The following is a 94185-nucleotide window of genomic DNA, read 5'->3' as shown; positions in this document are numbered from 1 at the left end:
CTGGTGACTATATCATGGAGGTCACACCTTTTCCCATGCCGATCTAAGAAGTTAAGCTCCTTAGCGCCGATGGTAGTCGTACTTACGTTAAGCAAGAGTAGGAAGTTGCCAGGCAATATATATTATTATTCCACAGTAGCTCAGTGGTAGAGCTATCGGCTGTTAACCGATCGGTCGTAGGTTCGAGTCCTACCTGTGGAGCCATATGGCCCCGTGGTCAAGCGGTTAAGACACCGCCCTTTCACGGCGGTAACACGGGTTCGAGTCCCGTCGGGGTCATTGATACATATTGGAGGATTAGCTCAGCTGGGAGAGCATCTGCCTTACAAGCAGGGGGTCGGCGGTTCGAACCCGTCATCCTCCACCATTGTTAATTTAATAATACGGAGGGGTAGCGAAGTGGCTAAACGCGGCGGACTGTAAATCCGCTCCTTCGGGTTCGGCAGTTCGAATCTGCCCCCCTCCACCATTAATGGGCTATAGCCAAGCGGTAAGGCAACGGACTTTGACTCCGTCACGCGCTGGTTCGAATCCAGCTAGCCCAGCCATTAGAGCCATTAGCTCAGTTGGTAGAGCATCTGACTTTTAATCAGAGGGTCAGAGGTTCGAATCCTCTATGGCTCACTTTTAAGCATTCCTTCGGGAATGCTTTTTTTGTTTTTTAATAGAAGTTTTTTAATATTTATTATATACATTTTTTTGTTTAAAATAATAAAATGACGTTGCTATATCTAGTTATTTTGAATTAAAAATCGTTATTTTGTTTCTTTATGTAATTTGCTTAAATTTACATAATTGGGGGCTTTTGTATTAGCTTGAAAGTCATATCACTTTAGATTATCCTAATATCAAACGAAAACAAAGGGGTTTTTTAAATGGATAAATTAGTAGAGATTATTGGTGCACCTTCGACTTATGGCCAAAAAAAATTGGGGGTAGATTTTGGACCGGACGCAATCCGTTATGCAGGTATTGTAGAACGAATACAAAATATTGGAATTAATGTTAAAGATTCAGGTAATATTAGTGTTCCTGCAATACATTTAGAGAAGTTCAACTCAGCTCAAAAAGGATTACGCAATTTAGATGAAATAGTTGAAGTATCTAACCAACTTAGTGAAACAGTATCACAAAGTGTTGATAATGGTAATTTTCCACTTATATTAGGTGGTGACCATTCCATAGCAATAGGCTCAATTTCTGGTATTAGTAAACACTATGAAAATTTAGGAGTGATTTGGTATGATGCACATGGTGATTTAAATGTACCTGAAGAATCACCTTCAGGTAATATACATGGGATGCCACTGCGAGTGTTGGCAGGCGAAGGGGACTCACGTTTAGTGAATATCTCTAATTATGCGCCAAAAGTTAGACCAGAGAACATTGTACTGATAGGTATGAGAGATTTAGATAAAGGAGAACGTCAATATATTAAAGAAAATAATATAAAAACATATACAATGGCCGATATTGATAAACTTGGGATTAAGCATGTGATGGAGGCAACTTTAGATTACTTGAAATCTAAAACAGATGGCATTCATTTGTCATTAGATGTAGATGCCTTAGATCCTGCTGAAACACCAGGAACTGGTACAAGAGTACTAGGAGGCTTAACATATAGAGAAAGTCATTTTGCGCTAGAATTATTACATAATTCAAATTTAATCACTTCCATGGATTTAGTTGAAGTAAATCCATTGATAGATATGAATAATCACACGGCAGAACAGGCAGTTTCATTAGTAGGTAGTTTCTTTGGTGAAACATTATTATAAAACAATAAAAGGAATAATATGGGGCTAATTCCATATTATTCCTTTTAATTTTATGATAAAAAATTAATACTTAATATGACAGTTAATGTTATGATTGGTATAATATATAACATGGGAACAGATAACCGGAGGAGATGTTATGGATTTATCCAACTTTTTTGATGATTGGAGTACAGTCAAAATAATTGCTAGTGTACTCGATTTGCTCATTGTATGGTATGTACTTTATCTTCTCATTACAGTATTTAAAGGTACAAAAGCGATTCAATTGCTGAAAGGTATTGTAGTAATTGTGATCGGCCAACAAGTGAGTAAAATGTTAAACTTAACAGCGACATCTCGTTTGTTTGATTTAGTAATACAATGGGGTGTTTTAGCTTTAATCGTTATATTTCAGCCGGAAATTAGACGTGCTTTAGAACAACTGGGTAGAGGAAGTCTATTTAAACGCTATTCTACAAGTTTGAATAGTGATGAAGACAAGCTTATTTCATCTGTTTCTAAGGCTGTTCAGTATATGGCTAAACGCCGGATTGGCGCATTAATCGTATTTGAAAAAGAAACAGGATTACAAGATTATATTGAAACAGGTATAGCAATGAATTCCGAAATTTCTCAAGAATTACTGACTAATGTGTTTATACCAAATACACCTTTACATGATGGTGCTATGATCATTCAAGCGAACAAAATTGCAAGTGCTGCCAGTTATTTGCCACTGTCAGACAGTGCTAAAATAGCTAAAAGTCTGGGAACAAGACATAGGGCAGCTGTGGGCATTTCAGAAGTTTCAGATGCATTTACAGTAGTAGTATCTGAAGAAACAGGATCTATTTCAGTCACGTTTGATGGTAAATTAAGAAAAGATATATCTAATGAAGCATTTGAAGAATTATTGGCTGAACATTGGTTTGGCACACACTTTCAAGAGAAAGGTGTGAATTAATATGTTAGAAAGTAAATGGGGATTAAGATTAATCGCATTAGTTTTAGCATTAGTATTCTTCTTATCTGTCAATAACATGTTTGGTAATATCTTTAATGCTGACCAACTGGGACAAAAATCTACTGAAACACTTCAGGATGTACCAGTACAAGTTAATTATGATAGTAAATCGTTATATGCTAGCGATGTACCGAATAAAGTGGATATTGAAATATCTGGTCCACAATCTCAAGTGTTGAAAGCTGAAAACGGCGAAAATATTAAAGCTGTACTTGATTTGAGTGGTGAGAAGGCTGGAAAACATACCACACAATTCAAGGTCAATGGTTTAAATAAAGACGTTGATTATACAGTTAAGCCAAAAGAAACAACAGTTAATCTTGAAGAAAAAGTTACTAAGAAACTTAAAGTAGAACCTGATGTGAGTGATAATGACTTAGATGCCAATTATAAAGTGAGTGACCAAAGCGTATCGCCTGAAACAGTTAAAGTTACTGGTGGTAGCAAGCAAATTGATAAAATTGCATACTTAAAAGCTACGTTTAAAGATAAAGATAAAATTAGTAAAGATACTACGGATATTGCACGTATCACTGCTTTTGATAGAAAACTCAATAAAATCAAAGTATTAATACAACCAAATGAAGTTAATTTGAGCGTCAAATTGGAAGATTATAGCAAGAAAGTAAAAGTGAAAACTAAAGCAATAGGCGCCTTACCTAAAGGTAAAGAGATAGATGATATAAAATTAGATAAGGAAGAAGTAGAAATTTTCGGTAATAGAAACGACATTCAAGATATTGACGAAATTACTGCAGAAATCGATTTAGATGGAGTTACAGAATCAACTGAAAAAAATGTAGAATTTAAATTACCAGATGACGTTTCAAAAATTGAACCAAATGAAACAACAGCAAAAATTAATATTAAATAGATTTTTATAAAGGAGATATAAATCATGGCAAAATATTTTGGTACAGACGGCGTAAGGGGCGTTGCAAACAAAGAATTAACGCCAGAACTTGCGTTTAAATTAGGGCGTTTTGGAGGTTACGTGTTAGCCCATAATGAAGGTGAAAAGCACCCTAAAGTACTAGTAGGTAGAGATACTCGTGTTTCTGGTGAAATGCTTGAATCTGCGTTGATCGCTGGATTGATTTCAATCGGTGCAGAAGTCATGCGTTTAGGCGTTATATCAACACCTGGCGTAGCATATTTAACTAAAGAGATGGAAGCTGAATTAGGTGTTATGATTTCTGCTTCTCATAATCCTGTCCCAGATAACGGTATTAAATTTTTCGGTTCAGATGGTTTCAAACTATCTGATGATCAAGAAAGAGAAATTGAGCAATTATTAGACCAAGAAAATCCAGAATTACCACGTCCTGTCGGTGAAGACATTGTGCATTATTCTGATTATTTTGAAGGTGCGCAGAAGTATTTAAGTTATTTAAAATCAACGATTGATGTTAACTTAGATGGTATGAAAATCGCCTTAGATGGTGCCCATGGTTCTACTTCATCTTTAGCACCGTTTTTATTTGGAGATTTAGAGGCTGATACAGTTACGGTTGGTTGTAATCCTAATGGTTATAATATTAATGATCATGTAGGATCAACACATCCAGAAACATTGTCTGAAAAAGTTGTTGAAGCTGAATGTGACTTTGGATTAGCGTTTGATGGTGATGGCGATAGAATAATCGCTATTGATGAAAATGGAGATATCGTTGACGGAGATCAAATTATGTTCATCATTGGTCAAGCAATGAGCAAGAACCAAGAATTAAATAATAATATGATCGTCTCAACCGTCATGAGTAATTTAGGATTCTACAAAGCTTTAGAAGATGAAGGTATTCAATCTAATAAAACAAAAGTAGGAGATCGTTACGTAGTTGAAGAAATGCGTAGAGGTAATTATAATTTAGGTGGAGAACAATCTGGCCATATCGTGTTAATGGATTATAACACTACTGGTGATGGTTTATTAACAGGCGTGCAGTTAGCAAGCATTATTAAAATGACTGGTAAAAGCTTGAGTCAACTTGCAAGACAAATGAAAAAATATCCTCAATCTTTAGTTAATGTGCGTGTGACTGATAAATATCGCGTAGAAGAAAATGTAGATGTTCAGGAAGTTATGACTAGAGTAGAGGTTGAAATGAACGGAGAAGGGCGTATTTTAGTTAGACCATCAGGAACGGAACCATTAGTAAGAGTTATGGTTGAAGCAGCAACTGATGAAGCAGCACAACATTATGCCCAAACAATTGCAGATGTAGTTAAAGAGAAAATGGGGTTAAATGAATAAGTTCTATGACTTATTTGAAACTGTTAATACAGATACTAATGATAGTGTTAGTACATGTATTGACAGTTTTTTTATTAGCTATAAACCAAACGAAGTGTGTAATTCATAATATTATATTTTAAATTCATTTTGTAAATTAAGTTAGGTAGATATCTAGTAGAATCAGAAGCATAAGAAAAGTACAGAATTGAGCTATAAAGTCACTTATTTCTTGCAAATACAACTAATGTTATAAAAATTAACTAAAAAGACTAATCCATATAAATGAGGATTAGTCTATAATTTTGGATATTTAATAATACATTATCTTTTATAAAACGTTGTATTCTTTGTTAATTTCAGAAGCCAAGTGATCATCAATTTTAGCATAATCTTTTAAGAAGGCTTCAACACCATAATCTTTAATATAATTATTTTTTTCAACTGTTTCTTGATCATTCGTATCATCGTATTTTAATAGTAATGCAGCTGCTTTAATTAAGGCATGATGTTTTAGATTATTTTGATAGAGATAATTTAATGGTTTAATTATTCTATCTTGAGGTCCAATTTTACGGATTGTGCCTCGACCAACACGAGTTACTTCATCTGAAAGATGAGGGTTTTTAAAGCGCTCAATAATTTTATCAACGTATTTTACTTGTTCTGATGTTGAAAAATCAAATTGGTTCGTAATGTATTGACTGGTTTCTTTTAAAACTTCTTCCAGGTCATGTTTGATTATTTTATCATTCATTGCATCTAAAATCGTAGGTTGATTATTATATCTACCAGCGTAGGCTAAGAATGCATGACCAGTGTTTACCGTCAATAATTTTCGTTCAATATAAGGCGTTAAATTAGACACGTATTTGATATGATCTAATTCTGGACCATACCATGCATCTTTTTCTACAACCCATTCATAGAAAGGTTCCACGATGACATCTAAAATATTCTCATTGGACTGCAGAGGAACAATTCGATCAACTGCAGAATTGACAAAATGAATATGGTCATCTAATGGACCAGTGATATCTAAGATTGCTTCTTTCAATGTGTTCGTAGCCATAATGGCATTTTCACATGCTACAATATTTACCGGTGTTTCTTTTTCTTTTAAATAAGGCGCAAACGTTTTAGCTATAATTGGTAAAATATTTACACCGACTGCAGTAGTAATTAAATCAGCTTCTAATACAGCTTGTTTTAATTTAGCAGAAGGTTGTCCTGAATTGATTGCGTCAACATTGTGCACACGAGTTGTTGTTTGCGCATCGTCAGCTAGTATCACATCATATTCATGTTTTGAATCTAAAGCATCAATAATTTCAGCATTGACATCTGCAAATGTAACTTTAATATCATTATCAGCTAAAATATAACCAATAAAACCACGACCAATGTTACCCGCACCAAAATGTAATGCTTTCATTATGCGTCAGCCTCCTCAAATACTTGTTTAATTTCTTCAGCTGATGAAGCATTGATAATGCGTTCAACATTTTCTTCTTCACTAAATGTGATAGCAATTTTTGATAGTAAATCTAAATGCTCACCATCTTTACCTGCGATACCTACAACCACTTTAACTTCTTCTCCATCCCAATCAACACCATCAGGAATTTGAATTAAAGTTAACCCTGATTTTAATACACTGGTTTTCGCTTCATCAGTACCGTGGGGAATGGCCAGTCCATTACCCATAAATGTTGTTACAACTTGCTCACGATCTTTCATAGCTTGAATGTAGTCTTCTGTAACTGCACCACTGGATACAAGTGCTTGTCCTGCTTTTTCAATTGCTTCGTTTTGATCTTTCACAGTTTGATTAATAAAAATATTGTCATTGCTAAATAATTCGCTCATATTATTCACTCCATGTTTAATTGATTTTGTAATGCTTTCAGATAACTTTGTTTTAGTAAATCTGATAATTGTTCTGGTTGTTGCATAAATTGATCGATATTATCGAGATGCTCACCAATTTTTCCAGATAATTCACTAATAAGTTGTGCCATGATATCATCCGGAGGTATGAACATATTTAATAAATATGTTACAGAAACTTTGTCATTTTGATTACTTTTAAGCAAAAGTGGGTTTTCTAATATAGTGACTAGGATAAATGGTTTTTTAATTAAATCACTTTTTAAGTGTGGCATAGCAATAGGATAAGGATCTAAAACAAAGCCTTGTTCATCCATGCGTTGCTTAATAAGTTCAGCGAATGACTGTTTATCTTCAATAATTTGATGTTTAAATAATTGTCTTGTTAAATACATAATCCAATCTTGAATATGTGTATAATCAATATATATCGAATCAATGACTTCAAGTCCTTTACGGATATAATCTAATTGATATTCAGGATTTGAAAAGGTTATATCTGCATCATCAAATATTTGCGTTTGTGGCTTGTCTTGTTGCATGTTTAGAAAAGCAGCTACGTGATTAATGTCTGCATCTGGTAACAATGGATTAACAGTGAGATATGGTAAGCTGATATCTAGATTAACTGTTGAAATAATAGCATCATATTGTTGAATATCAATGGAATTAAGATCACCCACAGAGGCTTGCGTTGTTTGTTGAATTTCACTAAATGTTTGTTGTAATCGTGTAGCAAGTAGACGGCTTGTACCAATCCCACTACTGCAAACGACGAGCACCTTATAAAAAGATGTGGCTTGTTTTTGAATTGCACCACCGAAATGTAATACGATAAATGCAATTTCACTTTCTGGAAATTGAAAATTTGGCCATGTTTTTATTAAACCTTGATGTACACTTTCAAATAATCTTGGATATTTATGCTTAATCATTTCAGTTAAAGGATTATGCGTTTCAATATTAGCATTTAATCGATTGATTGCAGGTATTATATGCAATTTTAACCCTTCGCTTAATGTTCGCCAATCTTTAAATGTTTGTTGAGAAATCTCTGATACCATTTGAATAAGATTTTTGATGCGTTGATCATCTTTATTATTTTTAAACACTTCAGTAGTTTCTTTGCGTTTGGCCCCGCGTAAATGAATCGTGATAAAGGTTATTTCGGCTTGGTTGAACTGAACGCCGTAGATGTGCTCTAAATGTAATGCTAAAGCTGAGGCGACTTGATGTTCAAAGGTATCTTTGACATGATTATAAATATCATCATTTAAAGCTACATATTCATCTTTAAGCATTCGATCAATGCTGAGCACAATGTGTACTGTTAAAGTTAAATAGCTTGATTCTGTCAGTGAATAAGGTAGTTGTCCTAAATGATCCATAAGAATTCTCTCAACTTGGAAGATTTTATCTAAATCTACCATTGGTAACTGAGTTTGATTAATGGATTGATACACAAAGTGGTTTTCTATTACAGAATAAACACTCGTACTGTTTAAATTATTAACCATCAATTGACTTAATAACTCTCTTTTTTTTGATTCAGCACCATAAAGGTGAATACCTTCACCACGCTTTTTTTGAAGCGTTAATTGATATTGTACGAGTTCACCATCTAACTCATCTAGTAATTTAGCTAGGGTTTGCGTAGAAACACCAATTTCGTGTGCTAAACTGTATTGCTTGATTGGATCTTTAGCTTGAATAAGTGCATATAATATAATTACTTTTTGTTCTTCTTGAGACAAATCAATCGTAACTTGTTGAAGTAATTCATTTTTTAATGAATGTATCGCTGATGGACTACCAGATAACTGTAAACCTTTTTTCGTAACGCGTTCCAATTCAATATTAAAACTTTCTAAAAATGGCTCAATAGACTTTAATTCTCTATGAATAGTACGAGAGGATACAGCTAAATGTTGAGCAATGTCATAAATAGTGACATATTGACCGTGATACTTAATTAACATTTCGATAATTTCCTTTTCACGTGTACTCAAAAACATAGCCATACCCTCCAATTTATTTCTCTTTTAGTGAGTGATTAGTTTTCTTCTTTTTTAAGGTTTTCTAATAATTCATCATATCTAGGAGAATTTAAGAAATTCTCTACTGAAATATGAATTGCATTTGGAACTTGTTTGATTGCTCTATCTGTTAATTTTTTCTGAGTAATGACAAGTTGAGCGTCACTTGGCAATTGATTAATCGCTGTATTCGTTACTTCAACGTCTTGAATGCTAGCTTTTTTGAATTTGTTACGTAACATGCTTGCGCCCATAGCACTTGATCCCATACCTGCGTCACAAGCGAAGATAACATGATTTACTTTACTGTAGTCATGTGCATCTACATTCTCTGTATCATAGTTATCTAGTAAATCATCCTCTGATTGACTATCACTATTTTTGTCAGCTGTATCTTTTGTGGTTGTTGAAGTGTTATCATCACTATTCCCTGTTAACTTAGAAGATACACTCGATTTTTTACCTTTTGATGCTTCCATTTTCTCTGTCGCTGCTTCTAAATCTTCTTCTGTTTCTTTTGTGAATTTTAAAATAATTGATGAAACAATAAATGAAACGATTGCTGCTAATAACACACCTGTAATCATGTGTAAGAATTCGCCTTTAGGGGCATTTAACATATATACGATAAATGAACCAGGTGAAGCTGGACTCTTGAACCCAAAGTCTAATAATGAATAAGTAGCAACACCAGTCATACCACCTAATATTACTGCGATGAACAATAAAGGTCTCATTAACACATAAGGGAAGTAAATTTCATGAATACCACCTAAGAAGTGGATAATCCCAGCCCCATATGAAGTAGCTTTAGCTGTCCCTTTACCAAAGATCATATAAGCAACTAAAACACCTAAACCTGGACCAGGGTTTGATTCGATTGTGTATAAAATAGATTGGCCTGCAGATGCAGCTTGATCTGCACCCAATGGTGTAAATACACCATGATTTATAGCGTTATTTAAAAATACGATCTTAGCAGGTTCAACAATAATACTTACCAATGGAAGTAAATGCGCATGTACCAATGCTTCAACAGCAACTGATAAAATATGCATGATAAATTCCATGATTGGTGCTAATATTTTAAAACCTATGATAGTCATAATAAAACCTAAAATACCAGCTGAGAAGTTATTGAATAACATTTCAAAACCTTGTGGTGTTCTTGGTTGAATGAATTCATCAGTTTTCTTCATTAACCAACCAACAAGTGGTCCCATAATCATTGCACCTAGTAACATAGGTGTTTCTGGTAATGCTACAATAACACCCATTGTTGCTACAGCTGCAATAATTCCGCCACGCATCTCGTGTATTAGGCGACCACCACTATAAGCAATTAATAATGGTATTAAATAAGTAATCATTGGTCCAGCTAATTCACCTAAATCTTTATTTGGCCACCAACCGCCATCTATAAATATTGCTGCTATAAAACCCCAAGCAATAAAAGCACCAATATTAGGCATAATCATACTACTTAAAAATGAACCAAAGGCTTGAACTTTACGACCAATTCCTTTATTTTCTTGAGCATCTGTTTGTGACATAATTTGCACCTCTTTTTCTCTGTATTTAAGTATCATTGTAGGTCTGTTTACATAAATAAACAACAAATAGTAATCTCAAATTTGTCACATATTTTTTGACAAGTTTATGACTATTAATATATGGAAGGTTTTGAATTTTTAATAATAAAAACATTTTGCAATTATTTTAAGGATGAAGTTAATAAAAAATTTGCATTTGGTCACAAATACATTGTACAATTAGTGGTATTGAAGGAAAGGAGGAAAGTTTGTCTTAAATATATCAATAAAAGCGCCTGTGCAAGTGAAGCGGTTAAATATTTAACATTTAAGATTTATAGCAGAAATCTTAATAGATATGAAATCGAAGCTTGTAGACGAGGAGGATAGTTATCGAACCATCGGCGGATGCTATCCCGGATGTGGCTCATTCGTAAACTTATTAAGGAAAACATTAGGGTGACCTAGTGCACAAAGTTAATAAGATAGCCAAATTAAATAAAAATTAAAAGTAAAGGTGAATGGGATTTCTGTGCCTATTTTTAAAATTTCTTACAAAAACGAATGTTAAGAAATTTATTTGAATTGGTCTTATATATTGAACAGGTTCCTATACGCCGAACGTTCAATACCCTTCACCATTAAATTGGAGGAGTATTTATATGTGTGGAATAGTTGGATATATCGGGCATGATAATGCCAAAGAATTGTTACTAAAAGGATTAGAAAAATTAGAATATAGAGGATATGACTCTGCTGGTGTTGCTGTTGTTAACGATGATGGCACAAATGTATTTAAATCAAAAGGACGTATTGCAGAGTTAAGAAAAGTTGCAGATAGTAAAGACGTTGATGGCAATGTAGGTATTGGTCACACACGTTGGGCAACACATGGTGTGCCAAATTATGAAAATTCACACCCACATCAATCTGCAACTAAACGTTTCACTTTAGTGCATAATGGTGTAATTGAAAACTATGAAGAGTTAAAAAATGAATATTTATCAGATGTAAAATTTCTATCTGAAACTGATACAGAAGTTATTGTTCAATTAGTTGAATACTTCTCAAATACTGGACTTTCTACAGAAGCAGCGTTTACGAAAGTTGTATCGTTATTAGAAGGTTCTTACGCATTAGGATTAATTGATAGTCATGACCGTGACACTATGTATGTTGCAAAAAATAAATCGCCGTTATTAATTGGTGTAGGCGATGATTTTAATGTTATTGCTTCAGATGCACTTGCAATGTTACAAGTAACAAACCAATACAAAGAAATTCATGATCATGAAATTGTTATTGTTAAACGTGATGATGTAGTTATTAAAGACCAAGAAGGTACGGTACAAGACAGAGAAGCTTATACTGCACAAATTGATGCTGCTGATGCAGAAAAAGGTGTTTATGATCATTACATGTTGAAAGAAATCCATGAACAACCTGCAGTAATGCGTCGTATTATCCAGGAATATCAAGATGCTGAAGGTAATTTGAAAATGGATGCGGATATTATAAAAGATGTAGCAGATGCAGACAGAATTTACATCATCGCAGCAGGTACAAGTTATCATGCAGGATTAGTTGGTAAAGAATACTTAGAAAAATGGGCAGGCGTGCCTACAGAAGTACATGTTGCTTCAGAATTTGTATATAATATGCCATTACTTTCTGAAAAACCATTATTTATTTACATTTCACAATCAGGTGAAACAGCGGATAGTCGTGCTGTATTAGTAGAAACTAAGAAACTAGGGCACAAATCATTAACAATTACAAACGTTCCTGGTTCAACATTATCTCGTGAAGCAGATCATACTTTATTATTACATGCCGGTCCTGAAATAGCCGTTGCATCTACAAAAGCCTACACTGCACAAATTGCAGTACTTTCAATTTTGTCACAAATTGTAGCGAAAGAACACGGTAAAGAAGCTGACGTTGAGTTATTACGAGAACTCGCGAAAGTGACTACTGCTATTGAAACAATTGTGGATGATGCAGATGTAATGAAACAAATTGCTACAGATTTCTTAGAAACAACTAGAAATGCATTCTTTATTGGTCGTACAATCGACTATAATGTTAGTTTAGAAGGCGCATTGAAGCTTAAAGAAATTTCTTATATTCAAGCAGAAGGTTTTGCAGGTGGTGAACTTAAACACGGTACGATTGCTCTTATTGAAGAGGGTACTCCAGTGATTGCTTTAGCTACACAAGAAAATGTAAACCTTTCTATTCGCGGCAATGTGAAAGAAGTTGCTGCACGTGGCGCAAACCCTTGTATAATTTCTATGGATGGATTAAATAAAGAGGGCGACACATACGTTATTCCTCATGTCCATGAGTTGTTAACACCATTAGTTGCTGTTGTGGCAATGCAGTTAATTTCATATTATGCTGCACTGCACAGAGATTTAGATGTGGATAAACCACGTAACTTAGCTAAGTCTGTAACAGTTGAATAAATTTATAAATAAGTTTGAGCTGGGACATTAAATTGTCTCAGCTTTTATTTTTAACTTATTGAAAGTGAAATGTTTTCAAAAGTTTAGAAAATTTAATATGCTAAGAAGAACGATTACATATAGAAATTAAAGAAAGGTAGTGTAAAATAATGACAAAACCTAAAATTTATACTATGGCTTTTGGAAATGTTTATCCTCATTTAGTGAAAAAGGCCGAAAAAAAAGGTAGAACGAAAAATGAAGTGGACACGATCATTAAGTGGATGACCGACTATAGTCAACCTCAGTTGGATGAAATGGTAGAAGATGGCACTGATTATGAAACATTTATTCAACAAGCACCACAATTAAATCCACATAGAACTAAAGTGACAGGTGTTATTTGTGGGATTCGTGTTGAAAATATGGAAGAATCAGTAATGAAAGAGATTAGGTATTTAGACAAGATGGTTGATGAATTAGCTAAAGGTAAGACATTGGAAAATATATTTAGACAGAATCAAAAATAAATGGCAATTTAACAAAGGGGGATATATATGCTAATTGATTTGAACAATATAGCAAGAAGAAAAGATGGAAAAGAAATTGTTCAAGGTGTGAGTTGGCAGATTAAAGAGGGAGAAAAATGGATGTTATATGGTTTGAATGGGGCAGGTAAGACGACACTATTGAATATTTTAAATGCCTATGAGCCAAATACGTCAGGTGAAATGACTTTATTTGGTATGAAGCCTGGAAACAAAGGATATTCTGCTGAAAATGTACGCCAGCAAATTGGATTTGTATCTAGTAGTTTAATGGATCGTTTTCAAGATGGTGAAATTGTTTTAGATGTAGTAATGAGTGGGATATTTAAGTCAATCGGTGTGTTTCAGGATGTACAACAACAACACATAGATTTGGCAAAACAATATTTAAAGCAAATGGGAATGACTCAATTTGAAAATCAATATTATGGTTATCTTTCTACTGGAGAGCGTCAAAAAGTGTTGATAGCAAGAGCTTTGATGGGGAGCCCTAAACTTTTAATTTTGGATGAACCAGCTTCAGGACTAGATTTTATTGCAAGAGAAGATTTATTAAGTGCACTGACACAATTGTATAAGCAAAATCCTCAATTAGCAGTAATTTATGTCACGCATTTTGTAGAAGAAATCACCCAGGACATTGATTATGGTTTTTTATTGAAAAATGGACAATCTTTCAAACAAGGTCAATTATCCGAAATTCTAAATAATACAACATTAAGTCACTTCTTTAAGCGGAATGTCAGCATAACATATAACCATGGGCGCTATACATTGTTTTTAGAAGATGAAGACATTGCAGAAACATAGACAAAGTGCCATAATTTAAGACGATAACATATGATGGAGGATTTATATTAAATGGAAAATGTTAAAGCAATATTTTTGGATATGGATGGTACAATTTTACATAAAAACAATCGTGTAGATAACGAAACGACAGAAATAATACAGACTTTAAGAAATCATGGTTATAAAGTGTTTTTAGCTACTGGAAGAGCACATGATGAGATTCATTACCTTGTACCTAAAGACTTTAAAGTGGATGGTATTATTAGTTCTAATGGTACGAACGGGGTCGTTCACAATGAAACTATTTTTAAACATAGTTTAACATTTGATACGGTAAATGAAATTGTGAAAAGAGCAAAAGCACAAGCAATTTATTATGAAGTGTTTCCTTTTGATGGCAATCGTATCATTCTTAATGAAGATCAAACGTGGGCAGAAGCTATGTTTAAACAATCAACACCACCTGAAAACGTAGGCTATAGTGAGTGGACATCCCGTAGAGAATCTATTGTTGAAAAAGTAAGTTGGGAACCAATTATCCCTGACACATCATTTTCAAAAATTTATTTATTCTCACCAGATTATGATAAGATTACTCAATTTCGAAATCAGTTAATCGATGACCAAACAGCACTTCAAATCAGTGTATCAAATTCATCGCGCTTTAACGCGGAAACAATGGCTTTTGGTATTGACAAAGGCACTGGAATTAAAGAAATGATAGACTACTTTGGCATTAAACAAGAAGAAACATTAGTCATTGGTGATAGTGATAACGACAGAGCGATGTTTGCGTTTGGTAATTATACTGTAGCGATGAAGAACGCTCGGCCAGAAATTCAAGCTTTAGCTGATGATGTCACTTCATTCACAAATGAAGAAAACGGTGCGGCATTATACTTGAAAAAACATTTACTATAAAATATACGTATAGATAAATTGATTAAAAAAGACACTTTTCTCGTTTAATAATGATTATTAAACGAGAAAAGTGTCTTTTTTTGATATGGATAATAGACTGTTCACATGCTTTAGCATAAGAATCAATTGAGAGTGTGCAAGTATAATATAAACAGTTAAGTAGTATCGTAAAAAAAAGACAAGTATAAATTCAAAAGGACTAATCCTTTTGAACGTGGATTAGTCCTTTTTGAAGGTAGAACGATGGTCCTAACTGTTTCCTATTGATATTTATTTTTCTTTGTTATCAATTTGATCTTTGATATCTGAAGCCTTTTCTTCAGCATTATCTTTAAACTGATCAGAAGTTTGATTAACTTTATCCGTAGCTTTCTCAGTTGTATGATTAACACTATTGCTTACTTTAGATGTTTGATTAGATTGTGTAGAAGCTTTTGATTTTTTAACTTCTGATTTATCTATTTTCTCGCCATTTTTATTGTAGTATTGAATAATTGCTAATAAGTTTGTGTAATAAACGATTAATCTAATTATAATAACGATTACTGACACAATATAGATAATAGTCGTTGCTAATGTTTGTGAAATACTACCAGTGCTAATAGAAACTAATTGACTTACTGGGTTTGCTAAGATGATAACAAGTAAGTTTAGCAATAATATACCTATATAGAATTTAAACCAAGTTTTATTGCCGTTTTTAATAGCTTTAAAGCCACGTTTCACAGATGACCAAGCGCCTCTACTAGGTTCTTTAACAAAAGCTAATGTATAATTGATGATTAGGATTGTAAAGAACCAATAAACAAATGACAATATAAATACTTGTAAAGTAGCGGCAATGATTTGGAATGTTAATGACCATCCAAGTGCATGATCAGAACTGCTTAACGGTCCTTGTAATGCAGTGAATAATTGTACAATGCCTAATTGTAATAGCTTACTTATTAGAATATTAAGTAATAATATAATAATAATACTTAATAAAGTAATTAAAGATAATTTTAACGATTTAGCATATTTACCTTTTTTAAATATTGAAAATAAATCTTTGAATTTAACCTTGTCTTTATTAATTGCATTGTCTATAGTGTATATAGTTCCAGCAATAAGTTGATAGCCTACAAATATGAAAACCACTAATGGAATTAATATTGCTAGTATTAATGTAATTAAGGCACTACCAATAGGTTGTTGCATTGCCATTGACATTAAAAACTTATATATTGCTGGTTGAACTGGTATAAAAGTTAGAACAGTCAAAGCAAATAATATGATAAAACTTACAATTGTGAATAGTAAAATTTTAGCATTTTGCGGTTTAGCATTTTGTAATGCTAGTTTATGAAATTTAAACAAATTTTAAGCACTCCTTTTTAGTGATAAGCATATGCTATCAAAAAATTAGAGATTTTAAAATTAATAGGTAACAAAATGGCTATAAAATGTTAAAATGACCAAATGAGAAAATGTTGAAAGGAGATATCATCATGAAATTTGCAATTCTTACTGATGTACATGGCAATTTTGATGCGTTGGATACAGTATTGGATGATATTGATAGAAGAAAAGATATAAATAAAATATATAACCTAGGCGATAATATTGGTGTAGGCCATGAAACAAATAAAGTACTTGACGAAATATTTGAAAGAGATGATATGGAAATTATTGCAGGTAATCATGATGAAGCGGTGATGTCAATTGTTAACGATACGCCTTATCCTGAAGACTTAAAAGATAAATTTTATGAACACCACCAATGGATTGAAAGCCACTTAGATGAAGATTATTATGATAAATTAAATGCATTACCTCGTGTTATTGAAAAAACTATAAATCATAAAAAAATCATGTTCATTCATTATGAAATCCCAAATGATAAATTGAAAACGCCAATTGATGGGCAGCCGTTTAGTCCCATTGTGGAACCTACAGAAGAAAATATTAAATCACTATTCGAGGATAAAGAAGCAGATTTAATTGTTTTTGGTCATAATCATACGGTTCATTTGTTTGATGATAAATCTAAAGTTTATTTTAATCCTGGATCTGTTGGATTGAATAATGGCGCATATGCTGTATATGGTATTGTTACTATCGATGAAAATGAATTTTCATTTGAAAGGGTTAAAGTTCCTTATGATAATGAAGAATTTATAAGAGGTTTTAAAGAAAAACAAGTGCCAGCTAAAGAGCTGATATTTGATAAATTTTTATAGGCATAAAATGTTTTGGATTTGTTAAATATTTTAAAAGAAATTTAAATAATAAAAGTGACTAGATTGATATTGCTTATTTTAAGCTTTAAAATCTAGTCACTTTTTATTTTTATTCATGTTATTTTTCTGTATAAATTGCTGAACATAAAGTATTGTTGTCATGATTATGATATTCTGTTTCAAACTGTATTGTCATATGTTGAATGTTTAAATGTGTTAGACGATGTTCGAGTAAGTTTAAAAGTTGTTCACCTTCTTCAATTGTCATGTCATTTGGTACAACTGCATGACAACTTAAAGCATTTATTTCGTTAGAAATAGTCCAAATATGACAATCATGTACATTTATTATTTGCGCTTCACTTGTAATAGCACTTATGATTTCACTCATATTGACATCGCTTGGCGTACCTTCCATCAATATATTGATGGATGATTTCGTTATCCCCCAACTACTTTTAATAATAAGTAGAGAAACGATAATACTCGCAATAGGATCCGCAAACGTCCAATTAAATGCCCAAATAAGAATGGCTGCTGTAATGGCTCCGACAGAACCTAATAAGTCACCAATTACATGGAGAAATGCACCACGCATGTTTATATTATGATCTGTATCTCCACCTTTAAACATAAAGGAAGCAACAACGATATTAACGATGAGTCCAATTACACTGATAATAAACATTTCTGTAGATTTTACAGCTACTGGATTAAAGAAACGGTCGATTGCTTCTATGATTATAAAAATACCGATAACAAATAGCGTTACGCCATTAAATAATGCAGCTAATATTTCGAAGCGTTTGTATCCAAAAGTCTTAGATTTAGTAGCGTGTTTTTCAGAATAAATAAAAGCTAATAAAGCCACACCTAATGAAATTGAATCACTGAACATGTGTAAACCATCAGATAATAGTGCTAAACTATGTGCTAAAAAACCTCCGATGATTTCAACAATCATAAATATACCAATAATTAAAAAGCTAATGAGCAAGATTTTTTTATTATTGGTATGTACATGTCCATGTGTATGATTGTGTGTGTGATTGTGTTCGTGTTGTTGAGTCATATAGGTCCACACCTTTCATTATAGTTTTATAGTTTGTGATTTGCGTGATGTATTGCTTGTTTTAGTAAATCAGTTACATGTGTATCGTCAATTGAATATATCATTGACTGGCCTTCTCGGGTAGATTTGACTAGGTGGGCTTGTTTGAGTATACGTAACTGATGTGACACATTAGATTGGCCCATATTTAAAGTGTGCGCAATATGTCCTACACTGCTAGAACTTTGAGATAATAAGTGCATGATGCGTATGCGATTTGTTTCGCTTAATGCTTTGAAAATATCGGTTACATGATTTAATGTTTCAGTGTTTATTGATGCATCCACAAAATTCACCTCTATATATGAATATATTAGTATATATTCATATATTAATGCTTTCGTACTAATATGTCAACAAAAAGTGCATAATTGTTTTAAATTCTTATAAAAGTGGTAGACTTTTAGTATTAACTTAATTAAGGAGGTACCAATATGAGTATTTTAGTTATTGGCGCTAATGGTGGCGTTGGTCAACATTTAGTAGAACAATTGAAAGAAAAAGATATAGACTTTACCGCTGGAGTTAGAAAAGAATCCCAAGTTGAACAGTTAAAAGAAAAAAATATCAAAGCAACATTAATTGATGTAGAAACAGACGATATTCAAGCTTTAACTGAAAAATTCAAAGGTTTTGATCGTGTAGTATTTTCTGTTGGTTCAGGTGGTAGTACAGGCGCTGATAAAACAATTATTGTAGACTTAGATGGTGCTATTAAAGCTATTAAAGCAAGTGAGGCAAATCATGTTAAGCAATTTGTTATGGTGTCAACATATGATTCTAGAAGAGAGGCATTTGATGCTAGTGGAGACTTGAAGCCTTATACAATTGCTAAACATTATGCTGATGAATATTTAAAACAAGCATCAGTATCATATACGATTGTACATCCTGGTGTTTTATTAAATGATGATGGCACAAACAAGATTGAAGTAGGAGCCTTTTTTGAAGGTAGAGGCTCAATTCCAAGAGAAGATGTCGCTTCAGTTATCAATGAAGTTGTAACAACTGATGAATATTTAAATACTGAATTCCAAATTATTAGTGGAGATGTGGAGATACCACAAGCTTTAGATAATTTTAAAAATAAATAATTAATAGTTACAAAGATGGGCCAATTTACAACTTATAGTAATTTGGTCCATTTTTAACTGAAATATCTATTATTTTAATAAATTTTATGAAGAAAATTTGATACAATAATAGATATCGTTTGGAGGTAACTATGAAGATTTCAAACACTAAAATTTATGAACAAGTCGCAGATACTTTATTGGAAAGCATCAAATCTGGAAATTATCAAGTCGGAGATAAAATACCATCGATACAAAAGCTCAGTAAAGAATTTGGTGTGAGTGTGGCTTCGGTAAGAGAAGCTTTGAATGCATTAAGAACGATAGGCGTATTAGAAATAAAACAAGGATATGGGACATTTGTAAAACAAATTGAACCAACTTTTTTTGAATTAGGAGATAAATTTAATTCAGTAGTTCAGATAAAAGAATTGTTAGAGTTAAGAGAAATTGTTGAAAGCGCCACCGTTAAAATGGCTGCTTGTCATCGTACAGAAGCAAACTTAATTGATTTGAAAAATGCTTTGAATCGAATGGGGGAAGCGATAACAGATGGCACGTCAGGAGAAAGAGCTGATTTAGAATTCCATTTATTAATTGCTAAAGCTGGCAATAATTCTTTATTAGTTGAATTACTAAATAATATATCTGAACTCATGCAAGATTCTATGAAAGAAACAAGAAAGATATTTATTTATAGTAAACAAAAAACAATGAATAAATTGCTAGAGGAGCATGTAGTCATTTATAATGCGATTGCTAACAAAGATGATGTAGAAGCAGTTAAAGCAATGGAGTCACATTTATTAGAAGTCAAAGAAACAATATTAGCCAACTTCAAAGAAAAATAGATTTGAGAAAGCATCATGGCGATAATCTTCAAATTTATTTTAATGCTTTCCAAATTCATAAAGTCTAAGGCGAGTATAATTAAATTTCAATGAATAAAAAGCCCAAACTATAGCAGTTTGGGCTTTTATTGCAAATTTTAAATTTTGAACAGTAATCATCTGATCAAAATCATCATAATTCATTACCTTATATGTAAAAGAATCTGAGTCTTTTAAAGACTCTAGTATCATTATAATGTGAAAAATATTGACAAGGCAAGTCTTTATTTAAAAAATTTATGACAATTGAATAATTTTATTGTCAAATTCAACTGAATGTAATTGAATCACATTAATTTAACTATACGTCTATGAAACGTATTGATATAATAATTATTGATTTAAATATGAGTAAACGTTGAAGTGACAGTTTATAATGCGTTAAGATATGTGATACAATTTCAATAGTTCTGTCAAATTAATTTTAAAATGTAATATTAATAGTATAAATTTATATTTTTCTAAATTGGAAATATCAGATTAAACAATATATTAACTAAGTTTGGAGGTGTGGTGAATGCCATTATTTTTAAAACCAGTATTACATGAGAAAATTTGGGGTGGCACAAAGTTGAAATCACTCGGTTATGATTTGCCGGCTGAAAATATTGGAGAAGCATGGGGGATTTCAGCACACCCAAATGGAAAATGTGAAGTGTTGAATGGGCCATACAAGGGGCAGACACTAGATATGGTATGGGAAAATCATCGAGAATTGTTTGGTGATTTCCCGAGCCAAGAGTTTCCATTAATGACAAAAATTGTAGATGCAAAAGAAGCATTATCAATCCATGTGCATCCTGATGACGCATACGCTTATGAAAATGAGAATGGACAATATGGTAAGTCAGAATGTTGGTATATCATAGATGCAGAAGAAGACGCAGAAATCATTTATGGTGTGAATGCAGATTCGAAAGATATTGCAGTGAATCAAATCAATGAAACTGACTATGCAAATTTATTTAATAAAGTTAAGGTTAAGCCGGGTGAATTTTATTTCATACCAGCAGGAACGGTTCATTCTATAGGTGCTGGTGTACTTGTCTATGAAACAATGCAATCTTCTGATGTCACTTATCGCGTATACGATTTTGGTCGAGAGGAAAAAGCACATCATAGCAGAGGATTGGATCAAGCAAAAGCAAAGGATGTCATCGAAGTTACTCAAGAAAATATTAATATAGCTACGGATACTGAAATTATTGAAAATCACAAACGAATTCAACTAGTTTCAAATGACTTTTTTACAATGGTTAAGTGGGAAATATCTGGCACATTAAATTATATGAAACCGAGAGAATTTGTTTTAGTTTCTGTATTAAAAGGCAATGGACAAATCATAGTTGATGGAGACATTTATGATGTAACACAAGGTCAAAATTTCATACTAACTTCAGACGATTTAGATACAATTTTTGAAGGGAATTATGAATTAATTATAAGTTATTTATAGAGAATAAAAACGGAGTGTTTTAAAATGTATAAGTATTTATATGTATCGTTAATTTGCGGCTTATTAGCTGGCGCAGGGATATTTTTAAAAATACCTATTTTCCCTTCATTTTTCTTACCCGTAATCATTGGTGCAATTGGTATAATTGCTACATTAATTACGATACCTAACAAAGAAATAAGTGGATTATTAAAACTTGGTGGTGTACTCATTAATTTAATGCCAATTATGGGTGCATTGACGATGGTTCAATAATCAATAAATTTAGTGTCTTTACTTTTGAAGTTAAAGATACTTTTTTTATAAGTAATAATCATTAGTTTTATTAATTAAATCAAATTCAGTTTGGACGAAATGGATATTAATAATTAAAATGAATCAGTTTTATAATTAAAAGATTATAAAATTTTCTTTAGCGATAAAATATTTATGGTAAAATAGAATTTAAATTGGAGGTGGGCTAAATGTCGAAATCTCGAGGCTTATTGATGACATTTATTATTGCGCTTATTGCAACCATTATGGGAAGCAAATTTCCAGTAATAGGAAGTGCAATCTTTGCCATTGTTATAGGTATTCTTTTAAATAACTTTATTGAAATTCCCAAAAAATATCGTGCCGGTATCCAATTTAGTAGTAAAAAAGTATTGCATTATAGTATTATTGTTCTCGGTTTTACGTTGAGCTTTCAATCTATAGGTTCAATTGGTTGGAAATCTCTGCCAATTATAATTATAACTTTATTAGCTGCATTTATAATCGTGTTTATTTTGATGAAAATATTTAAAATAAATGAAAATCTTAGCATCCTGATTGGGGTTGGGACATCTATCTGTGGTGGGTCTGCGATTGCTGCCACAAGCCCAGTTATCAAGGCTAAAGAAAACGAAGTAGCATTTGCTATTTCAACTATATTTTTATTCAACTTAATAGCAGTTTTTATATTCCCACCACTCGGTCATTTAATGAACATGGGTCAAACGGCTTTTGGATATTTTGGGGGTACGGCAATAAATGATACATCTAGTGTTATTGCTGCGACTTCTAATTACGGAAATAAAGCATTAGAAACTGGCGCAATTGTAAAATTAACACGGACGTTAATGATTATTCCAGTAGTATTATTTTTTACATATAGAACGATTCGTAAAGAAAAATCTAAACAAACAGGCACGTCGATCAAACAAATCTTTCCATGGTTTATAGTTTGGTTTATTATAGCCTCATTAATTAGTACAATTTTTAATTTTTCACCAACTGTTATTCATATATTTCAACAAATATCACTATTCTTAATAACGATGGCAATGGCAGGTATAGGATTAAATGTAGATTTCAGACAATTTAAACAAGCTGGTGCAAAGCCGATTTTATTAGGGCTAGTGACTTGGATAGTAGTAATAATAACAAGTTTGATATCAATGAAATTGATTAATTTATTGTAATCGTTGTTTGCGAATTAATTTTTAAATATAATGAGAAGATAGAATTTTTTATATTAAGGAGTATCTAAATGGCAGAGGAAACAAATTATTTTTGGTTAAATTGCGGATATAATCGCTGGAATCATAACGAACCATTAGTGGGTCAAACAACATTATTTGAATCAGGTGCTCAATTTAATCCGTCACAAGGTTTCCGATCTTTTAAACAAGCTAAAGTAGGAGATAAAGTTGTATTTTATCAAGTACAGATGGATACTGGTTTACTAGGATTTGGTGAAATTACTAGCGTTCAAACAGGCGCACAGAATAAAATTCGTGTTCATTTTCAGTTGTTAGAACAATTGAAACCATTAACTGCTGATTACTTAAAAAGAAGTGAACAATTAGAATTTCGTATTACTAATATGAAAGAAACACTATTTAATCAAATTACAAAAGACGAATTTGACTTAATCGTGAGTTTGGGTAAAGGAGAAACGAAAATACCTAGATATTTCTTTATATCAGAGGAGCAAGAATTCGAACCCAATTCTTATAATACGTTGTTTACACACACATATAATGGTATTAAACGAAATGGATACCATTTTTATAGACAACTTGAAATTGGAGACCAACTCGTTTTTTATAATAAACATAGAGAACAATCAGTGATTGGTGTTGGTGAAGTAAGTCAACATTTACATGAAAAATCTCCAATCCCTGGTCGTACAAATAGTACAGCGATAGAGGTTTATTTTGAAAAAGAAATCGAGCCCGTAACATTAAGTACATTAAATAAACACCCAAAATTAAAAAACTTATATTATTTACAAGAAAATGCAAAACAAGCGATTGCGAGTATGTCACGTACACAATTTGATGCAATACTTGAAATGAGTGAAAACGATGGAATGAAATCTCAGTTTGAAGCAGTTAAAAGTCAAGATGTTATTGATAAAGCAGATGAGGATGTAAAACCATTTATTCTGTTAGTAGTTGATAAAGGCGAAGGTCTAAAAGCTGCAGAAAACTTGCTACAAAAGACAAATGCTAATCCAGTAATTACGGCAGGGCATCCAGATTTTACAGAGGATATGTTATATGGTAAATATTTACCAAATGAGGCGGGTGCTTTGTATTATAGAGAGGGTTTCATTACTAATCTTATGCCAAGAAATGATAAAAGTTATCTGGTTATTGATAATTTTAATCGTATAGATCCAGACATTTTTCAAACTTATATTAATGTTTTAGAAGGCTATGAAATGACATTACCAAGATATAATAGAGATGGAAGTATGGTTAAATGGTCCAGAAAAAAAGATTCATTTTATCATTTTAATCCCAATTGGCATATCGTTGGCATTACGTATGATAGCATAAATGATATAAAACAAAAATATACTGAACAGTTTTTAAAATATGCAAGAATTGTTAAGGTAAATCAAGATTAAAATCACAGTTTAAAAATAGTGAATAAGCGTCTGGGACATCATTGGTTCGTCCTGGGCGTTTTTATATTATCTGTAGAAGACTAAAGCTCAATTCAGGTAAAGTTTAATACTTTTTCTATTCTAGTCATCATTACTGTGGTGAGGTGACGAAATATTTTAAATAAAATGAGATTTCTGCCCAATTTTGTATATAAAATAAATACTTGAGGATACCTAATAATATATTTCATATAATGATTTATTTTTATCATTTTAGGATATAATAGAACTGTGAATAAATAATTTATATTTTATGGTTACAAATCATAAAAGGAGATGAAGGCATGCCAATAATTTATTACGATGGTAACTGCGTATACTGTTACAATTACGCAATTTGGCTTATTCAAAATGGGTTGTCTAGACGTTACCAATTTGCAAAACTTCAAGGTTCTACAGCTCAAAATATGTTTGAAAATTATCCAGAAACAAAACAACACGATAGTGTTATTTTGCAAGAAGGAGACCAATTTAAGTATAAATCAGATGCAATAGCATCATTGATTTCATCTCTAACAAATTATAAATGGATTGGCTTATTATTATATATGACCCCTAAATGGTTAAGAGATTTTGGTTATCAACTTTTTGCAGATAATAGAAACAGAATGTGGGAAACACATTGGCACAAACCTAATGATTATGAGCAATCATTTTTTATTGACTGAATGCATAGATGGAGGAAAAGAATATGGGAAACATAGTTGTGATTGGTAGCGCATCAATTGATTTAGTGGTAAAAACAGATATTTTACCTAATGTAGGTGAAACAGTAATGGGGGAATCATTTTTCACAAATCCTGGAGGTAAAGGTGCTAACCAAGCTGTTGCGGCTGCACACTTAAGCGACCATGTTTATATGATCGGGGCTGTAGGCGATGATGATAATGGACAGCAAATACTTTCAAATCTTAAAAAAAACAATGTAAATACAAAGTATATGGATATTATTGAAAATGAAGCGTCAGGAACTGCACATATAACGTTGTTTGAAGATGATAATCGAATTGTTGTAGTGCCGGCAGCAAATAATTATGTAACGCCAGATAAAGTAATTCCAAAACTAGAATTTTTTGCTGCTGGCGATATTATTGTAATGCAACATGAAATACCTGAAGAGACTATTAAAAAAGTAGTGGAATATGCACAAAAACATGAAATGAGGGTAATGTTAAATCCTGCACCATTTCGACCATTAGATAAAGAAATAATTGAGAAAGTTAATTGGTTGACGCCAAATGAATCAGAAAGTGAACTATTATTTGAAAATGAAGTTGATAAAGCTCTTATGATGTATCCTGAAAAATTAATCGTAACTAAAGGGGCTGCGGGTGCATTGTTTTACAGTGATTCTCAACAACTTGTTAAGGGATATAAAAAAGAAGTAGTTGATACTACAGGGGCTGGAGATACGTTTAATGGTGCGCTAGCAGTTGCTCTAATTGAAAATAAGTCATTAGAGGAAGCAGTTAATTTTGCCAATTTAGCTGCTAGTTTTTCAGTTACAGGATTAGGTGCTCAAGGTGCAATGCCATACAGAAAAGAACTAGATTAAATGACTTAATTCAGGGTATAATATAAGTGAGTGATTAAGCTGCATTCTAAATTATAATAATTATAATTTAATACTGATAAACACTTTACAGATTGTAATTATTATAATATAATAATTATTGTAATCGAAAATTGATTGTCGCTTAGTTACGACAAAAATTTAAAGGAGAGATTTTTGATATGTCAAAAAATAATGAAGAAGTTGTAAAAGTATTAAACCAACAAGTAGCAAACTGGACAGTTGCATTCACCAAATTACACAATTTTCATTGGTATGTAAAAGGACCAAATTTCTTCTCACTACACACAAAATTTGAAGAATTATATGATGAAGCAAGTCAATATATAGATGATTTAGCAGAACGTATTTTAGCAGTAGACGGTAATCCAGTAGGTACATTAAAAGAAAGTTTAGAGTTATCAATTATAGATGAAGCAGGTAAAGGTTATACAGCAGAACAAATGGTTGAAGCATTATCAACAGATTTTGAAAATATTTCAAAACAATTAGAAGAAGCAATTGAAGTTGCTTCTAATGCCGAAGATGATGTAACTGAAGATATGTTTATCGGTATGCAAACCAATATTGATAAACATAATTGGATGTTAAAATCTTATTTAGGAAAATAATAGTTTATAGATAGACAAACAGTATTTATATTTAAAACAGTAAAAGACAGGAATCAAATTTTTCATTTGATTCCTGTCTTTTTTGTAATAGAGATAGAAATAAGAACTTACTTCATGTATGAACGCTATAAAATTTTATTCAGCAATTTCTAATGCAATTTCCATCATTTGAGTAAATGAGTTTTGACGTTCTTCTGCAGTAGTTGCTTCATCACGTAGAATATGGTCACTTACAGTGAAGACGCCTAAAGCCTTTTTATTAGCAAAAGTTGCATTTAAGTATAATGCAGCAGATTCCATTTCAATGCCTAAGATGCCCATACGTTGCCATTTTTCGTTAAATGTTGGATCGGCATTATAAAATGTGTCTGAAGAAAGAATATTACCAACATGCGTAGTAGCACCAATTTCATCCGCTTTTTGTTTTGCTTTTAACATTAAGTCAAAATCAGCTAAAGGCGCATAGTGACCTGGAATATTATATTGCTCTACATAACTCGAATTCGTAGAAGCACCTTGAGCAATAATGATGTCATATAGGTTAACGTTTTCCTGTAAAGCGCCACATGATCCAATTCGAATAATTGTGTCGACATTGAAAAAATTATATAGTTCGTATGAATAAATACCAATACTCGGAATACCCATTCCAGAACCCATAACAGAAACTTCTTTTCCTTTATAAGTGCCTGTATAACCAAACATGTTTCTAACTTCATTAAATTGTTTTACATCTTCTAAATAGTTATCAGCGATATATTTAGCTCTCAAGGGATCCCCAGGCATTAAAACAGTTTTAGCAATTTTAACTCCGTTAGGTTGAATATGTGGTGTAGATTTTGTCATAGACTTCTTCTCCTTTAAATTCTTTTATCAAAATAAAGATAACATTTGTTTATTATTTTTGCGAATTTTTGTAATATAGAGGTAAAGCACTTGTTGTGATGTTATTAATTTTTTAGAAAAGTAATGACTTTCAAGAATTAGAATAATTTCATACAGTTAATATATTAGGAGGAATTAGAATGAATTATGCAAAATATATAGATCACACTTTACTAAAACCGGAGTCTACTAGAGCACAAGTAGATAAAATTCTTGATGAGGCAACAGAATACCATTTTAAGTCAGTGTGTATTAACCCTACACATGTTAAATACGCAGCTGATAAATTACAAGATACTGACGTATTAGTATGTACAGTTATTGGTTTTCCATTAGGTGCTACAAATACTGAAGTGAAAGTGTTTGAAGTAGAAGATGCTATTAAAAATGGCGCATCAGAAGTAGATATGGTTATCAATATTGGTGCCTTAAAAGACGGACGTTATGATGAAGTCCAAAAAGATATTGAAGGCGTAGTAGCAGCAGCTAATGGTAAAACGGTAAAAGTAATTATTGAAACTTGCCTTTTAACTGATGATGAAAAAGTAAAAGCTTGCGAACTCAGTAAAGCAGCAGGTGCTGACTTTGTGAAAACATCAACTGGATTTGCTGGTGGTGGTGCCACACCTGAGGATGTTAAATTAATGAAAGATGCAGTCGGAGATGCATTAGAAGTTAAAGCTTCAGGTGGTGTCAGAAACTTAGAAGATTTCAATAAAATGCTAGAAGCTGGTGCTACTCGAATTGGCGCTAGTGCAGGTGTACAGATCATCCAAGGATTAGAAAGTAATTCAGATTATTAATCACTATCTTTAAGTTTAAAATGAGACATATAAAGACATAAATGTCTAACAGGGGAGGCCAACTCAAATGAGAATGGTAGATATTATTGAAAAGAAACGTGATGGTCAAGCTTTAACAAATGAAGAAATAGAATTCTTTATTAATGCTTATACCAGTGGTGAAATACCAGATTATCAAGCTTCGAGTTTAGCGATGGCAATTTTTTTCCAGGATATGAATGATCAAGAAAGAGCAGCACTTACAATGGCAATGGTTAATTCTGGTGACGTGATTGATTTATCAGCGATTAATGGGATAAAAGTTGATAAACATTCTACAGGTGGTGTTGGAGATACAACTACACTAGTATTAGCTCCATTAGTAGCTTCTGTTGGTGTTCCTGTGGCTAAGATGAGTGGTAGAGGATTAGGTCATACTGGCGGCACAATTGATAAATTAGAATCAGTTGAAGGGTTTCACGTTGAAATTAGTGAAGATAAATTTGTTGAACTTGTAAATGAAGCAAAAGTAGCTGTAATAGGACAAACTGGGAATTTAACACCGGCAGACAAAAAACTTTATGGCTTACGTGATGTGACTGGAACAGTTAATTCAATACCACTGATTGCATCTTCTATTATGAGTAAAAAAATTGCCGCTGGCGCTGATGCTATTGTATTGGATGTCAAAACAGGCAATGGTGCCTTTATGAAAACAATCGAAGATGCTGAAGCACTTGCACATGCGATGGTTAGTATTGGTAATAATGTTGGCCGAAACACGATGGCGATTATTTCAGACATGAGTCAACCATTAGGTAATGCAATAGGTAATGCCTTAGAAGTTAAAGAGGCGATTGAAACACTGAAAGGTCAAGGTCCAAAAGATTTAACTGAGTTAGTTATGACTTTAGGTTCGCAAATGGTAGTGGTTGGCGGCAAAGCTAAAGATTTAGAGGAAGCCCAAGCATTATTAGAAAAAGCAATTGAAGATGGTTCAGCATTGGAAAGTTTCCGTACATTTTTAGAAAATCAAGACGGTGATGGCTCAGTAGTTGATGATGTTAGTAAACTACCACAAGCGCGTTTTCAAATTGATTTACTTTCGCATAAATCTGGTACAGTAACCGAAATTATTGCCAATGAAATCGGTGTTGCATCTATGATGTTAGGGGCAGGTAGACAAACTAAAGAAGATGATATTGATTTAAGTGTTGGCATTGTCCTTCACAAAAAAGTAGGAGATTCAGTTGATGAAGGCGAAGCTTTATTAACGATTCATAGTAACCGTGAGCAAATTAATGATGTTAAGGAAAAATTAAATCAAAGCATTACGATAAGTTCACACGGCGAAGTTCCTACGTTGATTCATAAAATAATTACTGAATAGGAGATGGAATGATGGCTATACCATTTAAAAGGGTACATTTAATTGTCATGGATTCAGTGGGTATAGGCGAAGGGCCTGATGCAAAAGCATTTAATGATGAAGGTAGTCACACTTTGAAGCATACGCTTGAAGGTTTTGATAAATCATTACCTAATTTACAAAGGTTAGGTCTAGGTAATATCGCTGCATTACCTAATGTCGAAAAAGTGTCTAAACCAGAAGCGTTTTATACTAAGATGAGTGAAGCTTCTGTAGGTAAGGATACGATGACGGGCCATTGGGAAATTATGGGCTTAAATATTATGCAACCTTTTAAAGTTTATCCTGATGGATTTCCACAAGAATTAATCAGTGAAATTGAAACGATGACAGGTCGAAAAGTAGTTGCAAACAGACCAGCTTCTGGTACACAAATTATTGATGAGTGGGGAGAGCATCAGATGAAAACTGGAGACCTGATTGTCTATACATCAGCAGATCCAGTACTTCAAATTGCGGCACATGAAGATATTATTCCACTCGAAGAATTGTATGATATTTGTGAAAAAGTAAGAGAACTAACTAAAGATCCAAAATATTTAATTGGTCGAATCATTGCACGACCATATGTAGGTGAACCAGGTGCTTTTACAAGAACTTCTAATCGACATGATTATGCGTTAAAACCATTTGGACGAACAGTGATGAATGAGTTGAAAGAGAATCAATTTGATGTGATTGCATTAGGAAAAATCAATGACATTTATGATGGTGAAGGTGTTACTGAAGCAATTCGAACAAAAAGCAATATGGATGGCATGGATAAGCTCATAGAAACTGTACAACGTGAATTTAAGGGGTTAAGTTTCTTGAATTTAGTGGATTTTGACGCTCTGTATGGACATCGACGTGATAAAAATGGATATGCTGAGGCATTGAAAGATTTTGATGAGCGTTTACCAGAACTTATCAAACATCTTAAAGATGACGACTTAGTAATCATTACTGCAGACCACGGCAATGATCCTACGGCACCGGGGACAGATCATACAAGAGAATACATCCCAGTCTTAATGTTTAGTCCTAAAATAAAAGATTACCATGAACTATCTACGGACGATACGTTTAGTTCTATAGGTGCTACAATTGCGGATAATTTTGACGTTACATTACCAGAATTTGGTCGAAGCTATTTAAAAGAAATGGGTGTCGATAAATGAAGCGGTTATTAAGCTTGATTTTAGGCTGTGGCTTCATGATTATTGGTGTCTTACATTTTAAACATGAGTCACGTTTTAGAAAAATTGTACCTGAATATTTACCACTTAGAAAATCTGCGGTTATTATTTCGGGTGTAGTCGAAATAATTTTTGGCTTGCTTTTAATAGTTAATAGACCTGGCCAATGTCTCAAGAAAATGATTAATATGTTTTTATTAGCAGTATTGCCTGCAAATATTTATATGGCAAGAAAAAAATTGCCACTAGGCGATAAACAACTGCCGAATAGTTTGTTATACAGTCGAATCCCACTACAATTTGTCTTAATAAAAATCGTGAACAAACTATAGAGTGAACAATCAATAGTTGCGTGACTGGATATACATTATAAAGCGCCATGGTTAGAATGCTCTGATTATAGACTAAACGCCAATTTCTATTAAATTAATATAGAAATTGGCGTTTTCTATGTTTTATATATCATAGTTAAGGTGTAAACTTGAAAAAACAAAACTTAAACGATAACATCATTTCTTTTAAAAATAAAGTTTTATAGCTGAGTCGAAACATGCGGACAGCCAAGGTAACCTTATAATTTGAGCGGTTGCATGTTCAAACTTTACAAAAATATATTTCTGATAAACATAAACGTTTAAAAATGGAAAAAATATAAAAAATACCATTTTTCAATTTTGTTTTAATTATCATTAGCGCATTGAGTTACTACTTTTTTATATTAAATGCCATTAAAACAAAGAAATAAAGATTCAAATATGGACTTGTTTTTAAAGTGTTTTAATGTGAAATTACATATAAATACGTTGTATTTTGGCGAGACGCTTGAGGGAACGGAACAATCTGAAAACTACAGGCTGAAGTCGTCCTCTTAAGCAAGCGAGCCAACAATAATACGCCGCAATATTGAATAATAAAGAAGCACGCAGATGTATTAATTAAATCATCTGCGTGCTATTTTTCTAGGTTTTATGTCTCAGATTCTTGTGTATTTTGACATTAGATGATAACGATTCAAATCAAGCAATCTTTTTAAATAAATTAGAATATTGTCAGTGCTTATTCAAAAATAGTTACTTATATTTTGAATTTGATTTTTGTATCTTATTTTACAACGGTAATAAGATATTATTTGCCTTCGCCATAAATATCATGCCATTGATTCTTTTTATCTAAAAATGCTTGTGCAATTTCTTTGGCACCTTCTAATGAATGGCTAGCAGCCCAACCACATTGTACTTCATTACATGCTGGAACTTCTGTAGCAGATAATACATCTTGAAGTGTTTGTTCAATTATACTTAACACATCATCATAATCACTATGATTGATAAAAGATACGTAAAAACCAGTTTGACAACCCATTGGACTTATATCAACAACTTTATCTGAATGATTTCTAATATTTTCAGCCATTAAATGTTCAAGTGAGTGCAAACCAGGCATTTCCATATGTTCTTTGTTTGGTTGTTTAAAACGAATGTCATATTTATGGATAACATCTCCATTAGCACCTTCCATTTTACCTGCAAGTCGAACAAATGGTGCTACTACTTTGGTATGATCTAAATTAAAACTTTCAACGTTCATTTTTGGCATGTGATGTCCTCCTAAAATAATAATTATCATAATTGTAACAAGACGTAACGCTATTTACAATTTCTATAAATTTTAGAAAACACAACTAAATATCATTTTTTAAAATTTCAGAAAAATAATGACAGAATTAATCAAAACGGATAGAATAAGTAATAATAAAAATGTATTTTGCACATTTAGTATTAAATATGCTTTATTTATAAGTTTTATAATACGTGTGAAATGTTGTAGTACAAGGGAGTTGTATTGAAAATGACACATGAACAAATCATATTAGATTATATAGAAAATGAAAAATTAACATACATAGAATTGAGTCACCTTATTCATCAAAGACCTGAATTAGGTAATGAAGAAATATTTGCTTCTAGAACGTTAATTGAAGATTTAGAGAAGCATGGGTTTGAAGTTGAAACAAATATTGCAGGTTATGCTACAGGCTTTATTGCGCGTTATGATTCAGACATCGATGGACCAACTATTGGTTTTTTAGCAGAATATGATGCTTTACCAGGCTTAGGACATGCTTGTGGACACAATATTATAGGTACGGCAAGTACATTTGCTGGTATAGCTTTGAAGCAAGTGATTGAACAAACAGGTGGAAAAGTAGTAATACTTGGTTGTCCAGCCGAAGAGGGTGGTGTCAATGGTAGCGCAAAAGCTGCTTACGTTAAAGAAGGTATTGTAGATGAAATGGATGTTGCTTTAATGGTACATCCCGGAAATGAAACTTACAAAACAATTAACACATTAGCGGTAGATGTTTTAGACATTAAATTTTATGGTAAAAGTACACATGCGTCTGAGAATGCTGAAGAAGCAAGAAATGCTTTAGATGCAATGATTACATATTTTAATGGCGTGGCTCAGCTAAGACAGCATATCAAAAAAAGTCAAAAAGTTCATGGTGTTATATTAGATGGTGGAAAAGCTGCTAATATTATCCCAGACTACACACATGCGCGCTTTTATACACGTGCAACATCTCGTAAAGAATTGGATATTTTAACTGATAGAGTAGGGCAAATTGCAAAAGGAGCCGCGATTCAAACGGGATGTGACTATGAATTTGGTCCCATACAAAATGGTGTTAATGAATTTATTAAAACACCCAAATTAGATGATTTATTTGCAAAATATGCTACGAAAATGGGAGAGGCAGTGATAGATGATGATTTTGGTTTTGGCTCGACAGATACGGGTAATGTAAGTCACGTTGTACCAACGATTCATCCTCATATTAAAATAGGTTCTAGAAATTTAGTGGGACATACACATCGTTTTCGAGAGGCGGCAGGAAGTGCCCATGGAGATCAAGCTTTAATAAGAGGTGCTAAAATCCTTGCATTAATGGGATTAGAATTAATAGAAAATCAAGCAGAACTTAATGAAATAGTTGAACAGCACCACTATATAAAGGGGAACAAAAAATGAAAAAACTAAGTACTCAACACCCTAAATTAACACTTAGTGATTTATACAATGATGATGTCGTATATACTTCTAGACCATCTTATATTTCCAATCCATGGTTAGAACCAGAGGAACATCAATCTAATTTTTTGACTGGTAGGGAATTGATTATAGCTGATCAAATGCCTGTTATTGTGCATCAAGCAAGTGTCACAAAGAAATTGGAAATGTTATTGGAATTGATTGGCAAACCAATGCCGACCAATATCTATACTTTTTATGATCAAACTTCGTACGAAAAAACAATAAAAAAACTTGCCAAACAAGACAATAAACGCATTTATTTTCAATATATTCATAGTGAATCTATTTTAGAAAAAGAATATTACGCAATGGATAAAGATATTTTTGTTGCATTAAATAATAAAGCACGCATTCCAGAATGGACGAATCAAAAATATTTACCTGCACGTGAAGTGGTAAAAGTAGAAGCGTTTGAAGATGCGATTACAAACTGGACGTTTCCTTTTGTCTTGAAGCCTGGTGATGACTTACCAACTGCAGGCGGTTATGGCGTGATGATATGTTATGACGATGAGGACTTGATTAAAGCAAAATCACGTATTGAACAAGCAAAAGATGAGACTGACACAATTATTATCGAACAAAAAATTCAGGAAATAGCTAATTATTGCGTGCAATTTGCATGTGAAAAAGAAGGGGATATTCACTATATAGGTACATCAGAGCAAATTACAGACAAATATGGACATTATAGTGGTAATCAAAATGTACATGATGTGCCTGAATCAGTCATTCAAGCAGGCAAAGAAATCATGGAAATAGGTGTGTCGAAAGGTTATTTTGGCATTGCGGGTTTTGATTTACTTATAGATGAGCACGGTGATATATTTGCGATTGATTTAAATTTTAGACAAAATGGCTCAACAAGCATGCTTTTATTAGATCCATTAATTCAGTCTGGATATCAAAAGTTTTATAGTTATATCGCACCTCATGATAATGAACATTTCTTCCAAACAATTATAAAATATGTTCGTAAGGGTTGCTTGTTTCCGCTATCATATTATGATGGTGATTGGTATAATAATGAAAACGTTCCTTCAAGATTTGCATGTATTTGGCATGGACAGTCTCAAGAACAAGTTGATAAACTAGAACAACAATTTTTAAAAGAATTAAAAATATAATCAGTAATATAGGAAAAATTCAGTTAATAGGATTTGTTAACTTAGTTTATTGTTTAGATATATTAAAATTTTAATATTTATTGTATGACGTTAATTGACTATAGTATTATACTCATTTATATTTTAAATATAGTTAAATATTTTAATGAATTGAAGGTGTGATTATGTCTTATAAAGCAAGTTCATTTTTTCAAGATATTCTGGTAAATGAATATTTTTATATAGCAACAAAGTCAAAACAACTAATTAGACATGAAATTTTAGGGAAAGATGTCATTTGTGTTTGGACTCAAAAAGAAACAGCTGAAACATTCTTAAATAAACATGACACCGATTATGATAAGATTAAAAAAATTGATATTGATCGTTTCGTAACATATGAAATGGATGATGTGTTTGCAGAAGGTGAAGAAGTGTTGATGAATGCTTCATCTCAGACAGATGGTGATTTAGTAAATATTATTGATTTTACAAATGAATTGATGTCAGATTTAGATGAAATTCGTCTCAAAGAATTTGTTATTGATGTAGCAGAAGAAGATGCTGTATTTGGTTTAACTAATAAAGATGCCAAACAATTCATTATGATTAGTGATGATGAGCATCAAAAACCACATATTATGCCGGTGTGGAGTATTAGAAATAGGGTAGAAAAAGTAAGAAATGAAGATTTTGAAGAATGCGATATTATTGAAATAGAGGGTGAAGTCTTCGCAGAATGGTTAGATACTTTAAGAGATGATGACAAAGCAGTAGCGATTGATTTGAAATCAGGCGTTGTAGGTACCGTAGTCTCAGCTCAGAAAGTATTAGATCAATTACCGTTTTAATATCATTGAATACAAGCACTGTTGGAAGTAATTATTCCGTTTGAATGAATAGTGATATTCAAACGGAATAATTACGTTCATTTTTTACCGTGACATAAGTAAAGAAAAAACAATTCTTTACATTTATGTCATGGTATTTTTTTAACTTAAATGAATTGCGCCTAGTGCACCGGAAAAGGCACCGTGTTCAATATAAAATGGTTTAAAACCACGTAATACCGTATAATCTTTAACAACTTCTTTAAGTAAATGATTATTGTGGAACGAAGAACCGATATAAGCTACGTTTTCTGTACCATATTCTCTCGCTACTGTAATAGACATCGTAGTAATGACTTCTCCCACTACACCAATCAATGAAGCTAATTTGTCAGAATCTGAAAAATCCTTGTCTAAATTATGCAACACATGACCGAAATTAGCAGCAGTTAAATCTCCTGAAATAGGAGGTTCACTATCTTTATAGATATGTTTTACTTTTAAATCAATAAATTCGCGATCTCCTTTTTGGGCAGTATCTGTCAATTGTTTGTAATCTTTTAATCCAGTTAATAAATAACCCAAGCCTTGTATCATACCACCGCCTGTACCGACACCACCAACACGTTGTTGTTCTTTGCCATTTGAATAATGCAATGATGTTCCAGTACCAACATTAGTAAAAATATAATTATCTAAATGATGACCTTGTTCTTCTAACAAGAGTTCTAAACCTTTTGCAGCAGCATCAAACTCTACAAAAATACGAGATTCACAATTTAAACTATTTTGAATTGTCCCAGCTTGCCCCCCTGTTAAACTAATACTTTCACAAGATTGTTGTTCCAACCATTCAATGACGTCATTTATTTCAGTAGTTAATTTTGTAGTATATTGTCGTTTACCATTATCATCTTGAACAATTTTTATAAGTGTTCCGCCGGCATCAATGCCTATTTTCATCTGTGTACCTCCTAAAAAATTTACATTATAACTTATATTATAATAAAATGAGGTAAAATCAAATATAGAAAATTAGAAAGGAATGGTTTTAATGAAATTAAGCCCTTTTATTAAAGTAGATGATGTAGAACAAGCATTAACATTTTATAAAAATGCGTTTGGTGGTAGCGAAAAAATATTAAACGAAACAAACGGTAAAACTTTACACGCGGAGCTCCATATTAATGAAACAGTTGTATTACATATTTCCAGCACATATGGACGGGAATGGAGCAATGACAACACAAATATAATTTTAACTTTCGACGATTTGGAAACTCAAAAACAAGTATATGATAAATTAAGCGAAGCGGGAGACGCACATATGCCTCTGTCTAAAACATTTTTTAATGCGATGCATGGACAAGTGAAAGACCAATTTGAAGTCAACTGGCTCATGAATTGTTTCTTAGACTAATAAGACAAAATGTTCAACTTTCGATTATACTAGTGTAAAAGTGGTATTAATAACTAATAAAAGTTAAACACAATAGGGGATATAATATGTTTATTAAAGAAACGTTTGAAAATATTACAATACAAGTTTTTGAAGAAAAATATAAATCAGCTGTTTGTCATTTTAAATTAAGTGAGCGCCAACAGATATATTCTTCATTGCCAAAAGATGTGCTTAGTGATGCGTTGAAGGATAACGACCGAGTAGCTAATATTGCTTTGAATGATGAAGGAGAAGTAGTAGGTTTTTTTGTCTTACATCAATATTATCAACATGAAGGCTACGATACGCCTAAACAAGTTATATATGTTCGTTCTTTATCTGTAAACGAAGATTTTCAAGGGTTTGGGTATGGTACAAAAATGATGATGTATTTGCCACAATATGTTCAAAAGTTATTTCCAAATTTTAATCATTTATACTTAGTTGTAGATGCGGAAAATAAAGGTGCATGGAATGTATATGAACGTGCAGGTTTTATGCATGCTGCCACAAAAGAAGAAGGCCCGATTGGCAAAGAACGTCTATATTATTTAGATTTAGATTCTAAACATGTATCTTCTTTAAAGCTAACAGCAAATGGAGATACATCACCTTATGATGTGCATATTATTGATATGATGAAAGACGATAATAAGGTAGGTTTTATAGCAATTGAGCAACATGAACAGCGTATGAATATTAATTCAATTGAAGTTGATAAAGCAGAGAGACATAACGGTATAGCGGAAAGTGCATTGAGACAATTACCTACATATATTCGAAAACATTTTGAAGGTATAAAACTAATAACGATTACACTTTATGGGGAAAATAATGAATTAAAACCACTATGTATAAACAGTAATTTTGTTGAAATTGAAAAGGCAGAAGATTTTTCTGTTTTTGAAAAATATATTAATTATTAATAGTGTTTGCGAAATCAGGGATTGTCATTTATAATTTACTTTTGTTATTATTACTTAAGATGAATAGTACTGATTTGGATAAATGCATAAATGCCTCTGAAAGGAAGAATAAATAATGAGAATTCAAGATTACACTAAAGAAATGGTTGACGAGAAATCATTTATTGATATGGCCTACACATTATTACTTGAAAAAGGCGATACAATGAACTTATATGATATTATTGACGAATTTAAAGCTTTAGGTCATTACGAAGACCACGAAATTGAAAATAGAATTGTTCAATTCTATACAGACTTAAACACAGATGGTCGTTTCCTAAATGTTGGAGAAAACATATGGGGCTTACGTGATTGGTATTCAGTTGCCGATATTGAAGAAAAAATAGCACCAACTATCCAAAAATTCGACATTTTAGACGATGACGATGAAGAAGATAAAACATTAAAATTACTTGGTGAAGATGAGGCAGACGACGATGATGACATCCCAGCAGTCACTGATGACCAAGAGACAATCGAAGAACCTGATGAAGAAGAAGTTGACGAAGAGATTCCTGAAAATGAAATCGTTATTGATGAAGACGATGACGAAGATGAAGATTTAGAAGAAGACGAAGATGAATATGATGAAGAGGAAGAAGACGAAGAAAATTAATCAATAATCTATCAATATTCATTTGACTTTTTCTGCGAAAATGATAAAATTTTATTCGGGCTCCTTTAATTAGGACGACGTGTATAAATGTTATACGCTCCCCCTTGCAAATGCTGTGAGAGGGAGCGATTTTTTTATTTAAATGACTATACAAATTTTATAAAATTTTAATTTATGACGTTATTTTTAGTGAATATAATGACATTTAAAAATTATAACGCTTAGACGTTTACATAAATTATAACTATTTCAATGATTAATGAAACATGCCATAAATTTTTGTTGGTATTGTGGGAATGACTGTTTTAATAATAGGAGGCAGAAAATGACAAAATTTATTTTTGTAACTGGTGGAGTTGTATCTTCACTAGGTAAAGGTATCACAGCAGCATCTTTAGGACGTTTATTAAAAGATAGAGGATTAAAAGTTACAATACAAAAATTTGATCCCTATTTAAATGTTGACCCAGGTACAATGAGTCCATACCAACACGGTGAAGTATTTGTTACTGATGATGGTGCGGAAACAGATTTAGACTTAGGACATTATGAAAGATTTATTGACATTAATTTAAATAAGTATTCAAATGTTACTGCTGGTAAAGTTTATTCACATGTTTTGAAAAAAGAACGCCGTGGGGATTATCTTGGTGGTACAGTTCAAGTAATTCCTCATATTACAAATGAAATTAAAGAGCGTTTACTTTTAGCAGGAGAAAGTACGAATGCTGATGTAGTTATTACTGAAATTGGCGGTACTACTGGAGATATTGAATCATTACCATTTATAGAAGCGATTAGACAAATTCGTAGTGACTTGGGTCGTGAAAATGTCATGTACGTACATTGTACACTTTTACCATTTATAAAAGCTGCCGGTGAAATGAAAACCAAGCCCACACAACATAGTGTTAAAGAACTTCGTGGGTTGGGTATTCAACCAGACTTAATCGTAGTACGTACAGAATATGAATTAACACAAGATTTAAAAGATAAAATTGCTTTATTCTGTGATATTAACAAAGAAAGTGTCATTGAATGTCGCGATGCAGATTCACTTTATGAAATTCCATTACAATTAAGTAAGCAGGACATGGATGATATTGTAATTCAACGCTTAGAACTTAACGCTAAGTATGAAACTCAGTTAGACGAATGGCAGTATTTACTAGATACAGTAAACAGTTTAGATGGCAAAATAACTATCGGCTTAGTTGGTAAATATGTAAGTCTTCAAGATGCTTATTTATCAGTAGTTGAATCGTTAAAACATGCAGGTTATCCATTTAAAAAGGATATTGAAGTTAAGTGGATAGATTCTAGTGAGGTAACTGATGAAAATGTACATGATATACTGAATGATGTTGATGGCATTTTAGTTCCTGGTGGATTTGGATTCAGAGCAAGTGAAGGAAAAATATCCGCTATCAAATACGCGAGAGAGAATAATGTACCATACTTCGGTATCTGCTTAGGAATGCAACTTGCTACAGTAGAGTTTGCAAGAAATGTACTTGGCTTAGAAAATGCACATTCTGCAGAATTAGATCCCTCAACGCCACATCCGATCATTGACCTATTGCCCGAACAGAAAGACATTGAAGATTTAGGTGGTACGTTAAGATTAGGGCTATACCCATGTCATATTAAAGAAGGAACTTTAGCGCATAAAATCTATGACGCAGTAGATATAGAAGAAAGACATCGTCATCGTTATGAGTTCAATAATGAATATAGAGATCAACTAGAAGAAAAAGGTATGATTTTCTCTGGAACTAGTCCAGACGGTAGATTGATTGAAATGGTAGAAATTCCTGAAAATGATTTCTTCGTTGCATGTCAATTTCATCCAGAATTCTTATCTAGACCTAATCGACCACAACCTATATTCAAAGCATTTGTAGAAGCATCATTGAATCATCAACAAACAAAGTAAATATTGATTAAAAAGGCTGAAACGATGACATTCGTTTCAGCCTTTTTAAAGTTAGTTTGTTTATTAAATTAGATGAGATATGAAGAATAATAGTGATTTAGATGTTAAAGATTTAAATCTCTAACCATTTCAACCATTTGTGTATATATATCATAATAAATGTAGTTGAATGCAATTGGATGTGGTATAACAATTTTATCGTAATCTTCGGTATACACAATAGGTCTTGGTGTACTTAGATTAACAAAATGAAATAAATGATCTGGAAAATTTCCTGTTTTTGGTTTATTACAAATTAAGACAAAATCTACATCATTTGCAATTAATGACTTAACATCATTTTCAACATTCTCAGTATAGTAAGGGGAAAAAAGAAACACTCTATCTGTTGTGTCAATATCTTCGAATGTATTAAGTGAAGATAATGCAACACTAGATTCTAACTTTTCATTACTATTTAAAATATAATTTTCAAAAAAATTCAAGTCCCCATAACCTTTGACAAACACATTACCTTCTCCACCTATTGCTTGAATTAAGCATTGAGCTGCCATTTGAATATCTAAATCTTGTGCTTCAATTCGATTGAAAACACCATTTAATTGTGTGTTTAAAATTTTAGACATATATGTACCTCCGATCTATTCACTCAACTTATTTTAAATAATGATAGAAAATATTGCAATTTTATATAAAAATATGAATGCTAAAGACTGATTTAAATGAAATAAATTAAAAAAATAAATTAAAAACGCTTACAAATGAATAGAAGAATGCAAATTGTTTGGGATTTTGATATAATTAAATTGTAAAAATATGTGCTCAATGCACTAAGGAGGAACTTTCATGCCTTTAGTTTCAATGAAAGAAATGTTAATCGATGCAAAAGAAAATGGTTATGCGGTTGGCCAATACAACTTAAATAACTTAGAATTTACACAAGCGATATTGGAAGCTTCACAAGAAGAAAATGCTCCAGTTATTTTAGGAGTTTCTGAAGGTGCAGCACGTTATATGGGTGGATTCTATACAGTAGTTAAAATGGTAGAAGGATTAATGCACGATAAAGAAATTTCGATTCCAGTTGCAATTCACTTAGACCATGGTTCAAGTTTTGATAAATGTAAAGAAGCTATCGATGCTGGATTTACATCAGTTATGATTGATGCTTCTCATGAGTCATTTGAAGATAACGTAGCAATTACATCAAAAGTAGTTGAATATGCTCACGAACATGGTGTATCGGTAGAAGCTGAATTAGGTACAGTAGGTGGACAAGAAGACGATGTTGTTGCTGAAGGTGTTATTTATGCAGATCCTAAAGAATGTCAAGAGCTTGTTGAAAGAACAGGTATTGATACTTTAGCGCCAGCGTTAGGTTCAGTTCACGGACCGTATAAAGGTGAACCAAAATTAGGATTTAAAGAAATGGAAGAAATTGGTGCTTCAACTGGCTTACCATTAGTATTACATGGTGGAACTGGTATCCCAACTAAAGATATTCAAAAAGCGATTCCATTTGGCACTGCAAAAATCAATGTTAATACAGAAAATCAAATTGCTTCTGCAAAAGCAGTACGTGAAGCTTTAGACAATGATAAAGAAATGTATGATCCTCGTAAGTATTTAGGACCAGCACGTGAAGCGATTAAAACAACAGTAGTGGGTAAAATTAAAGAGTTTGGTACATCAAATAGAGCTAAATAATCCGCCTATAATAGAAAGATGCATATTTTAAAGTAATCTTGATGATTCAATCGGTAAGGCTGTGACAATTTTTAATGTCGCAGTCTTATTTTTTTATGTTATAATCTATGAGCGTTAAAATTAAGCAAATTGAAATATCAACATAAATTTTAAACAGAAATAAGATAAATAAGATTTGAACCCTATTAAATCGGGAATAAAAATATCATTATAGTATACATAAAAGTGAAGCAATACATAATTTAAAATTAAAAAAGTTTTGTTTCATTGGTGTGTTTTGCAAACTTCATTTTTTTACTTTATAATGCAAATAATGTAATTAAATTGAAATACTGATTGAAAGGCAAAGGAGATCAAGCGAATGGCTCAAGAAGTAATAAAAATTAGAGGCGGTCAAACACTAAAAGGTGAAGTTAATAATCATGGTGCAAAAAATAGTGCTGTAGCAATCATTCCAGCTACAATTCTAGCGGAAGATAAAGTTACAATAGAAGGGTTACCACAAATCTCAGATGTTGAAACGCTAGTGAGTTTATTAGGTGATTTGAATATTGATGCAAAGCTAGACGGCACGACACTTGAAGTTGATCCAAATGAAATTGAAAATGCTCCATTACCTAATAATAAAGTAGAATCACTACGTGCTTCATATTATATGATGGGGGCAATGTTAGGTAGATTTAAAAAATGTGTAATTGGGTTGCCTGGCGGTTGTCCATTAGGTCCACGACCGATTGATCAACACATCAAGGGTTTTAAAGCATTAGGAGCGCATGTTGATGAATCCAGTGAAACATCTATGAAAATTGAAGCTGATCGTTTAATAGGTGCTAATATATTTTTAGATATCGTTAGTGTAGGTGCAACGATTAATATTATGTTGGCAGCAGTACGAGCTGAAGGACAAACTGTAATTGAAAACGCAGCGAAAGAACCAGAAGTGGTTGATGTAGCTAACTTCTTAACAAGTTTAGGCGCTAATATTAAAGGTGCTGGTACAAGTACAATCAAAATAAAAGGTGTTGAGCATTTACATGGATCACATCATCAAGTGATACCAGATAGAATTGAAGCAGGAACTTATATGTGTATTGCCGCAGCTTGTGGTGAAGATATTGTGATTAATAATATTATCCCTACCCATGTTGAGCCATTAACTGTTAAGTTGAAAGAACTTGGTGTAAACATAAATGTTGGTGATGATAGTGTAACAATTAAGAGAAGTACACCATATTCTAGTGTAGATATTAAAACATTAGTATACCCAGGTTTTGCTACAGATTTACAACAACCTATTACGCCATTATTATTTATGGCTGATGGAGTTTCTTTTGTGACTGAAACAATCTATCCAGCTCGATTCAAGCATGTCGAAGAACTTAAAAATATGGGTGCTAATATTACATCAGATAATGGTACTGCAACAATCAAACCATCTAAATTAACAGGCGCAGAAGTATACGCGAGTGATTTACGTGCAGGTGCTTGTCTAATTGTAGCTGGCTTATTAGCTGAAGGTGTTACTACAATTTATAATGTAAAACATATTTATCGTGGTTATACTAATATTGTTAAAACACTAAAATCACTTGGAGCAGACATTTGGACTGAAAAAATATAAAACATGTGGTATAATAATTATACTGAATGTATAAAGTAAATTATAATTTATGCAGTGGGGAAATATAATTGATATGAGGTGATGACCATGGAGGTTTGCCCTTATCTAGAAGAGACCTTTAAAATAGTAGGTAGAAGTTGGAACGGTCTTATCATTAATTACTTGTCTAGGTGCACGGAAAAATCTGCTCATTTTTCTGATATGAAACGTGATTTGAAAACAATTACGCCTCGTGCACTTAGCATAAAGCTCACAGACCTTAATGAATGGGGACTTGTAGAGAAAAAAATTATTTCTACTAGTCCTATGAACATTTTATATCAACTTACAGATAAAGGTGATGCCTTAGCATCGGCATTGGTTCCTATGGAAAAATGGGCCCAAGAATATATCGAGTTAGAAAGCGAATGATTTTAACTTTTTAATTTGACATTTTCATGTAATATTTTATTTGAATATGATTGTTATATCTAGTCTGTTTTTAACATACTAAGATTAGCTATAAAGAAATCTTTAATTAAAGATTTCTTTATAGCTTTTTTATTTATTGTCGAATCATCTAACCTTTAGTAGTGTTAAAATAATTTTGTTGATTAAGAGTGGATGTGCCGATTGACATGTCATGGTATGTTTAAATATTCTAAAAAAAGCAAAATTTTAAGGATATAAATGTTATTTCTAATTGATATATAACAAAATAATGCTATTATAACTATGCATAAATTTCAGGCGTAAAACCCTGTAATAACAACGTTTGCAATGATTTGGAATGAGCAGATATGTTTTAAAATTAAAAATCTAGGTTAGAATAAAAGCATGAACACAAATTAAGGAGTGAATAATTGATGAGAAATTTCACTAAACAATATATCGACGGAGAATGGGTAGAAAGTGCAAGTGGAGAAACACTTGATGTAATCAACCCAGCAACTGAAGAAGTGGCAGGCACAATTGCTAAAGGCAATAAAGAGGATGTTAATAAAGCGGTAGAAGCAGCAGATAAAGTATATTTAGAATTTAGACAAAGTTCTGTAGCAGAAAGAAAAGAACTGTTAGATAAAATTGTTCAAGAATATAAAAATAGAAAAGATGATATTGTTGACGCAATAACTGACGAATTAGGAGCTCCTTTAAAAGTATCTGAAAATGTCCATTATCAAATGGGGTTAAATCATTTTGAAGCTGCACGAGATGCATTAGATAATTTTGAATTTGAAGAAAGACGTGGCGACGATTTAGTTGTTAAGGAAGCAATTGGTGTTGCTGGATTAATTACACCATGGAATTTCCCAACTAACCAAACTTCATTAAAATTAGCAGCAGCTTTTGCGGCAGGAAGCCCAGTTGTATTAAAACCATCAGAAGAAACACCATTTGCAGCTATCATTTTAGCAGAAATATTTGATAAAGTTGGCGTACCTAAAGGTGTATTTAACTTAGTGAATGGTGATGGCCAAGGCGTTGGAAATCCACTAAGTGAACATCCAAAAGTAAGAATGATGTCCTTTACTGGATCTGGTCCAACTGGCGCAAGCATTATGAAGAAAGCAGCTGAAGATTTCAAAAAAGTATCATTAGAATTAGGAGGTAAATCTCCTTATATTATTTTAGATGATGCTGATATTGATGGTGCTGCAAGTGCAGCAACTGGTAAAGTCGTCAATAATACAGGACAAGTTTGTACTGCAGGGACTAGAACATTGGTACCAGCAAGTATAAAAGAAGAATTCTTAACAGCTGTTAAAGAAAAATTTAGCCAAGTTAAAGTTGGTGATCCTCGTGAAGAAGGTACACAAGTAGGACCAATTATTAGTAAAAAACAATTTGATCAAGTTCAATCATATATTGATAAAGGTGTAGAAGAAGGTGCCGAATTATTATACGGTGGTCCTGGAAAACCTGAAAACTTGGAAAAAGGCTATTTTGCAAGACCAACTATTTTTAATAATGTTGAAAATGATATGACAATTGCACAAGAAGAAATTTTCGGTCCTGTTATGTCTGTGATCACTTACAACGATTTAGACGAAGCAATTGAAATTGCAAATGATACGAAATATGGCTTAGCTGGTTATGTATATGGACAAGACAAAGAAAAACTGCATAAAGTTGCGCGTTCAATTGAGGCTGGAACAGTTGAAATAAATGAAGCTGGACGAAAACCAGACTTACCATTCGGTGGCTATAAACAATCAGGTTTAGGACGCGAATGGGGAGATTATGGCATAGAAGAATTCTTAGAAGTTAAATCTATTGCAGGATATTTTAACGCGTAATTTAATACAAAATAAAATTATAAGTTGTAATAAAAATATACTGTGACAAATAATCTCAAGCTTAAAAATGACTAATCCGTATGCTTATGGATTAGTCATTTTTTAAGCTTCCGATTTTTAACATGCATGCGTGAGGATATGATTTGAGCCTGTAGCCTCTCATAACCACCATTTCTTCGGTGTAAGGACATTATAAAATCGCCAAAAATGAATGTTTAACTTAAATTACTTAACGAAACGACAATCTCCAATTCCTGATATAAGTCTATTACGATATGCAAAGGTCAGTTTTTATATTTCTCAATGACAATTGATGTTAATGATTGAACCAGAGATACCTATGCTTAGCTCTAATTATTTTTAGAAATTTTGAATTATAAATTAAAGCATTACAATTTAACATACTGTTTTATTAACTAATTAGCTTTAAAGCAGTATTAATAAATTTCAAAAATTGAAATACATTTTGTAATTAAATAAAATATTTGCTATAGTTATAAAGGTAAATAGCGTAGCCCTCTATGTTATTTAAAACTTTTTTATGAAATGGGTGCAAGATAATGCCTGATAAAGTACGAACATCACCTCAGTACGAATCGTTCCACGAGTTATATAAAAATTACACTACTAAAGATCTCACTCAAAAAGCAAAATCACTGAAATTAACAAACTATAGTAAATTAAATAAAAAAGAGTTAGTTCTTGCAATTATGGAAGCCCAGATGGAAAAAGATGGCAACTATTATATGGAAGGTATCTTAGATGATATCCAACAAGATGGTTATGGCTTCTTAAGGACTGTCAATTATTCAAAAGGTGAAAAAGATATTTATATCTCTGCTAGCCAAATACGTCGTTTTGAAATTAAAAGAGGCGACAAAGTAACTGGTAAAGTAAGGAAACCAAAGGATAATGAAAAGTATTATGGTTTGCTACAAGTAGATTTTGTTAATGATGAGAATGCAGAAGAAGTTAAGAAAAGACCACATTTCCAAGCATTAACACCATTATATCCAGAAGAGCGCATCAAGCTAGAAACAACAAAAGAAAATTATTCTACACGTATTATGGATTTAATTACGCCAATTGGTTTAGGACAACGTGGTTTGATTGTTGCCCCACCAAAAGCTGGGAAAACGTCATTATTGAAAGAAATTGCAAATGCCATCGCAAGCAATAAACCTGATGCAGAATTATTTGTGCTACTTGTGGGTGAAAGACCAGAAGAAGTAACTGATATTGAGCGTTCTGTAGAATCAGCAGAAGTCGTTCATTCAACATTTGATGAACCACCACAGCACCATGTCAAAGTAGCAGAATTACTATTAGAACGTGCCAAGCGTTTAGTAGAAATAGGTAAAGATGTCATTATTCTTATGGATTCTATTACAAGACTTGCACGTGCATATAACTTGGTTATCCCGCCAAGCGGACGCACACTTTCAGGTGGTTTAGATCCAGCTTCATTACACAAACCTAAGGCATTCTTTGGTGCTGCGAGAAATATTGAAGCTGGTGGAAGTATGACGATATTAGCTACTGCTTTAGTAGATACAGGATCACGTATGGATGACATGATATATGAAGAATTTAAAGGGACAGGAAACATGGAATTACACCTTGATCGCAAACTGGCTGAACGCCGTGTCTTTCCAGCTATTGATATTGGTCGAAGTTCTACACGTAAAGAAGAATTACTAATACCGCCAAAAGATTTAGAGTCACTTTGGCAACTACGTAACATGTTCACAGATTCACTTGATTTCACAGAAAGATTTGTAAGAAAATTAAAACGTACAAAAACGAATCAAGAATTCTTTGAACAATTGCAACAAGCTGCCAAAGAAAGTACTAAAACTGGTAAGCCAATTATTTAAAGCAGCTTAACATTTAAATATGTGATTTAGGGTTGCGTTTTAGTTTTATAACAATTATAATTATCAAGTATTGGGTAAAAAAACTCACAAACAACTCTGTTCCAGATGGTTCAGGGCAAAGGAGCTGAAAAAAATGAAACAAAATATTCATCCTGAATACCACAAAGTTATCTTTTTAGATACAACTACAGACTTTAAATTCTTAAGTGGTTCAACAAAATCTTCATCAGAAACAATGGAATGGGAAGATGGAAATGAATACCCAGTTATTCGTTTAGATATTTCATCTGATTCACATCCATTTTACACAGGACGTCAAAAATTCGCTGCTGCGGATGGTCGTGTGGAACGTTTCAACAAGAAATTCGGATTCAAATCAAGCAACGAATAATTGTTGTCATAAGGCATTCTCATTTTATGAGAATGCTTTTTTATTTAACATGGACGATGTGAAGGTTTGAACAGAATTGCACAGTTGTTAGAGCACTTTGATTACATATTAAATTACAAATATCTTATGAGAAATTGATATTTTAAGATGGAAAATATGATATAATAAACCGATTATGTTTTGAAAAAGGGTGGAACGCATAATGAATGAAACTTATCATTCCGGGTGGATAGAATGTATAACTGGAAGTATGTTTAGTGGTAAATCTGAAGAATTAATTCGTCGTTTAAGACGTGGACTATATGCTAAACAAAAGGTGGTTGTATTTAAACCGGCAATAGATGATCGCTATCATAAAGATAAGATTGTGTCGCATAACGGCAATGCAATTGAGGCAATTAATATCTCGACAGCAGCTGAGATCTATAAACACGATTTAACAAATTTTGATATTATAGCAATTGATGAAGTTCAATTTTTCGAAAATAATATTGTCCATATTGTTGAAGAATTAGCTGAAAAGGGGCATAGAGTGATTACTGCAGGTTTAGATATGGATTTCAGAGGTGAACCATTTGAACCAATTCCCCATTTATTAGCAGTAAGTGAAGAAGTGACTAAACTACAAGCTGTATGTGCAGTATGTGGCTCGTCATCAAGCCGTACACAACGATTAATTGATGGTAATCCAGCAAAAATAGATGATCCAGTGATTCTCGTTGGCGCTAACGAAAGCTATGAACCTAGATGTAGGGCACATCATATTGTTGCACCAAGTAATCATGAGAAGGAGGAAATGTAGTGTTTGATCAATTAGACATTGTAGAGGAAAGATACGAGCAATTAAATGAAATGTTAAGTGATCCTGAAGTCGTAAATAATCCAGACAATTTACGAAAATATTCAAAAGAACAGGCTGATTTGCAAAAAACAGTAGAAGTATATCGTGAATATAAACAGGTTAAAGAAGATGTAACTGAAATAGATGATATGTTACAGGAAACAAAAGACGATGAAGAAGTCGAAATGCTTAAAGACGAAAAGCAAGAATTGAGTCAAAAAATTCCAGAACTGGAAGAAGAATTAAAATTCTTGTTAATTCCAAAAGACCCTAACGATGAAAAAGACGTAATTGTTGAAATTCGTGCAGCAGCTGGTGGGGATGAGGCTGCAATATTTGCTGGTGATTTATTTAGAATGTATTCTAGATATGCAGAAGCACATAGTTATAAAACTGATATCGTAGAAGCTACTGAAAGTGATCATGGTGGTTACAAAGAGATTAGCTTCTCTGTTTCAGGAACAGGCGCTTACAGTAAATTGAAATACGAAAATGGTGCACATCGTGTACAACGTGTACCAGCAACTGAGTCTGGAGGACGTATTCACACATCTACTGCTACTGTTGCCGTATTACCAGAAGTTGAAGATGTTGAGATAGAGATTCGAAATGAAGATATTAAAGTAGACACATATCGTTCTAGTGGTGCAGGTGGACAACACGTAAATACCACTGATTCTGCCGTTCGAATTACACATATACCGACAGGTGTCATTGCTACATCATCTGAGAAATCTCAAATTCAAAACCGTGAAAAAGCAATGAAAGTGTTAAAAGCACGTTTATTTGATATGAAATTACAAGAAGAACAACAAAAGTATGCTGCACAGCGTAAATCAGCTGTCGGTTCAGGTGATCGCTCAGAGAGAATTAGAACATACAATTATCCACAGAGTCGCGTAACGGATCATCGTATTGGATTGACTTTGCAGAAATTAGAGCAAGTTATGGAAGGTAAGTTAGATGAGATTATTGATGCACTAACTTTAGCTGAACAAACTGATAAATTGAAAGAACTGAATGATGGTGAATTATAGAGAACGATTAAAAATCGCACAAGACAAATGCGAAACTAAAGGTATTGAAGTAACACGAGCTGAATGGTTAATGCTTGATTTATTTCAATGGCAAAAATTAGATTATTTGCTACACGCAGATGAAGTTATGACGGAAGCACACAACGTGTTGTTTGATAATGCGGAAGCAAGGATGTTACAAGGCGAACCGATTCAATATATTGTAGGAACGCAAACTTTTTATGGTGAAATATTTAAAGTGAATGAGCATTGTTTAATTCCAAGGCCAGAAACCGAGGAAGTATTACTACATTTTTATAATTTGGTAAAATCGGGAGATAAAGTTGTAGATATTGGAACAGGTAGTGGTAACATACCTATTTTACTAAAAAAAATGAATCAAAATTTGGATGTTATAGCTACAGATTTATATGATGAAGCCTTATCTGTGGCAAAAGAAAACGCTGAGTATCATGATGTAGATGTTATATTTTTACAAGGCGATACCTTAAATCCATTAATAGAAAAGCATATTAAAGTGAATGGATTGATTTCAAATCCCCCCTATATCGCTGAGAGCGAAAAAGCTTTAATGGATGATACTGTTTTACAATATGAACCTATGAGTGCTTTGTTTGCTGAAAACAACGGCTTTCAAGTTTATGAAAAGATTTTAGATCAATTACCAGACGTATTATTACCTAATGCAATTGTTGTGTTTGAGATTGGTTATAAACAAGGAGCTACATTAAAAAGCAAAATTGAAAATAAATATCCTGCTGTAAGTGTCCAAATAATAAAAGATATCAATGATAATGATAGAATGGTTTCTTTTAAATGGTAATTTAAGAAGTTGTGTACCTAACATGATATGTCATGAAGGTGCATAACTTCTTATTTTGTTTTAAAATTGAAATTAAGATGAAAGGGTGAGTATAAATGAAAACAAAAATATGGGATTTAAGAAATCATGTGACAGAAGATGCAAATGTAGATGCTTTTAATGAGATAAAAAATATTTTTGAAGCTGGTGGACTCATCGCTATACCAACTGAAACTGTATATGGTTTAGGTGGTGATGCAAGAAATGAACAAACTATAAAAAATATTTTTGCTGCAAAAGGTAGACCTTCAGATAATCCACTCATCGTGCATATACATAATGTTAAGCAACTAGATGTATTTACGAAGCATATTTCACAAGAAGTTAAAATACTGATGAATCAATTTTGGCCAGGACCAATTTCGTTTATTTTACCATTAAAAAAAGGATATTTATGTGAAAGTGTAAGTGGTGGACTTTCATCCATAGCGGTTAGAATGCCAAGTCATGTGATTGGGAGAAAAATATTAGAGTTTGTAGACATACCGATTGCCGCACCGAGCGCTAATTTAAGTGGTAGACCTTCTCCAACTAAGTTTGAACATGTATATCATGATTTAAACCAAAGCATTGATGGTATTGTTAATGGTGATCAAAGTGAAGAAGGTTTAGAAAGTACCGTGTTAGATTGCACGCAATACCCATTTAAAATTGCTCGTCCAGGATCTATCACCAAGTCGATGATTGAAAATGTTTTGCCAGGTTCTATTTCAGCAAAAGATGATTTAAATCAAGAAAAACCTATAGCCCCCGGAATGAAATATAAACATTATGCGCCAGATACGCCAATAACGATTGTATACGGCGTTCATCAACAACCATCCTCATGTAAAGATTGGAGTGATGTTGCGTTTATATTCCCGAAAGATAAATGTAAATATATTCCAAAAAACGCAACTTTCATTCCACTGTGTGAAAATGAAAGAGATATTAAAGGGGCAAACCATAATTTGTATCAAATATTGCACGATATAGACAAAAATAAAAAGATAAAAGAAGCTTATATATTTGGATTTGAAAATAGTGGCGAAGCAGTTGCTATTATGAATCGAATGCAAAAGGCGGCAAACTTTACCGTCGTTAAAGGAGAAAAATTATGAAAATCGTTTTTGTTTGTACTGGTAATACTTGTAGAAGTCCAATGGCAGAAAGTATTGCAAAAGCTAAAATACCTGACATCGAAGTTGCTTCGCGTGGTTTATTTGCATTAGATGGCGCACCTACCTCAGAACATACGCGTGCTATCTTAAAAGAAAAACAATTGCCAATACCTGACAATGCGCAACAATTCACTGAGATGGACATGCATGCAGATCTTATTTTGACAATGTCAAGGAGTCATAGAGATGCGATTAAACAAACGTATGGCGTAAATACACATATATTTACTTTAAGTGAATATGTATTGCATGGTGATGATGTTTCTGACCCATTTGGAGGAACTAAATCAGATTATATTGAAATTTATAATGAATTAAATTCATTGATTGAAAAATTAAAAAATAAAATATTAGAGTAAATAAATATGTGAAATTAGTATGAGTAAGTCATTAAATACGTTATAATAATTACGTGTAGCAAATGTGCTAGCAATTAAATTTGCCAGATTGGACTTATGTATTTTGGCTTACTTTTTTATCAAAATAAATAAGGGGTGTTTAATATGGAAGATTTAAGAGCATTGTTAGATGAACTAAAGTCTAAATCTTTCTTTAAAAAGGATGAGCTTTGTATTGTAGGTTGTTCTACTTCAGAAGTGATTGGCGAACGCATAGGTAGCGTCGGTTCAATGGAAGTAGCTAAAGATATATTTGAAGCATTAAAAGAGATTGAAACGGAAACAGGCGTTTCTTTTGTATTTCAAGGCTGTGAACATATCAATAGAGCAATTACGATTGAAAAAGCTAACTTCGACCCCGCAACGATGGAAGAAGTAACCGTTGTACCCGATGTCCATGCTGGAGGTAGTTTAGCTACGTATGCATATCAGCATATGGAAGCGCCTATGGTGGTTGAAACTATAACTGTTCCGAAAGGTATAGATATTGGTCAAACATTAATTGGTATGCATATCAAACATGTAGCAATACCCGAACGTACAAGCGTGAAGCAAATTGGCGAAGCAATTGTTACAATCGCTTCTTCAAGACCTAAAAAAATTGGTGGCGAAAGAGCAAAATACAACTAATACAGAAACGAGGGTTTACTAATGTCATTTATTAAAGATCAAGATAAAGAAATTTATGAAGTGATTCAAAACGAGTTCAACCGTCAAAATAACAATATAGAGTTAATTGCGTCAGAAAACTTTGTGTCGGAAGCAGTTATGGAAGCTCAAGGTTCAGTATTAACTAATAAGTATGCTGAAGGTTATCCGAACAGAAGATATTACGGTGGTTGTGAATATGTCGATGTATCTGAAACATTAGCTATTGAGAGAGCAAAGCAATTATTTGGTGCAGAACATGTTAACGTTCAACCACATTCTGGTTCACAAGCAAATATGGCTGTTTATCTCGTGGCATTAGAACACGGAGATACTGTATTAGGTATGAATTTAAGTCATGGTGGGCACTTAACTCATGGTGCGCCAGTAAACTTTAGTGGTCAATTTTATAACTTTGTCGAATATGGTGTCGACAAAGAAAGCGAACAAATAGACTATGACGAAGTATTAAAAGTAGCAAAAGCGCACCAACCTAAGTTAATCGTTGCTGGGGCTTCTGCATACTCAAAAACAATAGACTTCAAACGTTTTAGAGAAATTGCTGATGAAGTAGGCGCTAAATTGATGGTAGATATGGCTCATATCGCTGGATTAGTCGCTGCAGGCTTACACCCAAGTCCAGTAGAATATGCTGATTTTGTAACTACAACAACACATAAAACATTACGTGGCCCTCGTGGTGGAATGATTTTATGTAAAGAAGAATACAAAAAGCAAATTGACAAAACAATCTTCCCAGGCATTCAAGGTGGCCCTTTAGAACATGTTATTGCTGCCAAAGCAGTAGCGTTCGGTGAAGCACTACAAGATGATTTTAAAACATATCAGCAACAAGTTATTAAAAATGCAAAAGTATTAGCTGATACACTAAATAAAGAAGGATTTAGAGTAGTATCTGGCGGTACTGATAATCACCTAGTATGCGTAGATGTAAAAGGATCAGTCAATATTACTGGTAAAGTAGCAGAAGAAGCCCTTGACTCAATAGGTATTACTTGTAATAAAAATACAATACCATTTGATCAAGAAAAACCTTTTGTAACAAGTGGTTTAAGACTTGGTACACCAGCAGCTACTACACGTGGTTTTGATGAAGCGGCATTTGAAGAAGTAGCTAAAATTATAAGCTTAGTGTTAAAAGATCCTGAAAACGAAACAACATTAAAAGAAGGACAAGAAAGAGTTAAAGCATTAACTACGAAACATCCTTTATATAATTAAATTGGAGGAAGTAATTATGGGCAACGTACATGTTTTTGATCACCCACTTATTCAACACAAATTAAGTTACATTAGAGATGTACATACAGGTACAAAAGAATTTAGAGAACTCGTAGATGAAGTAGGCATGTTAATGGCTTACGAAGTGACTAGAAATCTAGAGTTACAAGATGTAGAAATTGAAACGCCTGTTACTAAAATGATAGCTAAGCGTTTAACTGGTAAAAAATTAGCATTTATTCCCATTTTAAGAGCAGGTCTTGGCATGACACAAGGTATCTTAAATCTTGTGCCGGCAGCAAGAATAGGTCATGTTGGCTTATACAGAGATCCTGAAACGCTAGAAGCAGTTGAGTATTTTGTGAAATTACCACAAGATATTGAAGAAAGAGAAATTGTCGTAGTTGATCCAATGCTAGCGACTGGTGCTTCCGCAATTGAAGCGATTAATTCACTTAAAAAACGTGGCGCCAAGCATATCAGATTTATGTGTCTAATTGCAGCACCAGAAGGTGTAGAAAAATTACAAGAAGCACATGAAGATGTCGATATCTATATCGCAGCATTAGATGAGAAATTAGATGACCATGCTTATATTACACCTGGATTAGGTGACGCTGGTGACCGTTTATTCGGTACAAAATAGTTTGACCCAGGAGTGGAGTAGTATGAAAAAAGTTATGACTGTATTCGGGACACGGCCTGAAGCTATAAAGATGGCACCACTCGTTTTAGAATTGGAGAAAGACGCTGAATTACAACCAATCGTTGTAGTGACGGCACAACATAGAGAAATGTTAGATTCTGTGTTGAAAAGCTTTGACATCACACCTGATTATGATTTGAACATTATGAAGCAGGGACAATCATTGTCTGATATAACTTCACGCATACTCGTACGATTAGAGGATGTTATAAAAGAAGCGAAACCAGATATGATACTTGTTCATGGTGATACCATGAGTACATTTGCTGGAAGTCTTGCAGCATTATATAATCAAGTCCCAATCGGGCATGTCGAAGCTGGTTTGCGAACTTGGAATAAATATGCTCCATTTCCTGAAGAAATGAATAGACAAATGGTAGGAGTAATGTCCGATTTAAACTTTGCTCCTACCAATAATGCTGCAAATAATTTGATTGCTGAAAACAAACCAGAAGACTCAATTGTCGTAACAGGTAATACTGCTATTGATGCAATGAAAACGACAATTCATAATGGTTATCAATCAGAAATTATAGCCAAGCACAAAGATAAACGAATTATTCTACTCACTGCGCATAGACGAGAAAATATTGGGGAACCAATGGCACATATTTTCAAAGCAGTACGAGATATCGTCGAAGCATACGAGGATGTTGTTGTCGTTTACCCAATACATAAAAACCCTAAAGTAAGAGAAATTGCAGATTATTATTTATCAAATCACACGAGAATTGAGCTTGTAGAACCCTTAGAAGTTGTTGATTTTCATAATTTTGCACATCAGTCTTATTTAATTTTAACTGATTCTGGTGGTGTACAAGAAGAAGCGCCTTCTTTAGGTAAACCAGTACTCGTTTTGAGGGATGTTACAGAAAGACCAGAAGGTGTAGCGGCAGGTACATTAAAAATTGTAGGCACAAATGAAAAGAATATATTCGCAGCAACAAAAGAACTATTAGATAACGAAAATTTGTATGAGATCATGAGTACAGCTCAAAATCCATATGGAGACGGCAATGCATCATATAGAATTTGTCAAAATATTAAATATTTTTTTGGTTTAATTGATAAAAAACCTTCTTCTTTCAAATAATTTTCGTATTTATGTGTCATTTTTGTGACATTCTTGTAAAAAATTGAATTACAATTTGAATAGAATTGACACGTAAAGTACCCTATATTATTATTAAAATTGTATGATTGGAATGGTTTTCATATAAGAAAGATAAGGTGAAGCGAGGCACTGAAATGAAACGTTTCAACATCATTTTTAAACAGTACATGCAATACTATATATATTGTATTATTGTACTTGTAATTGTGTTTATTTTCACATACTCTGCATTTATATTAGGTCTTATAATTGGAATGATCGGATCGCTAATCAATACTTTTACTTTTGAATATTATTTGGCGGAAGCAAAAGAAAAGGATAACATACATATTTCAACGGGCAACATTTGGAGATATTTGGTTGTGATATTAGCTTGTACGACATGGTATTTTTATAAGGACCATATAAACATTTTTGGAGTAGTTGTTGGTTTAATGATTTCTTATGTTTTAATTGTTTTCAAACCATTTTTACACAAGAAATAAATTTTATAATGAAAGAGGTGAGAAAGCATGGATCATAAAGACCCTCTAGTCAGTTGGAATGTGTTCGGTCTAGACATCGTGTTTAATCTATCATCGATTATGATGATGTTGATTACGGCGTTTATTGTTTTTGTAATAGCTATTATTTGTACACGTAACCTCAAGAAACGTCCAACAGGCAAACAAAACTTTATCGAATGGGTTTTTGATTTCGTAAGAGGGATTATCGAAAGTAACATGGCTTGGTCAAAAGGCGGTCAGTTCCATTTCTTAGCCGTTACATTAATCTTTTTCATATTTGTTAGTAATATGCTCGGTTTACCGTTCCAATTAATTTCGGGACACACCCTGTGGTGGAAATCTCCCACAGCCGATCCAACTGTGACATTAACATTATCAACGCTTATAATATTATTAACACATTATTATGGGGTTAAAATGGTTGGCACTAAAGGGTATTTTCAAAATTATACAAAGCCGATATTCCTATTGCCTATCAATGTGTTTGAAGAGTTCACTTCAACATTGACGCTAGGACTACGACTTTACGGAAATATTTTTGCAGGTGAATTATTACTAGGATTATTAGCAGGTTTAGTATTCGACTTCCCAGCATGGGGTTGGTTAATTGGATTACCTGGCCTAATCGTATGGCAAGGGTTCTCAATTTTTATCGGTACGATTCAGGCATATATATTTGTAATGCTTTCGATGGTATATATGTCACATAAAGTACAAAAGAGTCATTAAATTAAAAAATAAAAAGAACAAATTAGGAGGATTTTTAAATGAATTTAATCGCAGCAGCAATCGCAATCGGCTTATCAGCACTTGGTGCAGGTATTGGTAATGGTCTTATCGTTTCAAGAACAGTAGAAGGTGTCGCTCGTCAACCAGAAGCACGTGGTCAATTAATGGGTATTATGTTTATCGGTATCGGATTAGTTGAGGCGCTACCAATTATAGGTGTAGTTATCGCTTTCATGTCACTATAAGTAAACTAGTCTTTATGGCGAAGTCTTCTAGGCTCTCGCCGTTCGTTTTTATCAAAATACCTTATGATTATACTGGATGAAAGGAGTGTCTATGAAAGTGACTGCTACGACTAATATGTTCGTTCTAGGTGCGGCTAGTGGCGGTGGTGTACAATGGGGAACAATCATTGTTACGATTGCTACATTCGCCATATTACTCTTACTTTTGAAAAAGTTTGCATGGGGCCCACTTAAAGAAGTAATGGACAAACGTGAACGCGATATCAATAAAGATATCGACGATGCTGAACAAGCTAAATTAAATGCTCAAAAATTAGAAGCACAAAACAAACAAACACTAAAAGAAACACAAGAAGAGGTTCATAAGATTTTAGAAGAATCTAAAATACAAGCCCGTAAACAACACGAAGAAATTATTCATGAAGCCAATATTAGAGCTAATGGCATGATTGAAACAGCACAAAATGAAATTAACAGTGAAAAAGAACGCGCACTTGCAGATATTAATAATCAAGTTTCTGAGCTTTCCGTACTCATTGCTTCAAAAGTACTGCAAAAAGAAATTTCAGAAAAAGATCAAAAAGAATTAGTTGAAAAGTACATTAAAGAGGCAGGCGATAAATAATGGCTAATGTAGCAAAAAAATATGCAAAAGCGTTATTTGATACTGCTAAAGAAAAAACGTTACTTGATCAAATGTATGAAGAGTTTTCAACAATTGACGAAGCAGTGCGACCTGAAGTAGGAAAATTAAAAGAATTAGATACAGACCCACAAAAAGATGTAGCACAACGCCAACGTTTTGTTGCTATTATTTTTGGACACGCACATCAATATTTACAAAATATGTTTATGGTGCTTGCAAGTAATCGTCACCTTACATATACACATGAAATATTCTTAGCTTTTGAAACTTTATATAATGCGTATCACAATCAAGACTTTGCGATTATTGAATCAGTGTATGAACTATCTGAGGATGAAATAGCAAGTATTGATTCAATTATTAGATCGCGCACAAAACTATCAAAACTAATGATTACAAATGAAATAAATCCAGATCTTATCGGTGGTATCCGAGTTAAAGTTGGTACGAAAGTGATGGATGCAAGTATTAAAAATGATCTTGCCAAACTTGAAAAGCAATTTATTAGAGTGAAATAAAAATCGAAGGAGTGACATAGATGGCCATTAAAGCTGAAGAAATCAGTGCATTACTTCGCTCACAAATAGAAAATTATGAGTCAGAAATGGCTGTTACTGATGTAGGTACAGTTCTGCAAATTGGTGATGGTATCGCTTTAATCCACGGATTAAATGACGTTATGGCTGGTGAGCTTATTGAATTTAATAACGGCGTTCTAGGTTTAGCACAAAACTTAGAAGAATCCAATGTCGGTGTAGTAATTTTAGGCCCTTACACGGATATTAAAGAGGGAGACGAAGTAAAACGAACTGGACGTATCATGGAAGTTCCAGTTGGTGAGGAGTTACTTGGTCGTGTCGTTAACCCATTAGGACAAGCAATTGATGGTCAAGGACCAGTCAATACTACAAAAACACGTCCTGTAGAGAAGAAAGCAACTGGTGTAATGGATCGTAAATCTGTAGATGAACCATTACAAACTGGTATAAAAGCAATTGACGCGCTTGTACCAATCGGCCGTGGACAGCGTGAATTAATCATCGGAGACCGTCAAACAGGTAAAACGACGGTTGCCATTGATACGATTTTGAACCAAAGAGATCAAGATACGATCTGTATATACGTTGCTATCGGACAAAAAGATTCAACTGTACGTGCAAATGTTGAAAAATTACGTCAAGAAGGTGCATTAGATTATACAATTATTGTTTCTGCTTCAGCAGCAGATCCAGCGCCTATGCTTTATATCGCGCCATATTCTGGTGTAGCAATGGCTGAAGAATTCATGTTTGCTGGCAAAGATGTTTTAATCGTTTATGATGATTTAACAAAACAAGCAGCAGCTTATCGTGAACTATCATTATTATTACGTAGACCTCCAGGCCGTGAAGCTTATCCTGGTGATGTATTCTACTTACATAGTAGATTATTAGAGAGAGCGGCTAAACTAAATGATGATTTAGGTGGCGGTTCAATCACAGCATTACCTATTATTGAGACACAAGCAGGCGACATTGCCGCTTACGTTCCGACAAACGTAATTTCTATTACTGATGGACAAATATTCTTGCAATCTGACTTGTTCTTCTCTGGTGTAAGACCAGCGATTAATGCAGGTCAATCAGTATCACGTGTCGGTGGTTCTGCGCAAATTAAAGCAATGAAAAAGGTTGCTGGAACTTTACGTCTAGATTTAGCATCATATCGTGAATTAGAATCATTCGCGCAATTTGGATCTGATTTAGATGAATTTACTGCTAAAAAATTAGAACGTGGTAAACGTACAGTTGAAATATTAAAACAAGATAAAAACAAACCACTACCTGTAGAAAATCAAGTTTTAATTATTTATGCTTTAACAAAAGGACATTTGGATGATATCCCTGTAGTTGATATCACACGTTTTGAAGACGAGTTGAATCAATGGGCTAAATCGAATGCATCTGATTTATTAAATGAAATCAAAACGACGGGTGCTTTACCTAATGATGAATCATTTGAATCAGCGATTAATGAATTCAAGAAGAGTTTTAGCAAATCAGAAGAAGCATAATAGTTAATGTAGATAAAAGGTGGTGAGATAATGGCGTCTCTTAAAGAAATCGATACACGAATAAAATCAACAAAAAAGATGAAACAGATTACGAAAGCAATGAACATGGTTTCTAGTTCTAAATTGCGTCGTGCTGAAAAAAATACGAATCAGTTCAGACCATATATGGTTAAAATGCAAGATGCAATTACAGCAGTTGCTGGAGCGGACAAAAATTCACATCACCCAATGTTACAACAACGAGAAGTGAAGAAAAGTGGTTATATCGTAATTACTAGTGACCAAGGCCTTGCGGGTGCATACAATGCGAATGTGTTGAAACATCTAATGAAAGATATTGAACGCAAACATAGTAGTAGTGATGAATATTCCATCTTAGTTTTAGGCCAAACAGGTGTTGATTTTCTTAAAAATAAAGGATATGACATTCATGATTCTTTAACAGAAGTTCCTGATCAACCTTCATTTAAAGAAATACAAGCAATTGCTAAAAAAGCAATAGATTTGTATAACGATGAGATTGTGGATGAGGTGAAAATTTATTACAGTCATTTCGTCAGTGTTTTAGAAAATACACCGTCGATGAAAACTGTGCTTCCATTGTCTCCAGAAGATTCAAGCTTAGGACATGGTCAAATGTCTTCATATGAATTTGAACCAGACAAAGAAGCAATTTTAAGTGTCATTTTACCTCAATATGTTGAAAGTTTAATATATGGAACGATTTTAGATGCAAAAGCAAGTGAACATGCAACACGTATGACGGCTATGAAAAATGCATCTGATAATGCGACAGATATCATTGATGATTTATCTATCGAATATAACAGAGCGAGACAAGCAGCAATCACTCAACAAATTACTGAAATTGTTGGTGGCGCAGTTGCACTTGAATAATGATTAAAGGAGGAAAATAGAATGGGATTAGGCCGTGTAACACAAGTTATGGGTCCAGTAATTGATGTTCGCTTTGAGCACAATGAAGTTCCAGAAATTAATAATGCCTTAGTTCTCGATATAGAAAGAGAAGAAGGTACTGTTGAATTAACGTTAGAAGTTGCATTACAACTTGGCGATGACGTAGTACGTACAATCGCAATGGATTCAACTGATGGTGTTAAACGTGGTACAGAAGTAAGAGACAGCGGAAACAGCATTAGCGTTCCAGTTGGTAATGAAACGTTAGGTAGAGTGTTTAATGTATTAGGTGATACGATAGACTTAGATGAAGACATAGATGACTCAGTACGTCGTGATCCAATTCATAGAGAAGCACCTGCATTTGATCAATTATCTACGAAAGTTGAAATATTAGAAACAGGTATCAAAGTTATTGATTTATTAGCACCTTATATTAAAGGTGGTAAAGTTGGATTATTCGGCGGTGCAGGTGTAGGTAAAACTGTATTAATTCAAGAATTGATCAATAATATCGCTCAAGAACACGGTGGTATATCAGTGTTCGCTGGTGTAGGTGAACGTACTCGTGAAGGTAATGACCTATACTTTGAAATGAGTGATAGTGGTGTTATTAAAAAGACAGCGATGGTTTTTGGACAAATGAACGAACCACCTGGTGCTCGTATGCGTGTAGCACTTTCTGGTTTAACTATGGCTGAGTATTTCCGTGATGAACAAGGACAAGACGTTCTACTATTCATCGATAACATCTTTAGATTTACGCAAGCCGGTTCAGAAGTTTCTGCACTATTAGGACGTATGCCTTCAGCCGTTGGTTATCAACCTACATTAGCTACGGAAATGGGACAATTACAAGAACGTATTACTTCTACAACTAAAGGATCTGTAACGTCAATTCAAGCAGTATTCGTGCCAGCCGATGATTATACCGACCCAGCACCAGCTGCAGTATTTGCGCACTTAGATTCAACTACAAACTTAGAGCGTAAATTAACAGAAATGGGTATTTATCCTGCAGTTGATCCATTAGCATCTACTTCTAGAGCGCTTGATCCATCAATTGTTGGTCAAGAACATTATGAAGTAGCACGTGAAGTACAATCTACTTTACAAAAATATAGAGAATTACAAGATATTATTGCTATTTTAGGTATGGATGAACTTTCGGAAGAGGATAAACAAACTGTAGAACGTGCGCGTCGTATTCAGTTCTTCTTATCTCAAAACTTCCACGTAGCTGAACAATTTACTGGGCAAAAAGGATCTTATGTGTCTGTTCAAAAAACAGTAGAAGGCTTCAAAGCAATATTAAATGGTGATTACGATCATATTCCAGAAGATGCATTCCGTCTAGTTGGAAGCATGGATGAAGTAATTGAAAAAGCTAAAGATATGGGTGTTGAAGTTTAAAATTAGGAGGTATGGATAATGAATACATTAAGCCTAAATATTGTCACTCCTAATGGTTCTGTTTACGACCGAGAAGATGTCACTCTGGCAGTTTTACAAACTACTGCTGGAGAAATCGGTGTCATGTATGGACATATTCCAACAGTTGCAGCACTTGAAATTGGCTATGCCAAAATTAATTTTGACGGTGGTTCAGAATATATTGCAGTGAGTGAAGGTTTTGTTGAAGTAAGACAAGATAAATTATCAATCATTGTTCAAACTGCAGAGCCTGCGAATGAAATTGATGTTGCTAGAGCAGAATTAGCTAAGTCAAGAGCAGAATCTCATTTAAACAATGAAGAAGATAGCAGTGACATAAATAGAGCCAAACGCGCATTAGATCGTGCTAATAACCGTCTTCGTGTCGCTCAATTACAATAATGAATAAAAGATATACTATGACGAATATCTAAAAAAGTCGACAAAGTTTTTACTTTGTCGACTTTTTCTTTTCTAATTAAACATGTCAAAATTAAATTTTTAGCGTTAATTTAGCAATGAAACATTAATTCAAAATATGGATTATAGTAACTTTCTTAAATCACAAGTGAATTATAATAATGTACTAAAGATTTAAGAGTGTAGTATGAATAAAAAAGTAAAAGTTTTACTTTCACATATACTTTTAATCGTTTAGAAGTAAAGTAAGTAAAAATATTTAATTTTAATAGTTATGCATACATGATATATATAATGGGAAAATAATATTAAATTGACGCTTATTATTTAAAAGTCAGTAATCTAATTATTAAGTATCTTTTGTTTAGTGTTTCGTGTAAAATATATAAATAGTGTTTATCAAGGAGAATGGCTTATGGAATATTTAGGACAATTTTCAATTGTACATCTCATACTACATGTCCTTTGTATTTGTATTGCTTATTGGGCATTGAATGCAGTGAGATTAGAGCAATTTTTTAAAAAAGGTTTTCCAGTACAAGTTCAAATTTGTATGATATTTTTAGCAATATTAATTGGAACTTCGGTCAGTAATTTTATTGTAGATTTATTACAATTTTCTACACAAATAAAATATTTGGTACAATAATTCAAATAATTGTATATTACGTATGATTATCGATATAATTTAATAGTAAGTTTGAATAAAAATTTTAGGCAATATATAAGTAGTTAAGTGGAGGATTTAAGATGGATAAGATAGAAATTAATGGTGGTAAAAAATTAACTGGTGAAGTGAAAGTTTCGGGTGCAAAAAACGCAGTATTACCAGTATTAACAGCATCACTATTAGCATCAAAAGGCGTGAGCAAATTAAAAAATGTACCAGCACTTAGTGATGTAGAAACAATTAATAATGTAATATCTACATTAAATGCTGAGGTCTCTTATAATAAAGAACAAGAAGAAGTTACAGTAGATGCAACAAAACAATTAAATGAAGAAGCACCATATGAATATGTAAGTAAAATGAGAGCAAGTATACTTGTAATGGGACCTTTACTAGCACGATTAGGTCATGCCAAAGTTGCTTTACCGGGTGGTTGTGCAATTGGTTCAAGACCGATAGAACAGCATATTAAAGGTTTTGAAGAACTAGGTGCTGAAATCCATATGGATGGTGGTTTTATATACGCAAACACTACTAACGGATTGAAAGGTACAACGATTCACTTAGATTTTCCAAGCGTAGGTGCGACTCAAAATATTATCATGGCTGCTTCATTAGCTGAAGGTAAAACTGTTTTAGAAAACGTCGCACGTGAACCAGAAATTGTTGATTTAGCAAATTATATTAATGAAATGGGCGGAAATGTGTTAGGTGCTGGTACTGACACCATTACGATTGAAGGTGTTGAAGCCTTGTATGGCGTCGAGCATTCAATTATACCTGATAGAATTGAAGCAGGTACATTATTAATTGCAGGTGCAATTACAAGAGGAAATGTTTTAGTTAACGGTGCAATCAAAGAACATATGACGAGTCTAGTTTATAAATTAGAAGAAATGGGAGTTAATCTAGAATACCTTGATGATGCTATTCGTGTAAGTGCTGAAAACGAATTGAAACCGGTAGATATCAAAACACTTCCACATCCTGGTTTTCCTACAGACATGCAATCACAAATGATGGCGTTATTATTAACTGCAAATGGACATAAAGTAGTAACGGAAACTGTGTTTGAAAATCGATTCATGCATGTCGGTGAATTTAAAAGAATGAATGCTAAAATCACTGTTGAAGGAAGAAGTGCAAAAATTGAAGGTAAAAGTCAACTTCAAGGCGCTCAAGTAAAAGCAACGGATTTACGTGCAGCAGCAGCACTTATTTTAGCGGGACTAGTAGCTGAAGGAACAACATATGTTACTGAACTAAAGCATTTAGACAGAGGGTATGTTGATTTGCATGGTAAATTAAAGGCATTAGGTGCTGACATCAAAAGAATAAAAGATTAATGTTATAATATATTATATTAATAAATTGGAAACAGAGAGAAGTAAAGTTGGAGGAAGCAAATTATGGAAACAATTTTTGACTACAACCAAATAAAAGAGATTATTCCACATAGGCAACCATTTTTATTGATTGATCGTGTTGTAGAATACGATGAAGGTCAACGATGTGTAGCAATTAAACAAGTTTCAGGTAATGAACCATTCTTTCAAGGTCATTTTCCAGAATATGCAGTAATGCCTGGCGTATTAATTACTGAAGCTTTAGCACAAACAGGTGCAGTCGCTATGTTAAATAGCGAAGCAAACAAGGGAAAACTTGCACTATTTGCTGGTATCGATAAATGTCGTTTTAAAAAACAAGTAACACCTGGAGATACTTTGCGCTTAGAAGTTGAAATCACGAAGCTCAGAGGCCCTATTGGTAAAGGTAGTGCTAAGGCAACAGTAGATGGACAGTTAGCATGTAGTTGTGAGTTAACATTTGCTTTACAAGACAAATAATAAAAAATAGTGTTACAGACTGTTTAAAACGGGCTGTAACACTATTTTTTATTTATCTACTTTTTCATCCTTCAGTCTTGGTTTAGATTGCATCATTCTATTAAAGGATTTCTTCAAGTCTTCACCAGATAAACCTTCATCTATTAATTGTTCTAATAAACTTTCAGCATAAACTTGTCTTAATGTGTAAATGTGACATTCACAAACAACAGAAATTGTATTTTCTAATTGAATGATATGTTTAATGGTTGCATCAAATAAAGCTGGATCGTTAGCAGGTCTAGTGATAACGACACGTATGTCTAATAATGTTTCGTTATCCATATATGTTTTCATAGTTTCATAATGATAATCTGAAATGACGATTTCAAGCAACCAGCCAGTGCCACTGTTTTCCTTATTGATGATGACACCATCTTCTAATTCGTACTCAGTTAAGCCACCATTTTCTGATACGATTTGAAATCGAACGGCTTTAAATGTTTTCATCGTCTCACATCCATTTAATTAATTTAAACTCTACATAAAATGTATTTATATTATCATTATAACGTAATTTTCTATGATAAAGGTGAAAAAAGTAGAATTTTGTAGTCATTTACTTTTTAAAATTATAAAAACTGTATTTTGACGGAATCATGTGAATTTTTTATGATTTCCTTATAGAGGAGGTGACATATGATTAACAGTATTGTCATTGTAGGGAGACTAACAAAGGACCCTAAAATTTATGAGAAGGAAGGTAATAAACTAGCTACATTTTGCGTAGCCGTCTCAAGAAATTATAAAGATAAAAATCAAAAAGTTATTTGTGATTATTTATTTTGTAAGGCATTCGGAAAAATTGCTAATAATGTCGAAAAATATATCAATCAAGGTTCATTGGTTGGTATAACTGGACAAATGCAATCGAGAAAATTTGAAAAAGAAGGACAGATGCATTTTGTATCAGAAATTTTTATTGAAACTATTAAATTTATGTCCCCACGTTCTAAAAATGAAGATGAAACACTTTTTGATCCACTTCCAATAGATCAAAATCCAGATCTTATAAGTCAATTTGATTTTGAAGAAAACGAAATTTATGAAATTGTATAATATTTCAAGCACTCCCAACTCCCCGTTAATTTAACCCATCAAATCTAATATATTTAATCCTACTATTTAATTATACTTCTATCAGGCTATTCTTATTGTCTATTAAATTAACAATAGACAATAGGAATAGCTAAAATACATACTTTATAGGAAAATGTACTTTTATAAGAAGGTAGAAATTTATCTCGAAATAATACAGAATAATCTGATAAATTACAATTTTATTACACTCACTATATTTGTTAAATAGTCACATAAACTTTCATAGCAGTTTTCAACATAGTTGATGATGCTTATATTCTATTTTATAAATGTAATCACCATGTAAAGAAAAGGTGTACTTTTTTATTTGGCTGTAACCTACTACTGTTTTTAAGATGTTATAGTTGTACTTGCAAATTAATCATAACGAAAAAAATTATTTACCTTATAGGAGGAATTTTTAAAAATGAAAAAAACAGTATTAGCTTCAACATTAGCAGTAGGCTTAGGCGTAACAGGATTTGCAGCAGGAAACTCAGCAGACGCAGCTGAACAAGGTGTTGACAAAGCAGAATTAGCAAACTTAGCACAATCTAATCCAGAACAATTAAATGCATCACCTGTACAAGAGGGTGCATATAACTATAACTTTAATTATAATGGTACAAATTATAATTTTGAATCAGATGGCCAAACATGGTCATGGAGTTTTGGTGGAGGTTCTAGTGAAGATGTATCATCAGAACAAACAACTTCTGTTGAACAACCTCAACAAGCACAAACTGAACAACCAGCACAAGAAGTACAAACTGAGCAACCAGCTCAACAAGCTGCTCCACAAACTGAACAAACACAACAACCACAACAAGAAGCAACTACAAAAGCTTCAACTCAATCATCAAGCTCAAATGAAGCTTCAACTAGCTCATCAGGTGTGAATGCACACTTACAACAAATTGCACAACGTGAATCAGGTGGCGATATTCATGCTACAAACCCATCATCAGGTGCTTCAGGTAAGTTCCAATTCTTACAAAGTACATGGGATTCAGTAGCTCCAGCTGAATATCAAGGTCAACCAGCTGCTAACGCACCAGAAGCAGTTCAAGATGCAGCAGCTCAAAAATTATATGATGAAGTTGGCCCTTCACAATGGGTTACAGCATAATATAACAAAATACAATAAAGTTTATTTTTGGAAAAGCTGAGACAATTTAATTGTCTCAGCTTTTTATTGTTATATTAAGTTAGTGGTAATTATGCATGAACGATAGCCAAAGTCCTGCATATTTTTTCTTATAAAAAATGTGCATCTAGAGTATATAAAGCTAATTATAAGTACATTTAACTTAGTTGATAACTGTTGGGAGTACAATCATATTAAAGGTTTTTGTATTACTAGAAGGTTTATATAAACCATTTTATTGCAATAGTTGATGTACTTTGATATGTTTTATATAAATACATAATAAAGAAACTACTAGGGGAGCCTTATGGCTGAGATGAGAAATTCAGACCCTTATAACCTGATTTGGTTAAGACCAACGTAGGAAAGTAGCATACATTAATATTTGGGAAATTGCTCTAATATATATTAATAAACTACATTCCTACGTGGGATGTAGTTTTTTTAATTAGGAGGGCTAAATTTGTTATTTTCACAGGAATTAAAAAAAGCTTCACAACCAATTATTGAGGATATCTATAATGATCCATTTATCCAAGAAATGTTGCATGGTACGATTTCTGAAGAGGCTTTGAAATTTTATTTGAGAGCAGATGCTTCTTATTTAAAAGAATTTGCAAATATATATGCATTGTTAATACCAAAAATGAGTAGATTGGAAGAGGTTCAATTTTTAGTAGAACAAATACAATTTATAGTTGATGGTGAAGTAGAAGCACACGAAATCTTAGCAACATATGTACAACAAAACTATAGTGAAATCGTTCAAGAAAAAGTTTGGCCACCAAGTGGAGATCATTATATCAAACATATGTATTTCAATGCCTATTCAAAAGAAAATGCTGCATATACAATTGCAGCAATGGCACCTTGTCCATATGTGTATCAAGTGATTGCTAAAGAAGCGTTGAAAGACAGTGAATTAAATAAAGACTCAATTTTATCAAAATGGTTTGAATTTTATAGTACGGAAATGGATGAATTGGTAAATATTTTTGATGAATTAATGGACCGATTAACGCAAAATCTTGCAGTTGAAGAAAAAGAAGCAATAAAATCTTGTTTCTTACAAAGTACGATACATGAACGAAATTTCTTTAATATGGCATATATACAAGAAAATTGGTTATACGGAGGTCAAAATAATGAATAAACCTAAGATTGCGTTAACGATTGCTGGAACAGATCCTACCGGTGGTGCAGGTGTCATGGCAGATTTAAAATCATTCCATGCATGTGGTGTATATGGTATGGCTGCAATAACAAGCATTGTGGCTCAAAATACTAAAGGCGTACAACATATTCATAATCTAGATTCACATTGGTTAGAAGAGCAAATGGAAAGTGTATTTTCAGATGAACTACCACATGCTTTGAAAACTGGGATGATTGCATCTAAAGAAATGATGGAGATTATTCAAATGTATTTAAAAAAATACGACAATATTCCATATGTTATCGATCCAGTTATGTTAGCAAAAAGTGGTGATTCTTTGATGGATGATGATGCTAAAGCAAACTTACAAAATATTTTATTGCCTTACGCTACAATAGCGACGCCTAACTTACCAGAAGCTGAAGAAATTACAGGTATTACAATTAATGACCAACAGTCGATTTATCAAGCTGGCAATATATTTATCAATGAAATTGGTACCAAGGGTGTTGTTATAAAAGGGGGACATTCAAGTGATAAAAATACAGCTATAGACTATTTATTTACACAAGATGATGTGTTTACCTTTGAAGAACCTAGATATGATACAAAACATACACATGGTACAGGATGTACTTTTTCAGCTGTTATTACTGCAGAGTTAGCAAAAGGTAAATCGATGTTCGATGCAGTTCAAAAAGCGAAGAAATTTATTTCACTTAGTATTAAACACACACCAGAAATTGGTTTAGGTAGAGGTCCAGTAAACCATTTTGCATATATGAAGGAAGTTGGTTTAGATGATGAATAATTTAGAAAAATTAAGGGCGGATCAACCGCTTGTCATTTGTTATACAAATGATGTAGTTAAAAATTTTACTGCAAATGGTTTGTTAAGTCTTGGTGCTAGTCCAGCAATGAGTGAGGCGCCTGAAGAAGCACATGATATGCTGACAGCTGCAAACGCTTTGTTAATAAATATTGGTACGTTAACAAAAGAAAGAGAACAAGATATTTTAAAAATCGCCAAAACAGCGAATCATCTTGGCAAACCGATTATATTTGATCCTGTTGCTGTAGGTGCTTCACAATACCGCAAAGATTTTTGCAAAAAGTTTCTCAATGAAATAAAAGTTACTGTTATTAAAGGAAATGCTTCTGAAATTTTAACGTTAATTAATAGCGATACTAAAATGAAGGGAACTGACAGCGATAGTAGTTTAGATTCAGTATCAATTGCAAAAGAAGCACGCAAACACTTTAATACGTCGATTGTCATAACTGGCAAAGAGGATGTTATTGCTCAGAATGAACACATATTTAAACTATCTAACGGATCTCCATTGTTGGCAAGAATAACTGGTGCTGGTTGCTTATTAGGAGCAATAGTAGCAAGTTTTGTTGACTCAGAAACCCCATCTATAAATGCGTTAATAGAAGCGGTCTCTCTATATAATATCGCTGCAGAAAAAGCTGAACAAATTTCAGCAGGACCTGGTAGTTTTAAAGTAGAATTGTTAAATGCATTGTATAATATGACCTTTGAAACTGATATACAATATCAAAATAAGCAAGAGGTGTAACTATGTTTAATAAAGCGTATTTAAAGCTATATTTTATTTGTGGTACACAAGATATACCAAAACAAACATCAATCATAGATGTTGTGACTGAAGCTTTAGAATCAGGAATTACAATGTTCCAATTTCGAGAAAAAGGGGACGGTTCATTAACAGGAAATGCCAAAATTGAACTTGCACAAAAATTATTATCTTTATGTAAAAGTTATCATGTTCCTTTTATTATTAATGATGATGTAGACTTAGCAAAAGCAATAGATGCTGATGGAATACATGTAGGACAAAATGATGCCAATATTGATGCATTCGCCAGTACATTTAGTAATAAAATAATAGGTCTTAGTGTAAGTGATTTAGAAGAATATCAAGTATCGGATTTAACCAATGTTGATTATATCGGTGTTGGACCGATGTATCATACGGGCTCAAAATCAGATGCTAAAGCTCCAGTGGGACCAGGAATGATTCAAACATTAAGAACTAAAGTTCAAGATTTTCCAATCGTTGCAATTGGAGGTATTAATACAAAAAATGCTCAAATCATTATGAATCATGGTGCAGATGGATTATCAATTATTTCTGCAATCTCGAAAAGTTCAAATATCCAAGAAACTGTACAACAATTTTTACAAACTGTTGAATAATGCGGAAAATTTCTTTTTTTGTTTTCTACTTTCCTTTGAGTATGATAAAATAAATTTTATGTGAATATATCATTAGAGGTGGAAAAATGAAAAAGAAAGCGCTACTACCTTTATTATTAGGTGTAATGGTCCTTTTAGCAGGCTGTGACTACTCTAAACCTGAAAATAGAGATGGATTTTTCTTTAATACGTTTGTAGAACCAATGGACAAGTTAATTCATTGGTTGGGAACAAGTTTCAACAATGATTATGGTTTAGCAATAGTAGTACTTGTATTGGCAATACGTGTTGTATTATTGCCTTTCATGTTATCAAACTATAAAAATAGTCATATGATGCGAGAAAAAATGAAGGTTGCAAAACCGGATATTGATGCAGTTCAAGAAAAAGTTAAGCGTTCTAGAACGCAAGAAGAAAAAATGGCTGCAAACCAAGAAATGATGGAAGTATATAAAAAATACGATATGAATCCAATGAAGAGCATGTTAGGTTGTTTACCAATCTTAATTCAAATGCCAATCATTATGGGCTTATTCTTCGTATTGAAATACCCGTCAAGTGGTGGATTTACGGAACACCCAAATTTCCTTTGGTTTAACTTGTCTCAACCTGATATTTGGATTACTGTTATCGCTGGTATTTTATACTTCTTACAAGCTTTTGTATCAAGTAAGAGTATGCCAAATGAACAACGTCAAATGGGTTATATGATGATGATTATTTCACCAATTATGATTGTTTGGATTTCTTTAAGTTCTGCGTCAGCATTAGGTCTTTATTGGTCAGTCAGTGCGGCATTCTTGATTGTACAAACTCAAGTTGCCAACATGTATTATTCTAATCTTGCTAAAAAAGAAGTTGCTCCAATGATTGAAGCAATGAAGAATAATAATTCTGAAAAAGCTAGCAAAGGTAAAAACACTCAAGTAGCACCTAAGAAATCTAAAAAGAAATAATGCATTACATCATTAATTTAAATGGTAGACCTGGTACATAATATATAGCAGGTATAAAGTTTAGAAGCACTTGAGATGATTATCTCAAGTGCTTCTATTTTTTATATTTAAAATAAATGTATCTTAGTTTCGAAAGTAACGTAGCTATCCAATATATAAAGATGGTCTACAAAGTCTGGAACAAACATACTTGAATTTTTAAAAATACCATTCTTTGAAAAAAGTATCTACATAATTTTTCATAAATTCATGTCGTTGTTGCGCTAAATTTTTTGCTGTTTGAGTGTGCATGAGTGATTTAAGTTTAAATAATTTTTCATAAAAGTGTTTTATTGCAGAAGGTTTCCAATCAAAATATGATTGATTAGATTTTTTTATATTATTGGATTGTTGGTCAATCCACATAGGTTCACCAAAATGACCTGCAAATTGAAATGTGCGTGCTATACCAATTGCACCAATCGCATCTAAACGATCAGCATCACGAACAATTTGTCCTTCAATCGATAATTTAACATGATCATTTTTACCATTTTTATAACTGATATGTTCAATAATATGTAACACATCTTGTTGTATTACGAGATCAAGTTCCAAACCATTGAGGAACTGTGCTAACTTTACTTTTGCTTCTTTAGTATTTGTAAGTTTGCTATCGATAGTATCGTGTAAAATACTTGCTAATTGTATGGTGAGTAAATGACCTTGTTGTTCATTGTTAGCAATATATTCTGCTAATCTTCTTACGCGTTGTATATGTGCAATATCGTGCCCGGTTGTATCATCTTTATGAAAATGTTTCATGTAGTTTTGCGCTTTAGTGAGTATATCTTCATTAGTCATATCAAGTTGCCTCCATTTTGAGAAAAAACTAAACTAAATTATTGATTGAGATTTAATTGTTATAAAAAATACATTGATGTGCTTAAATAGTGGGTGATCAACAATCTTTTTAAGATGAAAGTATTAAGTGTTATTACTAGAGTGACAAACAACATGTATATACTTTACGCTTTTATAAGCGTAGAAATACATTTTTTAATTCGGTTGTTTATAATTACTAAGATTAAAAATGTCCGAGACATATGATAAGTCTCGGACTGCTAATGATTCTATAAAATCGGAGATAATAATCTTGAAATGCCTTCTTTAAATTTGACCCATAAACTTCTTTGTTCATATAGTGCTTTAGTTAATCTATAAGAGACATTTAAATCTTCTTCAAAAGCCATTCTTAAAGCTTTAGCAATATGTGGGTCATAGATGAATGCGTTTATCTCAAAGTTTAATGTGAAGCTGCGGTGATCCATATTTGTTGTTCCAACACTGGAAACTTCATCATCAATGACGAGTGTTTTAGAATGTAAGAAACCATTATTGTAGTGAAAGATATTCACTCCAGCATCTAATAAAGAAGCAACGTTATTGTATGTTGCCCAATAAACAAAAGGATGATCCGGTTTATTAGGTATCATGATATTTACGTTCACGCCACCTAAAGAAGCAATTTTAACAGCATCTAAAAATGCTTGATCGGGAATAAAATAAGGTGATTGTATATAAATAGAATGCTTTGCTGAAGCAATCATTTTTAAATAACCGTATTTTATTTGTTCCCACGTTTCATCAGGACCACTAGAAGCAATTTGCACACCCGTCGTACCACCTGAATCTACGTCTGGAAAATAACGTTCTTCATATCTTAAATTATCACGTGTTGAGTGTGAGTTCCAGTCAAGCATAAAACGAAGTTGTAAAGCGTTAACAGCATCACCAACGATACGGAGATGTGTATCTCTCCAGTATCCAAATTTTTTCTTAAGTCCCAAATATTCATCACCGACGTTAAATCCACCTACGTAACCAATATGTCCATCGATAACAACAATTTTTCTATGATTACGATTATTCATTCTCAAATTGATTAATGGTAATTTAGATGGAAAGAATGCTTCAACGAGTCCACCTTTTTTTCTAAAAGCTTTAAAGTCTTTTATAGATAAACCTCTAGACCCCATGTCGTCATAAAGCATTTTCACTTCGACACCTTCGTCAAGCTTATGTTCTAATGCAGTTAATATTCGTTTTCCTAGATAATCATTACGGAAAATATAGTATTGAATATGTATATAATCTTTGGCATTATATATATCTTCAATGAGTGCATCAAACTTTTCTTTTCCGTCTATAAAGATGCTTATATCATTATCAGTAGTTAAGAAAGCCGCATTATTATACAATAACATTTGAACCATATCTTTAAATTTTACGATTTGATGATTGCCTTTAGAAAAATCATCATTTTTCAAGGCTTCTAGTTGTTCATTTACAATCATTTCAATGCCGACTTTATCTTCTTCATCTAAACTAAAGATATGTTCGCGTTGGATTTGGCGACCAAAAAGTAAATACACGATAAAACCTAAAATAGGTATAAGACCCAAAACCAATATCCATGCCCAAACAGAACCAGCAGATCGTCGCTCCATAAAGATAATTGTAAATGCAAAGATTAGGTTTAATATAAATGCGCCAATCAGAATAACATTAATGATGACGTTTGTATGGTTGTAAGTTATAGCAAAAATATCTATCATATTAAACCTCCAAATTGCTATTCAATTAATTTACAATTGATAAATTCTTCATCATTGTAACATGGTACCACGTTTTTATCACTTGACTAATACCTGATAGGGGTATATTATAAATGTATATTAAGAGGGGGGCGTTGGATTATGGCAGAAATGCAAAAAGCGCATCATTCTGAACAAATTAAATCAAATTTAAAATCTCGTTTAAATCGCATTGAAGGACAAGTAAGAGCGATCAATCGTATGATTGATGAAGATGTATATTGTGATGATGTGCTTACACAAATTAGAGCGACAAGATCAGCACTTAATAGTGTTGCTACGAAATTATTAGATCACCATATGAAAAGTTGTATTATGGATAAAGTGAACCAAGGTGAGCAACAAGAAGCAATGGATGAGTTGTTGGTAACTTTCCAAAAGTTAATGAAAGATTAGAACAGGTGACGCCAATGGAATCACAAACGATTTATTTACGTAAAATAGATAATAAACAAGATAAGCTTCAAATAGAAAGAACATTATCACAAATCATCGGTGTGAATCATGTTTCAGTTGAAATTGAAAAAGCACAAGTGTTTATAGAATTTGAAACACCAGCAAGTTTAAACAATTTAGAAAAAGACTTATATGATTTAGGATTTGAAATTTTGTATTAAATCAACTTCAGTCATTGAAATGTTATCTTTCTCATATCATGTTATAAAGTACAGGGTGAAACAATCAATAGACTGACTGGTATTGATTTATATTCTGTTTTTGTTTTTATTGCTTATAATAATTATAAGAGAATGTTTTAAAATTACGTAATAAAACAAAAATTATTTTATAAGATAAAGAAAATTTCAATAACATGTAGTAATTCGGAAATAAATAGGGTAAGATATAATAGAAGCTAGAATTTAGGAGTGATGATATGAGTAAAGATAACGAAAAGATTCAAAATGTAGTTAAACTATTATCATCATTAGGGGTAAACATAAAGAAAACTAAATCAAGATTAGAAGTTATGCATACTTTACCAACGACTGTGAAAACCGCTAACGAATTGAAATAGTGCGTTACCCATACAAAGATTAAAAACATATATGCAAATTTAAGAGGCTGAGACATTGATTGTCTCAGCCTCTTATTGTTAAAGGAGCAGTTAATCTTGACTTGAAGAAATGGTACGGTGAAGTCTTATTAAATAAATTGATTTTCTACTCAATCCATTTTAGAGTGCCGTGTTGAACGATAAATTTATAAAAAATAAAAGCGTTGAAAACTTTTTGATCTAAGAGTTTTCAACGCTTTTTAAATATGTCAACGCAAAACAAATAGCTATTTGTTTTGCGTTGTATATTGTCTAGATTGGTGATAATAAATTGATAATATCACACCAATACCACACATTAAACTCCATAATGAGCTACCACCATAACTAATAAATGGCAATGGTATACCCGTAATTGGTAATAACTGAATGGTCATACCAATATTTTCTAGGATATGGAATAGCATCATTGTCGTAAATCCAATGATGAAAATTTTACTGAACGGTAATTCAATTTTAGTAGCAAGTCTTACTAAGTGAAAAATAAATGCAAGAAAAATCAATAGCAAAATGACTGAACCAATAAAACCAAATTCTTCCCCAATAACTGAGAAAATAAAATCCGTATGGTTTTCCGGAATATAAACTTCACCTTGATTGAACCCTTTACCAAATAGTTGTCCAGAACCAATCGCTTTAAGTGATTCTGTTAAATGAAATCCATCACCACTACTATAAGTATAGGGATCAAGCCACGAATTGATACGACTTAATTGGTAAGGTTGAATGCCGAAACTATTTTCTAAAATAGAAGGTTTATAAATCACTGATAATATCACCGTAGAAGCAATAACGACTGACCCTATTAATATAGGTGCTAGTATCTTCCAAGTGATTCCACTGATTATCATAACACCGACAATAATCGCAAAGATAACTAGTGTTGTACCTAAATCATTTTGCAATAATATAAGTACCATAGGGATAAAAGCTATACCGATAATTTTAAAGAATAATTTAAAGTCAGTTTCTAAAGATTTGTTAAATGTAAATTGGTTATGTTTAGTTACAATTTTGGCCAAAGCTAAAATCATAACTATTTTCATAAATTCGGATGGTTGAACACTAATTGGTCCAAACGTATACCAACTTTTTGCCCCGTTAATAATCGGTGTGATAGGTGTTTCTGGAATAATTAGTAATAACAACAATGAGAAACAAAGTATAATATAAAGTAAATATGTATATTTCATAAGTTTTTTAGGTGAAATTAGCATTATTAGAAATGCGATAATCGCCCCAAAAACATAATATAGTATCTGGCGTATACTAAAGTTAGCGCTATATTGACCTCCGCCCATTGCAGAACTAATAAACGTAATACTTATGATTGCTAGTAATGCGATGAAGCCAATTAAAATCCAGTCTATTTTTCGGATCCAATGATTATTTTTTGATTGACGTGAAGTATTCATTTCTTACTCCTTTGGAAAACTATTATTTCAATTACTTGTAGTATATATAGATTTTACCGAACTTTATACGATTTTGCTAGAAGTAGGGTATGTAAAACTTAAATAATTATTTTAAGTGTCATTGAAGTTTTCACTTTAAATACTTTAAAAACTTCAATATACTTATAAAAAACAATTATTTTACAACTACATAACAAATGCAAAATGCTAATAAATCGTGATATGATGTAGTTTAAGAATTCTATATGGAGGCTAAAATATGGCTAAAGAAAATGTTTGTATCGTATATGGAGGGAAAAGTGCTGAACACGATGTATCAATATTAACAGCACAAAATGTCTTAAATGCGATTGATAAAGAAAAATATCAAGTGGACATTATTTACATAACAAACGATGGAGATTGGAAAAAGAAAGAAAATATCGTAGATCCTATAGATGACATAGATGCGTTACGATTAGCAGATGTTCCTGCCGGAGAAATCTCCAAATTATTAAATGAAGGCAGCCTTGGCACAGCATATAGTGCGGTTTTCCCATTACTACATGGACCGAATGGTGAAGATGGAACAATTCAAGGTTTATTTGAAGTGTTAGATATTCCATACGTTGGTAATGGTGTGCTAGCAGCCTCAAGTTCAATGGATAAGCTTGTGATGAAACAACTCTTTGCGCATAGAGGCTTACCTCAATTACCATATGTAAGTTTCTTAAGAAGCGAATATCAAAAATACGAAAATAATATTTTGAAATTAGTACATGACAAGTTAGAATATCCTGTATTTGTGAAACCTGCAAATTTAGGATCAAGCGTAGGTATTAGTAAGTGTAACGATGAGGAAGAGTTGAAACAAGGTATAGAAGAAGCATTTCAATTTGATCGTAAATTAGTAATTGAGCAAGGCATCAACGCTAGAGAAATTGAAGTGGCTGTCTTAGGTAATGACTACCCAGAAACGACTTGGCCGGGAGAGGTAGTTAAAGATGTGGCATTTTATGATTACAAAGCTAAGTATAAAGATGGAAAAATCAAATTGGATATTCCAGCTGACTTGAATGATGATGTAAAAATGACTTTAAGAAATATGGCTGTAGAAGCATTTAAAGCAACAGATTGTTCAGGATTATTGCGCGCTGATTTCTTTGTAACGGAAGATAATCAAATTTTTATAAACGAGACAAATGCTATGCCTGGTTTCACAGCTTATAGTATGTATCCAAGTTTATGGGAAAACATGGGCGTAAGTTATGCAGAACTCATAAGTAAATTAATTGAATTAGCAAAAGAAAAACATGAAGATAAAAAGAAAAATAAATATAAAATTGATTGAGGCGGTTAAATCATGATTGAAGTAACTTTAGAACAAATTCAAGATTGGATTCCATGCGAGATTGATAATGACTATTTAGATTACACAATTAAAGGTGTTTCTATAGATTCAAGAAAAATCGACGAACAAAATTTGTTTATTCCTTTTAAAGGAGAACATGTCGACGGACATAAATATGTGAATCAAGCATTGGAAGATGGTGCGGGAGCGGCATTTTGTCAGAAGAACAGTGTTTTAGCCCCTCAAATTTCTGGACCTATTATTTGGGTAGATGACACATTGGAAGCATTGCAGCAGTTAGCCAAAGCCTATTTGGCATTTGTTAATCCATTTGTGATCGCTGTTACAGGTTCTAATGGTAAAACAACGACTAAAGACATGATAGAAAGTGTATTAAAGCCTCAATTTAAAGTGAAAAAAACACTAGGAAATTATAATAATGAAATCGGTATGCCGTTAACCATTTTGCAATTAGATCAAGATACTGAAATTTCTATATTAGAAATGGGTATGTCTGGTTTTCATGAAATTGAAGCATTATCACAATTAGCTAACCCAGATATTGCAATTATTACTAATATTGGTGAATCACATATGCAAGATTTAGGATCGCGTGAAGGTATAGCGAAAGCTAAAGCGGAAATTTCATTTGGTCTTAAACCTCAAGGTCTATTTATCTACGATGGAGATGAGCCATTATTAAAGCCTCATGTCGATAAATTAGTAGATATAGATTTAATGAGTATAGGTAAAAAAGAAAATAATGATTTAGTTTGTAAAATTGACAATATAGATGATACTGGTATTATTTTTAATATTAATGAAAATGAGCATTATGAATTACCAATTTTAGGTGAACATAATATGAAAAACGCAACTATAGCTATAGCTGTTGGTAAACGGCTTAATCTGAGTTATGAAACGATACATCAAAATATTCAAGCGGTTCAACTTACAGGTATGAGAATGGAACAACACCATACCGACTCCGATACGCTTGTTATCAATGATGCTTATAATGCTAGTCCAACTAGTATGAAAGCCGCTATTGATACACTCAGCAGTATGGGAGGCCGCAAGATACTTGTGTTAGGTGATGTCTTAGAATTAGGGCCTAATAGTCAAACAATGCATGAAGCGGTTGGTGATTATTTAGTTAATAAACAAATCGATGCGTTATATACTTATGGAACAGAAGCGGGTCATATTCATCGTACAGGCAAAGCGTTTGTAAAATATGCAGAACATTTTACAGATAAAGCTGCACTAATACAGTCATTAAAATCAAATACTGAACCACAAGATAAAATACTAATTAAAGGTTCAAGAGGGATGCAATTAGAAGAAGTTGTAGATGCCTTAATTTAAAATTATTAACACCACATTTCATATCACTTTTATTAGTGGGAAAGTGGTGTTTTATTTTGTTATAAATAAAATAGATATTTCGATAGTTAGTAACTTGAACTAGTTCATTTAAGTTACTATTTTTAAAAATTACTAAAAATTATCAATATAAATAAATCTACAATTTTTTTTCGTAAACAAAAATAAATACTGGTAAATATAATTAAACGCTTACAACCTATATGTCACAGTATTTTCTCAGTTTACTTTGATTATTAATGAGGTGAATTATGTCATTATAATAAATTTGGTTTATTGCGATTATAGACTTGAGGTGGTACTATAAAGAAGTTGAAGAAACTTAGATGAACATATATGTAGAGAAATACAGATAAATAAAGGAGAATTATATTGCAAAATTTTAAAGAATTAGGGATCTCAGATAAAACGGTAGAAACCCTAGTATCAATGGGGTTCGATGAGGCCACTCCTATACAAAAAGAGAGTATCCCTCTTGCCTTAGAAGGTAAGGATGTTCTTGGTCAAGCGCAAACAGGTACAGGAAAAACAGGCGCTTTTGGTATTCCACTTATTGAAAAAGTGGCAGGACAAGATGGAGTTCAATCATTAATATTAGCACCAACTAGAGAATTGGCGATGCAAGTTGCTGAATCACTTAGAGCATTTGCGACCGGCCAAAATGTACAAATAGTAACTGTATTTGGTGGAATGCCAATAGATCGTCAAATTAAATCACTTAAAAAGGGTCCACAAATTGTTGTAGGTACACCTGGACGTGTTATTGATCATTTAAATCGTCGTACGTTAAAAACAAACACTATTCATACATTAATATTAGATGAAGCAGATGAAATGATGAATATGGGCTTTATTGATGATATGAAATTTATTATGGATAAAATACCAGCAGAACAACGTCAAACAATGTTATTTTCAGCTACAATGCCAAAAGCTATTCAAACATTGGTACAACAATTTATGAAATCACCAGAAATTGTTAAAACTATGAATAATGAAATGTCAGATCCTCAAATAGATGAATATTACACAATTGTAAAAGAATTAGAAAAATTTGATACATTTACAAATTTCTTAGATGTACATCAACCTGAGTTAGCAATTGTTTTTGGTCGTACTAAGCGTCGTGTTGACGAACTAACAAGTGCGTTAATTTCAAAAGGATATAAAGCTGAAGGTTTACATGGCGATATCACACAAGCTAAACGTTTAGAAGTATTGAAGAAATTTAAGAACGACCAATTAGATATCTTAGTTGCTACAGATGTTGCAGCAAGAGGACTCGATATATCAGGTGTAAGCCATGTTTATAACTTTGATATACCTCAAGATACTGAAAGTTATACTCACAGAATTGGCCGTACGGGTCGTGCTGGTAAAAAAGGTGTAGCAATTACTTTTGTTAACCCAATTGAAATGGATTATATCCGTCAAATTGAACAAACGAACAAACGACAAATGACTGCATTGAGACCACCGCATCGTAAAGAAGTGCTTAAAGCACGTGAAGACGACATTAAAGGTAAAGTTCAAAACTGGATGTCAAGAGATAGCGAACCAAGACTGGAACGTATTGCAACAGAATTACTGGAAGAATATAATGATGTAAATTTAGTAGCAGCATTATTGCAAGAGTTAGTTGAATCAAACGATGAAGTTGATGTTCAATTAACATTTGAAAAGCCATTATCTCGAGGCAAAGGTCGCCAAGGTAAAGGTGGACCAAAACGTGGTGGAAACCATAAACGTGGTGGCGGCAAATTCGATAGCAGAAATCGTCGTCCAAATAAAGGCGGCTTCAACAATAAAAAGAAAAATGATAGATCATCAGATAGAAACAACAAAAAATCAATGAAGGGTCGCACATTCGCAGACCATAAAAAATAAAATACTTTATCATATATGAATTTTAGGTTTAGTCACTCCAATTTATTGGAGTGATTTTTTTATATCTAAAATCGATTCAATCACATAAAAGTGATTAGAAAAAGTGGGAAATTAAAGTGATGATAAAAATATTAGAATAATCATTGCCTTCTACGACGATAATGAAGCAAACATGTCCCTATGTTATAATGAATTGAAAAATTTTATGGAGGAGTGTAATTATGACTAACGACCAACAATTTAGGCGCAGCCCTAAACAAGCGATGAGATATTATTACATACTAGAAGCTCTTGAATTGATTGTTAGTTTATTATTTATGATTGCATTAGTATTTTTATGGAATCATTATAATTGGTGGCATTTTTTAATTTACATATTTATTGCAATAACGATTTTTGATGTAATATATATGCTGTTGAGACCTTGGTTGAAGTATAAATATACTTTTTACTGCGTCAAAGACCAATATATTGAAATCAAAACAGGAATATTTTTTAAAAAGAATGAAATTGTTAAATATGAGCGAACGCAATTTTTAAAAAGAAAAAGCAATCCATTATTAAAACAATTACATAAATCAAGGCTAACTTTGGTGACAGCTGGCCACTCACTTGATTTCCCGTTGATGTTAACAAAGGAAATTGAAGTATTTGAACATAATATTTTAAAATACTTACGAGGAGCTGATTATGATGTATAGTCCTCAAAAATTACATCCAATTTCATACATAACTGGAATAATAGAGGCGATTAAACAAAATATTATTTTGATTTTTATTTTTTTAGTGTTTAATTTACGCAACTTTGATTTTACGGATTATAAATCATATATCTATCCAGGCATTGTTACTATTATCTTTCTGATTTCGTTTATAATACAAATATTAAAGGTTTATAACACTAGATATTGGATTGAAAATGATCATTTTATTTTAGCCACTGGTATTTTTAGTAAAGAAAGGAAAGAGTTAAATATACGCAGAATTCAAACGTTAGATACTTCACAAGGTATTATTAATCAAATTGTGGGTGGGGTAATACTTCAAATTAAAACGCCTAGTGATGGTATAGAGTTAGACACTGTATCCAAAAATCAAAGTGATTTTATACAGCAAACATTAAAAGAAAAACAGCAAAAACTGACTCAAAATAGCGAAATCATTGACAACAATAATTCTTTTGCAGAGCAGGATGCTGAAAAAGAACAAAAAATGCAGTCGCCAGCTATGAATATTTATAAATTAAATTTTAAAGAACTTTTATTTATGGCTTTAACAAGTGGTGTCATTGGTGTAGCTTTTGCAACATTGTCACCAGTCATGTTTGCATTAAGTGATATTTTACCTTGGCATAAAATTACCAATACATTTTCTGAAATTTTTCAGACTGCTTTTATGATTATTTTAATGATTGTTGTCTTGATCATTGTAGTGAGTTATATTTTTGGCACTATCATAGAAATAGTTAGAAATTTTAATTATACGGTTAAGCAACAAGGTACACAGTTAAATATTCAATATGGTTTGTTTAATGTCAAAAGTATTACTGTACCAACTGACCGTGTGCAAGCGATTGTAGAACGTCAATCATTTATAAGAAAGTTATTTGGCTATACTTCAATTCATTTTGTAATTACGAGTGATATGGATGGTGTTGATAAGGATGATGTTACTCTAGGCGGCAATGTAATGATTTTACCATTTATTAAGAGGCAAAAAGCATTTTATCTGATAAAGCACCTGATACCAGACATGAAATTCACTGAACCAAAACTAGGCATGCCTTGGAGGGGATTTCATAGGTATTTTTGGAGAGAATCACTAGTATTACTTATCGGTGCTACGATTGCTACTTATTACTGGTCTGTTTGGTCATTTGTTATTGCAGGGTGCCTAATATTAATAATGATTCTTCACAGTTTTATCGTTATTAAATCCTCTGGTTTAAACTTAAATCACGATGAATTAGTTGTGCGGAATGTAACTATGTTTGGATTTAAAAACACATATTTTAAACACAACAAATTGTTAGGTATGGAAATGTCAGAAAATCCGTTTCTTATTCGAAGTAACCTAGCAAACTTTAAATTTATCATTGCTAAAGCGGCTGGCAGTGCAGAAATAGGGTTAAAATATAGTGAAGATAGTCATGTGGAAAAACTAAAATCATGGTATTTGAGAGGTGATTTTGATGAATGAATATAATTATATGGATCCATCAGGCAAAACAGTCATTTGTATTGCTTCAATAATTACTGCAATTTTATTAATTTTGGCTTTATCAATCATTACAGTAATAGATAAGGTATGGTTACATTTCATAAGTTCTAAAGTCATGTTTTGGTTATGGACGATTAATATCATAATTGCATTCATTGTTATCATTATCGGTGGTATGATTAGACCGATTTATAAATATAAAATATTTAGATATAAGTTAGAAAATCAAGAATTCACGGTTAGAAATGGCTTGTGGTTTATTAATGTAGTGAAAATTCCTTTGTTTCGTATTCAAAATGTCGATACCCATGAAGGTATCTTAATGAGAAAATATAATTTGGCGAGTTTAACCTTGTCGACAGCAGGTGGAAATACTGAAATAAAGCTAATTGACAAAAATAAAGCAAATACATTGAAACAAGAAATAAAAAAAGGTAATCATTCTATGCCACAGAATTTATAATAAAAAACTTGTCATAGAAAGGCAGGAGTAGCTAATGATACATGGTATAGGCGTTGATTTAATAGAAATAGCTAGAATAAAAAAACTTTACTATAGACAAGACAAATTGGTAGAACGTGTATTGTCAAAAAATGAGCAACAACACTTTCATCAATTTAAAAGTGAAACGCGTAAAATAGAATTTTTAGCGGGAAGATTTACCTGTAAAGAAGCTTTTAGCAAAGCGCTCGGTACAGGACTTGGAAAAACTATAGCATTAAATGAAATAGATTGTTTTAATGATGAACTTGGAAAACCATGTATACATTATGATGGTTTTACAGTTCATGTAAGTATTTCACACACAGAACATTACGCAATGAGCCAAGTCATTATAGAAAAATAAAAAACGATTTTAATATAAAGTTTTGGCTATCTTTATTTAATTGTTATAAAATTAATTTAATGTATGTCAAAGTGTAACTTTATTTTTGAAATGGAGGTCTCGTTTAATGACTGATAAGTATTATAGATCCACATATTTAAACGTAGATTTAAATGCAATTGTGGCAAATTTTCAAGTTTTCCAAAAATTACACCCAAATAAAACGGTGATGCCAATCGTAAAAGCGAATGCTTATGGCCTTGGCAGCGTGAAAATCGCACGTTACCTTATGGATCATGGCGCTGATTTTTTTGGCGTAGCAACTTTGGATGAAGCGATAGAATTAAGAATGCACGGTATAGATGCTAAAATTTTAATATTAGGCGTTATACCTACATATAATATTAATAAAGCCATACAACATCGCGTAGCAATCACCATTCCATCAAAAGCATGGTTAGTTGAAGCGTTAAAAGAAATTCCAGAAGATAACGACAAAGATTTATGGTTACATGTAAAAATAGATACTGGCATGGGAAGATTAGGTATTAAAGATGCAGCGGAGTATAAAGAAGTTATTGAGTTAATCCATAACCATGATCATTTAGTATTTGAAGGGGTGTTTACGCATTTTGCATGTGCAGATGAACCTGGAGAATCAATGAATCAGCAACAAAGTTTATTTGAATCAATTGTCAATGAAGAAGAAAAGCCACAGTATATACATACGCAAAATTCTGCAGGTGCATTAATGAAAGATAGCCAATTCTGTAATTCAGTGCGGGTGGGTATATCATTATACGGTTATTATCCTTCAAGTTATGTTAAAGACAGTGTGAAAATACATTTAAAACCAAGTGCGCAATGGATTAGTGAAATTGTACAAACAAAAGTCTTGCAACCAGGCGAATCTGTGAGTTATGGCAGTATTTATACAGCGACAGAACCTACAAAAATAGGTATTATTCCTGTTGGTTATGCAGATGGATTTCCAAGAATGATGACCGGATTTAATGTAAATGTTAACAGCAAACAATGTGAAATTATTGGAAAAGTTTGCATGGATCAAATAATTATAAAAATTCCAGAAGAAATTCAAACTGGTGATAAAGTGATATTGTTGGATCATCATTCAGACAGTGAACAATCTGTGGAAGCGCTGGCATATCAACAACATACTATCAATTATGAAGTTTTATGTCGCTTAAATAGGAGATTGCCACGTATCTATTATGGTACTCAAGACCTAGAAATCCTTAATGAATTACTAAAATAGTATAGTCACTGTATTTAAAATTTGTTATTATATATCTAACAAGAAATCTCAATATATTCTATTTTAGTCACATGGAGGTCTTTATTCATGGCAAGTTTTAATCAAAGCAGAAATCATAGTATTGAACAACTATTAAAAGAAGGCTATTCGCAAATGGCTGACTTGAATCTCTCCCTTGCGGCGGAAGCATTTCCATTTGAATGTGAAGCTTGCGATTGCAATGAAGTCTACATTATATCTAAGAATAACAATGAATGATGAGAAGAGGAGACGTTTATTTAGCTGATTTGTCACCAGTACAGGGTTCTGAACAAGGGGGAATAAGGCCCGTAGTCATTATACAAAATGATACTGGTAACAAGTATAGTCCTACCGTAATTGTAGCTGCAATTACAGGTAGGATTAATAAAGCTAAAATACCTACACATGTAGAAATAGAAAAAAGCAAGTATAAACTCGACAAAGATTCAGTTATATTGTTAGAGCAAATACGGACGTTAGACAAGAACAGATTAAAAGAAAAACTGACATATCTATCTGAAGAAAAAATGCAAGAAGTTAATAATGCTATAGATATTAGCCTAGGTTTACATAATATTAGAAATCATAGAACATAATTTTTAAAAGTGAGCGTAATAAAATAACGAATAACAGACATCAATTCCTTATACATGCAACAAACACTTAATTCCAAGATAATTTGAAATAGAACAGAGAAAATAAAGCGTGTGTTTGTAATCAAATATTTATGAATAGGATGTTTAAGTTGAAAAGCTTTAGGTTATCCTAAAGCTTTTTTCGATATCAACTTAAAGTATGTATTTAAAAACATCTCACTTTGCTAGAAACAAAACTGTATTGCTTGATTAAATATTTAATACACATACATATAACAGAATATATTCTTGTTAAAACCGATGTATGCGATTTATATTTGCATTTTGAGGAGGAAATACTGAGTGAAAGAGTTCAAAAATCAATATAAAGCGCTAATTGACGAAAGTCTACACACAGTAAATGAGACAGATTTATTAAAAAAGTGTGAAGGCTTCACCGAAGAAGTGAAAAGAAAAGACTTGCTACCTGAAGATATCGTTGAAATTCATAAAAATTATGTTCAAGCATTAGAGTTAAGTAGTGAACAAATTTCTAAAACATTCAACGTACTTAAAGAAGTAGTAAAAGGATTTGGCTATAATTATAGAGATTATCAAGATCTTGTAAATCGATTACAATATCATGATAAAGAAATCGACTTAGCATCCCGTTTACAGCAAACGATGCTTAAGACAGATATTCCTCAATTCGATAGTATTCAAATCGGTGTAATTTCCGTAGCTGCGCAAAAGGTTAGTGGCGATTACTTTAATTTAATAGATCATAAAGACGGTACGATGAGTTTTGCAGTAGCAGATGTTATAGGTAAAGGTATACCTGCTGCCTTAGCTATGAGTATGATCAAATTTGGTATGGATTCATATGGGCATTCCCAATTGCCAAGCGATGGTCTTAAACGATTGAATCGCGTGGTAGAAAAAAATGTGAATCAAAATATGTTCGTAACGATGTTTTATGGACTGTATGAAGAATTAAACCACTTGTTATATTGCAGTTCTGCTGGCCATGAGCCAGGGTATATTTATAGAGCTGAAACCGAAACATTTGAGGAAATTAAGGTGAGAGGTCGCGTTTTAGGTGTTAGCCAACAAACACGATACAATCAACAAGAAATACCCGTTCATTTAGATGACTTAGTTATCATTTTTACAGATGGTGTCACAGAAGTAAGAAATGAAGCTGGTGACTTTTTAGATAAAAGTTATTTACTAGATATGATAAAAAAGTATAAACATATGCATCCACAAGACATTGTTCAACTTTTATATGAAGCAATTTTAAAAATTCAAAATCCAGAAAAAAGAGACGATTTAACAATATTGATAATAAAAAGAGTGAATTAGATAAGATTAATGATTAAAATAAAAGGGTATAACGGTTATTAATGAGACTATGCTTAGGAGTGTAATTTATGAATCTAAATATTGAAACAATATCACATGATACACATTATGAAGTTAAAGTTGGCGGAGAATTAGATGTTTATACTGTTCCAGAACTTGAAGAAGTACTCATGCCGATGAGACAAGAGGGAACGCATGATATATATGTAAATTTAGAAAATGTTAGTTATATGGATTCAACCGGTTTAGGACTATTTGTCGGAACATTAAAGGCTTTAAATCAAAATGATAAAGAATTATATATATTAGGTGCTTCAGATCGAATAAGTCGACTATTTGATATCACAGGTTTAAAAGATTTGATGCATGTTAATGAAGGAACGGAGGTCGAATAACATGCAACTTAAACAAGATTATATAGAAATGCGTTTACCAGCATCAGCAGAGTATGTAAGCTTAATACGTTTGACTCTATCAGGTGTATTTTCACGTGCTGGGGCGTCATATGACGATATAGAAGATGCCAAAATAGCAGTGAGCGAAGCAGTAACAAATGCAGTAAAACACGCATATAAAAACGATGCTACGGATGTAGGAATGATTAACCTTTGTTTTGAAATTTTTGATGATAAAATTAAAATAGTAATTTCCGATCAAGGGGAAAGTTTCGATTATGAAGAAACAAAAGCAAAATTAGGACCATATAAAGACAATGAAAATATAGATTTCCTTAGAGAGGGAGGTCTTGGTTTATTTTTAATTGAATCTTTAATGGATGAAGTTACAGTGGATAAAAACTCTGGTGTAACCATTAGCATGATTAAGTATATAAAAAAAGAGCAGGTGCGAAATAATGGCGAGAGAGTCGAAATCAGTTAATGACGTATCACCTGAACAAATCAACCAGTGGATAATGGAGCATCAAAATAACGAGAATTCAGATGCTCAAGATAAACTTGTTAAACATTATAAAAAGTTGATTGAATCATTGGCATATAAATATTCAAAAGGTCAATCTCATCACGAAGATCTCGTTCAGGTTGGTATGGTTGGTTTAATTGGTGCAATTAACCGATTCGACCTATCTTTTGATAGAAAGTTCGAAGCTTTTTTAGTACCAACTGTAATTGGTGAGATTAAGCGTTATCTACGTGATAAAACGTGGAGTGTGCACGTTCCTAGGCGAATTAAAGAAATCGGACCCCGTATTAAGAAAGTGACTGATGAATTGACAAATGAGTTAGAGCGCTCACCTTCTATTGCTGAAATTGCCGATAGGTTGGAAGTCAATGAAGAAGATGTGCTCGAAGCTATGGAAATGGGTCAAAGTTATAATGCATTAAGTGTAGACCATTCCATTGAAGCGGATAAAGACGGATCGACTGTTACATTATTAGATATTATGGGGCAACAAGATGATAATTATGATTTAACTGAAAAGCGTATGATATTAGAAAAAATACTCCCAATTTTATCTGAACGGGAAAGAGAGATTATACAGTGCACATTTATTGAAGGTTTAAGTCAAAAAGAAACAGGTGAAAGAATAGGTTTAAGTCAAATGCATGTATCCCGGTTACAACGAACAGCAATTAAGAAACTTCAAGAAGCAGCAAACCAATAAAATATATGCTTAAAGCAGAATTCATTTAATGAATTCTGCTTTTTTATACTTCGATTATTTTTAGGAAAAGAATCAAGATAACGTTATATGTTAGAATATATAAGTATTAGTAATAAATTTTTTATTTATGAGTGGAGGATACTATGGATAGTAATTTAATACAATCTATAAAAGAAAAATATAAATTTTCAAGTAAACAAATTAATGCAGTATTAACGTTGCTTGAAGAAAAAAATACAGTACCATTTATTGCACGCTATCGTAAAGAACAGACTGACGGGTTAGATGAAGTAGAAATAAAACAAATTAATGATGAATATCAATATATGGTTAATCTTCAAAAAAGAAAAGAAGAAGTTATACATAATATAGAAGAACAAGGTTTACTGACTACAGAATTAAAAAATGACATTTTAAAGCAAACAAAGCTACAAAGAGTTGAAGATTTATATAGACCTTATAAACAGAAAAAGAAAACAAGAGCTACGGAAGCGAAAAGAAAAGGTTTAGAACCTTTTGCAAAATGGCTCAAAAATCCTAGTTTAGAAATGACAATAGAAGAAAAAGCAACTCAATTTTTCAATGAAGAAATAAAAAATATAGAACAAGCAATACAAGGTGCGCAAGATATTATTGCAGAAAAAGTTTCAGATGAACCTAAATATAGAACTAAAATACTTAAAGATACTTTCCAGCATGGCAAAATTGTTACACAAAAGAAAAAGAATGCTGAGGATGACCAAGAGATTTTTTCAATGTATTATGATTATTCAGAACCAATTAAAAAAATTGCAAATCATAGAACATTAGCAATCAATCGGGGAGAAAAAGAAAAAATACTATCAGTTAAAATAGATATAGATATTCAAGGCATTGAGAATTTTATTCGTAAGCATGAAATGATTCATCATCATGAAGGTTCAACAATTATTGAAAATGCGATTGCTGATAGTTTGAAAAGACTAATCATGCCTTCGATTGAAAGAGAGATAAGAGGTGACCTAACAGAAAAAGCTGAAAAACATGCTATTGATGTATTCAGCGAAAATTTAAGAAATTTATTATTACAACCACCAATGAAAGGGAAACAAATTCTAGGAGTGGATCCTGCTTTTAGAACAGGTTGTAAATTGGCTGTAATAAATCCTTTTGGCACTTTTATAGCTAAAGGAGTAATATACCCACATCCACCAGTAAATAAAAAGGAAGACGCGGAGAAAACGTTTGTTCAGTTTGTAAATAACTATGATGTTGATTTAATTGCTATCGGTAATGGTACAGCTAGTAGAGAAACAGAACAATTTGTAGCTTCAATGATTCAAAAACATAAATTAAAAACACAATTTATAATTGTTAACGAGGCTGGAGCTTCTGTTTATTCTGCTTCAGAAATCGCTCGTTCAGAGTTCCCAGATTTTCAAGTAGAAGAACGTAGTGCTGTTTCGATTGGAAGAAGGGTACAAGATCCGTTAAGTGAGCTTGTAAAAATTGACCCAAAATCAATTGGTGTTGGTCAATATCAACATGATGTTAACCAAAAAGCATTGGAGGGCGCGTTAACTTTTGTTGTCGAAACAGCTGTTAACCAAGTAGGTGTTGATGTAAATACAGCTTCACGCTCACTATTGCAATATGTGTCGGGTCTGTCTTCGACTATAGCCCAAAACATAATTTTATACCGTGAAGAAAATGGGCCTATTAAACACAATAAGGATATTGCCAAAGTAAAAAGGTTAGGTGCTAAAACATTTGAACAAAGTATTGGTTTTTTAAGAATTATCAATGGTAGCGAACCTTTAGATAATACATCAATTCATCCAGAAAGTTACCAAGCAACTTATCAATTGTTAAGTGAGATTGGTTTTAGTGCAGATGATTTAGGAAAAGCTGATTTGAAAGCAGCTTTAAATCATGTGGATTTGACTGACATGGCTACAAAGCTAAACATTGGCGAACCCACCCTTGAAGATATTATCAAGTCGTTAATTGCACCAAATAGAGATCCACGTGATGAATTTGAGACACCAATATTAAAATCGGATGTCTTATCGATTGAAGATTTATCGAAAGATATGAAGTTAAGTGGAACTGTAAGAAATGTGGTTGACTTTGGAGCTTTTGTTGATATTGGTGTTAAACAAGATGGCCTTGTACACATTTCAAAATTATCTAAAAAATTTGTTAAAAACCCAATGGATGTTGTCAGTGTTGGAGATATTGTTGATGTTTGGATATTAGACATTGATGACAAGAAAGGGAAAGTATCACTAACTATGATTGATCCTCATGGATAATGAAAAATTACAAAGCATGACAGAGTCTATTTCTATCACAATTTTTAAAAGGCCGTTTAAACATAAAGCTTATTTTAATAAACGACTTAGAACAACTGGGGGTCGTTATATACTGAATACACACAATATAGAAATAAATGCAAAGCAATATGACACTTTCGGTGAAAAGGCAGTTATTGATATTATTAAACATGAATTATGTCATTACCATCTTCATATACAAGGAAAAGGATATAAACACAAAGATAAAGATTTCAAGTTACTCAGTGCGCAAACAGGTGCCCCGAGATTTTGTTCAGCAGTTGAAAGCTATGAGAATCGAGTTAGGTACATCTATAAATGCTCAAACTGTGGTGTGAAATATGCTAGAATAAGAAAAGTGAATTTAAATAAAATGCTTTGTGGACATTGCAAAGGGAAATTGATAGAACAAAGCCATTTTTAAATAGTGAATTTAAGTAGCAAGAGAGCTGATACTTTTCAGCTCTTTTTTATTTAAGAATCACTTTACACGTTTGATATTAAAAAGACGATATAATTATATGAAATTTGTGCATTTAATTAGATAAAATAAATAAAAATGAATATTTTACTCTAATTCGTTATTTGTATGTGTTGACGATATATAATTTATGTTATATGATATTAAACGTTGCGAAAATAATATGAAATTAAATGAAGGACTTATTAAGTTTGTTAAAGAAATTTTAAAAACTTATTGACAAAACATTTCAAACATATTACAATTGAGTACGTTAACTTGATGAATGGAAAATTTTAGCGTCAACCGAGCGGCCGTGGCGGAATGGCAGACGCGCTAGGTTGAGGGCCTAGTGGGATTTATCCCGTGGAGGTTCAAGTCCTCTCGGCCGCATCAAAATACATTACATATGATTTATATGAAAATATGCGGGTGTAGTTTAATGGCAAAACCTCAGCCTTCCAAGCTGATGTTGTGGGTTCGATTCCCATCACCCGCTCCATTATGAAATATTAAAATGAACATTGAAAACTGA

Annotated in this window: 97 protein-coding genes, 8 tRNA genes, 1 rRNA gene and 1 riboswitch; of the genes, 91 read left to right on the top strand and 15 right to left on the bottom strand. The window is 32.6% G+C overall.

The annotated features are described in order from the left end of the window. The 11 genes from rrf (at position 1) to glmM (ending at position 5041) form a co-directional block, all read left to right on the top strand. Positions 1-114, top strand: a 5S ribosomal RNA gene (gene rrf, locus KA883_RS11010). A 15-nt stretch (positions 115-129) separates the two neighbouring features. Continuing rightward, positions 130-204 (top strand) — tRNA-Asn (locus tag KA883_RS11005). Positions 205-207: 3 nt separating this feature from the next. Further along, positions 208-279 (top strand) — tRNA-Glu (locus KA883_RS11000). 12 nt (positions 280-291) lie between these two features. After that, a tRNA-Val gene (locus tag KA883_RS10995) sits at positions 292-367 on the top strand. Between the two features lie 18 nt (positions 368-385). Further along, positions 386-469 (top strand) — tRNA-Tyr (locus KA883_RS10990). Positions 470-473: 4 nt separating this feature from the next. Then, positions 474-548 (top strand) — tRNA-Gln (locus KA883_RS10985). A 3-nt stretch (positions 549-551) separates the two neighbouring features. After that, positions 552-624, top strand: a tRNA-Lys gene (locus KA883_RS10980). 251 nt (positions 625-875) lie between these two features. After that, on the top strand, positions 876-1781 hold the full coding sequence (gene rocF / locus KA883_RS10975; protein WP_046207707.1) for an arginase: 906 nt from the start codon (positions 876-878) through the stop codon (positions 1779-1781). Between the two features lie 139 nt (positions 1782-1920). Further along, a complete protein-coding gene (gene cdaA / locus KA883_RS10970) occupies positions 1921-2727 on the top strand; it encodes a diadenylate cyclase CdaA (protein WP_019467737.1) in 807 nt (268 codons plus the stop codon). Position 2728: 1 nt separating this feature from the next. Continuing rightward, positions 2729-3661, top strand: a complete 933-nt coding sequence (locus KA883_RS10965) for a CdaR family protein (RefSeq protein ID WP_046207708.1) — start codon at positions 2729-2731, stop codon at positions 3659-3661. A gap of 24 nt (positions 3662-3685) precedes the next feature. Then, positions 3686-5041, top strand: coding sequence for a phosphoglucosamine mutase (gene glmM, locus KA883_RS10960; RefSeq protein WP_046207709.1), 1356 nt, complete (start codon positions 3686-3688; stop codon positions 5039-5041). A gap of 310 nt (positions 5042-5351) precedes the next feature. On the opposite strand, the gene KA883_RS10955 is transcribed toward glmM, so the two are convergent. The 4 genes from KA883_RS10955 to KA883_RS10940 are packed head-to-tail and all read right to left on the bottom strand — an operon-like array spanning position 5352 to position 10499. Continuing rightward, positions 5352-6455 carry a mannitol-1-phosphate 5-dehydrogenase gene (locus KA883_RS10955; RefSeq protein ID WP_046207710.1) on the bottom strand — a complete coding sequence of 368 codons (1104 nt, stop codon included), beginning with the start codon at positions 6453-6455 and terminating at the stop codon, positions 5352-5354. Then, positions 6455-6889, bottom strand: a complete 435-nt coding sequence (locus tag KA883_RS10950) for a PTS mannitol transporter subunit IIA (protein ID WP_046207711.1) — start codon at positions 6887-6889, stop codon at positions 6455-6457. The genes KA883_RS10955 and KA883_RS10950 overlap by 1 nt, the downstream gene beginning before the upstream one ends. A gap of 5 nt (positions 6890-6894) precedes the next feature. Continuing rightward, on the bottom strand, positions 6895-8925 hold the full coding sequence (locus tag KA883_RS10945) for a BglG family transcription antiterminator (protein WP_046207712.1): 2031 nt from the start codon (positions 8923-8925) through the stop codon (positions 6895-6897). 38 nt (positions 8926-8963) lie between these two features. Further along, on the bottom strand, positions 8964-10499 hold the full coding sequence (locus KA883_RS10940) for a PTS mannitol transporter subunit IIBC (RefSeq protein ID WP_046207713.1): 1536 nt from the start codon (positions 10497-10499) through the stop codon (positions 8964-8966). 641 nt (positions 10500-11140) lie between these two features. Between KA883_RS10940 and glmS the strand changes: the two genes are divergently transcribed. The 4 genes from glmS (at position 11141) to KA883_RS10920 (ending at position 15186) form a co-directional block, all read left to right on the top strand. Further along, complete coding sequence (glmS, locus tag KA883_RS10935; protein WP_046207715.1) at positions 11141-12946, top strand: glutamine--fructose-6-phosphate transaminase (isomerizing); 1806 nt, start codon at positions 11141-11143, stop codon at positions 12944-12946. Between the two features lie 149 nt (positions 12947-13095). Continuing rightward, the gene (locus KA883_RS10930) at positions 13096-13455 is read left to right on the top strand and encodes a DUF2200 domain-containing protein (RefSeq protein WP_046207716.1); all 360 of its coding nucleotides are present in this window, start codon (positions 13096-13098) and stop codon (positions 13453-13455) included. Between the two features lie 27 nt (positions 13456-13482). Next, entirely contained in the window at positions 13483-14283 is an 801-nt protein-coding gene (locus KA883_RS10925; protein WP_046207717.1) for an ABC transporter ATP-binding protein, read from the top strand. A 51-nt stretch (positions 14284-14334) separates the two neighbouring features. Next, on the top strand, positions 14335-15186 hold the full coding sequence (locus KA883_RS10920; RefSeq protein WP_046207718.1) for an HAD family hydrolase: 852 nt from the start codon (positions 14335-14337) through the stop codon (positions 15184-15186). Between the two features lie 270 nt (positions 15187-15456). Here KA883_RS10920 and KA883_RS10915 read toward each other — a convergent pair whose 3' ends face one another. After that, a complete protein-coding gene (locus tag KA883_RS10915) occupies positions 15457-16545 on the bottom strand; it encodes a hypothetical protein (RefSeq protein ID WP_046207719.1) in 1089 nt (362 codons plus the stop codon). A 131-nt stretch (positions 16546-16676) separates the two neighbouring features. Here KA883_RS10915 and KA883_RS10910 point away from each other — a divergent pair, with 131 nt between their 5' ends. Then, a complete protein-coding gene (locus KA883_RS10910) occupies positions 16677-17408 on the top strand; it encodes a metallophosphoesterase family protein (protein WP_046207720.1) in 732 nt (243 codons plus the stop codon). A gap of 118 nt (positions 17409-17526) precedes the next feature. On the opposite strand, the gene czrB is transcribed toward KA883_RS10910, so the two are convergent. Both czrB and KA883_RS10900 read right to left on the bottom strand, forming a co-directional pair. Beyond that, on the bottom strand, positions 17527-18480 hold the full coding sequence (gene czrB / locus KA883_RS10905) for a CDF family zinc efflux transporter CzrB (RefSeq protein ID WP_046207721.1): 954 nt from the start codon (positions 18478-18480) through the stop codon (positions 17527-17529). Positions 18481-18506: 26 nt separating this feature from the next. Beyond that, positions 18507-18806, bottom strand: coding sequence for an ArsR/SmtB family transcription factor (locus KA883_RS10900; RefSeq protein WP_080937829.1), 300 nt, complete (start codon positions 18804-18806; stop codon positions 18507-18509). Between the two features lie 147 nt (positions 18807-18953). Here KA883_RS10900 and KA883_RS10895 point away from each other — a divergent pair, with 147 nt between their 5' ends. From KA883_RS10895 to KA883_RS10855, 9 genes are all read left to right on the top strand, one after another. Then, positions 18954-19613 carry an SDR family oxidoreductase gene (locus KA883_RS10895; protein ID WP_046207723.1) on the top strand — a complete coding sequence of 220 codons (660 nt, stop codon included), beginning with the start codon at positions 18954-18956 and terminating at the stop codon, positions 19611-19613. Between the two features lie 131 nt (positions 19614-19744). Beyond that, entirely contained in the window at positions 19745-20443 is a 699-nt protein-coding gene (locus KA883_RS10890) for a FadR/GntR family transcriptional regulator (RefSeq protein WP_046207724.1), read from the top strand. Between the two features lie 556 nt (positions 20444-20999). Continuing rightward, positions 21000-21938 carry a type I phosphomannose isomerase catalytic subunit gene (locus tag KA883_RS10885; protein ID WP_210139980.1) on the top strand — a complete coding sequence of 313 codons (939 nt, stop codon included), beginning with the start codon at positions 21000-21002 and terminating at the stop codon, positions 21936-21938. 24 nt (positions 21939-21962) lie between these two features. Next, positions 21963-22193 (top strand): hypothetical protein, encoded by a 231-nt coding sequence (locus KA883_RS10880; protein ID WP_046207726.1) that lies wholly within the window; start codon positions 21963-21965, stop codon positions 22191-22193. 209 nt (positions 22194-22402) lie between these two features. Then, on the top strand, positions 22403-23383 hold the full coding sequence (locus KA883_RS10875; protein ID WP_046207727.1) for a YeiH family protein: 981 nt from the start codon (positions 22403-22405) through the stop codon (positions 23381-23383). Between the two features lie 68 nt (positions 23384-23451). Continuing rightward, a complete protein-coding gene (locus KA883_RS10870; protein WP_046207728.1) occupies positions 23452-24819 on the top strand; it encodes an EVE domain-containing protein in 1368 nt (455 codons plus the stop codon). Between the two features lie 323 nt (positions 24820-25142). After that, positions 25143-25526, top strand: a complete 384-nt coding sequence (locus tag KA883_RS10865) for a thiol-disulfide oxidoreductase DCC family protein (protein WP_046207729.1) — start codon at positions 25143-25145, stop codon at positions 25524-25526. A gap of 23 nt (positions 25527-25549) precedes the next feature. Continuing rightward, positions 25550-26413 (top strand): ribokinase, encoded by an 864-nt coding sequence (gene rbsK, locus KA883_RS10860; RefSeq protein WP_046207730.1) that lies wholly within the window; start codon positions 25550-25552, stop codon positions 26411-26413. A gap of 179 nt (positions 26414-26592) precedes the next feature. Then, positions 26593-27042 (top strand): Dps family protein, encoded by a 450-nt coding sequence (locus KA883_RS10855; RefSeq protein WP_046207731.1) that lies wholly within the window; start codon positions 26593-26595, stop codon positions 27040-27042. Positions 27043-27177: 135 nt separating this feature from the next. Here KA883_RS10855 and deoD read toward each other — a convergent pair whose 3' ends face one another. Continuing rightward, entirely contained in the window at positions 27178-27888 is a 711-nt protein-coding gene (deoD, locus tag KA883_RS10850) for a purine-nucleoside phosphorylase (RefSeq protein ID WP_046207732.1), read from the bottom strand. A 179-nt stretch (positions 27889-28067) separates the two neighbouring features. On the opposite strand from deoD, the gene deoC reads away from it, so the two are divergent. From deoC to KA883_RS10830, 4 genes are all read left to right on the top strand, one after another. Beyond that, positions 28068-28730, top strand: coding sequence for a deoxyribose-phosphate aldolase (gene deoC / locus KA883_RS10845; protein ID WP_210139979.1), 663 nt, complete (start codon positions 28068-28070; stop codon positions 28728-28730). A 67-nt stretch (positions 28731-28797) separates the two neighbouring features. After that, complete coding sequence (locus KA883_RS10840) at positions 28798-30099, top strand: pyrimidine-nucleoside phosphorylase (RefSeq protein WP_046207734.1); 1302 nt, start codon at positions 28798-28800, stop codon at positions 30097-30099. An 11-nt stretch (positions 30100-30110) separates the two neighbouring features. Further along, positions 30111-31298: a phosphopentomutase gene (gene deoB, locus KA883_RS10835; protein WP_046207735.1), complete on the top strand. Its 1188-nt coding sequence runs from the start codon at positions 30111-30113 to the stop codon at positions 31296-31298. Continuing rightward, positions 31295-31648 carry a DoxX family protein gene (locus KA883_RS10830; protein WP_046207736.1) on the top strand — a complete coding sequence of 118 codons (354 nt, stop codon included), beginning with the start codon at positions 31295-31297 and terminating at the stop codon, positions 31646-31648. The genes deoB and KA883_RS10830 overlap by 4 nt, the downstream gene beginning before the upstream one ends. Before the next feature lie 793 nt (positions 31649-32441). Here the strand turns inward: KA883_RS10830 and KA883_RS10825 are convergent. Further along, positions 32442-32912, bottom strand: a complete 471-nt coding sequence (locus tag KA883_RS10825; protein ID WP_046207737.1) for an S-ribosylhomocysteine lyase — start codon at positions 32910-32912, stop codon at positions 32442-32444. A 252-nt stretch (positions 32913-33164) separates the two neighbouring features. On the opposite strand from KA883_RS10825, the gene KA883_RS10820 reads away from it, so the two are divergent. The 3 genes from KA883_RS10820 (at position 33165) to KA883_RS10810 (ending at position 36369) form a co-directional block, all read left to right on the top strand. Further along, entirely contained in the window at positions 33165-34349 is a 1185-nt protein-coding gene (locus KA883_RS10820) for a M20 family metallopeptidase (protein ID WP_046207738.1), read from the top strand. Continuing rightward, positions 34346-35539: an L-aspartate--L-methionine ligase LdmS gene (ldmS, locus tag KA883_RS10815; protein ID WP_046207739.1), complete on the top strand. Its 1194-nt coding sequence runs from the start codon at positions 34346-34348 to the stop codon at positions 35537-35539. The genes KA883_RS10820 and ldmS overlap by 4 nt, the downstream gene beginning before the upstream one ends. 164 nt (positions 35540-35703) lie before the next feature. Beyond that, a complete protein-coding gene (locus tag KA883_RS10810) occupies positions 35704-36369 on the top strand; it encodes a DUF2750 domain-containing protein (protein WP_046207740.1) in 666 nt (221 codons plus the stop codon). A gap of 141 nt (positions 36370-36510) precedes the next feature. On the opposite strand, the gene coaW is transcribed toward KA883_RS10810, so the two are convergent. Further along, positions 36511-37311 (bottom strand): type II pantothenate kinase, encoded by an 801-nt coding sequence (gene coaW / locus KA883_RS10805; protein ID WP_046207741.1) that lies wholly within the window; start codon positions 37309-37311, stop codon positions 36511-36513. A 91-nt stretch (positions 37312-37402) separates the two neighbouring features. On the opposite strand from coaW, the gene KA883_RS10800 reads away from it, so the two are divergent. The 4 genes from KA883_RS10800 to KA883_RS10785 all read left to right on the top strand — a co-directional run bounded on the left by KA883_RS10800 (position 37403) and on the right by KA883_RS10785 (position 41309). After that, positions 37403-37768 carry a VOC family protein gene (locus tag KA883_RS10800; RefSeq protein WP_046207742.1) on the top strand — a complete coding sequence of 122 codons (366 nt, stop codon included), beginning with the start codon at positions 37403-37405 and terminating at the stop codon, positions 37766-37768. Between the two features lie 86 nt (positions 37769-37854). Further along, a complete protein-coding gene (locus tag KA883_RS10795; RefSeq protein ID WP_046207743.1) occupies positions 37855-38715 on the top strand; it encodes a GNAT family N-acetyltransferase in 861 nt (286 codons plus the stop codon). A gap of 115 nt (positions 38716-38830) precedes the next feature. Continuing rightward, complete coding sequence (gene rpoE / locus KA883_RS10790) at positions 38831-39373, top strand: DNA-directed RNA polymerase subunit delta (protein ID WP_019468279.1); 543 nt, start codon at positions 38831-38833, stop codon at positions 39371-39373. A 325-nt stretch (positions 39374-39698) separates the two neighbouring features. Continuing rightward, on the top strand, positions 39699-41309 hold the full coding sequence (locus KA883_RS10785; protein ID WP_046207744.1) for a CTP synthase: 1611 nt from the start codon (positions 39699-39701) through the stop codon (positions 41307-41309). A gap of 104 nt (positions 41310-41413) precedes the next feature. Here the strand turns inward: KA883_RS10785 and KA883_RS10780 are convergent, their stop codons facing one another. Continuing rightward, positions 41414-41935: a DUF2529 family protein gene (locus KA883_RS10780; RefSeq protein ID WP_046207745.1), complete on the bottom strand. Its 522-nt coding sequence runs from the start codon at positions 41933-41935 to the stop codon at positions 41414-41416. A 220-nt stretch (positions 41936-42155) separates the two neighbouring features. Here KA883_RS10780 and fdaB point away from each other — a divergent pair, with 220 nt between their 5' ends. The 27 genes from fdaB (at position 42156) to fabZ (ending at position 66657) form a co-directional block, all read left to right on the top strand. Next, positions 42156-43016: a class IIb fructose-bisphosphate aldolase FdaB gene (fdaB, locus tag KA883_RS10775; protein ID WP_046207746.1), complete on the top strand. Its 861-nt coding sequence runs from the start codon at positions 42156-42158 to the stop codon at positions 43014-43016. Positions 43017-43377: 361 nt separating this feature from the next. Then, positions 43378-44637, top strand: coding sequence for a UDP-N-acetylglucosamine 1-carboxyvinyltransferase (locus tag KA883_RS10770; RefSeq protein WP_046207747.1), 1260 nt, complete (start codon positions 43378-43380; stop codon positions 44635-44637). An 87-nt stretch (positions 44638-44724) separates the two neighbouring features. After that, a complete protein-coding gene (locus KA883_RS10765; RefSeq protein WP_046207748.1) occupies positions 44725-45048 on the top strand; it encodes a winged helix-turn-helix transcriptional regulator in 324 nt (107 codons plus the stop codon). A 434-nt stretch (positions 45049-45482) separates the two neighbouring features. Next, positions 45483-46913, top strand: a complete 1431-nt coding sequence (locus KA883_RS10760; protein ID WP_046207749.1) for an aldehyde dehydrogenase family protein — start codon at positions 45483-45485, stop codon at positions 46911-46913. Positions 46914-47473: 560 nt separating this feature from the next. Continuing rightward, the gene (rho, locus tag KA883_RS10755; RefSeq protein ID WP_046207750.1) at positions 47474-48790 is read left to right on the top strand and encodes a transcription termination factor Rho; all 1317 of its coding nucleotides are present in this window, start codon (positions 47474-47476) and stop codon (positions 48788-48790) included. Positions 48791-48923: 133 nt separating this feature from the next. Continuing rightward, complete coding sequence (locus KA883_RS10750) at positions 48924-49181, top strand: type B 50S ribosomal protein L31 (protein ID WP_019468287.1); 258 nt, start codon at positions 48924-48926, stop codon at positions 49179-49181. A 202-nt stretch (positions 49182-49383) separates the two neighbouring features. Continuing rightward, positions 49384-49983: a thymidine kinase gene (locus KA883_RS10745; RefSeq protein ID WP_046207751.1), complete on the top strand. Its 600-nt coding sequence runs from the start codon at positions 49384-49386 to the stop codon at positions 49981-49983. Continuing rightward, positions 49983-51059 carry a peptide chain release factor 1 gene (gene prfA / locus KA883_RS10740; protein ID WP_046207752.1) on the top strand — a complete coding sequence of 359 codons (1077 nt, stop codon included), beginning with the start codon at positions 49983-49985 and terminating at the stop codon, positions 51057-51059. The genes KA883_RS10745 and prfA overlap by 1 nt, the downstream gene beginning before the upstream one ends. After that, positions 51046-51882 (top strand): peptide chain release factor N(5)-glutamine methyltransferase, encoded by an 837-nt coding sequence (prmC, locus tag KA883_RS10735; protein ID WP_046207753.1) that lies wholly within the window; start codon positions 51046-51048, stop codon positions 51880-51882. Before prfA ends, prmC begins: the two co-directional genes overlap by 14 nt. A 95-nt stretch (positions 51883-51977) precedes the next feature. Then, positions 51978-53021, top strand: coding sequence for an L-threonylcarbamoyladenylate synthase (locus tag KA883_RS10730; protein ID WP_046207754.1), 1044 nt, complete (start codon positions 51978-51980; stop codon positions 53019-53021). After that, positions 53018-53440: a low molecular weight protein arginine phosphatase gene (locus KA883_RS10725; RefSeq protein ID WP_046207755.1), complete on the top strand. Its 423-nt coding sequence runs from the start codon at positions 53018-53020 to the stop codon at positions 53438-53440. The genes KA883_RS10730 and KA883_RS10725 overlap by 4 nt, the downstream gene beginning before the upstream one ends. A gap of 144 nt (positions 53441-53584) precedes the next feature. Next, positions 53585-54109: a TIGR01440 family protein gene (locus KA883_RS10720; RefSeq protein WP_046207756.1), complete on the top strand. Its 525-nt coding sequence runs from the start codon at positions 53585-53587 to the stop codon at positions 54107-54109. 21 nt (positions 54110-54130) lie between these two features. Next, the gene (glyA, locus tag KA883_RS10715) at positions 54131-55369 is read left to right on the top strand and encodes a serine hydroxymethyltransferase (protein ID WP_046207757.1); all 1239 of its coding nucleotides are present in this window, start codon (positions 54131-54133) and stop codon (positions 55367-55369) included. A 16-nt stretch (positions 55370-55385) separates the two neighbouring features. Further along, positions 55386-56015, top strand: a complete 630-nt coding sequence (gene upp, locus KA883_RS10710; protein ID WP_019468295.1) for a uracil phosphoribosyltransferase — start codon at positions 55386-55388, stop codon at positions 56013-56015. Positions 56016-56037: 22 nt separating this feature from the next. Beyond that, a complete protein-coding gene (gene wecB / locus KA883_RS10705; protein WP_046207758.1) occupies positions 56038-57168 on the top strand; it encodes a non-hydrolyzing UDP-N-acetylglucosamine 2-epimerase in 1131 nt (376 codons plus the stop codon). A gap of 155 nt (positions 57169-57323) precedes the next feature. Next, positions 57324-57674 carry an ATP synthase subunit I gene (locus KA883_RS10700; protein WP_046207759.1) on the top strand — a complete coding sequence of 117 codons (351 nt, stop codon included), beginning with the start codon at positions 57324-57326 and terminating at the stop codon, positions 57672-57674. Between the two features lie 27 nt (positions 57675-57701). Then, positions 57702-58424: a F0F1 ATP synthase subunit A gene (gene atpB / locus KA883_RS10695; protein ID WP_019468297.1), complete on the top strand. Its 723-nt coding sequence runs from the start codon at positions 57702-57704 to the stop codon at positions 58422-58424. A 38-nt stretch (positions 58425-58462) separates the two neighbouring features. Then, positions 58463-58669, top strand: coding sequence for a F0F1 ATP synthase subunit C (atpE, locus tag KA883_RS10690; RefSeq protein ID WP_002482721.1), 207 nt, complete (start codon positions 58463-58465; stop codon positions 58667-58669). Positions 58670-58766: 97 nt separating this feature from the next. Beyond that, positions 58767-59294: a F0F1 ATP synthase subunit B gene (locus KA883_RS10685; RefSeq protein ID WP_026034759.1), complete on the top strand. Its 528-nt coding sequence runs from the start codon at positions 58767-58769 to the stop codon at positions 59292-59294. Then, positions 59294-59833, top strand: a complete 540-nt coding sequence (locus KA883_RS10680) for a F0F1 ATP synthase subunit delta (RefSeq protein WP_046207760.1) — start codon at positions 59294-59296, stop codon at positions 59831-59833. The genes KA883_RS10685 and KA883_RS10680 overlap by 1 nt, the downstream gene beginning before the upstream one ends. Positions 59834-59853: 20 nt before the next feature. After that, positions 59854-61368: a F0F1 ATP synthase subunit alpha gene (atpA, locus tag KA883_RS10675; RefSeq protein WP_046207761.1), complete on the top strand. Its 1515-nt coding sequence runs from the start codon at positions 59854-59856 to the stop codon at positions 61366-61368. A 30-nt stretch (positions 61369-61398) separates the two neighbouring features. Continuing rightward, a complete protein-coding gene (gene atpG / locus KA883_RS10670) occupies positions 61399-62265 on the top strand; it encodes an ATP synthase F1 subunit gamma (protein WP_046207762.1) in 867 nt (288 codons plus the stop codon). Positions 62266-62286: 21 nt separating this feature from the next. Beyond that, complete coding sequence (gene atpD, locus KA883_RS10665; RefSeq protein WP_019468302.1) at positions 62287-63699, top strand: F0F1 ATP synthase subunit beta; 1413 nt, start codon at positions 62287-62289, stop codon at positions 63697-63699. An 18-nt stretch (positions 63700-63717) separates the two neighbouring features. Next, on the top strand, positions 63718-64122 hold the full coding sequence (locus tag KA883_RS10660; protein ID WP_019468303.1) for a F0F1 ATP synthase subunit epsilon: 405 nt from the start codon (positions 63718-63720) through the stop codon (positions 64120-64122). A 433-nt stretch (positions 64123-64555) separates the two neighbouring features. Continuing rightward, complete coding sequence (locus tag KA883_RS10655; protein ID WP_046207763.1) at positions 64556-64789, top strand: DUF1146 family protein; 234 nt, start codon at positions 64556-64558, stop codon at positions 64787-64789. Positions 64790-64890: 101 nt separating this feature from the next. Continuing rightward, positions 64891-66156 carry a UDP-N-acetylglucosamine 1-carboxyvinyltransferase gene (gene murA / locus KA883_RS10650; RefSeq protein ID WP_046207764.1) on the top strand — a complete coding sequence of 422 codons (1266 nt, stop codon included), beginning with the start codon at positions 64891-64893 and terminating at the stop codon, positions 66154-66156. A 63-nt stretch (positions 66157-66219) separates the two neighbouring features. Further along, positions 66220-66657: a 3-hydroxyacyl-ACP dehydratase FabZ gene (gene fabZ / locus KA883_RS10645; RefSeq protein WP_046207765.1), complete on the top strand. Its 438-nt coding sequence runs from the start codon at positions 66220-66222 to the stop codon at positions 66655-66657. 48 nt (positions 66658-66705) lie between these two features. Here fabZ and KA883_RS10640 read toward each other — a convergent pair whose 3' ends face one another. Beyond that, on the bottom strand, positions 66706-67146 hold the full coding sequence (locus KA883_RS10640; protein WP_046207766.1) for a YwpF-like family protein: 441 nt from the start codon (positions 67144-67146) through the stop codon (positions 66706-66708). A gap of 189 nt (positions 67147-67335) precedes the next feature. On the opposite strand from KA883_RS10640, the gene KA883_RS10635 reads away from it, so the two are divergent. From KA883_RS10635 to yidC, 7 genes are all read left to right on the top strand, one after another. Further along, positions 67336-67755, top strand: coding sequence for a single-stranded DNA-binding protein (locus KA883_RS10635; protein WP_046207767.1), 420 nt, complete (start codon positions 67336-67338; stop codon positions 67753-67755). Positions 67756-68203: 448 nt separating this feature from the next. Beyond that, positions 68204-68905 carry a transglycosylase family protein gene (locus KA883_RS10630; RefSeq protein ID WP_046207768.1) on the top strand — a complete coding sequence of 234 codons (702 nt, stop codon included), beginning with the start codon at positions 68204-68206 and terminating at the stop codon, positions 68903-68905. 304 nt (positions 68906-69209) lie between these two features. Next, a riboswitch (TPP riboswitch) is annotated at positions 69210-69307 on the top strand. 79 nt (positions 69308-69386) lie between these two features. Then, on the top strand, positions 69387-70076 hold the full coding sequence (gene tenA / locus KA883_RS10625; protein WP_046207769.1) for a thiaminase II: 690 nt from the start codon (positions 69387-69389) through the stop codon (positions 70074-70076). Then, positions 70069-70890, top strand: coding sequence for a bifunctional hydroxymethylpyrimidine kinase/phosphomethylpyrimidine kinase (thiD, locus tag KA883_RS10620; protein ID WP_046207770.1), 822 nt, complete (start codon positions 70069-70071; stop codon positions 70888-70890). The genes tenA and thiD overlap by 8 nt, the downstream gene beginning before the upstream one ends. Further along, positions 70883-71662 carry a hydroxyethylthiazole kinase gene (gene thiM, locus KA883_RS10615; RefSeq protein WP_046207793.1) on the top strand — a complete coding sequence of 260 codons (780 nt, stop codon included), beginning with the start codon at positions 70883-70885 and terminating at the stop codon, positions 71660-71662. Before thiD ends, thiM begins: the two co-directional genes overlap by 8 nt. A 2-nt stretch (positions 71663-71664) precedes the next feature. After that, a complete protein-coding gene (gene thiE, locus KA883_RS10610; RefSeq protein ID WP_046207771.1) occupies positions 71665-72303 on the top strand; it encodes a thiamine phosphate synthase in 639 nt (212 codons plus the stop codon). 86 nt (positions 72304-72389) lie between these two features. Beyond that, entirely contained in the window at positions 72390-73259 is an 870-nt protein-coding gene (gene yidC / locus KA883_RS10605) for a membrane protein insertase YidC (protein ID WP_046207772.1), read from the top strand. A 198-nt stretch (positions 73260-73457) separates the two neighbouring features. On the opposite strand, the gene KA883_RS10600 is transcribed toward yidC, so the two are convergent. Continuing rightward, positions 73458-74102 carry an HD domain-containing protein gene (locus KA883_RS10600; protein ID WP_046207773.1) on the bottom strand — a complete coding sequence of 215 codons (645 nt, stop codon included), beginning with the start codon at positions 74100-74102 and terminating at the stop codon, positions 73458-73460. A 269-nt stretch (positions 74103-74371) separates the two neighbouring features. Further along, on the bottom strand, positions 74372-75856 hold the full coding sequence (gene cls, locus KA883_RS10595) for a cardiolipin synthase (RefSeq protein WP_046207774.1): 1485 nt from the start codon (positions 75854-75856) through the stop codon (positions 74372-74374). Positions 75857-75997: 141 nt separating this feature from the next. On the opposite strand from cls, the gene csoR reads away from it, so the two are divergent. The 3 genes from csoR to KA883_RS10580 all read left to right on the top strand — a co-directional run bounded on the left by csoR (position 75998) and on the right by KA883_RS10580 (position 76910). Next, positions 75998-76291 carry a copper-sensing transcriptional repressor CsoR gene (gene csoR / locus KA883_RS10590; protein ID WP_046207775.1) on the top strand — a complete coding sequence of 98 codons (294 nt, stop codon included), beginning with the start codon at positions 75998-76000 and terminating at the stop codon, positions 76289-76291. 14 nt (positions 76292-76305) lie between these two features. After that, positions 76306-76512 carry a putative copper chaperone CsoZ gene (gene csoZ / locus KA883_RS10585; RefSeq protein ID WP_046207776.1) on the top strand — a complete coding sequence of 69 codons (207 nt, stop codon included), beginning with the start codon at positions 76306-76308 and terminating at the stop codon, positions 76510-76512. Positions 76513-76769: 257 nt separating this feature from the next. After that, entirely contained in the window at positions 76770-76910 is a 141-nt protein-coding gene (locus KA883_RS10580; RefSeq protein ID WP_099091318.1) for an Lmo0850 family protein, read from the top strand. Positions 76911-77176: 266 nt separating this feature from the next. Here KA883_RS10580 and KA883_RS10575 read toward each other — a convergent pair whose 3' ends face one another. Continuing rightward, positions 77177-78364, bottom strand: a complete 1188-nt coding sequence (locus tag KA883_RS10575; RefSeq protein WP_046207777.1) for an FtsW/RodA/SpoVE family cell cycle protein — start codon at positions 78362-78364, stop codon at positions 77177-77179. A 259-nt stretch (positions 78365-78623) separates the two neighbouring features. Here KA883_RS10575 and KA883_RS10570 point away from each other — a divergent pair, with 259 nt between their 5' ends. From KA883_RS10570 to KA883_RS10485, 18 genes are all read left to right on the top strand, one after another. After that, the gene (locus KA883_RS10570; RefSeq protein WP_046207778.1) at positions 78624-79694 is read left to right on the top strand and encodes a D-alanine--D-alanine ligase; all 1071 of its coding nucleotides are present in this window, start codon (positions 78624-78626) and stop codon (positions 79692-79694) included. A gap of 12 nt (positions 79695-79706) precedes the next feature. Beyond that, positions 79707-81062 carry a UDP-N-acetylmuramoyl-tripeptide--D-alanyl-D-alanine ligase gene (locus tag KA883_RS10565; RefSeq protein WP_046207779.1) on the top strand — a complete coding sequence of 452 codons (1356 nt, stop codon included), beginning with the start codon at positions 79707-79709 and terminating at the stop codon, positions 81060-81062. Positions 81063-81452: 390 nt separating this feature from the next. Continuing rightward, positions 81453-82967, top strand: coding sequence for a degradosome RNA helicase CshA (gene cshA, locus KA883_RS10560; RefSeq protein WP_046207780.1), 1515 nt, complete (start codon positions 81453-81455; stop codon positions 82965-82967). A 221-nt stretch (positions 82968-83188) separates the two neighbouring features. Further along, on the top strand, positions 83189-83668 hold the full coding sequence (locus KA883_RS10555; RefSeq protein ID WP_210139978.1) for a PH domain-containing protein: 480 nt from the start codon (positions 83189-83191) through the stop codon (positions 83666-83668). Then, positions 83661-85166, top strand: a complete 1506-nt coding sequence (locus tag KA883_RS10550) for a PH domain-containing protein (RefSeq protein ID WP_046207782.1) — start codon at positions 83661-83663, stop codon at positions 85164-85166. Before KA883_RS10555 ends, KA883_RS10550 begins: the two co-directional genes overlap by 8 nt. Continuing rightward, the gene (locus tag KA883_RS10545) at positions 85159-85650 is read left to right on the top strand and encodes a PH domain-containing protein (RefSeq protein WP_210139977.1); all 492 of its coding nucleotides are present in this window, start codon (positions 85159-85161) and stop codon (positions 85648-85650) included. The genes KA883_RS10550 and KA883_RS10545 overlap by 8 nt, the downstream gene beginning before the upstream one ends. 34 nt (positions 85651-85684) lie before the next feature. Further along, on the top strand, positions 85685-86035 hold the full coding sequence (acpS, locus tag KA883_RS10540; protein WP_046207784.1) for a holo-ACP synthase: 351 nt from the start codon (positions 85685-85687) through the stop codon (positions 86033-86035). A gap of 106 nt (positions 86036-86141) precedes the next feature. Next, positions 86142-87290, top strand: coding sequence for an alanine racemase (gene alr / locus KA883_RS10535; protein ID WP_046207785.1), 1149 nt, complete (start codon positions 86142-86144; stop codon positions 87288-87290). Between the two features lie 87 nt (positions 87291-87377). Next, on the top strand, positions 87378-87548 hold the full coding sequence (gene mazE / locus KA883_RS10530; protein ID WP_046207786.1) for a type II toxin-antitoxin system antitoxin MazE: 171 nt from the start codon (positions 87378-87380) through the stop codon (positions 87546-87548). Continuing rightward, positions 87545-87907, top strand: coding sequence for a type II toxin-antitoxin system PemK/MazF family toxin (locus KA883_RS10525; protein ID WP_019468010.1), 363 nt, complete (start codon positions 87545-87547; stop codon positions 87905-87907). The genes mazE and KA883_RS10525 overlap by 4 nt, the downstream gene beginning before the upstream one ends. Positions 87908-88249: 342 nt before the next feature. Then, a complete protein-coding gene (locus KA883_RS10520) occupies positions 88250-89251 on the top strand; it encodes a SpoIIE family protein phosphatase (protein ID WP_046207787.1) in 1002 nt (333 codons plus the stop codon). A gap of 68 nt (positions 89252-89319) precedes the next feature. After that, positions 89320-89646 (top strand): anti-sigma factor antagonist, encoded by a 327-nt coding sequence (locus KA883_RS10515; protein ID WP_046207788.1) that lies wholly within the window; start codon positions 89320-89322, stop codon positions 89644-89646. A gap of 1 nt (position 89647) precedes the next feature. Beyond that, positions 89648-90130, top strand: a complete 483-nt coding sequence (rsbW, locus tag KA883_RS10510) for an anti-sigma B factor RsbW (protein WP_064209857.1) — start codon at positions 89648-89650, stop codon at positions 90128-90130. Continuing rightward, positions 90105-90875 (top strand): RNA polymerase sigma factor SigB, encoded by a 771-nt coding sequence (sigB, locus tag KA883_RS10505; RefSeq protein WP_046207790.1) that lies wholly within the window; start codon positions 90105-90107, stop codon positions 90873-90875. Before rsbW ends, sigB begins: the two co-directional genes overlap by 26 nt. A gap of 143 nt (positions 90876-91018) precedes the next feature. Beyond that, positions 91019-93169: a Tex family protein gene (locus KA883_RS10500; RefSeq protein WP_046207791.1), complete on the top strand. Its 2151-nt coding sequence runs from the start codon at positions 91019-91021 to the stop codon at positions 93167-93169. Next, positions 93162-93614, top strand: a complete 453-nt coding sequence (locus KA883_RS10495; protein WP_046207792.1) for a SprT family protein — start codon at positions 93162-93164, stop codon at positions 93612-93614. The genes KA883_RS10500 and KA883_RS10495 overlap by 8 nt, the downstream gene beginning before the upstream one ends. Before the next feature lie 346 nt (positions 93615-93960). After that, positions 93961-94043 (top strand) — tRNA-Leu (locus KA883_RS10490). Positions 94044-94078: 35 nt separating this feature from the next. Then, positions 94079-94152 (top strand) — tRNA-Gly (locus KA883_RS10485). Positions 94153-94185 lie beyond the last annotated feature (33 nt).

The organism is Staphylococcus sp. GDY8P54P (assembly GCF_017892645.1).
Lineage (GTDB): Bacteria > Bacillota > Bacilli > Staphylococcales > Staphylococcaceae > Staphylococcus > Staphylococcus ureilyticus.
Note: the sequence above shows the minus strand (reverse complement) of the source record. Positions and strands in the feature narration are given on the sequence as shown.

Coding starts and splice junctions, on each gene's coding strand:
- rocF (WP_046207707.1), top strand. CDS start 876: ATGGATAAATTAGTAGAGATTATTGGTGCACCTTCGACTTATGGCCAA.
- cdaA (WP_019467737.1), top strand. CDS start 1,921: ATGGATTTATCCAACTTTTTTGATGATTGGAGTACAGTCAAAATAATT.
- KA883_RS10965 (WP_046207708.1), top strand. CDS start 2,729: ATGTTAGAAAGTAAATGGGGATTAAGATTAATCGCATTAGTTTTAGCA.
- glmM (WP_046207709.1), top strand. CDS start 3,686: ATGGCAAAATATTTTGGTACAGACGGCGTAAGGGGCGTTGCAAACAAA.
- KA883_RS10955 (WP_046207710.1), bottom strand. CDS start 6,455: ATGAAAGCATTACATTTTGGTGCGGGTAACATTGGTCGTGGTTTTATT.
- KA883_RS10950 (WP_046207711.1), bottom strand. CDS start 6,889: ATGAGCGAATTATTTAGCAATGACAATATTTTTATTAATCAAACTGTG.
- KA883_RS10945 (WP_046207712.1), bottom strand. CDS start 8,925: ATGTTTTTGAGTACACGTGAAAAGGAAATTATCGAAATGTTAATTAAG.
- KA883_RS10940 (WP_046207713.1), bottom strand. CDS start 10,499: ATGTCACAAACAGATGCTCAAGAAAATAAAGGAATTGGTCGTAAAGTT.
- glmS (WP_046207715.1), top strand. CDS start 11,141: ATGTGTGGAATAGTTGGATATATCGGGCATGATAATGCCAAAGAATTG.
- KA883_RS10930 (WP_046207716.1), top strand. CDS start 13,096: ATGACAAAACCTAAAATTTATACTATGGCTTTTGGAAATGTTTATCCT.
- KA883_RS10925 (WP_046207717.1), top strand. CDS start 13,483: ATGCTAATTGATTTGAACAATATAGCAAGAAGAAAAGATGGAAAAGAA.
- KA883_RS10920 (WP_046207718.1), top strand. CDS start 14,335: ATGGAAAATGTTAAAGCAATATTTTTGGATATGGATGGTACAATTTTA.
- KA883_RS10910 (WP_046207720.1), top strand. CDS start 16,677: ATGAAATTTGCAATTCTTACTGATGTACATGGCAATTTTGATGCGTTG.
- czrB (WP_046207721.1), bottom strand. CDS start 18,480: ATGACTCAACAACACGAACACAATCACACACACAATCATACACATGGA.
- KA883_RS10895 (WP_046207723.1), top strand. CDS start 18,954: ATGAGTATTTTAGTTATTGGCGCTAATGGTGGCGTTGGTCAACATTTA.
- KA883_RS10890 (WP_046207724.1), top strand. CDS start 19,745: ATGAAGATTTCAAACACTAAAATTTATGAACAAGTCGCAGATACTTTA.
- KA883_RS10885 (WP_210139980.1), top strand. CDS start 21,000: ATGCCATTATTTTTAAAACCAGTATTACATGAGAAAATTTGGGGTGGC.
- KA883_RS10880 (WP_046207726.1), top strand. CDS start 21,963: ATGTATAAGTATTTATATGTATCGTTAATTTGCGGCTTATTAGCTGGC.
- KA883_RS10875 (WP_046207727.1), top strand. CDS start 22,403: ATGTCGAAATCTCGAGGCTTATTGATGACATTTATTATTGCGCTTATT.
- KA883_RS10870 (WP_046207728.1), top strand. CDS start 23,452: ATGGCAGAGGAAACAAATTATTTTTGGTTAAATTGCGGATATAATCGC.
- KA883_RS10865 (WP_046207729.1), top strand. CDS start 25,143: ATGCCAATAATTTATTACGATGGTAACTGCGTATACTGTTACAATTAC.
- rbsK (WP_046207730.1), top strand. CDS start 25,550: ATGGGAAACATAGTTGTGATTGGTAGCGCATCAATTGATTTAGTGGTA.
- KA883_RS10855 (WP_046207731.1), top strand. CDS start 26,593: ATGTCAAAAAATAATGAAGAAGTTGTAAAAGTATTAAACCAACAAGTA.
- deoD (WP_046207732.1), bottom strand. CDS start 27,888: ATGACAAAATCTACACCACATATTCAACCTAACGGAGTTAAAATTGCT.
- deoC (WP_210139979.1), top strand. CDS start 28,068: ATGAATTATGCAAAATATATAGATCACACTTTACTAAAACCGGAGTCT.
- KA883_RS10840 (WP_046207734.1), top strand. CDS start 28,798: ATGAGAATGGTAGATATTATTGAAAAGAAACGTGATGGTCAAGCTTTA.
- deoB (WP_046207735.1), top strand. CDS start 30,111: ATGGCTATACCATTTAAAAGGGTACATTTAATTGTCATGGATTCAGTG.
- KA883_RS10830 (WP_046207736.1), top strand. CDS start 31,295: ATGAAGCGGTTATTAAGCTTGATTTTAGGCTGTGGCTTCATGATTATT.
- KA883_RS10825 (WP_046207737.1), bottom strand. CDS start 32,912: ATGCCAAAAATGAACGTTGAAAGTTTTAATTTAGATCATACCAAAGTA.
- KA883_RS10820 (WP_046207738.1), top strand. CDS start 33,165: ATGACACATGAACAAATCATATTAGATTATATAGAAAATGAAAAATTA.
- ldmS (WP_046207739.1), top strand. CDS start 34,346: ATGAAAAAACTAAGTACTCAACACCCTAAATTAACACTTAGTGATTTA.
- KA883_RS10810 (WP_046207740.1), top strand. CDS start 35,704: ATGTCTTATAAAGCAAGTTCATTTTTTCAAGATATTCTGGTAAATGAA.
- coaW (WP_046207741.1), bottom strand. CDS start 37,311: ATGAAAATAGGCATTGATGCCGGCGGAACACTTATAAAAATTGTTCAA.
- KA883_RS10800 (WP_046207742.1), top strand. CDS start 37,403: ATGAAATTAAGCCCTTTTATTAAAGTAGATGATGTAGAACAAGCATTA.
- KA883_RS10795 (WP_046207743.1), top strand. CDS start 37,855: ATGTTTATTAAAGAAACGTTTGAAAATATTACAATACAAGTTTTTGAA.
- rpoE (WP_019468279.1), top strand. CDS start 38,831: ATGAGAATTCAAGATTACACTAAAGAAATGGTTGACGAGAAATCATTT.
- KA883_RS10785 (WP_046207744.1), top strand. CDS start 39,699: ATGACAAAATTTATTTTTGTAACTGGTGGAGTTGTATCTTCACTAGGT.
- KA883_RS10780 (WP_046207745.1), bottom strand. CDS start 41,935: ATGTCTAAAATTTTAAACACACAATTAAATGGTGTTTTCAATCGAATT.
- fdaB (WP_046207746.1), top strand. CDS start 42,156: ATGCCTTTAGTTTCAATGAAAGAAATGTTAATCGATGCAAAAGAAAAT.
- KA883_RS10770 (WP_046207747.1), top strand. CDS start 43,378: ATGGCTCAAGAAGTAATAAAAATTAGAGGCGGTCAAACACTAAAAGGT.
- KA883_RS10765 (WP_046207748.1), top strand. CDS start 44,725: ATGGAGGTTTGCCCTTATCTAGAAGAGACCTTTAAAATAGTAGGTAGA.
- KA883_RS10760 (WP_046207749.1), top strand. CDS start 45,483: ATGAGAAATTTCACTAAACAATATATCGACGGAGAATGGGTAGAAAGT.
- rho (WP_046207750.1), top strand. CDS start 47,474: ATGCCTGATAAAGTACGAACATCACCTCAGTACGAATCGTTCCACGAG.
- KA883_RS10750 (WP_019468287.1), top strand. CDS start 48,924: ATGAAACAAAATATTCATCCTGAATACCACAAAGTTATCTTTTTAGAT.
- KA883_RS10745 (WP_046207751.1), top strand. CDS start 49,384: ATGAATGAAACTTATCATTCCGGGTGGATAGAATGTATAACTGGAAGT.
- prmC (WP_046207753.1), top strand. CDS start 51,046: ATGGTGAATTATAGAGAACGATTAAAAATCGCACAAGACAAATGCGAA.
- KA883_RS10730 (WP_046207754.1), top strand. CDS start 51,978: ATGAAAACAAAAATATGGGATTTAAGAAATCATGTGACAGAAGATGCA.
- KA883_RS10725 (WP_046207755.1), top strand. CDS start 53,018: ATGAAAATCGTTTTTGTTTGTACTGGTAATACTTGTAGAAGTCCAATG.
- KA883_RS10720 (WP_046207756.1), top strand. CDS start 53,585: ATGGAAGATTTAAGAGCATTGTTAGATGAACTAAAGTCTAAATCTTTC.
- glyA (WP_046207757.1), top strand. CDS start 54,131: ATGTCATTTATTAAAGATCAAGATAAAGAAATTTATGAAGTGATTCAA.
- upp (WP_019468295.1), top strand. CDS start 55,386: ATGGGCAACGTACATGTTTTTGATCACCCACTTATTCAACACAAATTA.
- wecB (WP_046207758.1), top strand. CDS start 56,038: ATGAAAAAAGTTATGACTGTATTCGGGACACGGCCTGAAGCTATAAAG.
- KA883_RS10700 (WP_046207759.1), top strand. CDS start 57,324: ATGAAACGTTTCAACATCATTTTTAAACAGTACATGCAATACTATATA.
- atpB (WP_019468297.1), top strand. CDS start 57,702: ATGGATCATAAAGACCCTCTAGTCAGTTGGAATGTGTTCGGTCTAGAC.
- atpE (WP_002482721.1), top strand. CDS start 58,463: ATGAATTTAATCGCAGCAGCAATCGCAATCGGCTTATCAGCACTTGGT.
- KA883_RS10680 (WP_046207760.1), top strand. CDS start 59,294: ATGGCTAATGTAGCAAAAAAATATGCAAAAGCGTTATTTGATACTGCT.
- atpA (WP_046207761.1), top strand. CDS start 59,854: ATGGCCATTAAAGCTGAAGAAATCAGTGCATTACTTCGCTCACAAATA.
- atpG (WP_046207762.1), top strand. CDS start 61,399: ATGGCGTCTCTTAAAGAAATCGATACACGAATAAAATCAACAAAAAAG.
- atpD (WP_019468302.1), top strand. CDS start 62,287: ATGGGATTAGGCCGTGTAACACAAGTTATGGGTCCAGTAATTGATGTT.
- KA883_RS10660 (WP_019468303.1), top strand. CDS start 63,718: ATGAATACATTAAGCCTAAATATTGTCACTCCTAATGGTTCTGTTTAC.
- KA883_RS10655 (WP_046207763.1), top strand. CDS start 64,556: ATGGAATATTTAGGACAATTTTCAATTGTACATCTCATACTACATGTC.
- murA (WP_046207764.1), top strand. CDS start 64,891: ATGGATAAGATAGAAATTAATGGTGGTAAAAAATTAACTGGTGAAGTG.
- fabZ (WP_046207765.1), top strand. CDS start 66,220: ATGGAAACAATTTTTGACTACAACCAAATAAAAGAGATTATTCCACAT.
- KA883_RS10640 (WP_046207766.1), bottom strand. CDS start 67,146: ATGAAAACATTTAAAGCCGTTCGATTTCAAATCGTATCAGAAAATGGT.
- KA883_RS10635 (WP_046207767.1), top strand. CDS start 67,336: ATGATTAACAGTATTGTCATTGTAGGGAGACTAACAAAGGACCCTAAA.
- KA883_RS10630 (WP_046207768.1), top strand. CDS start 68,204: ATGAAAAAAACAGTATTAGCTTCAACATTAGCAGTAGGCTTAGGCGTA.
- thiD (WP_046207770.1), top strand. CDS start 70,069: ATGAATAAACCTAAGATTGCGTTAACGATTGCTGGAACAGATCCTACC.
- thiM (WP_046207793.1), top strand. CDS start 70,883: ATGAATAATTTAGAAAAATTAAGGGCGGATCAACCGCTTGTCATTTGT.
- thiE (WP_046207771.1), top strand. CDS start 71,665: ATGTTTAATAAAGCGTATTTAAAGCTATATTTTATTTGTGGTACACAA.
- yidC (WP_046207772.1), top strand. CDS start 72,390: ATGAAAAAGAAAGCGCTACTACCTTTATTATTAGGTGTAATGGTCCTT.
- KA883_RS10600 (WP_046207773.1), bottom strand. CDS start 74,102: ATGACTAATGAAGATATACTCACTAAAGCGCAAAACTACATGAAACAT.
- cls (WP_046207774.1), bottom strand. CDS start 75,856: ATGATAGATATTTTTGCTATAACTTACAACCATACAAACGTCATCATT.
- csoR (WP_046207775.1), top strand. CDS start 75,998: ATGGCAGAAATGCAAAAAGCGCATCATTCTGAACAAATTAAATCAAAT.
- csoZ (WP_046207776.1), top strand. CDS start 76,306: ATGGAATCACAAACGATTTATTTACGTAAAATAGATAATAAACAAGAT.
- KA883_RS10580 (WP_099091318.1), top strand. CDS start 76,770: ATGAGTAAAGATAACGAAAAGATTCAAAATGTAGTTAAACTATTATCA.
- KA883_RS10575 (WP_046207777.1), bottom strand. CDS start 78,364: ATGAATACTTCACGTCAATCAAAAAATAATCATTGGATCCGAAAAATA.
- KA883_RS10570 (WP_046207778.1), top strand. CDS start 78,624: ATGGCTAAAGAAAATGTTTGTATCGTATATGGAGGGAAAAGTGCTGAA.
- KA883_RS10565 (WP_046207779.1), top strand. CDS start 79,707: ATGATTGAAGTAACTTTAGAACAAATTCAAGATTGGATTCCATGCGAG.
- KA883_RS10555 (WP_210139978.1), top strand. CDS start 83,189: ATGACTAACGACCAACAATTTAGGCGCAGCCCTAAACAAGCGATGAGA.
- KA883_RS10550 (WP_046207782.1), top strand. CDS start 83,661: ATGTATAGTCCTCAAAAATTACATCCAATTTCATACATAACTGGAATA.
- KA883_RS10545 (WP_210139977.1), top strand. CDS start 85,159: ATGAATGAATATAATTATATGGATCCATCAGGCAAAACAGTCATTTGT.
- acpS (WP_046207784.1), top strand. CDS start 85,685: ATGATACATGGTATAGGCGTTGATTTAATAGAAATAGCTAGAATAAAA.
- alr (WP_046207785.1), top strand. CDS start 86,142: ATGACTGATAAGTATTATAGATCCACATATTTAAACGTAGATTTAAAT.
- mazE (WP_046207786.1), top strand. CDS start 87,378: ATGGCAAGTTTTAATCAAAGCAGAAATCATAGTATTGAACAACTATTA.
- KA883_RS10525 (WP_019468010.1), top strand. CDS start 87,545: ATGATGAGAAGAGGAGACGTTTATTTAGCTGATTTGTCACCAGTACAG.
- KA883_RS10515 (WP_046207788.1), top strand. CDS start 89,320: ATGAATCTAAATATTGAAACAATATCACATGATACACATTATGAAGTT.
- rsbW (WP_064209857.1), top strand. CDS start 89,648: ATGCAACTTAAACAAGATTATATAGAAATGCGTTTACCAGCATCAGCA.
- sigB (WP_046207790.1), top strand. CDS start 90,105: ATGGCGAGAGAGTCGAAATCAGTTAATGACGTATCACCTGAACAAATC.
- KA883_RS10500 (WP_046207791.1), top strand. CDS start 91,019: ATGGATAGTAATTTAATACAATCTATAAAAGAAAAATATAAATTTTCA.
- KA883_RS10495 (WP_046207792.1), top strand. CDS start 93,162: ATGGATAATGAAAAATTACAAAGCATGACAGAGTCTATTTCTATCACA.